The organism is uncultured Piscinibacter sp., assembly GCF_937952055.1.
In the GTDB taxonomy this organism is placed as follows: domain Bacteria; phylum Pseudomonadota; class Gammaproteobacteria; order Burkholderiales; family Burkholderiaceae_C; genus Piscinibacter.
Genome location: NZ_CALFYO010000011.1, coordinates 108,942 through 216,092 on the forward strand (window position 1 = coordinate 108,942; position 107,151 = coordinate 216,092).

Genomic DNA, 107,151 nt, shown 5'->3' on the forward strand with positions numbered 1-107,151 from the left:
GCGCCGACTGCGCCTGCAACTGCACCAGTGCCTGCTCTGCGGCGAACAGCGAGCGCTGCGCGTCGAGCAGTTCGAGATGGCTGGCGGCGCCGTTGCGGTAGCGCAGCTCGACCAGGCGGCTGCGCGAGCGCTCGGCCTCGAGCTGGCGCTGCGACGCGTCCAGCTGCTCGCCGAGCGTGGCACGGCCGGCCAGCGCGTCGGCCACCTCGCGGAAGGCGACCTGGATGGCGCGCTCGTACCGCGCCACGGCGATCTCGCGGCTGGCGCGGGCCAGCTCGAGGTTGCCCTGGTTGCGCCCGGCATCGAAGATCGGCTGCAGCAGCTGCGGTGCGAAGCTCCAGGCCGAGGAGCCGGACTTGAAGAGCCCGGACAGCTCGCCACTGGCCAGCCCCACGCTGCCGGTCAGCGTGATGCGCGGGAAGAAAGCCGCGCGCGCCGCGCCGATGTTGGCCTGCGCGGCGATCAACTGCTGCTCGGCCTGGCGCACGTCGGGCCGGCGCGCGAGCACTTCGGCGGGCAGCCCCACCGGCAGCGTGGGCAAGCCCGCCGCCTCCACCGGCAGTGCCGGCGGCAGCTCGGGCGGCAGCGGCTGGCCGATCAGCAGCACCAGCGCGTTCTCGTCGAGGGCGCGCTGGCGCGTCGCCTGCGCGAAGCTGGCGCGTGCCGCCTCGAGCAGCGACTCGGACTGGTGCAGGTCGAGCTCGGAGCTGGCGCCGTTGTCGAAGCGCAGCTTGATGAGGCGGTGGGTGTCTTCGCGGGTGGCCAGCGTCCGCTTCGTGAGCTCGAGCAGCGCCTCGTCGGCGGCCAGCGCGATGTGCGCATTCGCCACCGCGGCGACCAGGCTGATCTGCACCGCCCGGCGCGCCTCCTCGCTGGCCAGCACCTGCGCCGCGGCGGCGTCGCTCAGGTTGCGCAGGCGGCCGAACAGGTCGATCTCGTAGGCGGTGACCTGCAGCCCGGCGGTGTACAGCGAATTGATGCCGCCGCTGGCGGTGGGCGTGCGCGAGCCGGCCAGGCCGGCGTTCACCGTCGGCCAGCGGTCAGCGTCGCGCGCCGCGGCCTGCGCCCGCGTCGCCTCGATGTTCAGCGCGGCGATGCGCAGGTCGCGGTTGTTCGCCAGCGCGAGGGCGATCAGCCGCTGCAGGCGTTCGTCGGCGAAGAATCGCTGCCAGTCGAGTTCGGCGGCCGGCGTGGCGTCTGCCTGCGCCTCGGCGGCGTTGGGGAAGCGATCGGCCACCGGCGCGGCGGGCCGTTCGTAGCGTGGCGCGAGGTTCGCGCAGCCGGTCAGCAGCGCGGCCGCCAGCGCTGCCAGGGTGCGGCGGTTCAGCGCCGGCGCGTTCATGCGTCCTCCTTCGGCGTGGCCGGCCCGGCGCCCGGCACGTTCGCGTGCGCGTAGAAACGGCGCTGCCGCTCGCTGCCCTTGAAGATGCCGCGCACGACGACGAAGAACACCGGCACGAAGAACACCGCCAGACCGGTGGCGGTGAGCATGCCGCCCAGCACGCCGGTGCCGATGCTGTGCTGGCTGGCCGAGCCGGCGCCACGGGCCAGCACCAGCGGCAGCACGCCGAGGATGAAGGCCATCGAGGTCATGATGATCGGCCGGAAGCGCAGGTGCGCGGCCTCCAGCACCGCGTCGACCAGGCTGTGTCCCCGCGCGGCGAGGTCCTTGGCGAACTCGATGATCAGCACCGCGTTCTTTGCCGACAGGCCGATGATGGTGATCAGGCCGACCTTGAAGAAGACGTCGTTGTCCAGCCCGCGGATGTTCGCGCCGAGGATCACGCCGAGCACGCCCAGCGGCACGACGAGGATCACCGACAACGGAATCGACCAGCTCTCGTACAGCGCCGCGAGGCAGAGGAACACCGACAGCAGCGAGAAGGCGAACAGGATCAGCGCCGTCGCGCCGGAGAGCTTCTCCTCGCGCGACAGGCCGGTCCACTCGTAGGCGAAGCCCGGCGGCAGCTCGGCGGCGAGGCGCTCCATCTCGGCGATCGCCGCGCCGCTGCTCACGCCCGGCGCCGGCTCGCCGGCAATGCGCATGGTCGGGTAGCCGTTGTAGCGCACCGTCTGCATCGGGCCGGTGATCCAGCGCGTGCCGGCGAAGGCCGACAGCGGCACCGGTTGGCCGGCAGCGTTCAGCGCATGGATGCGCAGCAGGTCCTCGGGTTGCATGCGCGCCGGCGCATCGGCCTGCACCACCACGCGCTGCAGGCGGCCGGCGTTGGGGAAGTCGTTGACATAGGACGAGCCGAGCGCAGTGGACAGCGCCGCGTTGATCGCGCCAAAGCTCACGCCCAGCGCATTCGCCTTGTCGCGATCGATGTCGAGCTGCAGCTGCGAGGCGTCCTCCAGGCCGTCGGGGCGCACCGCCACCAGCAGCGGGCTCTTCTGCGCGGCGGCGAGCAGCTGGCCTCGCGCCGCCAGCAGCGCCGCGCGGCCGTTGCTGCCACGGTCCTGCAGGCGCATGGCGAAGCCGTTGGCACGGCCGAGGTCGCGAATCGCCGGCGGGCTGACCGGGAAGATGATGGCGTCGCGGATCTTGCCGAGCGCGCCGAACGCCCGCCCCACCAGCGCCTGTGCCGATTGCCCGGGCCCGGTGCGCTCGCTCCAGTCCTTCAGCGTGACGAAGGCGAGCGCGGCGTTCTGGCCGGTGCCGGAGAAGCTGAAGCCGAGCACGCTGACCATGTTGGCGACTTCGGGCTGGCCCATCATGTACTTCTCGACCTGCTGCATCACCGACAGGGTGCGGTTCTGCGTCGCGCCCGGCGGCAATTGCACGTTGACGAGGATGTTGCCCTGATCCTCGTTGGGGATGAACGACGTGGGCAGGCGGCCGAACAGCACCACCACTGCGCCGATGATGGCGGCGTAGATCACCATGTAGCGCGCGGCACGCTTCAGCATGCGGGCGACGAGGCCCTCGTAGGCCTTCGCCGTGCGCGTGAAGCCGCGGTTGAACCAGCCGAAGAAGCCGCTCTTGGCGTGGTGGTGGCCCGCCTCGACCGGCTTGAGCAGCGTGGCGCACAGCGCCGGCGTGAGCGACAGCGCGAGAAAGGCCGAGAACGCCACCGACGTGACCATCACCGCGGCGAACTGCCGGTAGATGTTTCCCACCGCACCGCTGAAGAAGGCCAGCGGCACGAACACCGAGATCAGCACCACGGTCACGCCGACGATCGCGCCGGAGATCTGGCCCATCGCCTTGCGCGTGGCCTCGAGCGGCGGCAGGCCCTCGGTGCTCATGATGCGCTCGACGTTCTCGACCACCACGATGGCGTCGTCGACGACGATGCCGATCACCAGCACCATGCCGAACATGGTCAGCACGTTGATCGAGAAGCCCATCGCGAGCAGCGAGGCGAAGCTGCCGAGCAGCGCGATCGGCACCACCAGCGTGGGGATGATGGTGTAGCGGATGTTCTGCAGGAACAGGTACATCACCAGGAACACCAGCACCACCGCCTCGACCAGCGTCTCGACGACCTGCCGGATGGAAATGCCGATGAAGGTCGAGCTGTCGTAGGGGATCGTCGCCTTCACGCCCGGCGGGAAGTAGGGACGCAGTTCCTCCAGCCTCTTCTTCACGCGGTCGGCGGTCTGCAGCGCGTTGGCGGTGGGCGAGAGCTGGATGCCGATGCCGGTGGACGGCTCGCCGTTGAGGCGGGCGCGGATGCCGTAGCTCTGCGCGCCGAGCTCGACGCGGGCGACGTCCTTCAGCCGCACCGTCGATCCATCGGGATTGGCGCGCAGCACGATGTCGCCGAACTGCGCCTCCGACTCGCGCTGGCCCTTCACGACGACGGTGGCGAAGATGGCCTGGTCGGCGGTGTTGGGCAGGTCGCCGATCGTGCCCGAGGAGACCTGCGCGTTCTGCGCCGCGATGGCGGCATTGACGTCGGCGGCGGAGAGCCGGTAGCCGAGCAGCTTGGCCGGGTCGATCCAGATGCGCATCGCACGCTCGGTGCCGAACAGCTGTGCCTGACCGACGCCGCTCACGCGTTGCATCTCCGGCACCACGTTGCGCGATGCGAAGTCTCCCAGCGCCACCGGGTCGAGCACACCCTTGTCGCTGGACAGGATGATGAAGAGCAGGAAGTTCGGGTTCGCCTTGTCCACGCGCACGCCCTGCTGCACGACCGCCTGCGGCAGGCGCGGGGTGGCGCGGCTCAGGCGGTTTTGCACGTCGACCTGCGCGAGGTCGGGGTTGGTTCCGGGCTCGAAGCTCAGCGTGAGGCTGCCGGTGCCGTCGGCCTGCGCGACCGACTCGAAGTAGGCTAGGCCCGGCGAGCCGTTCATCTCGCGCTCGATCACCGCGATGACGCTGTCCTCCAGCGTCTGCGCCGAGGCGCCAGGGTAGCCGACGTTGACGACGATCGACGGGGGCGCCACCGGCGGGTACTGTGCCACCGGCATCTGCGTGATCGACACCCCGCCGATGACGAGGATGAACAGCGCGATGACCCATGCGAAGATGGGCCGGTCGATGAAGAACTGCGCCATGGACCGGGCTCCTCAGCGCGAGGCCGCCGAAGCCGGCGCCGGCGCCGCGCTCGCCACGGCCTGCCACGGCACCGGCTTCACGGTGGCGTTCGGGCGGACCTTCTGGAGGCCGTCCACCACCACCTGTTCCCCGGCGGCGAGCCCTTCGATCACGACCCATTGCCGGTCCTGTCCCTGGGTGATTTTCACCGGGCGCACGCTCACCTTGCCGTCGTTGCCGACCACCATCACCGTGTCGCCGCCGCTGCCGCGCTGCACCGCCTGCTGCGGCAGCAGGATCGCCGACGGCAGCCGCGCCTGCTCGAGGCGCACGCGCACGTACAGGCCCGGCAGCAACGCACCTTTGGGGTTCGGCACCTCGGCGCGCAGCGCAATCTGGCCGGTGGCCGGATCGACCGACAGATCGGAGAACAGCAGCCTGCCGCGCAACGGGTAGGTGCTTCCGTCTTCCATCACGACGCTGACGGCCACGGCGCCGGGCCCGCCAGCGCTCTGATAGCGGCCGCTGGCGATGGCCGCGCGCAGGCGCAGCACCTCTTCGGCACTCTGCGTGAAGTTGACGTACAGCGGGTCGATCTGCTGCACCACGGCGAGTTGGGTGGCCTCGCCCTGGCCGACCAGCGCGCCCTCGGTGACCATCGCACGGCCGATGCGTCCGGAGATCGGTGCCGCCACCGCGGTGTAGCCGAGATTGATCTGCGCCGTCTGCACCGCCGCCTTGGCAGCGGCGACGTCGGCCTCGGACTGCTTGAAGGCGGCCTGCGCGGCAACGTACTCCTGCTGGCTCACCGCGTTGGCCTCGGCCAGCGGCTTGTAGCGCTCGGCCTGGGCGCGCGTCTGCATCAAGTTGGCTTCGGCGCGGGCGAGCGCGGCCTGGGCGGCGGCGAGCGTCGCACGGTAGGGTGCATCGTCGAGGCGGAACAGCGGCTGGCCGGCCTTCACGTCGCTGCCTTCCTTGAACAGGCGTCGCTGCACGATGCCCGCGGCACGCGCACGCACCTGCGCGATGCGCGAGGCCTCGGTCCGACCCGGCAACTCGGTCACCACGCCCACGTCGCCCGGCGCGGCGACGATCACGCCCACCTCGGTCGGTGGTGGTGCGGCCGGCGCGCTCGCCGGTGTCTTCGGACCACAGGCGACCAAGGGCAGCGTGATCGCGATCGTCAACCACTGGATCCGGAAATCGCGCCACGCTGACATGTCTTCCCCTTGTTGCGGTTGGCGCCTCCTGGCACCCTGGGCAGGGGAGTTACTATACATACAGGCGTGAATGTAAGTTGGAAGGCTCAGAAAGGATCATGGCTCGCCGCACCAAGGAAGACGCACAGCGCACTCGCGATCGCATCCTCGACATGGCGGAGCGCGAGTTCCAGCGTCGCGGCGTGTCGCGCACCTCGCTGGAGCTGGTGGCGCGTGCCGCCGGCGTCACGCGCGGCGCGGTCTATTGGCACTTCAGGAACAAGGCCGACCTGTTCAACGCGATGATGAATCGCGTCACGCTGCCGCTGGAGAGCGAGATCCTTCGCAGCGGCTTGCGCACGCTCGACGACCCGGTGGCGCAGATTCGTGGAAGTTTCCTGGCCGCGCTGCGGGCCACCGTGGAGGACCCTCAGGCGCGCCGTGTGTTCGAGATCGCGCTGTTCAAGGTGGAGCACAGCAACGCTCTGCGCGGTGTGCGCGAACGGCGTCTGAAGGGACTTCGCGGTCGCGTCGAGAACGTCGAGCGCGGCTTTCGCCGTGCGGCGCGACTGGGTCTGTGGTCGGGCTCGGTGACACCGCGCGTGGCGGCGCTGGGCATGCAGTCGTTGATCGACGGGCTCATCAGCAACTGGATGATCGCCCCGGAGGCTTTCGACCTGGTGCGCGTGGGAGAGCAGGCGATCGATGCCTACCTGCGCGGGGTCCACGCCCCGGCTGCCGGCTAGTCAGAGCTGTTTGTGGAAGTAGGTCGTCGCGCACGGGCGGCCGTCCGGCATCAACGCGTAGTTCGGGATCACGCCCACCCTCTGCCAACCGCAGCGGGCGTAAAGACGTTCCGCATCGCCTCCGGTCACCGTGTCCAGAACGAGCACCGTCTTGCCCGCCTCCCGCGCGGCATCTTCCGCCGCCGTCAGAAGTCGCTGCGCGAGCCCGTGGCGACGCGCCCGGCGAATTACCAGCATCTTCGCCACGTCGGCCCGGTGCGGCTGGTTGTCGGGTTGGGCGACGATGAGTTGCACGGTGCCCACGAGCTGCCCGGCTCCGTCCTCGGCGATGAACAGCACGCGTTCACCTCGTCGTACGCCCAGGGCGATACCGCGCCAGAAATCCATGGCGCGCTCGCGCGGTAGCGGCGCCATGAAGCTGACCGAGGCGCCGCCCTGCACGCAGTCGAGCAGCACGTCGGCCAGGGCTTCGACGTGCTGGCCCGCGTCCTCCATGCCGACGCGGCGCACGTGATGGTCATCGCTCATGTGCTCCTCCTCGCGGGCAGGTAGGGCAGCGTCACCAGCGCGACAAGGTAGCGCGCTGGGGTCGTGCCGGGGTTGCGATAGACGATGGGCTCGTCCAGATGCATCGCCAGACAGTCACCCGCGGTCAGTTGCCAAACGACGTCGCCCACGCTGATCTCCAGGGCACCATCGATCATCCAGACCTGCTGGTGGACCTCGTTGTCGCGCGCCACGGCTTCGTAGGCGACACGCTGGCCGGCAGGAAAGACGACGTCGACGAGCTGGACGGGGGACGGCGCGGCGGGCGAGACGTTTCGCCTCGCATAGCCGGAGGCTGGATCCGTCCATACCGGCTGTTCCGCGACGCGTGCGATCGGCGACGAGGCACCCTCGCTCACGGTCGGAACTTCGAACAGCGAGGCCAGCGTCACGCCCAGTGCAGCGCTCAACTTGTCCAGCACCGTGGCGGTGGGGTTGCTCTCGCCACGCTCGATCAGCGAGATGTTGGAGCGGCTGACGCCACTGCGCTCGGCCAATGTCTCGAGCGACCAGCGACGCGCTTCGCGCAAGGCCCTGATGCGGTGGCTGATCCTGTCGTTGATGTCCACGATTTCCAGGATACTAGATCTACTTTCCAGTATCGTACCAGCGATCGCCCCGGGCGCGAGGTTGTGAATCGTTAATCCGCAGCCAAGTCGCTGCTGACACACTCGCGGCATGCAGTGGTTCCCATCTGGCCTCGTCGGCTGCCTCGCGCTCGCAGGTGCGGCCTGGGCCCAAGCGCCGACGGCCGCACTGCCGTCCTTCGCCGATCTCGAGGCCATCGGGGCACGCATCGGCGAGATCACCGTCGTGCCGGGGCCGATCTTCGACACCTCGAATCCGAAGGAGGACAACTGGCTGTTCCGCACGGCCAATCGACTGCATATTCGAACGCACAGCGGCGTGCTCTCGCGCGCCTTGCTCTTCGAGAGCGGAGAGCCTGTGTCGGTTCGACTCATCGAGGAGACGGAACGACTGCTGCGTGCCAACCGCTACTTCTACGAGGTGAACATCCGCCCCGTGGCGGTTCACGACGGCGTGGTGGACATCGAGGTGGCGACCCGCGACACATGGTCGCTGGACCCTGGGCTCAACGTGAGTCGCTCGGGCGGCGCCACGACAGGCGGCCTCAAGCTGCGCGAGTACAACCTCCTCGGCACGGGCACCTCGATCGCGCTCGGACGCAGCAAGGATGTCGATCGCACCAGCACGGAGTTCGAGTTTTCCAACACACGCGCATTCGGCACCTGGGCATCCGTGAGCTACGGCCACTCGAGCAGCAGCGACGGCAATCGCGATGCCGTCTCGGTCGTACGCCCTTTCTACGCGCTGGACGAGCGCTGGGCCGCAGGACTGTCGGCGTCGAAGGACAAGCGCATCGAATCCGTCTACGTCGCAGGCAACGTGGTCAGCCAGTATCGGCGCCACGAGCGGAAGGCCGAGGTGTTCGCCGGATGGTCGGCGGGCTTGCGGGACGGCTGGGTGTCGCGGTATTCGCTCGGCCTGAGCCTGCAGGACGACGCGTACCGCCCTGAACCCGGCCTTGTGGCGCCGCCGTCACTGCCGGAGGACGTCAAGCTTTTCGGCCCCTTCGCGCGCATGGAACTGATCGAGGACCGATTTGAACGAGAGGTCAATCGAAACCTGATCGGCCGGCCTGAGTTCTTTGCGCTAGGCCTGGCTGCGAACTTCAGACTCGGCCGTGCGGCGACCGGGCTCGGTTCGACACGCCATGCATGGCTCTATTCGGCCTCGATCAGCCGCGGCTTCGAGCCGCATCGCGACCATCGCCTGATGGCGGAGGGAGAGATCTCGGGCGAATACGAAAATGGGCGCGTTGGCCGTCAGCGGGTCGGTGCGCAGTCGCAGTACTACCTCCCACAGGGTGGGCACTGGCTGTTCTACGCTGCTGCTTCGGCCGACGTGCTGACGCGACCGCAACTGCCCGACATGCTGCTGCTCGGCGGCGACAACGGCTTGCGCGGCTACCCACTTCGCTACCAGAGCGGCACGCGGCGGGCGCTGTTCACGCTCGAGGAACGCTTCTACACCGACCTGTACGTCTGGCAGTTGTTCCGCATCGGTGGCGCGGCCTTCTTCGATGTCGGTCGCGCCTGGGGCGGAACCAGCATCAACACGATCAACCCCGGCTGGCTCCGCAATGCCGGCGTCGGGCTGCGCATCGTCAGCGCCCGATCGGCATTCAGCAACGTGCTGCACGTGGACTTGGCGTTTCCGATCGACGCCACGCCCGACATCAAGCGGGTTCAGTTCCTCGTCAAGACGAGATCGAGCTTTTGAGTCATTCGGTCTTGGGCTCGGGGCGAACCTGCTCGCTCAGCGCGTCCCACTCCGAGGCAGTGACATCGATCTCGCTGATCTCGGGCTTGCGCGGCTCCAGGGTGACACGACGCTCCCGCCCCGTTGGTGACCCCTTGTCCACCAAGCGACGATCGCGCCCCGATCGGCGATCATGCGGACGGGAGTTCGTCGAATCTTTCTTCCGTTGTGTCACGCCGGCTCTCCGAGGGCGGCCAGGACGCCTCGCGCACGAACTCGCGCAGGCTCCGTGAATGGGTTATGAGGATTACACCGATCGGCGTTCACGCGCGCCGATCTGTCGATCTTCTGTGATGCCCAGTTGAGCGCCCAAGGGCTAAAGCGCTATCAGCCGACACTTTTTCCATTCTAGTGGAGTGACAAGGCTTCAATTGGTACGACTCCAGATCTTGTCAGCGGTCACTCTTCCAAAATGAATCTCCGTTCGAACTCTGAGGACCACAGCTGGAGCCTACGAACATCGGGCGACCATTGGGCCAACTCTTGGCTCGAACCGGCAGCACACGTCCGGCCAGCCGCGTGGGGAGGCGATTCGCCATCGACAAGCGGCTGAACGCCGCACCCCCTAGTCTTAGGGGCCAAAGAAGATAAGGGTAAATACCAATATTGGTGCAGTTGCGGCCTTTTGCAGGAAAAAGCTCAGGCTGTTTAGCGAATATTTTCTGAGACCTCTGCTTTGGAGGTCTCATGCAAACCGATCCGAAATTCACTGAATCCGTAACACACCGCACGATTGCCCTCAGTCTTCGTGCCCCGGACTCGCCAGTGCGGCACCAGATGTCCGGCCTCTGCCGCCTCGCGCCACCACCGTTCGACTTCCCGCTTCTTCTGCAGGTGACGGTCGGCGAAAGCGCCGCAGCCAACGCAGCGCTTGCGCTGCTCCAGCAACCAAACAGCGCCGCCGCCACGGCACGCGACCAGTTCAAGTCGCTCAGCGAGCGTTGCATCCAAGAATACGAAGCGCGCCCGGGATGCGTCGACGCCGAGGACGCCCTTGAAGGTCGACTCCGCACGTACCCGGCGTGGGCGCTGCTAAGCGCCATCGGCGCACCCGACAGCGCAGTATCACACCCTGCCGTACAAGCAGCAGGCATTGAGCTGTTGCTTTCCTTCCATCACGGCAAGCCGATGGCCGCGGCGTTCTGCTCGGGCGCGCGTGTCGCGATTCAGGCCAAAGATCTCGACGGCACATCGCTGCAGGCGCTGATGGAACAGCAAGTCGGTGAGGCCCTTCCGCACTGGCTGCGGCATGCCCGATCGCGGTTTGCCGAGTTCTTGTCCATCTACGACGACGTCCCGCCGGCGCCCATCCCGCCGCGCAGTTTCGAGGACAGTAGCCGCACGCAGCTCGTCTCTCGCGCCGCATTTGCCAACTACCGCCGGCGCGCGGGCATCTTGGACGACACCTGCTTCAGCCGGCGGCAAATCGCGGAGGCCTCGGCGTACGCCGCTTCGGGCGTCTTCCGGACGTCGGCCGAGCGGCGTGCTGCGATGTGGTTGGTTGGCTGCTCCGGCCTGTACGCAACGAGCACTCAGTTCATCCCTTTGGCGTCGACGTCCCGCGACGACTGGGTCTTGGACTATGACCTGCAAACCGGCATCCTGCGTCGTGACTTCAGCTGCCTTGCTCCCGAAGCGGCTCGGCCGCGCCCGGGCAGCGATAGTCCGGCTTCCTTCGTGTCCTGCACGCCGGCACCGGTCGAGGTCCGGGACGAACTGCTGAGACGCGCGGCGATGGCGGACAGCCCCGGCGACATTGGCGATCTGATCCCCGCGCTGCGGAGCATTCAGCCGCGGGACCTGGTCTATCCCGATCTGGCCGACCTGGCACCGAGCTTCGCGCGGTGGTCTCGAACGCTTGCGCCCTTGGCGCTACAGGTCGGCATCGATGCGTTGCTCGCCGCGGTTACCACAGGCGACTTTGGCATCACCGCGCGCAGCAAGATCCACTACTGCCTCTTGAGCCCGGAGGAACTTTGGCGCAGCGCCGAACGGCTGTACGAAGCCCTGGGCTGGGGCAAACCGGTGCCGATGCCGACGAGCCTGATGGCGTTCGGAGCTGCCGTCGTACCGTCAGAGGCGGCCTTGCGCCGGATCGATGACGAACTGTGCAGTCTCGTCGAGAAACTTCGTCCGCCCCACCGGCTCAGCGGCGAAGCGCAGCTGCTCGAGTTCCACAACCGATTCGTGCGCACTCTCGCCTGGCGCTTGGCGGCCTGGCTCAGTCTTCGGGAGGCTGCCGAATTCTCCCTGCGCGCCTCCATCGACGAGCGCTTCGACCTGTGCATCGACGTCGTCGAAAAGGCCAGCGCCGGACGCGTCGGTGGAATGCCTGCCGTTGCGTGCGACGAGTTGCGCTCTGCCCTGCGCAACTACCGTCACCACTGCGAAGCCATGCGCGAGCGCCTGCGCACGTTTGGCTGGAGCGGGGCTGCGGTGGACTGGCTCGCAGCGGTCGTCAGTCGCGAGGATGTGCCGTTGCTCTGCACGATCCGCAGTCGCGACCGAGTTCTGCCCGTCGGCACGGACGAACTCCGGAAGCACCTCCCGGGCGTCGGCGAACTGGCGAAGGACTGGGGTCGGAAGTTCGCTGAGAACCGCCTCCGTCTCGCTGGCGTGCAGACGCGCGACATCGACCGGCATCAAAGGCACGACGTGCTCGGGCAAGAACAGGACACGTCCATCGCGGACGGGATTGAGGTGGACTGGGCGCGACGATTGCAGCCGGCGCTGAGCGCCATGTCGCGGGTGCTCTTCCGCGGTCGGTTGAATGGCCTCCGCGCTGGGGAGTACGCGCAATGAGCCCGGCCTCCCTACTCAAAGACGCAGGCATCCTCTGCTATCCAGACAGTGTCGATGTCGATCACCTTCGCTTCAACCGTCAGGCGCGTCGGCGCGCCAACCGCTTCGCGGCCTTCCAGATGCAGGTTCTGGGTGCCACAAGCAAACCCGGCACGTACGCAGCGCGCCTGATCGCATTGGACCTGGTCCGTCCTACCGAGCTCGGCGCCGCGCTGAGCGCCGAACCTTACAGACTCCAAGCGTTGGCTTGTATCGACTGGAAGGCAGACGGCGGACCCCGCACCGATCGACGCGCTTTGTGCTGCTTCACGACGTTGGCGCTAGCGGGGCGCGCGCCGTCGGTCGATGAGGAACGGGCGGCCATGCTGGCCCTGCTTGCGGCACTGCCGGAGTATCGGGCCATCGCCGAAGAGAAGCGCCTCCTCGAACTCGAGTGTGATCTGGCCTGCTGGGCGGCCCAGCGCCTGCCTCGCCCACTCTGGGCTCACGTGACGGGTCTCAGACCGATGTCCGCTCTGCCGAGACACCAGATCGCATTGGGCAATGTCGACGGTGTTCCTCTGGTCGCGCTCGACGAGCGGTCGGCATCGCGCCGCGCCGAAGCAGCGGACATGCTCGACACTGCAGTCGCTGCCGGACGACCCGCTACCACGCCGCTGCTGGTGGAACTCGCGACCGAGGTCTTCAAGACGAAGCGCGGGGAGACGCAAGCCGAGACGCTGGATCGTTGGGAGCGAGAGCTGCTCGCGCTGCGGGCCCGGGTCGAGGCCGGTGATGTCTCCTCCGCCATCGTGATTGCCTGGCAACTCGACTTGGTACAGAGCGGCACACTGACCGAAGTGGATGCGGCGCTCGAGACCCGAGCGCGCTACGCGCGTATCGCGTCGGGGAGCCTGTGGCGAATTCTCGCTACGTTGCCGCCGGACCCTCGGCAGTGGGATCCCGACACCCTGGGCGCCGGCTACCTCGCCGCAATGGCCGACCCAACATGCAAAGACGCGAGAAAGCTGGGCGCGGCGATTTCCAGCTTTCAAGGCTTCGTTCAGGAAGTCTTCGGCCTGCCGGCGCTGCCGCTCGGCCTGCACAAGTTCATTCCCGCCAGTGCACCGCGCGCCCAGTGGATCCCCGAGTCCGCTGTGCGTCGCGCAATCCGCTGGATGGACGAGGACGAGAGGGGCGATCCTCGCCTCAAGGACATCTGCTCGCTGATGATCCTGCTCGCGTACTTCGCTCCGTTCCGGCTCGCCGAACTCCGCTGGCTGCGGCTCAAGAACATCGCGCGCCTCCCTGACGGCACGATCGAAATTGAGGTGACACCGAGGCGAGGCGTTGCCAAGCTTAAGACGGCCGCAGCAACTCGCCGGGTGCTGATCTCAGATGCCGCGACGATCGAACGGCTGACCGCGCTGGAGCAAGCGCGGGAGGAGGAAGGCGCGGCGTCGGATGCTCTTCTCTTCGCTGGCGCGGGAGACGATGCGACACCATACCGCGCTCACGCGGTGCATGTCACCCTGCTTCGTGTCCTCAAGTGCGCCACCGGTGACCCGGCGATGACCTTCCATGCGCTGCGACATACGCACGTTTCCAATGCCATGGAACTGCTGCTGTCGACGTCGTCCATCTGCAATGGCAGCCGGCTCGCACAACTTGCCGACTGGACCGGCCACGAAGTGGCTGTCACCACGATCGAGTTCTATGCGCACCGCTTCGAGCTGGCACTAAGGACCCAGATCGACGCGGCTCTTCGCGAATGCGCGTTGACCAATGCCGACGGCGCGAGATCGCTCGGCATGAAAGCAAACTGGCTGACGGTCGGCGCAAAGCGCAAAGGCCTATCGCTGAGCGACCATGTCTGGCACTCAGCCGGCCAGCAGGCAGTGGCGGCAATCGCGCAGTTGCCGTCGGCCGCGCATGGATTGGAGTTGCAGGAGCCGCCAGCGCCGTCCTTCGCCGGCTCGCTTACGCGCAACTTCACGATCTTCGATTGCCTTCGCACGCTGAGATTGCTGGGCAAGGCCGACACGAGTGTGCTGCTGCATCGAATGCACCTCGCCGAGTCGAACTTGACCGCAATCGACCGGGCGGCCGATCAGGTATTGGCGGCGATCTACGCGAGTCGCGGGCGTCTGCCGCCGAACGGCGTATCCGGCGCGCTGGCTGTAATGCGACACCTGTCGATCCAGTTGGACCGTGCCGACCAGCACCGCTACGAAGTCCTTCGCCAAGCGTTGGCGCTGCCACAAGAGGCCAGCGTCGCGGCTGATGCGGCGACCGCGTGGACTAAGTCATGGTGGAACGCCGAGCTCAGTGCGGATCCGCCGGAGCGGCTGGTGCCGCTGTTGGCCTTCCTGTATTCGCTCGGCATCACGAGCAGTTCGCTGCTGCTCACGTACGAGGACGATGGCACCGATCCGGACGGCGTCCGGTCGCTGCTCGCCAGCGCATCTGCGATCGCGGTGGCGGTGTTCCACGACCACCTGCCGAACAAGCCGCTGCCCCATCAGCGACGCGGCCGAGAGCGCGCGTTTCTCGTCTGGCCCAGCCGGGCCGATGCGCCCGAAGCTGGCCGATCGAACGCAGGCTTCGACGCTCTCATGTTCGCGGTTGCGATCTGGGCACGACCCGAAGTGCAGGAGTGGAATTGATGCATCACTTGATCGGGCACCGCACCTTCGCCGCCCTCGAGGCACGAAATACCGAGGAAGAAGAGCGTCGTCACGAGGCAGCGCTTCGGTTGGAGTTCACGATCCTCGTACCCTCTGCCGGGCGTTTGCGCGTCAGTGAATTGATCCTTCAGCGCCACCACACGGATCAAGGGTGCAAGTTGGAGTACTACCTTGTACTGCCGCCTCAAATCACGCTGGACCTTGAGGGAAGGGGTGATCCGGACACCCCGAACGAGACAGACCTACGGGCTTTCGAACAGGACGTGGCAAACGTGACGGCCGAGTGCACAAGCGTCAAGACCAGATTGGTATTGGCCCAGAGTCCAGCCCTCGGCCACCGCGAATTGCAGCAGGAGTCGCAAGCCACACTCGATCTCAAGCGATTGCGCGGTCTATTCAGCCGCCGGAAGAAGACTGTCGTGCTCCCGACGCCCACCGGCGATCTCCCTATCGAACTTCCTCCTGCACCCGCAAAGCTGCCGACCGCCGTCGAATGCGGCGCGCAGGCACTCGTGGAGAAAATGCTCCCTGACGAAGTTGCACGTCTCCGGGCCATCGCGTGGGTGGCTTCCGAAGCCGTCTCGAGCGATCCCTCGGTGAAGTTCCCCGATCGCGCACTCGCGAGCCGGACTAACCTTCCCGACGCGCAAGTCCTGCGTCTCGTTTCCGGCATGGACGCTCAGGTTCCTGCGCGGCTCAGGGTCAGCTTTCAGTTCGACTGGGCGAGTGGAAACGTTGAGAATATGAAGATTCTTGAGGTACTCGACTAGGTAGCGGGGCCCGCGAAGGGTGTGAATGTCTGCTTGGCTGATCGCCTCGACGGCGAGCTTCAGTTTGTCGACCTGTGTCACAAGCCCGAGCCTTCTTTCGTTGTTGATACGAGGAGAAGGTGACTCGTTGATCGCGCCGGCTAAGCGCTGCGCCCCCCCGCCCCCCCGTAGCAATGACTCCTGCATCGCGCTTCCGTGGCCAGATGGCCACGCAGGCGACTTCACATAACGCTGGTTCGGGCGAGCGGCCCGGAAACGCGCAAGGAAGAGCGAGATTGCTCATGCATATACAGATTGAGCCGTTAGTCTTCGCAGTCCAGTAGTGTGAACGGGATAGCGAACGAAGTTGATGTGGCGTCGGCGCGATATTTGGACTGGCGGTGCCAGCATGGGAATGAGTGCTGTGAAGGGATGCCGAATGGCCCACCAGAGTCCTTTCAGGAACGGCTTCAGGTTGAAGCGCAAGTCGTACTTGTAGAAGCGTTCAAGCTCCTCATGGAGCTCCCGCTCAAACTCGTCAGGTACCCCACTGCGTGCGGCGTACGGGTGAAGTATTGGAACGAGAGTCTTTTGGATTGACTTCTTGTAAGGGAGCTTCAGGTGGTAGTGAAAATGCTGGTACGCCCGAAGAAAGAAGTACGCCCACAGCAGCCACAGAAAATCGAAGATCGCTTCTGGTCTCTTTACCGTGATGCTCAGAGCAGAAACAGTCGCTGTCGAAGAGACACTCGCGTCCGCGAACTTGAGGAAGCACAGGACGACAGTAATCGCCAGAAGATTGCGACGCTTGGCGTCGAAGGTATTGTCGTCCACGTGTATGAGCGAAATTCTGCTGGGTGACGCCTAACGTTTGAGCTGAGCGGCCCGCACCGGCAAGGCAGACTGGCCCTGGAGGGGACAATACCAGCAATGGCCCCGCAAGGGCCAGACTGCCTTGCCGGTGCGGGTCCGCTCGAGCGAAGGGTTAGGCCGCAGGGCTACTTGCATGCCGGACTTGACTTGAGGGCGTACACGGGCTCGGCCTGCACTCGAATCTTGCAGATGTATTGGTACTGCGGACAGTTGAAAGGGGCACAGGTGTTCTTCTTGCTCTCGGACTTGCCGACGACGGTGAAGGCGCCGCCAGGGTACTCGCCCTGTAGGCCAGAGATTGCCTGCTTGCACCACGGGTCCTGGCTGAAGCCGCCTCCCATCCATGGCGACACGCGATCCACCACGAACTCCTTGGCGTAGCTCTCCACGCCGTGGTCTGGATGACGACAGGGCGGCGGTTGCCCAGACCCAGGGGCTTGAAGGCGCAGTATGGCGACGGAAATGGTAAGGGAGACTGCACCAAGCGTAAGAGTCAGCGCAACGACACGTGGCTTCTTCTTGCGCGGTACCTCGAGGAGCCGGCCAACCGCAGCTCTTACCTCAACGGCAGCGTTGCCGCGGACGTGTAGGACTGTGACTGCCGTCAAGTACGAGGGCAGCTCAGATAGATCAAGCTGTTCGAGTACTACGGGCAGAACCTTGTTGGTCGGATCCGGCCACCGCCTTTGGGCGAGGTCGAGTTCACTCAGCGTGAATTTTCCGGGTCGAATCGATGCCTTGGACGCGATGAAGATGAAGAGGTCGCATTCTTCGATCGCCTCGTAGATGCGCTGCTGGTAGTCGCCGCCGGGATGCAGGCTGCGGTCATCGTAGAAGACAGAGTGCCCTGCCTTGACCAGTGCGAGGTGTATCGGCTCGACCCTTGGCTTGTCCTCCGATGCATGGCAGAGGAACAGATTTGCCATATTTCCCCCTGCAAGACACACCGCGATTCTGCGGCCTAACGTTTGAGCTGAGGGGCCGGAACCGGCATGGTGCTTGGCCCGCGAAGCGGATGATGACAGCGAGCGCTTCGCGGGCCAAGTGCCATGCCGGTGGAGGTCCCCGCTCGAGCGAAGGGTTAGGCATCACTGCTTCTTTTGTACCAATGGAGCGGAGGCTTCCAGTCGCTCCTGAGCACAACCCGGGTACTCGAAGGTCACAGCCAACTTGGCGTCAAAGGGGCGCTCTTGAGTTCCCTTGCTTTGGCAGAGAACTTGTATCTCGCGAACAAATCGATCATTGGCACCCGACTCTGCCGCGTTCAGGAAGTCAGCTTTGGATGCAAAGCCCAGCTGGAAGGCCGGAAAGCTGTAGACGTACCGGGCAGTCAGTGTTGGAAGAATCTTTGCTCCGACGTATACGGTGCGAACTGCCGTTTCGGCGCTCGCGACCATTGCCTTGAAGTTCCGTCTGTTCTGAAGAACCCAAAGTGCGAACAGCGTGGCAAGAAAGCCGAGCACTCCGAGCACTGCGAAACCGACAGTCAACATGCGTGGTGATCCTTCGGCGGTGGGGTTGCTGGCTGGGTCTTCCGGTGATGCCTAACGTGATTTAGAGATCAACTGTACCTTGCGGCCTGTGGGAACTTGTGGAGGCATACCGCAAGACATTGCCATATGCCGCAATGCGGGTTCAATCGGGGACTTTGGCTGTTTGTCTCACATGGCATTAGGCTCGAACCCATGTGAGGTTTAACGTTTGACCTGAGCGGCTGACGCCTGGAAGGCGCCTGGCACGCGAAGCGAATGTTAGGCAGCGACCGTGTCGCAGGCCAAGTGCCACCGATGGCCGATACGGCAGATCCGCCCTTGAATCCCGCCAAGCTAGCGAGGGCCTTCATCACCCATTCCCGCACTGACGCCACAGGCCCTCGAACTGGCTTGAAGAAACACCCACGCCGCAAACGCTGTGGCCTAAGCCCTTGAGCCAGCTTGATAGGAGCGAGTTTTGCAGGCCTGGCTCAAGACCTCGTTGCTTTGAGCGCTTCCAGCTTCGCGTAGACCTCTCGTTTGCCAGCACCCCGGAGTGCCGCAATGGCGGCCAGGCTTTGCGCTCGCGGCTTGGATTTGCCTTGCTCCCAGGCGTAAACGGACTGGCCAGTCGCACCGACCAATAGACCGAAATCCTCCGCAGACAGTCCTAGGCGTTTGCGGTTGCTCGCCATTCCTGCGGCGCGGAAGCGGAGCCCTGTGGCATCGGCTTCCTTCGCAGAATGGTCGCCTGCCTTTGCAGTGGCCGGAGAAACCCCACCAGCCTTTGCGAGCGCCTTGAGACTCTTCTGCAGGTCGACCAACTGCCGCTTGAGGCCCGCGATCTCCGAACGCTGGGAGGCGATGGCCTTCTTGATCCCCTCAGTCGATGCACGCAACTCTTTGCGGGCAAGACGGGCTACTTCGGCCTTCAATACTATCGCGATGTTTGGCATATCCGCATTCTGCGCCAACCCGACCGCCATACAGCTGCGGCGGGTGATGACGGAGGGGCTGCCCGGAAGCGGTCTTTCGGCAACGTCAAGTTGTGGCCGAGTCCGTGAGTTCGAACGGATACGCGGAAGCTGACGATCGCGGCGGGGGCATGCTGCGTAGCTCTCAACTCGATGGGAGACCATCATGGGTAGCTAGGGGCGCACGTCTTAGCGTGGACTTTCCTTCAAACTTGGTGCTTCGTGCAAGCTGCGTCGATGACTTCGTCGACCGCGGACTCACTGAGCAATCCCGGGCAACTGGACAGTCTCAATCGGAGCTGTACCGCCGCTGGCTCGCAAACGGGGAACGTGCCGTCCGGCAAGTTCGCCGGACCCGGACTCCAATGTCGGCGATCGGCTCACCGTTAATACTGACGGCTGTCGGACTCAATCCGAATCTGGATCACCGTCTTCGAGTCCAGGCATTCGACGAGCAACTTCCGAATAACGAGGTCATGCGCCAGTACGTTCGTATCGGCCTTGAATTGAGCCAAGCTCCATCTCCAGCGAGGTGCCAGTCGCGACTTGCGTTGCGGTCAGGGTGGCGTCACCTCGTGCACAAAGAATCCTCGATCGCGATAGGTGACCACGTCGTCCCACCAAGCCGATACGGGCAGAAAGCGCGCGCGGTTGGTTCCGCCGGCTTGACTCTGCACAGGCATCACGACATTTCCGTCTGCATCACGTCGGGCCGCCAGAGCAGGCGTCTCGGGCACGACGACCGCGATGTGTCCTGGCAGTCTCTCAGTGGCGCGGTCGGCGCAGATGACAGCGAAGCTGCCAGCGTTTGCGGCGCCCTGTAGGGCAGTAGCGTCGAAGACTCGACGCCACCCGAAGTCGGCGCCAAACTCGATCAGCCACGCCATCAGATCGTCGGCCCGCATCTCACGCACTGTCACGTCGTACAGCGCCTCCAGCGTTTCACCAGCGTCCAGCCGATGTAGCGCTTTGGACTTCCACCATACGCGAGGCAGGTAGGCTCGCGCCAGGTACGCAAAGTCGGCCGCGTAGATGTTGCAGAAGGTGGCATCAGGCGTGCGCGCGTACCGCTGGCTGTGTTCAACGTCGAGCCATTGCACGATCGCGTCCAGCTGAGCTGTCCGCGTGGCTGCATCAGCTGTTGGATCGCGTCGCGGCTGACCCGGCTCACCCAATGGCTGCGCGCGGCGTGCGGCACTGGCTCGCTGCGAGCGGGCATCGCCTTCACGATAGTGGACAGCCGGATAGCGACCGGGCGCTCGAGCTGGCTGCGTGGTTGCTGCAGTCTCTGCGATAGCTTCCGACACTGGCGCGAGGAAGCGTCCGCTGACGTAGCCAATCACGTCGCCCCCATCCAGAGCCACCCGTACGCGTACGAATGGCTCAAGTGCCGGACCGAGGACTCGCACCATCTGACCCTCGCGTAGCCGCGCGATCGGGGTGTTCCCCACCGTGGATGGAACATGGCGAAGATTGAGCTCGGACGCGGTCACTCGGCGTGGCTCGCCGCTGCCCGCGACCACTTCGGCGCCAACTGGCGTGAAAGCCCCGAAGGCGTCAAAGTCAGCCTTCGATTGGACCGCCTCGCGGTCGTTCGGACCCAAACCACAGAGGTCGCCAATGGCTGAGCTTTGCTTCAAGTCCCAGGAGGCATAGACATCGCTTCCGCGCCAGCCAGTGGACATCGCAAGCCACGAGAACTCGGCCAATGCCTCGTTCTCCTTTACGCGTTGGCACACCAGCCCGGAGCCATAGACTCCCACTCGGTACGGTATGCCTGCGCTTGCCGCATCAGTTAGCGCGGCACGTACGCCGCGAAAGTAGGGCAGCACCACGGCGTCGATCTGAGCATTTGAGAGGTCCGTGTCGACTGCGAAGTAGATCGCGCTGCCTGGCGGCTGTCCTACCTGGGCTGCAAACGTGAAGGCGGCCAGTCCATCTTCGCGCCCGCGCGCTTTGCCGAAGTCCTGCAACTCGCGGGCGCGGTCCTGGTACACGGTGACAAGCCTCAGCCCCGCCCTGGCCAATGCCGCTGCCTCTGGCGGCGAGATTCGCTTTCCCGGATTGGTGGTGCGTGCCGAGTGATAGCGAATGACGAAGTCCACTTCGCTGCTCTGCAGGCAAGCGGCCTTGTCCTCACAGCGGCGTGAGGTGGAGAAACCTTTGCGCATCGAGAATCTCCTCAGGGCAGCGAGAAGGTCGGCCTCAGCGACACAGTGCCTGGAGGCAGCCCACTCCACACTGTTGGGTCGAAAAGCTGCCATGCGGGCAGCACATAGGCCTGACGCGCCCCCGCAGAGTCGTTCGGGCCGCGCGCGACGTACATGCCGGCGAGAGTCGGCTTGCCGTCAATGCCGAGACAAACGACAGCTGATCCACTGTCACCTGCAATCGGCGGGGTGCTGCCTGGCGCTATGGTCAGCAACAGCAGCTGCGCGTGGTGCAAGGCTACGCGTGTCAGTCCTTGGCTCGTTCGGAACTCGTATGTGATCGTGAAGGCAGGGCTAACGTGGCTGTTGAACTGTGCCAGCACTGCGTCGCGCGGTTGTCCAATCTGTGGGTGATTGTCGGGCACGAGGATGCGGAACATGCGGTCATGCGCCAGCGTGTCGAAGAGATCCGGTGCGCTGATATGGGGCAGGGAGGTCGAAAGGGCCCAGCCGGAGAAGGCGGCGTTGAACCATGCGGTGTCGCCCACAAGCGCGAGCTGTGCGTCAAACGCGGTTCGCGACGATCGGTCCAGATGTCCACCCCAGGCTGTTGCCAGTCCGCGCACGGCTGAGCCGATTGACGGGTCGCTGAAGGGCGTTTGACCAACTGGAGTGGGCTGCGGTGGAACCGGACTGAGGACGTGCATAGCGCTCAAGGCCAGCGGCGATGTGGCTGCACCATTTATGCGGATGCCACAGGTCAGTGTGCCGGGCAAAGGGAACTGTGCGTCCTGCATTACGACGCAAGATGCCGACTGCGCCTGCGCCCCCGCAAAGCGTTGCGCCTTCTGGACGTCAGTCGGTACCGCATAGAGCACGCGCGTCGCTGGCTGTCCAGGCATTGGCCCCCAGGTGAGCAGGCGAGAAGGTAGGAGCTGTTCAGCGCTGCTGCCCGACCGCGCGGCGTTGGTCTGTGCCGAGTTCCACTTTCGCTTCACCACAAAGACCACGCAGGCCTCTGGCATCAAGACTTCGCGGCCTTGTGCGTCGCCTCGCGCCTTGTAGCCAGCCATGATGGCAACCACATTTCGGTACGCCAGGGTTAGTTCAGCGGTGCGAGCAGTGACAATCTCCCGCGCCAGGGTCATGCGCAGAGCGGGGTCGGCCAGTGTGTCAAAGCGCGCGATGGCTTCAGCCATGCCGGGATGCTGATCCCGGCTACGCAGCGACGATTGTTCGGCCGTTCGGTGCCACGCGGCAACAGGACCCGGCGCAGCGCGCTGGCGTGTCACGGTGTGGCGCAGTCGGCCGGCAGCGTGGTAATTGCCAACTGATCTGGTTTCAGCCCCTTGACGCCTGCCTCGGCAAGATATGCGGAGGCCAGGTCGACGCGCTTGACGGGGGCGGCGCCGTCCGGGCAGGTCACCGTGAAGCGGATGCTGCGGCCGTCCTTGATCGGATTGTCGCTGCGCACGTAAGCCTTGCCGCCAAACTTGAACTGCGCCTTTGTCTTGAGCGCGGTGATCGCCGTGTCGATTGCCGCATCAGGCGATGGTGCCGGAGCCGGGACTGTGGCCTTTGCCGGAGACGTCGAGGGCTTGTTGCCCGCTGCGTCCTTGGTCTTGTCCTCACCGTTGCCGGCGCCGTTGGAGGGGGCCGCAGCCGCTACGGATACTGGGATCGTCACGATGTTGGGCGCGTTGGGTGCACTGTCGCTGACCCGCAGCGTTCCTTCCGTTGCGCCCTTGAGTACGTTCGATGCGAAGGTGAGATCTGAGCGAGTGTCGAAGCGCACGGGGCCCTTGGCGGTCAGCGCCTTGCTCACGGGACCCTCCACCTCCACGAAGTAAGGCTTGATGCCGCCGCTGATGTCCACGATGCGCTTGTCTTCCTGGTCCGCAGTGAAGCTCAGGCGCTGGGGCGAAACAGCCAAAGCCGTCACGACTTGGGCTACGCCGCAATCCTTGAAGGCATCATCCGGAAACGGACCGGTGCGTCCCGCCAGTAGCGCCGCGGTGTCAGCATTGGCGGCCTGGGTGGCGGCCACGGTGTTGATCAGCGTCTCAGTTGCCTTCTGGACGTCACTCTTCTTGCCTGTTTCCGTCATTGCCATGCCGGACTTCACCGCCGCGAGGCGCGAGTTCAACAGATCGTCCACGCCTGCACCGGGAGCAATGGCCGAGACCATGCCGGCGAGACCGGAGACCAGCTTTGGCACATTGCTCAAGTCTGGCGTCGCATTGACCAGAGACCTCACCACCGCCGCATCGATGCTGTTTACCGCTGCCACCAGGTCGCGCGCACCGCGGGTGGCCGCCACGCTGAATGCGCTGGCAGAGCGAAGTGTCTTCTCACTGTCTTCCAACTGCACGCGCGCCGCAGTCAGCGCCTGCTGCAAGTCAGGTAGACCGACATCGCCCGGGTTGGCCGCAGCAACGCCCTGGGCTGTGGCGATTCCCGCGGCTAGCGTCTTACGCTCGCCTTCGAGCCGCCCGATTGCAGTTGCCAAGCGGGTTCGATCGTCGACAGAGATGGAAAAGGGTGTCACGGCTCGTTCGGCGCAGTTCAGGGCCTCCACACCGGCCTGATAGACCAGCAGCCGTGGGCGCTGAAGGTTGCTCTGAGAGAAGGCGTAGCCCGTGCCGCCCAGGAAAGCAGTGCCAACAATCGCGTCTCGATGCACATTGCCAAGCGCGAGTGCCGCGATGAGTGCACCCGTGCCTAGCAGAGCATTGGACGCGTTGCGCTCGTCGTTGAGCTGCGTGGCCACGGCATTGCGGTAGCGAGTCCGCAGCGAATCCAGGTAACCGAGCGCGCCCGGCATCGAATCGCCTGCCTTGATGGCATCAGGCGCCTGCCAGGCCGGCACCAGGGGCTCTGTCGCGCAACCGCTGGCCGCAATTGCCACCGCCAGCGCCGTACACCGCCAGCGCACGCCTGCCTTCTTCGGGCCCATGTCGACTCCCCGCCTCTATGGTCCGAGCATCGTAGGAGCATTGTTCTCGCTTTGCGACCTACATTCTGGGGATGCCAGCAGCTCGTGGGCGGGCTTGCGTCGCTGCACTGAGGCAGCAAGAGCGGCCTCTCGGGAGGGGAGCGGCTCGTCCCTGACCTTGAACGTCGCGTCCGCGGCCAGCCGACACCCGGAAGCCGCGGGCGTCCCAATGCCAAGAGCCGCTCGAGGGCCTCGAGGACCGCCCTGCCCTGCGGATCCGCATAAAGCGGCTTGCGCCAGGAGTACGGGCTGGCCTCGTCCATGCGGCGCTGGTCTTCCTCGAGCAATTGGCGTACGACCAGGTGCCGCCCGCGGGCCGTGGGTCGCGTGACGGGCTGCTGGCCAGCGCGGCGTAGCGATCCACCGCCTGCTCGAGGCGCTCGCTGAAGACCGGTGCGCCTGGCACCGGCTGGGCAAGATCGCGAGCGTCGAACCCCTGCAGTCCGTGCGCGGCTGCGAGGTGGTCCTCCTCGATGCGCTCGGCCATCGTGTAGGCCAGTGGCGGGCGCACGTACTTGTGCCTTGTCTTGGCGCCGGCGGCGAGGTGGGTCCAGTAGCCGCGAGGCGGCATCGGCACGTTCATCGCGCGGCACTGCTTGCCGATCCAGACTTCGGAGACGCCCAGTTCTCGGGCGATGGTCGTGCGCGGCCGGGATCACACCAGGTCATACAGTGCCTGGCGGCTAAACGGGTTCGACATCAACGGCTCCAGCGCGACGGGTGAAAGAGGTGCGGACCGCGTCCGCCGTGCTGCAGGCAAAGTTGAACCATCGAGCGCCTTCAACTACGAAGTGCACTTGCCCTGCTAGGGTCAAGGCTCAGATGCACCAGGTTGTCGGTCGCCGACGATCCGCAGCATCCCGCGCAGAATCAGCGCCACCGCCCTGGTCGATGTGAGCTGTTTGGGCAAGCGGTTCGTCTAGTTCCGCGTCGAGTTCATTGCGAAGCGATTCCGGCGTGAAGTTGGCAAACTGGCGACGGTGCGGCCAAGCTTCTGGAGGGCGCAATCAGCCCCTCCGCGCGTAGTCCTCAATGAGGTAGCTGGCATAGTCGGTCAAGAACTCAACCATTGTGTCGCGACTCATGGTCGGACCTGGGTTTGACGACGCCTAACGTTCGAGCTGAGCCGGGCGGCGTAAGGCTGGGCGGCGACAATGCACCGTGCGCCGCGGCCCAGCCTTACGCTGCCTGCCGTAGAGGGTCGGCTCGAGCGAGTGGTTAGCCTTCACTCGAGGCCACCTTATCGCTGAGCAGCAGTGCTCATGTACGCACGGTACTCCCGAAGGCCTTCGCCAGTCTTGAAGGCGTGCATTGCACTTGCACGCATCATGACATTCCTGCCAGAGTAGCGAAGGAATATGGTGCTCAACTCGAGATCGGCTCTCGCCTTGGAGATTGCGCTCCTATCGCCGCCAGAGGGAAACATTGTGTTGTCCACTCGAACGGTGATCGCCGAATCCTCCAGATCTGGCACGGAACTTACTTTGCCGGTCGACGTCCAGAAGCGCTTCGCGGCCCGATCCGTAAATTGGAGCGTGAGCGTGTCTTTTGACGGCTCCCACTGCAGTGAGGGTTCTCTAGGCTCGGCGCGATCCGACCCATCCGGATCGTATGGTCCGACGTCGAAGGAGAGATCGGCCGCACCAGGGGGAGGTGAGCTTGACGGCGCGTCAGGATCTACTGCAGGGTCCCTACGACGTATCGCTAGAGAAAGCCCAGTAAAGTTTAGAGTGCCACTAAGCCAATGATAGGTTGGACCTTTTGGCCAAAGTGATGATACTGGCACGATCGCGACTGCACGAACTGATCCATCTTGCCCGGTGATAGCTGGCCGCACACCGAGTGGAAGATCGCGCTTGAACGAGAACGCGCCGTCACGCGATTCTCCAAGCTCTCGACGCAGTTCCGCAACAAGATCCGCCACGCCGTCGGTACCCGGGTTGATCAAGATGAATGCCGTCACCTCCATGTCGTCAAGAGGCTGGAGAGTGCGCCGCACATCGGAAGCAATTTGCTGTTGCGTCTTCAGCTGATTGCTGAGCGCGATCGTTAGTCCTATCAACAGGGAGACAGCAGCGACTGCGAAGACGAACGAGGCAATCGTCCACTTTGATCGGTTCAGGAAGCGCAGTATCAAGGTTGCCGTTGGTACGGGCGGGGGAAGGAGTTCTCGAACTCTCGCCAATAGGCGTACAAAGCCTGGGTGACTCGGGTCACCATCCCAGGAGTCCAGATCCGTTGCTTGCAGCCGGTCATAGGGGCTCTCGATAGTCATGGGTTCAAGCCGCGCCGGGGCATAGCAGCCGCGCGCAATAGCTTGTGACGCTTCGTGTCGCACCCACGGGGAACGCATGGCCGCCTTCGACCACAGTACGACGACGCATGCTGCATCCGCGAGAGCATCATCGATTGCACCATGCCACTCTCGACCGCATTGAATGCTTTCCTGCCACCAGACAGCGTATCCGGCGTTGGCAAGCGCGTCCTTTAGGCGGGCTGCGACACTCCGCTCCTCAGTCTTGAAGCTGATAAAGATATTTCGATGCGTCACTGTCTGTGAAGGCTAACGTCTGAGCAGCCCTCGCTCGCATGGCTGATGAACACGACGCAGGTCAATCGACGGCGGCGCGGCCGTGTCGCACCGGGGTCGCCTTGAAGAACAGACGTGCCTAACGCGGTGTCGGCCAAAGCTTTTTCGGCAACGGTGGAATCGACCACTGCTAAGTTCCTCTACGGGAGCGCGCCGACGCCGCTTGTGCTATGCGTTGAACACGGCGCTCAATACGGACTGCCATCTCGCACTGAGCTTGCGGTAGCCCAGAGCCGAGGGGTGGATCTCGTTCTGCCAGTCGACAGTCGCACCTTTGTCCGAAGTCTTTGCTGCCGTGAGCGTTCCCTGGCCGTGTACGACGTGTATGGAGCCGTCCGGCGTACTAGCCGCTATGTGGTCGATAAGCGTCTGCAACCGATCTAGTAGCACACGGCACAACTCGGCGCGGTCCGCCTCGGGGATGCCAAATGCATTCATCGCCGGGTACAACCATGGGCCGAAGCCCAGCCCGGCGCCGGCGTCGCGCGCGACGGCAATGTCATAGGTGTGCGTAACTATCGCGATGCCGCGGTTTTCCGGCTTCTTGTCCCGGGCGACCAGCAAGTTCTGGTAGACGGCCACGAGGTGAGCACAAAAGGTCTGCCATCCCGCATTGGACAGGTAGCGCTCGCCACCTGGTGCGCTGGTCCACTCATCAGACTTGGCCAGCAATCGGAGGGCTGCCGTGTTTGTTGGCGGCTGCTGGGCCGCAGCGATTAGGTCGTTACCGCCCCCTGACAACAGTAGCCCCCCCCAGGCCCGCCGCCGCCGCCCGTTCAGGAAGTCGATGAACTGTGGCGCCTTAGTGGTGTCGGCCATGAGGCTCAGTCTTGCGCCCGGCTGAGCACAGTTCACCACGCACGCGCGGACTTTGGTAGTACCCATGCCGTCGAAGAGATTGGTTGTCAGATTTGGCGGGATAGCCCCGAAGGAGAACCATGAATCGCCCTGTGCGAGAAGCTGCAGGTTGAACTCACTAAGCGGCGCCGGGTTCTCCGCACTGAGCACCTCAGCAGGCGTGAAAACTTGGATGGGCTTCATTGAGTTTCCTCGCAGCGAATCGGCCTGACCCTAGCAGACAAACCACGCGCCGCGCCGGAACGGCGCTGTCACGCTCATTGCGCTGACTCAGCCTGTAGACCGAAGCACACCTGTCGTCCTAAGCAAATGCGTGCAAGGCAACCGCGGACACCAGGAACCTCATTAGACCGCCGACGCTCGCCGTCTCCTTACAAGCAGCACGATACTTGAAGATCGCGAACGCTCCGAATCCCTAGGAGTGAGACCCACAGCTCTCCTGGTTGCCTGCAATTGCGATAGCCAGGCCTGAGTGGGAGTGACCTTCGCAATGCGAAGCAACGACGTTGGCTTGCTGCAGTCGATCGTGAATCTATCGGACAACCAGTTGGGCAATGCCGACTCTCGGTCGGAGGTCATCAAGGAGTACTGTGCCCGGCCGCTCGACTTCCCAGGAGCCGGGCCCGATTCCCACCAGAGTCCGGAACGTGCACACTTGGGCTGGCTCAATCGCAGATTGATTGGGCCAAGATCAAGGGGGGACAGACATGCCACACTTAAAGATCGAGTGCCCTGGAGAGGCAGCATGTGCGACATCGGTCGTCACCATCGGAGGCGCCTGCCAGCAGGTTCCGTTTCGATGATGCCGTCGCAAAGTAATTGCCGGTGAAGAGCAAGCACGTCTACGCCCATCCGCTCAGAACGGGGCCGCGGACACGTTCCCTTGGGTTGAAGACGAGCAGGCACTGCAAGAGGTACTCGGGAATCTTCCGCAATGAACTACAGAGATTGGCCGCGAGCGGGCCGCATCAGCTGACATGCAGAGGTCAAATCACGCAACAGATGCGGCAATACCGATTCAAGGGACTAGACTCGGTACGCAACTGCCACTCGCCTCACTTGTCAGTTGAGCCGATGCAAAGTGGCAAAGAGTGGATCGAGACGCCCATGGGTTGTCTGACCGCAGGCGTTCATGTCAGCGACAGATTGCGAGACATTCCATATGCCTTTGACTCCTGACCAAGCTGCCGCGCATCAATTTCTTGGCGAGTTGAGAACGCGCATTTCCACTCAACCTCTTCCGTATCAGCACGGGGTGGAGGCGCGGGCCCTACAGAGCATGTGGGAGGTGTTCGGGCAGGCGCGTGACGCAATGACGATGAACCCCGGCTGCGAGACCTTTGCGAGACGCACAACGGAGGTGTTGAATCTCATCGTCCGACCGCTAACAGCGAAGTGGCACCGCGCCTTAGAAGACGGTCGCCTCAATGGGCGCGATGGTGCCGATGAGTTTCGAGGCGAGCTGAAGCAGGTTCAAGAAGAACTTCGTGCTTTTGCTTCGGAGCTGCACGAAATGGCTTATGGCACGGCACATCTGGACTCGCTGGCGCCAGATGTCATGCAATCTGAAGAGATGGAAAAGCTGTTTCGGCCGCTACCTTTCGGCTTTGTTGCTCATTCCCCAGGATTGAGGGAGATCGCATCGAAGATTGCGAGCGATGAAGGTCGAGCTGTCGGGAGTCGTCGCGAGAAGTTGGGAATTGAGACCGCGGTGGGCATGGACGCCACCGGCCTTGCACTATCCGGCGGAGGAATTCGGTCTGCGACGTTTGGGCTTGGGGTCGTTCAGGTGCTCGCCGAGAAGGGCTTTCTCAAGGAAGTGGATTTTCTGTCCACTGTATCCGGCGGAGGCTACACGGGATGCTTTCTGACGCAGGCCTTAGGCAACGGCGAAGATCAGTCGACCGTTGCGGCACCGCACGGACCAGACACGGATCCGGTGCGCTACGTCCGTCAGAACGCGAAATACCTCCTGGTCGGCAATCTCAAGGAACAGTGGTCCATGGTCACGGCGACGCTCGCCGGGATGATTCTGAACTGGACCGCGCCACTGCTTGTGATTCTGTCGCTCGCGGCTGTGGTGAGCCAGGTCGATGGTTGGGGCGCTGCTGAATACTGGAAGTTCACATTGGGCGGCGCCGCAGTGCTTTGCGGCCTGGCAATGGTTGTCTATGCGTGGGGCGTTCGAATGGGAAAGAGGACGAGTCAGGTCACGGGCAGCGTTCTGGGGATCCTACTTGCTCTCACGGTGGGAGTCAGCATCGCTTGGGTACTCGAACGAAGCGTTCCTGAGCTCACCGCGAGCGGATATTGGCGAAATGCCGGTAGCCTCGGCGCAGTTCTCGCGGCCCTGGCGGCAGCGGTGCCCGGAGTCGTTCGCTTCCTTCCGGTATTGAAGAACCCGAATACTCGCAGGCTCGTGTTGAAGGTTGCGCTCGTGCTCGCGGGCTTTCTGATCCCGCTGATCGCCTTGCTGCTGTTCCACGCGTTCCTCGAGATTGCTTCCGAACACTTCACGGCACTGCTTTGCGTCGCAGCTGGGCTCGCTGGCATTAGCATCTTCTTGCTCAACGTCAATCTGACCGGCCCACACCGCCTTTATCGCGACGGTCTGGCCCGGACATTCATCCAGAGGACGGCCAGTGGCAATCCACACATTCGACTAGACGAGATCAACGCGGGGAACACGGCGCCCTACCACCTTCTTAACTCCGCGCTAAACATTCCGACCAGCTCAGATTCCGCGCTCAAGGATCGTCGCTGCGACTTCTTCCTGTTCTCAAAGAACTGGACAGGTTCGCCTGCGACCGGCTATCACCCGACAGCAAGTTGGCGAACGAATGGTAAGCCGCCTGACCTTGCTACAGCGATGGCCATCTCGGGAGCAGCCTTCTCTTCGCACATGGGGCTAGCATCAATGCCCACCCTGACTGCATTGCTGACGATCCTGAACGTGCGGCTTGGTTTCTGGATCAAGCGTCCGGACACAGGTGGAATGGGCGCTCCGGGATTCATTTGCCTGCTGCGGGAAATGACTAGCATTCGCATGTCTGAGAAGGAGAAGTGGCTGAACCTCTCCGACGGTGGGCATATCGAGAACCTCGCGATTTACGAGTTGCTCCGGCGGCGCTGCAAGTTCATCGTTTGCGTAGATGGAGAGTCGGACCCTGGCTACACTTTTGAAGGCTTGATGACACTGGTTCGCCACGCGCAGATTGACTTCGGTGTGCGCCTTGATCCCAAGCTGGACGAACTCAGACCCGATCCGAAGACGGGATACAGCAAGTGCCACTTTCATCTGTGCCGCATTCACTATCCTGAAGGTATCGGCCTACTTCTTTACATCAAGCTTTCGGTCACAGGGAATGAGTCTGAACTAATACGGCGATTTCGAACCAATAACTCTGATTTTCCACACCAGACAACGCTGGACCAATTCTTCGATCAGGAACAGTTTGAAGCCTATCGGCAGTTGGGTGTGCACGCGGCCGAGAGCGTGTTCCTGCCGGCATTGATGGACGGCGGGCAGCCTGCCAATGTGCGGGATTGGTTCCGACAGCTCGCTAAGAATCTTCTCGAACCTGTTCGCAGCCCGCTGTCATGAAGACTCCCCTCTCCGAGACGCAACCTCTATCCCTGTTCCTGTCCAGCAGGTGCAATGACACCTTCCTGTATGAAGGAGAGCTTCAACCATTGAGCGTGTTGCGATGCGCCTTGAAGAAGAGGCTCGAGGTAATCAAGCTTGGCGGCAAGCAGGTGTTCAAGGTCTGGATTCACGAGGACGAGTCGAACGCGGCCGCATTGATCGATAACTGGGAGGCGTGCAGGGAGAAGTCCCGGAACGCGGACGTGTTCATCATGCTATACAACGGACGCGCAGGCTGGCTAGGCACCGATAGTCCAGTTAAGGATGGCGTCGGCATCTGCCACGCGGAGTTGTCAGCGGCCTTCAACAAATCGCCCGCCAAGGTGCGCAGTATCCGCCTCAAAGAACTCGTCAAAGCAGACGCCGGATCGCCCGATGAGGCATTTCAAGACTACGTCAGGAAACTGAAGATTCCTGGCGCCCAAGTGAAGGACGGCGAAGAGGTTCTTGAGCGCGCTGAGGAACTCGCTGCAGCAATCGTACTCGGCCTTGCCCGTGAAGGCGTCGGCATCAACTCCTCAGGTGGCTACTTTGCCGGCGAGGCACTCGAGTGGAGCCGCAAGAACTTCCAGGAGCGGCGCCGGCTGATGACCGACGCGGTGGTCGGGCTGCTGAGGAGAATTGACGGCGTCGCCGTGAAGGACGAGATGGCCGATGTTGCAGCGGTAAGGATTCGGGGCAGCTTGATCGGCTTTGTGTGCGACAGCATCCCCGCTTCGATGACTACGGCTGCTGCTCGCGAGCTCGTAGGACAGCCGTTTCTGCGTGACCACGAAATCACCAATGGGTGGGACAATGGACTACAAGGCCCTGTGCATGTCATTGCATGCCAGAAGGGTGTCACGGAGACGCAAGCACTTCGCCAACTAGGCTTTCCCGATGCAATCGTCGTCTCGCACCCGTTCGGCGTCTATGTGGCTGATGAAGTGCAGAAGATTCAAATGGCCTTCGTGGCTAACTGCCGCGATGAGACAACTACCAAGGAAGGCGTGCAGGCATTCCTCAACTGGCTGGACGACCACGGCGAGGTCAACTACCTAGTGCAACGTGCAGCGGACCGCCGCCGGATCAGCGACTTCGTACGCGCACTACAGGGACACGAACCCGGCAATGCAAAAGTCACGGCTCCGCTGAAGCCCAGGAAGCAGGCGCGATAGGCTATGGTCAAAGAGGAAGATACATGTCAACGCGTACCGCACGCGAATTTTTCATGTCGGGAGCACCTCAAATCCGAGCCGCTGGCTCATCCCGCTGAGTACCAGCTCGACGGCGCGGCGGGCGTCGGTGGTAGACATCATCTCGCGCGTCTGTGCTTCGTCCAGCCCAGTTAGCAGTTGGTCGGCAAGTGCCGGCCGGGCGGCATTGATCCTTTCGGAAAGCATTCTCAATCCAGCCGTCGTGTCAAGCATTCCTGGTGGCAAAGGCGTCTTAGACGCCTGATCCCGCAGCCGGACCAGTGCTGGTGTGCGCTCAAAGTGCCAAGCAGATTCGAGTTCGGCTACCGTGTGCGGCGCATGCGCTAAGAGCGCGCGAGCAAGCGCCTCGCTTGCTCCCCCGAAGCCGCCCAGCACGTACAACGGAACGCGATTCTCGATGGCTAGACGCGCCTCCTCTAGTACCCCTGGCATGAACCCGCTATAGCCGGTGAGCTTGCCGCCAAGCACGATGCGTGCACTCATCGGCGGGATGACCGGTTGCGTGGGTATGGCCTTATACGGGACCAACATTCCCTGGGTGGCCAGGCGCCTCATTGCACTGAGTGTGACCGCGGTATTTAGCAGTCGCCTGTCGTCTTCGATCGGCGTGTCGTCGGGAAGTACATTCGCGCCCGCTATGTCAGCCATCTGTTGTGTGACGCGCACGATGTGGCAACAGTGAATCCATTGCGCCTCGACGCGTGGGGTGACCGACAAATAGACCGGCCAACTCAAGTGGTTGACGAGACGCCCAATGGCTAGGTTGGAGTCGGGTCCGCCAATGCTATTGTCCTCCTGCTCTGCACTTATCAGACGCAGCAACTCATACGTGAAGTTGTCCTCTCGCTCAACCCAACTTCCAGCGTAGGCCAAGTTTGCCCCCGTGCGGAGAAGCGGTCTAGCCAGGCGCACCAGCAGCTCGCGTAGATGCTCTAGACCTAGCCCTCGCGCGAGAAGGGGGTCACGCTCGTAGGAGATTGAGAGTCCGATGAGCCGCTGCGCAATGGCTGCAGAGCGGTGGCGGCGGGTGGTCTTGGTGATCGAACCCATGGCACCTCTCCTCAAGGCTTAGCTTGATCGAAGCTGCGAAAGGTAACCTGCGGAAAGTACTCGGCCAGGGTATCGAGTTCGAGCCCCGACAGCCCCCGGCCAGGGTATACCACTGTCGCCTCAATTGATGCATCGCGCACCACCGGTATATGCAACAGAGTGGTCGGGTCGGGCAACCAGTTCAAGATGACGCTGTCCGGTGCCGATGCGAGCGAGCGGCCAAGTGAAGAGTGGAACGCCGCGAGAAGTGCGTCACGCAGCACCGTCGTCACGATCTGCTCCTCTAGGTCAGGCGCATCATCGCTCCAACGGATCAGCGTGGCATTGCCCATCTCCGGGATGCCGACGGTGCGGGCACCTGGTTCAAGCGCGTCAACGACGAGCATTGGCTGCAGTCGCCAGCGCTCCGGCAACTCCCCTTCATTCGACTCTCGCCTAGGTCGGCGGAACAGCGAGAGCTCGCGACGACACCAAGGTCGGCTCGCATAGCGGGCGCTCCGCACTGCGATCAGCGCCGCCGTCTGACTGGATCGCAGACTTGACTCAAGAACTCGCGAGAAGGCCGATCCGAACGGGATGTCGTTCTCGTCGTAGAAAGCAGCCAGCTGGGTCTGGCTGTAGATGTAGTCACGGATTCGCCGTGCTGGTGTCGTTCCGTCGGCCTTTGCGTGGCTCAAGAAGAGGGAGACCTTGGGCGACGCGGAGTCACCGATCGAACTGGCCTGGAACCCCGCCGCCTCGCTCGGAGCAGTTGCCGCCGGGTTGATCGGAAGAGTCGTGCCCAACAAGTGACGGCACAGTGCTTCCGTCAGCTGCTTTAGCATCGATCGCGTCACCTTAGCCAGGGCGACTGCACGCGTCTCGCCTACAGCCGTTTCATCGACTGGGAGCCCCGCAGGGCGGAGGAAGTTCAATTCCCGGATCGGGTGTGCCACGTTATACGCCGTCGAGTCCAAGGCGACAGGCACAAAGGTCCGGGGCAGCTGCGTCGGGGCTTGGTTGGCCGCCAGCTCTCCTAGCCAGTAACGCCAAGCCGGGTCGGCCACCATGTGGTCGTCAACAAGCAGGATGAGGATCTGCTCATTGACATGTCTCGAACTTCCGCTGGCTGTACCAGCCGCAGCCGCTGGGGCCCTGACCTCTCCTGGCAACGGGAGCGGTAGTGCGCCAGGTTCAGAGTCCGGAGCAGAAACACAGCGGTAGAAGACCTCGGGACCCAGGCCGCTCCCCGGTCGCAACCACCCATGGATTTCCCGCGCCAAAGTTTCCCCGATAGCGCAAGCGGGGTGCCAAAGTACGAAGACATCGGGAACTCGGGGGGAAATGAATTCCATCGTTGGCACCCTGTCACATCTGAAGGTTCGATCTTCGTCCGACGCGAACCGTCCACGAACGAGCTATGCTGCTGCTCGATCGTATCGGGCCCATACACTTCTCGCCAGGGCAGTGCTAGGGAGGTGAGCCAATGCCTTGACCTGTTCCTTGTCGAGGCTGTTGCGGCAAAGCATGACACGGCTGACTTTGGTCATTTGAATTGCTGTTGCCGGGTTATTGCCGAGGATCTTGCGGCCGCGATGGACGTTGCAACCTACGAAGTGCGCCGTCCCTGTGAACCGCAGGGTAGCATTGCGCGGCAGCCCACCGCCTACCAAGCGAGCAGACTGGGCAAGTCAGTTCCCGGCCTCGCGGGAGGAAGACATGCGTGATGCTCGCCACGATGCGTTCATAACGTACACGCAGCGGAATTCTCGCGACTGGTCCCTGGCGAAGGCTGTGCAGCACGGACTGCATCGACTGGCCAAGCCCTTCTATCGCTTGCGCGCCATGAACGTCTTCCGGGACGAGACGTCACTTGCGCAAACCAACAAGATCGGTCAGTCGCTCCGCGAGCACCTTCACAGATCCGACTACCTGCTTGTGATCGCCTCCCCGACCTCAGCGGCCGCCGAGTGGGTTCGCGAGGAGACGCAGCAATGGGTGCAGATGGGCCGCCTAGATCGCCTCATCATCATCCATGTCGAGGGGCACCTTCGCTGGGACGTCGATGGCCGCCGGTTTGACCCCGCAACAGCCAGCCTGACTCCAGCCGTTCTGGATGCTGACTGGACGGATCAGCCGTTCATCATCGACCTGCGAGGCATCAGCAGGGACGAACTGGTGCTCCGCAATCCCGCCTTCGCGATGGCGATGGCCAAGATCGCAGCTCGGATCCAGGGCGTCGAACCGTACATATTGACGAGTGAGGACGTGACCCAGCACCGCCGCACAATGTTTGCGGCATGGGGCGCAGGCTTGAGCATCGTGGTTCTTGCCGGCGTGGTCTCGGCGCTGTACGTGGCCGAGCAGTCGTCCCGCAGGAATGCCGAGCTTCGCCTCGCAGACTCACTTGTGTTTCAGTCGCGCGAGTACGCGGCACGTCGGCAGTGGCAGTCGGCGTCCGAGGTCTTGGGCCGGGCTTGGGACGGCTACGCGTCCCTGAATCGCTCACCTCTTCTGGCGGAGTTTGCGACCTGGCTGATCGATCGGGAGCGACGATCACCATCTGCACAGATCCAATTCAAGGGCAGACGCTTCTCAGCAGCGGCATTCGACTGTGCGAGTCGCACGCTGCTTGCCGGCGACCAGGCCGGCGGCCTCGTCGCATGGCAGCCGGATCGCAGCGCCGCAGTGGACACCGTCGACAAGCATACGGGCCGTGTGTCTGAAATTCGAGCTGTGAGTGCTGGCGTGTTCAGTGCAGGCCATGACGGACGGCTCCTTCAATGGGACCTCACGGTCAATCCGCCAACGGCCCGCGAACTGCACAGATTGCAGGGGAAGTCCGTCTCTTCGATGGATGCAACGGACGATGGCTCGCGATTCGTGTTTGGGACCGCGGACGGCCTTCTTGTGGAGTTCGACAAGCGCAGCGGGCAGTCGATCACCTGGCCTGCGCACGCCGGCGACGTGTCCGCTGTGCGCATCAACGCAGACGCCTCCCGCATCGTCTCGACGAGTAAGGACAATACAGCCGCCTCCTGGAAACGAAACGGCTCGGCGTGGTCCCTGGCCTACCCACCCACCAAGCAGCGCGGCCCAGTTCAGGATGTCGCCCTGCTGGAAGAGATGGATTGGGGATTCCTTGCAAATGCCAACGGCTCGGTGGCAGTGATCAACACCGAGTCAGGTGCGCAAGCACGAGCACCGAACGCCCCGACCGAAGGCGCCATTTCAGTCGCAGTCCGTGGTGAGTACGGTGTCACCGGTGATTTCGCCGGGGCTCTTCACCTCTGGGATGTCGCCACAGGCGCACCGGTGGCAGAACTCGTGGCACACCGCGGCGCCGTACTGACGATGTCGTTTGCCTGTACCGACCAGTTCCTCGTCACCGCAGGTACTGACGGCTTGCTAGCGACTTGGACAATGGGCAACTCCGCGGCGGCGGCGGGTCCTCGCGTTGACGCCAAGAGCAGGATCGTGCTCTCACCGACGGGAGACAGAGCCCTCGTTATCGCCCCCGACGGCAGAATGGAGCAGTTTGACCTGCCCACTTGGCGGCGTACCGAGACCGGCGTGTCAGCAGGCGGAGCCGTCAGCGCAGCTTCGTTGAGCTCAGATGGAACAGCGTTGGCCGTAGGAAGGGCTGACGGAGAGGTGCACATCTTTGACTGGCGTAGAGGGCGTCTCGCGACCCGTTCGGTCTCCCGGGCGTCGGGCAAGGCTATCCAAGCACTGGCGGTATCAGACGCGGCGCGCTTGACCGCATGGCTCGACGGCACCTCTCAGGTCATGGCTTGGGCATCGGGCGGCGACCCCGTGCGCCGCCCGTTCCCGAACGCGGTCCGAATCGACGTCGCGGCGACGCACGACTCGGTGCTTGTGGGCACGAAGGAAGGGACGGTGGTCGCGCTGGACGCAGCGACGCTTGAAACTGAACATGCCGTGCTCAAGCACGACGCGGAGATCGGCGTAGTGCGCTACTTGTCAGAGCCATCGCGCATCCTCGCCGGCGACGCAGCCGGGACGGTCACGGCAAGAACCATAGAACGTGTCGACACTGAAGGAGAGCCAATCGTCCTTCGACCGCCGGAGCGCGTTGGCAGCGCGGATGACTTCGGTCAGATCATCGCGGTCACGCAGGCGGACGGCGGACGTCTCGTCATCGCGGTGACGAGTGGATTTCGGATCGGCGTGTGGGAACTCGACTACCGGCGCAACCTGTTCGCGCGTCCGGAGACGATTTATCCGGGCTTCAATACCGCGCTGAGCAGCGCTTCGATCTCCAAGGATGGTAGGACCATCCTCGCATTGACCGCAGACGGAAATCTGCTGTCGCTGATCCTCCCTGTCCGTGCCACTTCAAGCGGCCTCTCTGCTTCACAGCGCGACGCAGGAAGGTAGCCCTCTCCCCGCTGCGGCGCCATCTCGATGCATCTCGCAAGAGCCGATGGCTCCTGTGCCGTCTCAGTGCAAAGTTCTTGCTGCGGCAGACCACGCGGAGCCACCAACCGGGCGAGGATGCTACGGACGATGCGTGGCCACGTGCAGCAACGATCGATCCGAAGATGCTACAGAGCACAACCCGCGCCGTGGCATCACAGGATCGGTGGACCGTCGGACTAGGTCGCTACGGATGTGGGGCCAACTCAACACTCAGGCATCGTCGATCCAGGTCCGCAGTGACCAAGCCACCCCGGTTCTCGCGAAGGAAGCGAAAGACACGGAAGCCCTCAAGGATGGCCTGCTCCCACATCCAAGGCATCAAGCTCTCGGCCTCGTAGCCTTTCACCATCTGCCCGATGGTCTTCAGCAGCGCGAAGTCGAGGCTGTCCACGTGCTCAAAGGCTTTGTGGCGAAGCCCATGGGAAAACACCCAGTTCGACAGGCCCTCTTCAGTGATCTTCGCGCGCGCCCCGTCCTGTACCTCGTCAACGTCCGGCCGGCTCCGCCGCCGAACACCCAACAGAGTCCGCAGCACCGGCGACCAGCCAAGGATCCCGGCGAAGGCCAGGTGAAAAACGTCATGGAAGCGGTAGTCGTCTTCCTCCAAGCTGTTGTCGGTCAGTCGATCGCCGATATTGACGCCATTCATCGACTGATAGGTGAATACTCGCTGCCCCACCTTGAGCTCCTTGAACAGGACTCGCATGACTCGCGGGAACTGTTCGCTCGGAAGATCCTTGGCATCGAGCAAGGGACCCCACGTCCGTCGGATCGGCCATCGAGCCATCAGCTTGTCCAGGTTCGCATGAGCGGCGTGCGCCAGGCTGATCTGGGCATCGGTCGATGCGGACACCAAATGCGACAGAATGCTGGCCAAGTCAGTAGCCATAGCGTCGGTCCCGAAGATGGACATGTGGCGCGAGATCAGTGTCCCGACTGTCCCTGCGACCGTGAGAAGACTTGTCTGCACTCGCGCGGCCGTGGCCGGCTCATGGAACAGTGATGCCTGAGGCTGGAGGTCAAGAAACGGACGAGCGCCCGCGTCAGGCCCCATACACCCGGCCAGATCGCCCAGAGACAGGCCACAATGTTCCACAACGTTCGCCAAGTACCAGAGCACATCCCCCGTCTCCTCGATCGAGCTTGAGTTGTAGGCAATGTAGGAATTGCGATCCCGTTGCTTCTTCTTCAGTTCGCTGAGCAGGCTTCCAACCTCTCCGAACAGACCTAGCAACAGGAACTCAAGCTTCTCGCCGGCGGCTGCGGGCCCGCGGTACGTCTTCACCGCGAAGCGCTGGTACTCAGCGAGACTCAACGGGCGCTCGTCCAGAGGACCGACCGGGAGTTCGTCCAGTTCGGCCCGCAACTCGCCGAGCGTTCGTCTGAGGGTCGGAGTGGTCATTCGTCGAACAGGTCGAGGCTCTGTTGATCGGTCCGTCGCATGGCACGGTGCGCGAAGCCCCCGCCCGCGTCCCTTGTGAGTCCGGGCAAGGACCCTCCGCTGCGAAGTTGCCACTTCGGCGGCAAGTAGATCGGCATCGCTTCTGAAGACGGCTTGTATCGAGCCTTGATTCGCGTTCTCGCGCTCGCGAGCTCCGGAAACGCTTCACGACAGTACTTGTCTAGCTCGCAGAACAGCCCTTGGCAGTCGATCGCGTGCAGCGGCCGGCCGAACAGCCCCTCGAAGCGCAGACCAAGCCGTGTGAACTCATCGCGTTGCCGTTCGACCATCCACCGAATCGCATCCGAGGGGGAGTAGTCGCCCAGGCTGACGAACGCCTTTCTCAGCCCGCGCAGCGCGCCCGGTCCGGCCTGCACATAGTCGTTCTCGTCAAAGCTGAAGAGGTCGGAGTAGTTGAGATCGATCGCCGTCTGGTAGGCCATGAACGGCCCCATCAACGGGAAGCTCTGCAGCAGAGCCACCAGCGCCTCGAGGCTGGGCGCATTCAGCGCCCGCTCAGCGCAGGCATTGTCGACAAACATGTGCCGGAACAGCGCCACATGGTTGCGATGCTTCTCGTCAAAGCCGAACGCTTTGGTGGCGCACAGGATGAACGCGCCCGTGTAGAGACCACCCGTCCTGGTTTTCACCACGTCCAGCGCTTGCTCGAAGGCACCAGAGCGAAGATGTTCCAAGCGCGGCACGCCGCCAAGAATCACCGACACCTCGCGCCACGTCTCGATCTTGCTGAAGGTACGGAACGCCACCAACTGGAAGATCCGATCGAGCGGCGTTGTCATTGCGTCGGCGCCATACGCGACTTCGCCGATCAGGTACTGCGACACCCTATCAAGCGCCCGAAACACGTTGCAGAACTTGAATGTCTGCAGGATCGGGTCGTAACTCCACGGCCAAGTCCCGCCGCTCAGACGGGCCTCGAAGGCCGCATGCCGGCGGGACGCGAAGGTCCAGTACAGGTCGAACACCTCGGGGCGCTTCGTCGGCGCAGTACGACGCACCAGATCGTGCGGGATCCGCCTCATGCCTGTCTAAGGAAGACGCCAGTGCCGTGCAGGTTGAAGTATCGATTGTCCTCCGCGATCTTTCTGGCGGCGATCCGCTCGCCGACGGTGTCGAGGTACCTGCCATGCCCGGCCCAGTGGTCGAAGATCACGGTGCCACCCACGAGGGTGCGTTCGGCCACGACATCGACAATCGCGGAGGCCGATGTGAAGTTGTCGGTGTCAACGAACGAGAGAACGAGGTCCTGGTCGGCAAGCCGACTTACGGTACTCACCACGTCACCTTCCACGATTTCCACGTTGCGTCCGGAGAACACAGCTCGCACGAGGTCGACGTTGAGAAACACGCAGTCCGGATGGTTGTACATGTCCAGCGGGCTGCGTCTAGGCGGGAATCCGTCGAACGTGTCGAAACCGTACACCTTCCAGGAGGCGCCGAGCTCTTCGATGAACCGCGACATGAGCATGGTCGTGCCGCCCTTGAACATGCCGAACTCAGCCACGACGCCCGACAGCCCGCGCCGGTGCGCATTGCGAAGGCACTGGTAGATGTGCACCAAGCAGTGCGGATAGCCGTTCGCCAGTGACGGGATGAACAGATCCCTGCAGACCCGGTCGAAGATCTCGTCACGGAAGTCGTAGTGGGCATAGCCGCCAATGAGCAGCCTTGTAGACGCCGGGACTCGGGCGGCCACGGCCTCCAGAAGCGCTTCCTTTCCAGCGTCCTCAGCGATTACGACGATGTCCGGGCCGCAGCCAGCAAGCTCGTCCAGCGGGCGCGCATTCGCCACCGGTTGCGGCGCAAAGATCCCCTCAAGCCTGGCTGCCCCCACGGCGAAGGCCGGCAGCGCAGCCAGTTCGAACGCCGTACTGCACCATCCAACGATTGCTACCTTTGCGCCGGCTGGCAGAGTCACGATCGCGTCGTTGATCTTCTCCTTTAGGCGCTCGAGGTCGGCAGGCGGCATCATCGGTCGGGCGTTCTCGCTTACACGAGCCTCTTTAGCGTTGCGGAAAAGCGCTTTCCTCCCGACGTGAAGTCGATGGGGTCAGCGATCAGTTCGTTGGGACGCGCGGCGAGCTGCGGTTCCAGCCACGCGAGCAGGGGCTTCATCTCCTCATCGACGAACACGCGGTAGTCGCGCGCATTCTTGTCATAGCCCATCGCCTTGCGAACCGAGATCGGCATCGACGGTGCCTTCGCCCCGAAGTAGATGAATCGCTCCGACAGCAGAACGCGATTGATTCGCGTGTCATGCGCTGTGTTGTCCGGGCACTGCTTGCCTGAAACCAAGCTATGTACCGAGTCTTCCTGCTTCCAGGGAGCCCTTGGGCCATCGCGGTGGTAGATGTTGTCTCCCACCAGCTTCTTGTCCGAGCCGTTCCGCCTGGGTCGGCGACTGAGGAAGGCTGGGTCAGCCCAGTACTGATCGAACGTCATCTCGCGAGTCACGACCATTGCGAAGATGCACCTCAGCGCAGGCGGAAGCTTGGCGCCCGTGAACCCGACAATCCAGTCGCCGGGTTCCGCATGCTCCCTGATTCTCGGCTTGCAACAGGCCAGGCTGCAAAGTCCGCCAAAGGGGTTCGGCGCGAAACCGAGGTCGTAGCTGACCGCGTACAGATACGCTTTCATCAGCTCGAACCTAGCAGCTGCTGCGCGGCGCAGCCCCCACAGGCTCTCGCTCTCCCCCACCCGAATTCTCGAACGGGTCGCAGTCGCCCTGGATGGCACCGATGACCTTGTCGGAGTTCCAGGCGACCAGCGCGTCGCCGTATTTCTTGAACGGCTCGGGAATGTCGTTTTCGGTTCCACCTCGCTCGAACACGCCGACGATGCGCTTGCCCTTCTGCTTCGCTGTGTTGATCTCCCAGTCCACCCAGGGGCGCTTATGCGTGTTCTTTCCAATCAACACGACGACGGTCGACGCCCAGGACATTTTCATTCGCAAGAGGCGCTTGATCGCGCGATCGCTGACCAAGCCTCGGTCCAAGCGCGCCTGGTTCGCCGGCTTGGCCCGGATCGAGCTGTTCCGAATCTCGTGACCCGCGCGCGCCAGCATGTTGGTCAAGCGGGTAACCTGCGCATCATCGGCGTGATGATGGCTAATGAAGACGTGAGACCGATTCGCCATATGTGCCCAACCTACTAGGAGACGACCTACGCGCCGGTTGTCCGGGCTTCACTGCGGGCCGACATCTGTTCGAACTGCCAGAAATCAAGCCCCCCACCCTCTCGATCAGAAAAATCGTGCGCTCCGACGCCACAAGCGTTCGGCAAAGCCTGTTTAGGTTCCTTTGCCGGGAAGCTTGAAATGTAGGGGATGAACCGCCCGCACGGCCGACCACCAGGGATTCGCCATGATCTTTGATGATGAGCCGCGCTCGACGTGGCTGGATTCCGTAGAAGGCAGATCATCTCTCGGTTGGAGAGTTCTACAGGCACCAGCCCGCCGTTCCTTAGCGCGGATCGCCTGATTGGCTTCGAGCTGCACGGCTCGAAGCCGGTCCCCGCGTGAATACATGAGCTACCCTGCAGGTAGTCCAAGATTTCATCTGCCCCCCCTGTGGGGCAATACTGTATCGGCGCCATCAACCTAACGGGGTTCCATGGCTACCACTCGGGTATTCATTTGCCACAACAGCCTCGACAAGGAACAGGCCGAGAAGGTCGCGCTGGACCTTCTCAAGGCCGGCGGCGTGAGAACCTGGCTGGACCGCTGGGAGATACGCGGCGGCTCGGATTGGGAAGCGCATCTGCGCGAAGAGTTCTCCGCGACATCGCAATGCCTGGTACTTGTGGGCCCGCACGGGCTCGGCCCGTTCCAACGCCAGGAAATCCATTGGGCGCGTGAGCGCCGCGGACTGGACGCGACCTACCTCGTCATACCCGTCATACTGCCCGGCGCCACCGAGGCGGCGCTGCAGCAGGTTGCAGCCGAGCTGCCCGGCCTGCAGTGGATTTCTCTGCAAAGCGGATGGGCCTCTCACGGAATGCTCGATTCGCTCCTGGCCGCCCTGCGGGGGGATCGACCCGGCCCCCCGGCATTCGCGATCAGCGTCGCCGTGGCTGCCGAGCAGTGGGAAGTCGGCGGCAGGAGCGACACGAGCGGCCTTCTGCGCGGTCGAGCGCTGGCCGCTGCCCGCAAGCTCGCCTCGCAGCCCGGCATCTTCGACGAACTTTCACAGTCCTTCATCGCCGCCAGCGTTGCGCGCGGCCAGACGCGGCTGCAATGGGCACTGGGCGGTCTGGCGACCTTAACGGTGTTCATCGCCGCCATTGCGTGGTGGGCCAACGGGCAGCGCGTTGAAGCCGAGGCTGCGCGCAAGTCCGAGACCATGGCTCGCGTGGTAGCTGAAACCGCGCGCAATGCCGAGACTGAAGCGCGCGAGGAGGCGCAGCGGCAGGGCGGCGAGGCGTTGAAGGCGCGGACCGAGGCCGAGAAGCAACGGGGCATAGCCGACGAAAAAGCCGTGGAGGCGAGGAGCCAGCGCGACCAGGCGCTTCAGGCCGCGCGGCGCAACCTGGCCGACAACCTGGCTGCGCAATCAGCGAGCCTGCTCAAGTCGAACCCCCAGAGGGCGACGCTGCTCGCGGTGGAAGCCGTCAATGCGACCTCGGTTGACAAGCACGTCACTCCAGCGGCCCACGCGGCGCTGCACACATCCTTGAAGCGTTCGAGCGGTGTTGGCCTCGTTGGCCACGCGGACACCATTGAGCTTGCAACCTTCAGTGCCGACGAGTCGCTGCTGGCGACCGCATCGTTCGACAAGGTGATCCGGGTCTGGCGGCTGGGCGATCTGCGCTCGGTGGAGTGCGTCGCCATCGCTGGGGAAGCCGCATTCGTGCGCCTCCTCGCGTTCGACCGCGCTGCAAAGCATCTTTTGTCCCTGGCCGCATCGCTCGGTGACCGCGGCGGCACTCCGTCGATCTGGAAGATCGATCCCGCGGACCGGTATCCGACCCCGCGGCCGTTCGCGTCCCTCAGTTCGGCCGCGACGACATTCGCCACCTCCGCACACGGCGACCTGTTGGCGGTGGCTACGGTGGATTCGAAGGTGTCGATCTACACGTTCGAAGACGCGTCCCAGCCCCGATTGGTGCGTCGGTTGTCGATGCCGCCAGGCCTTCAGGCCAGCAAGATCATCTGGTCCGCAGACTCGGAAGCCCTGGTGGCGGGAACCACAACCAATCAGGTGGTGATCTGGAACCTTGGGCAAAACACCGCGAGCCCCGCCACCGTGGTGGTCGCCGGGCACCGCCGACTTGGCGCATTCCCGACCGAAAGGTTGAACATCGACCTGCTGGACATCAGCAACGACAAGTCGCTGCTCCTGACCGGAGTCTCCGGTTGGATCTTCGAAGGAAGCTTTGCCGACCCGCACCTGCGGCTGTGGAAACTGCGTGAGTTGGCGCCCACAGGTCCACCCGTACTTGTTGACCAGGCCAAGGGGGAAGTCAACAAGGCCATCAGCTGGGCCTTCTTCAGCAACGACTCGCAACTGCTGATTGCCAGCACGGAGCACGGATCCGTCAAGGCCTGGCGTCTCGACGCGCTGATGGGCGCGGCGGAAGCCCCACTGGAGCCGTGGGCATCCCTGAAGCATCCGGGTTCGTCGAAAGCGGCAGCCGTTCCCGCGTCGCGCGCTTTCTACGCGTTGGGACAGGGCCAAGACATTTCGATCATGGCGACCTCAGTGGGACCGGACGGCCAGTTCCGCAACCGCAAGGTCCTGGCCAGCATGGACCGCAGTGTCGAAGCGGTGGCTCTCAGCCGCTCCGGACGCTTCCTGGCGGCAGGTGGAGGTGACGGCATCGTCCGCGCCTGGGACCTGGACGCGCCGGAGTCCTCGCTGGCGGGCGCAGGCCGGCGTCCCACCCCCTATGGGCAAGGCGAGTTGTTGGCCTTGGGCAACAGCGGGATGACCGCCGTCGTGGCACGCGGGACGTCCGTGGATGTGTGGAACCTGTCTTCCCTAGCCTCGCCCGCCCTTCTGCGAACGGAACCCGAAGCGATCGACCCCAAGGAGGAGTGCAGCTCTTGCCAGATCCTCCTGGCACCCGATGAACGCTGGATCCTGCTGCGAGACCCAGCCGCCAAGGATCGCTTTCAGGCCATTGAACTGCGCCCCCCGGGCCGACGCTTCAAGATCGAGGCAAGCGTGGGGCGATTCACGCGGGATGGCTTGCGCTTCACTGAAGACGGCAAGTGGCTCCTTGCGACCGAATCCCTGTCGAGCGTAAGTGCGTACGTGCTGGACGGGCCGACGGCAGGCGCAAGACAGCCCATGTCGCCGCCCACGGGCAGATGGTCGTTGTCCAGCTTGTCGGCTGACACCGTGTGGGCAGTCCTGAAACAGGACGTCAACGAATACAAGGACCCACTTGGCAGGGACCGCAGCTTCGGGTTCATCGCCCGGACGGGAGCCGCTGCGGGTTCTGCCGGAGCGATCGACATCAGGGGTTTCGAACGCGGCATCGGATCCGCCGTTTTCTCGGAGGATGGGAGGTGGCTCGCCCTGGGCGGCAACTCGACCCTTGAGGATCGGGAACGGGACGACCGGAGAGTGCAGCTCTGGAGGTTCGAGCGGAGTTGGAAGAAGGCGCTGGAGGTGGACGCCATCGAATATGCCGCGAGCGAGCTTGTCTTCAGCCAGGACGGACGCTGGCTACTCACGGGTTCGAGCGATATCACACTCGGCGACCGGACCGTTTCGGCGCGAATCTGGCCGCTCGGCTCGAAACTCGACGCGTCATCCGGCCAGGTGTTGCCCGATGTCCTCTGGAACCTGAAGGCTGCCAAGTTCAGTCCCGATTCACGCTGGTTGGTCACGGTCTCCGGTGCGGCGGATTTCGCTCAGCTCTGGGACGTGAGCGGCTCCTCGATACGGCCTGTCGCGCGCCTGGGTGGGCCCAAACCCAAGTACAACAACCGCTGGAGAATCGTGTTCGGCAACGATTCGGCCAGCGTCGTGATCTGGACCATCGACGACAACACCCCATTCTTCTGGCGGCTGAACGCCAAAGGCGTTGCCCAGCCCGGCGAACGCATCCTCAACGGAGATCGCAGCATTGGGGACGTCGCGTATTCGAAGGACGGGAAACTCCTGGCAATCGTGAACTCGGACAGCAGCTTCACCGGTCTGGCCGATCCGAGCGCCCACCTCACACTGGTCGACCTGAGGCGATTTCCTCGCCCAGGAGCAACGACCACGCTGGATGTCGGTTCGATGGCCCGTTCCGTCGTGTTCCGCGATGCTGGCGACCCCATCCTCCTGGCGGGCAAGACCTTGACACTCCTTGACCCCGATCCTGCGGAATTGCTGCATATGGCGGAGAACGCGGTCGGGCGCAACTTCACCTGGGACGAGTGGGTCAAGGCCGGCATCTCCGGCCGGTACCGGCCAACCTTCCCGGGTAAGCCGGTCAGCTCGGACGTTCTTGTGGCGCTGGCGAACGAACTCGCGGGTCTCCCCCCGGATGCGCCGGCGGCAAAGAGCCTCGCGCGCGAGTTGGCCTCCTGGGCGCTGCGCCTGGGCGATGGCCGCGCGTGCAACAGCGCGGCATGGGAGGTTGCGCGCCGCGGAGATCCCGCGCAGGCACTTGCCCTGGCGGATTGCGCAGTCGGCTCCTCGCCTCGCAACGCGAACTTCAGAGACACGCGCGGAGTAGCGCTCGCGCTGAACGGCCGCCTGCCGGAGGCGAGAGCCGAGTTCGAGTACTACATCCGACAGGCCGACACGGAGCTCAGGCTCGCGCCTTTCGTACCCCAGCGAAAGCGCTGGGTCGAGCAGCTGAAGGTGGGCAGGAACCCCTTCAGCGCACGCCGCGCCGAGATTGATTGAACCGCAAGGCCACGGCCCGCATGTTGGATACCCGCACGGCTTGGCCTGCGAGAGACTGTGCGGTTCATGCGCCAGCCTTCGGCCGACTCGACTTTGGGCAAGGCGGGGCACGATCCTTCAAGTACCGACGCAGCGCAGGATCGGTCGCATATACATAACACCCATTCATCCCGCGTGTCATCAGGGTTCGATACGTGTTCTTGATTACAAGGTCCGCAGCGTTGGTGGCAGCGGCCGAATCGGCCTTCTTCCACTTTTTGAAGCCCTTCATCGTCTTGTCGTGTCGATCCCTCGCTTCTGGGACGGTGGTGACGCGGCCATTCCTTAGAACCAGATCAGGTCCAATGATCACCCCTACGTATTCGACCTCAAGCCCTTGGCAGGTGTGGATGCATCCGACCTCGTCGATGGACTCCGGCGCGATGATCCACAGGCTGCCATCCTCATCGAGGTTCCAGCGTCGCGCGTAGTCGCCGATGATGATGTCGCGTGCAGCCGGATCACGCCGGCTCCTCCAGGGCCAGCAGTAGCCAGCAACAACGCGCGCCTTGTTGTTCCCGTTCCTTGACGCGACAGCGGCGTGCAACTCTGCGGGATCGTCAAACACCTTGAAGTCGAAACCTGTATCGCTCAAGTCCTGATTCGCCGTAGTGCGAATTTCAAGCACATCGTCGAGCCAAGCGAGATAGCCATCCGACCCAGCACAGCGAAACTGGGACGCCAGCTTGTAGACCTCCACCCGTGCACCGCGAGCTTTGGCTAGCCTGGAGATAAGGGCCCTTGATCCGATGTCCTTGAGCGTCACTCGCTGGTCTTCGTCGAGGAAGAAGATCGAGCAGGTGGCGGCACGGATGATGTCCTCGACCAAGTGGTCGCCCTCATTGCCGTAGAAGCCGCCCTTCTCAGTGAGGCGATGCGACTCGTCCACGACGAGGGTTCCGTAGGTGTTCGGCTCCTTGCCCATGAACTTATCCGGGCCGGTGAAGAGGCTGGACAGCTTCACCTTGTCCTTCTTGAGCTTGCCAAGCTTCTCGACGAAGACGTTTCGTGGGGCCGCGTTCTTCGAAACATAGAGCGCGAGGCTTCCGGTTCCCAACAACGCGGACACAAGATGGACCGCTACAACCGACTTGCCAGTGCCCGGTCCTCCCTCGACGATGACAACGCACGGCTCGCCCGGGGTGGCTGACTTGGCCGCTTCAAGGGCCGCCTCGTAGACCTCCTTCTGGTCATCCAGAAGCACGAACTCGCGGTTGCCTTCGATGATGCCGCGGACAGCGTCGGCCAGCGCCTTCGATGGCCTGATGCGACCACGCTCCAGTTCAAACAGAACTTCGTTGCCGCCTCCGCGGGGGACGTGCTGGCGTATGAACTGGCGCAGCTTGTCTCGTTCGCCTTTGGCAAATAGCGGGGCCTCGTCCAGATAGGCTTGGTAGTGGGGTGAGTCGATCTCGCCGTCCCTTCGGTAGTTGTGCAGGTAGGCGCAGGGGGACAACTCAATACCGCCGTCGTAGACCGCCTCGTTGAACCCGCGCAGGAAGGCGGCATAGGACCACGCTTGGTACGACGGATGAACCTCGCGCCTTGGCCCGGTGCCCATGCGGGTCATGATGATGCCGTCCTGCGTCGTTGCGATCGCGGAGTCCCACTGCTTCAACTCAACGATGACTGCGCGTCGAACACCATCGTCTCCTCGGCCCGCCAGTGTCACGTCGATCCGCTTCAGCGACTGCGGAAGGATGAACTCAACTGCGACACCCAGGTCGTTCGGGATCGCCGTGTCATCGAGAACGTTGGCCATGTGCTGCAGCGAGTTGGCCCAGGAACGCTGCTCACCCTTCCCGACAGACCGGCCGGTCTTTGCCTTGTACTGCTCGAGGATGACCTCGTCTATTTCTCGTTCTCTTACGTCGCGCAGGAACTCGTGTTTCTCAGCCTGATAGACGATCAATGAAGCCTCCCTTGCCTCAGAGCTCGGTGTATTTCTTGCTCGTTCCCCGCGCAGCATCAACGGGATACTTCTCCGCGTTGGCTCGCAACTTGTCGACCACGGCAGCGTTCAGATCCACGCCCAGCACGTCTGCGGCTCTGACCACATAAAGAAGAACGTCGGCCAACTCCTCGCGCACTGCGCCGGCGGTCTGCGGGTCACGCGCAGCACTGCGCGATGCCTCTTCGCTCATCCACTGGAAGACCTCGACCAGTTCCCCCACCTCGCCTGTCAGAGCCATGACCAGATTCTTGGGCGAGTGGAACTTCTCCCAATCGCGGTCGGAGGCAAACTGCCGCAGAACCTCGGACAGGGAGGAATAGTCAATCAGTCGATGAGGCTTGCTGTCGTCAGTGGCGTCCAATTCCGTTCTCGCTTCCTGCTTCGGGATGGCACCCGCTCTTCAGTGTCGCTGCAACGCCGACAGGATGGGTCCAATGTCACCCGCCAAAGCCGCGTCTGCATCTTCGTGGATTCGCTGCGATGCGGTCCTGGCGTGCACACCCCGGAGAAGCATGGTCGCGGCGCGTACGGCCTCATCGGGCGGCAGCGACCTCGCCAGCTCGACGAGCGTCATCCGAAGGACGTCCAATCGAAGATTGATGACTTCAGCGTCACGGGCATTCATGGTCCGGCTTTCTGGGTTGGTTTGCATGGCTGTCATCGTCGTCCGGATCTGCACCTCTGTCGCCCACCGCCGGAGGGTACCCAACCTCCAGGGGCTATCCTCGTTCGCATTGGGGGTCACCAATCAGTGGGAGCCCAATTGCTTCAACTTCCCGCGCCTGTACCGGCCCTGTAGCTGGCAGGAAGGCCCTGCTCGGTGCGATCGACGAGAGACGCCGCACTGATGCCGAGCGCTCTGGCCACCTTGAGCGCAAGAGCTAGCGTCGGCATGTGTTCTCCCCGTTCGATCTTCCCCATATGCGAACGCTCGATGCCGGCCTTGTGTGCCAACTCCTCCTGCGCGATCCCGACCGCCAGTCTGGCCTCCCGAACTGCCGCGCCAAACGCCACCGCGACCACCGGATCACTGGTGGTCGCACCCTTCGGTCGCCCGGGCTTCATGGACCGCTCGCTCATCAATCCGAGCGTGTCGTTGCCAGTTTGTATAAACCACGTTATCTTTAACTTCTCTTGTCTTCCGCTGGTGTTGCAGCCAGCGTCAGCTCGGCACCATGTCAGCGCGGCGAAGATGCGCAGCGTGCGGCAAGCTCTTCGGTATCCGGTCCCAGGTGCCGGACCAGAGCTACTGCGCCGACGCCGCCTGCCAGCGCGAGCGCAAGAAGCTCTGGCAGCGGGAGCGCCGAACCAGCGACCCTGACTATCGCGACAACCAAGCTCGCGCCCAGGAGGCCTGGCTCGCCCGGAACCCGGACTACTGGCGTGACTACCGCCGTCGCCATCCCGAGTACACGCAAGCCAACCGCGAGCGTCAACGCACCCGGGCACAAGAGCGACGCGGAACGGAACCTGCACAGCCGGACCCGAGCGAGGTGTCGCGGTTGCTGGCATCCGGGGTCTATCGCCTCACCGTGATCGCTGTCGACCGGGTTGCAAAGATGGACGCGTCTTTCCTCGTAGAACTGGTGCCGATCAAGGGAGGCAGTGCGCCCTGAGCCTGTTTGCAAAGAGAGGACACGCTCGGCGCCGCAGATTCACGCTGCTACCGTGGCCACCGGTCTGCGCCAACCCGAAGAGCTCCCAGACCGGAGTCGCAGGCGATCCGTGTCACCTGCAGTCGGCCCTACAGCAACGCGATATCGCCATGCAAACAGATCCCGCCCCCGAGTCGCCGGATCCGCGGGCTCCAGTCCGCGCCGCCCAGTACGTCCGGATGTCGACTGAGCATCAGCAGTACTCGACCGAGAACCAAGGGGACAAGATCCGCGAGTACGCCGTGCGGCGCAATCTCGAGATCGTCCGGACCTACGCGGACGAGGGCAAGAGCGGGCTGCGGATCGACGGCCGCGAGGCGCTGCAGCGCCTGATCAGGGACGTGGAGTCCGGCAACGTCGACTTCCAAATCATCCTCGTTTACGACGTCAGCCGCTGGGGTCGATTCCAGGATGCCGACGAGTCTGCGTACTACGAGTACATCTGCCGCCGCGCTGGCATCCAGGTGGCCTACTGCGCCGAACAGTTCGAGAACGACGGCTCGCCGGTTTCCACGATCGTCAAGGGAGTCAAGCGCGCGATGGCTGGTGAATACAGCCGTGAACTTTCGGCCAAAGTCTTCGCCGGCCAGTGCCGGCTGATCGAGCTCGGTTTCCGACAAGGAGGGCCGGCGGGCTACGGTCTGAGGAGGGTGCTCATCGACCAGTCCGGCCAGATCAAGTCCGAACTGGCCAGAGGCGAGCAGAAGAGCCTTCAGACCGATCGGGTCGTGCTGGCGCCGGGGCCACAGGAAGAGATCGACCTCGTCAACGAGATGTTCCGCTGGTTCATCAACGATGGCCTCGTCGAGTCCCACATCGCGGGCCGGCTGAACGGCATGCGCATGAAGACGGATCTCGGCCGGGACTGGACCCGAGCGACGGTGCACCAGGTCCTGACCAATGAGAAGTACGTCGGTGCCAACGTGTACAACCGGATCTCGTTCAAGCTGAAGAAGCTCCGGGTCCACAACCCGCCCGAGATGTGGATTCGGCGGGATGGAGCGTTCGCCCCCATCGTCCCTGCCGATGTCTTCTACACGGCCCAGGGAATCATCCGAGCTCGCGCCCGCCGCTACTCCGACGAGGAGTTGCTCGAGCGACTGCGCGGGCTGTTCAGGAACCGGGGCTACCTATCGGGCTTGGTGATCGATGAAGCGGAAGGCATGCCGTCGAGCACGGTCTACGCGCATCGATTCGGAAGCTTGGTCCGTGCCTATCAACTCGTGGGCTTCACGCCCGACCGCGACTACCGCTTCCTCGAAATCAACCGGGCGCTTCGACGGATGCACCCGGAAGTCGTAGCGCAGACGGAGCGGAAGATCGCCGACCTCGGCGGTCAGGTCTCTCGAGACCCCGCCACCGAGATGCTCTGCGTGAACAGTGAATTCACGGCGTCTATCGTTCTGGCACGCTGCAAGAGCCTGGGCAACGGCAGCCGTCGCTGGAAGGTGCGCTTCGATACCAGCCTGCAGCCCGACATCACGGTTGCGGTGCGACTCGACGCGGCCAACCAGACGGCAGTCGACTACTACCTGCTGCCACGCTTGGACATGGGCGCTCCGCGACTCAGTCTCTTCGAGCACAACCCTGTCGAACTCGAAAGCTACCGATTCGAGACGCTCGACTATCTCTACGCGATGGCCGAACGCACCCGGTTGAGGTGGGTGGCATGAACCCCCTCACGGCTCCGGACAATGTACAGATGATCGACATTGCGGCCGTCGAAGTCTTGAACCCGCGGGAACGAAACGACAAAGTCTTCGACGAGATCGTCGTCAATATCAAGCGCGTCGGGCTCAAGAAGCCGATAACGGTCACGGCGCGCGGGGCCGCTGACGGCAGCACGCGCTACCTGCTGGTCTGCGGTGAAGGGCGCCTCAAGGCATTCACGGCACTCGGCGAGACGAAGATTCCAGCGCTCCTGATCGACGTCAGCGACGAGGACGCGTTCATCATGAGTCTCGCCGAGAACATCGCGCGGCGCCAATGCCGACCGCTGGAGCTTCTGGCCGGCATCGAGCAACTTCGAGAGAAGGGCTACAACACCAAGGCCATTGCCAACAAGACCGGGCTGACGCAGACCTATGTCCAGGGAATCCTCACGTTGCTGCAGCAGGGGGAGCAGCGCCTGATCGTCGCCGTCGAGCGCGGCGAGATTCCTCTCAATGCTGCCATCGCGATCGTCGGCGCGGGCGACGACGACAAGGCAATCCAGAATGCCTTGCAGGAGGCCTACGAAGCCGGGACGCTGCGAGGCAAGAACCTGCTCGATGCTCGCAAGGTGATCGAGCGGCGCAAGACTTTAGGGAAGTCGCTGAGTCATGGGACACCGCGCAAGCGTGAAGCGGTCACCAGTACCAGCCTCGTTCGGACCTACCAGAAGGAGGTCGAGCGCCAGAAGCTCATGGTCAAGAAGGCCGAGTTCGCACAGCACAAGTTGCTCTTCGTGGTCAGTGCCCTGAAGCAGTTGATGTCGGACGACCATTTCATGACCCTGCTGCGCGCAGAAGGCCTGGACTCCATGTCCAAGCAACTAGCGGAGCGCGTCGGACTGGCCCGCCACTCGGCATGAGCAAGGTCACCCTGGGCTTCGTGCCAGAGCCGAGGCTGGTCCCGATCGAGAAGGTGCTGCCGTCGCGACGAGTGCCGGCCGGTCTGGCGTCGTCCCGCAAGTACAAGCAGATCCACTCGTCCATAGCCGAAGTCGGACTCATCGAGCCGCTGACCGTATCTCCTATCCCCGGGTCGAACGGGACGTACACGCTGCTGGACGGCCACATGCGGTTGCTCGCGATGCAGGAACTCGGGGTCGCCGAAGCGCCCTGCCTCGAAGCACTGGATGACGAGTCCTACACCTACAACAACCGGCTCAACCGTCTCAGTTCGATCCAGGAGCACTACATGATTCGCCGCGCCCTCGAACGCGGCGTCTCGCCCGACCGTCTGGCCCGGGCGCTGAACATCGACGTCAGCCACATCCGCAAGAAGATGAACCTGATGGAGGGCATCTGCCCGGAGGTTGGAGGCCTGGTGGAGGACAGGCAGTTCTCGCCGGAGCTGTTCCGGATCGTTCGAAAGATGAAACCAACCCGCCAGGTCGAGTGCGTCGAGCTGATGATCTCCGCCAACAACCTTACGGTCGCCTACGCCGAGGCACTGCTCGCTGCCACACCAGCGGAGATGCTGGTGGATGGCAAGAAGCCTCGCAAGCTCTCTGGTGTGACCAAGGAGCAGATGGCTCGCATGGAACGGGAGATGAGCAATCTGCAGGGACAGTACCGGCTGGTCGAACAAAGCTACGGTCAGGACGTGCTCACGCTGGTCCTTGTCCGGGGATACCTCGTCAAGCTGCTTGCCAATGCGGAAGTAGCCAAATTCCTGCGGTCCAAGGCGCCCGAGATCCTCGAACAGTTCGAGACCGTCGCCGAGACGACCTCGCTAGAGGGATGACTCCTAACCTGCACTCCTCATGGGCGAAGCCGCAGTTCGTGGTCGAACTCGCCGCGACGAACCTCGACAATGTCGGACATTGACGCGAGCAATTCGCTGAAGGTCGTGAACCCGTAGTTCGATTCGTGGAACGTCGGCTCTATCCGCTGCAGGTACGGGCGCAAGCCAGCCTTGTTGACCCATGCCTCCCCTTTGGACTGGGCAAGTCGGCTGAGCGCCTTGCGGACCAGATCCCGGGCCTCCTTCAGCTTCTCGCTGTCGTCTGCAACAAGTTCTGAGAAGACTGCCGCCGCGTCATCCAGTGGCACCGTGTCCCTGACGATTTGGGGCGGAACGTCTGCTGTCACAGGCAGAAGCTCTGACGTCGAAGCTGGGGCGACCAAGAGGTCTGGAACCGTTAGCGGTACTTGGGCAAGTCCAGCCGCTTCAGCCGCGGTCTGCTCGGGTGGCTCGGATTTCGCGGCATCACCAGGAACGGCGATCAAGGCCTCGTAGAACTTGAACTCGTGGCAACTCCGCGCCCAATGCTGATTGGTGGTTCGCTTGCCGCCGATCCCGACCAACCTTCTGCCAGCAGCCTTCACTTTGTACGACAGAGGCATGTAGTCACTGTCGCCACCCACGACGATGATCGTCCCGATGTGCGGAAAGCGAGTCATGTCCTCGAGGACATCGAGGCAGAGCTTGATGTCGGCTCCGTTCTTGGCGCTCGCTCCAGGCGGAAAGACCTGGATCAGCTCGACAGCGGACTGAAGGAGCGCTTGCTTGTATCGATTGAAGGAGAGCCAGTTGGCAAAGGCCCGATTGATCGCAAGCGGACCCAGCGAGAGTGCGAACTCCACCAGCGCCTCGACGTCCACCAGCGCATCCTGCGGCCGGAATCTGCTCGCCTGATACGTCCCCTGGCCATGGAGCCCGTCAACGAGGCTTGCATGCAGGTTTTCAAAATCCCAGTAGATCGCGACTGAATCGGTGCCAAGTGCCATCGTTCCTCCCTCCCGCATGTGGGACATTCTCATACACGCCGAACCCGCCGAAGTCAGGGACCATGAGAGAGCCGGGCACTACGTTTGACCTGATCGCCGCCTGCCCGATACTTGAATCGGCAACATTCGCAGAACTCGCTGTTGCGGAGCCGACTCGTGCCTTTAGTCTTCCCGAATCGTGTCTGGTCCCGAGCCGAAGTGCTCTCTTCCCCGTCGCCCGTGCCTCGCGCTCCGGGCATCTACGCCTGGTACTTCCGCAACCTCCCAAAGCTGGTGCCGACCGATGGGTGCATCCGCCTCGGGGATCTGGCGCTGCTCTACATCGGCATTGCCCCGAAGGCGCCGCCCCAGAACGGACGCAGACCCAGCAGTCAGAAACTCTGGCACAGGATCCGCTATCACTATCGCGGCAATGCCGAGGGCTCCACGCTGAGGCTGACACTTGGATGCCTGCTCGCCAAAGAGCTTGGACTCGAACTGCGCCGCGTCGGCAGTGGCCGGCGAATGACTTTCGGGCACGGTGAGGCCCGGCTGTCTGAGTGGATGTCCGAGAATGCCTTCGTAACCTGGGCGGAAGACACTGCGCCCTGGATCACGGAGGCAGGTGCGATTGCGGACATGCCCCTGCCGTTGAATCTCGACATGAACAGACTCCACCCGTTCCATGCCACGCTGACCGATGTCAGACGCTTGGCGCGGGAGCGGGCGAGAAGTCTTCCGGTCCTGAACTAGAGCAGCCACGTAAGAGTGCCAAGGTCGGTGCCTATCAACTGTATGAAGTGACCATGCGCCCTACCAAGAACGTGTGCCCTGTGCCCGCCACTGGGGCCCATCTGTAGCTCACGGCGTGGACGAGGCTACCGCCCGCTACTACGCCGAGAACGCCGCGGACGTTGCGGCGCGGTATGAGGCCGTTCTCAGCCCGGTCGCGCGGTACTTTCCGGTGGCATTTGCCTCGGGCGGCCGCGTGCTCGACGTCGGTGCCGGCTCGGGCCGCGACCTGGCAGCACTGCTCGAGAGCGGCTATGACGCCTACGGCGTCGAGCCGTCCGAGGGCTTGAGGTCCTTGGCGTATGCCCGTCACCCGGCGCTTCGAGAGCGAATCTCGGCCGGCGCGCTGCCAGCGATTGGCGAGCCGTTCGCGGGCGCCTTCGATGGCATTCTGTGCTGCGCCGTGCTCATGCACGTGCCCGAATCGGACCTCTTCGACACCGCCTTCGCGCTGCGCCGCCTCCTCAAACATCATGGAAGACTGCTGATCTCCCTCCCGCTGACGCGCACCGATGTCCATTCCAACGAGCGCGACGCGGCCGGAAGGTTGTTCAAACAGTACACGGCCGAGTACCTACAACTGCTGTTCGAGCGCATCGGCTTTCAACTGATCGGTCGGTGGGACGGCGAAGACGCGCTCGGCCGCAGTGGTACCTCTTGGTACACGCTGCTCTTCGAACTGCGTTTGGGCGGCGCGCTGCGTGCCGTCGATCAGATCGAAGGCATCCTCAACCGGGACCGCAAGGTGGCGACCTACAAGCTCGCACTTTTTCGTGCCCTGGCGGAAATCGCGATGCAGGAGCCACGGGCCGCGCGGTGGCATCCAGACGGACAAGTCGGTGTGCCCATTGACCGCATAGCTGAGCGATGGCTGTTCTACTTCTGGCCGATCTTCGCGAGCGATACAACCATCCCGCAGTCGCAATCCGAAGGTGCGGGTGAGCGGAACCCCGTCGCCTTTCGCGCGCCGATGCGGAGTCTGATGGGGGAGTTCGCTGGCCAGGGCGCAAACGGTGGGCTCTCCGCGTGGCAAGCAGCCTGGGCGTCAGGCCAACTGGCCCCTGAGACTCGCCAACGATTGCGTTTGGTCCTGCGTAGCATCACGGACACCATTCGGAACGGCCCCGTGACTCATTCGGGTGGTGCCCTCGAATCTGGCCGCGTCTTCGACTACGCACGAAGCACTGGTGAGGTGCTGATGTCGTCTGACATCTGGCGCGAGCTCAGCCTGCTTGGCCACTGGATCGTCGATGCAGTCATCGTTCGCTGGGCGGCGCTGACGGAGCGCTTCTCGCAGCGCCAGGGAGTCCGCTCCGGTGACGTCCTGCCGCTACTGCTGGCTCGCCCGACACCGGAACGCGCGACCGGCATTGCTCGGCAGATCTATGTCGCAAGAGGCGTGGACCGCTGTGCCTGGTCGGACAAGCGACTCAGCACGGGTTTCGCGGTCGACCATGTGATCCCCTTTGCGCTGTGGGGGAGCAACGACCTCTGGAATCTGCTGCCCGTGGACGAGCGCGTCAATGGTCAGAAGTCGGACAAGCTGCCGTCGGCTGCACTACTGTCTGAGCGGCGAAAGGTCGTGATCGAATGCTGGACACTGCTTCGCGATGCAGTGCCAGAGGCTTTCGACCGTCAGGCTCTCCACCTGTTGGGACGTTCCATCGGGGGGCCCATAAAGTGGGAAGACGATCTCTTCACCCGACTGCGGGAGGCTGTCGAATTGACTGCCCTTCAGCGCGGCGTCGAACGCTGGGCCCCAAAGGGCGTTCCATCAGCCAGGACGCCTGTGTAGTCTTCACCGGCGGAAGACTTAGCCCCTCAAGCGAACTCGACACTCAACGGTCGCGCGGGCCACGATCTCCGTCTCCCGGCGCGGTCTCGCAGACTCGCAGGAGTTGTCGACGTATGTCGGATGTTTGCGCCGTCAAATCGACGGTAGAAAAGCGCAGCCGCTGCCCCTGCATCACGACTGACTCGTCGACAGAAGCGCCGACCGCTGGATGCAGCAGAACACCCTCTGCGCATCTGGCGAGCGGATCATCGCGATCGACCTGTGACCGCAGATACGCGTACATCTGATAGATGTACCCGCTGCGTAGCGTCTGCTCGCGGTACCAACCACTTGTCAGAACCGACGTGAACTTCGTGTCGACGACGATGCGCCTGCCCAGGTCAGGATGATCGAGGATGATGTCGGTTCGCATGCCGGGCAAGATGGCTGCGATGCCCGCGGTCTGCCCCTCGACCGGCCACGCGAGTGGCGCACCGGTACGAACGCGCCAGCCCTGATGCGAAAGCGCAACCTGATAGAAGCCACCGACCGCGCGCTCGAAGAGATTTCGGACCCATCTTTCTTCGCGAAGGGGCAGTGACATGGCGTTCGGACCCGTGGATTCCAGGGGTAGTGCCATGTCGAGCGCCAGTCGTGCGGCAGCGATCATCTGCGCGTCGTGGGCATCGTGCCGTCCCAATCGGTCGACACTGAGTTCCGTCCGGGCAGGGATCGATTGCGCCACTCCCATGGCCGTCATGTCGCGTGCCAGAGTCCGGCAACGGTGGGCCAGAGACTGTCGTGACACCAGCCGAGAGACCGTGTCCAGCGCCGCGCGCACCAGTCGATTTCGCGGCGTATCGACGGTGAGTTCATCAAACTGGCATGCGATCTTGCCCCTCGCCAGGAGCTGATGGCGTTCGGTAGAGAGGATGTCGATCCGCCCGCGAAGTCGATTCAGCTCGAGATTGCGTCTGCGGTACCCGAAGCTCAGTCGCTTTCTTAATCGAGTCTCGGCGGCGCCGGCCAATACTTCGGCGATCAGGTCCGGCAGATCGTCTGGGGCGTCCTCGACGTCGACCTTTCCCACGCCTGCGGTGCGATAGAGGTCGGACGCATAGAGCATCAACAGCCATAGGTTTCGGACAGGAATCCGCCCGACGAAGCCGTCGACCTCCCCGTGGCCCGAGGCATCTCCCATGCTGCGAGACACGTTCACCATCCTGTCAGAAGCTTCTCGCGGGCCCTCCGTGCCTCGTCAGGCGCGTCGAACCAATACTCGTCCAGCAGCGGGCCGATCTCCGTCTCGACCACCTGCTTGAACCAAGTCTTGGTACCGCCGTCTGCGAGGCGATGAGTCGGTGTCACGTAGCTATGTCCGACACGAAACTGCGGGCCCAATCTCGAATCGTCGGCGATCACCTTGTTCAAGTCCTCGATCCGGCGCTCGAGATCCGCCGCCAGATCGGGATCCAAGTTGGCCGTCGTGGTCACCCAGGTTCGCCAAGCACTTCCGAGGCGGGGCTCCAGGTTGACAAACGCGAACCGCCGCCTCAGCGCGAAATCCACCAGTGCCAGGGAGCGGTCTGCGATGTTCATCGTGCCGATCACGTACAGGTTCTCTGGGATGTGCACGGGCCGACGCTTGCCTTCCGTGTCCGGATAGCAGAGCTCCAGTGCTTCATCGGGCGTGCGCTTACCTGCCTCGAGCAACGTGAGCAGTTCCCCGAACACCTGCGCCGGATTGCCGCGGTTGATCTCTTCGACGATCACCACGACACGGGACTCGGGGTTTCGCGCCGCTGAGGCGATGGCCTCCAAGAACACGCCGTCTACGACCAACAGCTTGCCGTCTGCGGAGGGTCGATAGCCTCGAACGAAGTCTTCGTAGGAAAGATTCGGATGAAACTGGACTGCGCGCACTTTGCTCTCGTCGCGCTGACCCATCAGCGCGAACGCCAGCTTCTTGGCCAGCCAGGACTTGCCCGTTCCCGGTGGGCCTTGGAGGATGATGTTCTTCTTGTCTTTGAGGCGCCCGATCATGGTCTCGATCTCAGTCCGATCGAGAAAGCAGCCATCTCTCACGATGTCGTCGACGGAGTACGGAATGATCGGCGCCACCGTGTCCGCGTCTTGCTCCTCGGTGTCTTCAGGAGCACCACCTTCACCTTCGGATCCGCTGGCACGGACGGTCTGTTTCGAAGGCGCCTCGCGGCCTGGGTCGTTGAAGAGCCAAGCCTGCAGAGAGAGCTCGGGGTATGAATGCACCGGATAGGTCGACTCCTTGAAGCGAGGCTCGAGCAAGTCCATGACGGCCAGATAGTTGGAGGCACTACAACGCTTCTTCGGTCCGTCTCGCCCGACGGTGATGCCCAGCTTCTGTTCAACGTAAACCTGCGAGTTGTGGTCCAGGCTCAGGAATGACCACGGCCGCGCCCAGTACAGGCCAAAGGTCAGGTTCCAGGCGACACTGGGCTTGCCGATCACTCGGTCGAACGCGACTGCAAATTCATCGCGCACCCCATCGTCGTCGGAGTCGGCGTAGCGAAGGCCCTTCGCGAACACGTCCCACAGCGCGTCGATGTGGTCAGGTTCCCGGTCTACTTCATACGGGAAGTACCAAGAGCGCAGGTTGTTGAGGAGAGGGATGCCCTCGAAGCTCTCTGGGATGTCTTCGTCAACATCCAGGAGCTTGGCGAGTTCGGCGGCGATTGCCTTGCGGTTCGAGTCCTTGAGGCCCCGATTGAAGAGTCCCATCGTGGTGAACGGGCAGATGTCTCTGACGAAGCCTGTACCTCCGCCCACATACCTGTCCTCGGCAAGGTGTCCGAGGCCTTCCACCCGGTTCGAGATGGCTTGCACTTCGGCAACCAACGCCTTCCGGTTATCACGGTAGGCAAGCAGTCCGTCTGCGACGGCTGCATAAAACTTGGTCCAGCCGAAGCGATGGGTCTCCGGCTGGCCGGACCCGAACCTCTCGCGCCAATAGGGTTCATTCCTGAATCGGTTGATGTCCTGGGGTTCTCCCTCGAACGCGAATCGGATAAGACCATCCGCCATCCAGTCACCCGGAACGACTCGCCAGATCGTCGCCCGATAGGTAAAGAAGTACCACTCTCTAACCTGTCCAGAGTTCGACCACTTCACGCTCACCCGCTCACCGTCCCCGGTGTTCTCGACGATCGTTCCAATCGCCTTGATGGCCAGCACGGATGTTGGGTGCCCACGGTTGTCGAATGGAAGATCACGCTTGCGAACGTAGCTCGACTTGATCGCGATGCGCTCACCCGGGCGCATCGACTTGACCAACGCGGCATCCCGTTCCGTGGGGTTCCTGATTTCCCAGATGCCGGCGGCGAGGAAGCGCTGCGTCTGATCCTCCGTCCCGCCGAAGCTGGCTCCGACGAACCAGCAGGGTGTCGAGCCGCTGGTGTCACTCGCTGCCGTCATGGATGCCCCCCCTAAATATCCGCACGAAGTCGTGTTCGTATCGTGCCGCAAGATTGGCCCACTGGCATGACATGCCTCATCGCCTACGCGTCCGAAATCTTGCGCTCTGGGCTGAGCGTGACGTCGTGCCCCTACTCTGACCCGCAATGGGTGTGACGATTTCGGTAAATTGGGGCTTCGCGGGAACGTGACAGAGTTGCCCGAGCACTTGGGCCCGGGCCATTGGCTACGATGCACGCTTGCCGGCCGACCGGAATTGCCGCCGAAGTCGTCCGCAGGCGTTTGGAGGCTGATCCAGTGCAGCAGGACCCACCCATGGTGCCCCTGATAGAGGCCGAATGACCGTAGGGCTGATCGACAAGCCGTCGATATCTGCTCGGCAACTATTGGCCGAGTGGGCGGCGCTTTCGGTCGACATCGAATCCAATCCATCGGACGCCGACCGAATCTTCAAGGTCGGCGCGGTTCGGTCGGACAACGACACCTTCCTTGGCCTGTCCACCGGTCGACTCGGTACCGAGGAGGTAGTCCACCGCGTCAATGCCGTCGCCAAAGGTGCCAGAGTCCTGGTCGGCCACAACTTGCGCAGACATGATCTGCCGCAGCTGCGGCGCCAGTACCCCGGGTTGTCCTTCTTGGACCTGCCCATCATCGACACGCTCGAGCTGTCGGCGATCGCGTTCCCGACCAATCCCTACCATCGGCTTGTCAAAGGCTACAAGCTGCTGTCGGACTCCCGGAACGACCCGCTCAAGGACGCGCGGCTGACACTCGATCTCTTGGGGGACGAGGTCGATGCGTTGGCCGAGATGCATCGGAGTGACCCGGAATGGATGTCGCTGCTGCACTTCCTGCTCCGCGACGATGAGCTGCTAGATGGCCTGATTGCCGCTATCCGAAGGGCCCCAGCGCCGGAAGCAGCTGCCGCCACAAACATCGCGATCGGGCGGTTCGGGGAGATGTGCTGCAGCACACGCCTGGCGAGGTTCGGTGCCGATGACTCGAATGCTTCCGCCGAGCACAGAACGGCGCTCGCCTATGCGCTGGGTTGGGTCCGGGTCTCAGGCGGAAACTCGGTACTTCCGATCTGGGTGCACAGCGCCATTCCCCGCGTCCGCAGCCTGATTGGGGAGCTGCGCGAACACACCTGTGGCCAGGCCGGTTGCCGCTACTGCACGCAACAGCACGACCCTGAGTCACTGCTCTTCGCGCATTTCCAGAAGCCAACGTTCCGCTCGAAGCCACAAGCGCCCGACGGTGGGTCACTGCAGCGAGCAATCGTCGTGGCGGGCCTGGAGCGCAAGAGCCTGCTTGCCGTCTTGCCCACCGGCGGCGGCAAGTCAATCTGTTACCAGCTTCCCGCGCTCGTCCACTATTGGCGTTCCGGCCAGCTGACGGTCATCGTCTCGCCCCTGCAATCGCTAATGAAAGACCAGGTGGATAACCTCGTCGCGGCAGGCGTGAACTGTGCCGTCACGATCAACGGGCTGCTCACGCCGCTCGAGCGCAGGGCAGCCCTCGACAAGATCCGACTGGGCGATGCGGGGATCGTGCTCGTATCGCCCGAGCAGTTCCGAAGCCGAACGTTCACCGAGGCCATCCGCATGCGCGAGATCGCAACCTGGGTGTTCGACGAGGCGCACTGCCTCTCCAAGTGGGGTCACGACTTCCGGACCGACTATCTCTACGTGTCGCGCTTCATCCGCGAGCACTTCTCGAACCAGCTCGCGCCAATCGCCTGCTTCACAGCCACGGCCAAGCCGGACGTCATCGATGACTTGTGTGCGCACTTCCGAGATGGCCTGAACATAGAGCTCGGCCGCTTTCTCGGTGGACACGAGCGCGAGAATCTTTCGTATCTGGTAGTCCCCGCGCCCCGCGCGCAGAAGGCCCAGCGCATCGTCGAGATCCTGCGACACGAGCTCAAGGGCGGAGGAGCCGCGGTCATCTTCTGCGCCACCCGCAAGACAGCCGAAACGATGGCCGAGATGGTCACCTCGGCTGGAATCAACTGCGGGTGCTTCCACGGTGGCCTTGGGCCAGACACCAAGAAGGAGATCCAACAGCGATTCATCCAAGGGGACCTGCCCGTCATCGCCGCGACCAACGCCTTCGGGATGGGCGTGGACAAACCAGACATTCGGGTCGTGATCCACGCCGACATTCCCGGCTCGCTGGAGAACTACCTGCAGGAAGCCGGGCGGGCGGGGCGGGACGGTGATGCAGCCCGCTGCGTGCTGCTGTTCGACGAAGAGGACGTCGAGACCCAGTTTCGCCTCTCTTCGACATCACAGCTCACACACCGGGATTTCGTCGGACTCCTGAAAGCGGTACGAGAGCGAGTCAAGCGACTTAAGAGCCCCGAGATCGTCGTCTCGGCCAAGGAGCTATTGGCAGAGAGCGAAGGCACGGCGATCGACATCGAAAGTCGCGACGCCTCGACCAAAGTCACCACGGCGATCGCCTGGCTGGAACGTAGCGGTTTCCTCAAGCGCAACGAGAACAACAGCCGAGTCTTCCCGGCGAGCCTGCGCGTGTCATCTCTGGAGGAGGCACAACAGCGGATTTTCGGAGCCGATCTCCCTGAAACGACCCGGCAGCGCTTCATGGCCGTGGCTGCGACGCTCTTCCGGAATCAAAGCCCTGAAGGGGTGAGCACCGACGAGCTGATGCTTGAAGCAGGCGTTCCGCCAGAGGAGTGCTTTCGGATTCTTCACCAGCTGGAACAGCTCGGCATACTCGCCAATGACCTCGGCCTGACGGTCCGCGTATCCAAGGGCGTGAAGGGTGCGTCCGACCTCGCCCTGGAACATCTCGACCGGATGGAGCGCGCGCTGCTCGATCTGATGTCTGAGAACGCGCCCGACGCAGACGCCGATGGGAATGCACAGCACTTGAGCGTTCGGCCGCTGTGCACCGAGCTACGGCGCCGGCTGGGCCTGTCAGACAGTGATCCTCGAGTGAGTCCGCAAGTGCTGCGGAACTGTCTACGGTCTCTGTCGGAGAGCTTCGGTTCCGGCACGGAGAAGCGCAGCATGCTGCAGGTTCGCGGACTCGGGCCGGACAGCCTGCGCGTCACACTACACAGGCCCTGGTCCCAGATCCGAACGATCTGCGAGCGGCGACGGGTGGTGGCCCAGGTCGTTCTGGCCAGGTTGCTCGCCGAGCTTCCGGCAGGGGCCCGGGAGTCAGGGCTCATCGTCGAGTGCAAGGCGCGTGATCTCCTGGACGCCATCGACTCGGATCTGGAGCTGAAGAGCAATTTGCGCGATCCGGCAACGGCACTCGAGCATGCCTTGCTCTATCTGCACGAGAACCGCGTCGTCGAGCTCGACAAGGGTCGCTCTGTGTTCCGATCAGCGATGACGATCTTGACCGATCCCGAAGCGCTGAAGCGACGCTTCGCGAAGGACGACTTCGCGCCACTGCAGGAGTTCTATCGGGAACGCACGCTGCAGACGCATGTGATGCACGAGTACGCGCGGCTCGGATCGCAGAGCCCAGACAAGGCGCTTGAGCTCGTAGCGGCGTACTTCACCTGGCCCCGCAAGCGATTCGTACGGGAGTTCTTCAAGGGCAGGACGGACCTCTTGGAGCTCGCGACGACCGACGAGTCGTTCCGTCGCATCGTGGATGACCTTCATCATCCGGTGCAGCAGGCGCTCGTCGAAAAGCCCGAGCACGGCAACCATCTCGTCCTGGCCGGCCCTGGCTCGGGAAAGACACGAGTGATCGTGCATCGGATCGCCTACCTGCTGAGGGTCAGGCGCGTGGCACCTGACCGCATCATCGCTCTGGCATTCAATCGCAGTGCGGCGGTCGAACTCCGCCGGCGCCTGGTCGCGCTTGTCGGCGACGATGCTCGCGGCGTGGCAGTGTTGACGTACCACGCCATGGCACTACGCTTGACCGGCACCAGCCTGGCAACTGCCGATCGGCGCGGTGCCTCGGTGGACTTCGGGCGGCTACTGCAGGACGCGATCGACCTCCTCGAAGGGAGGTCGGACGCCTTCTCCGATGCAGACGAGCTTCGCGACCGTTTGCTGCAGGGCTATGAATACATCTTCGTCGACGAGTACCAGGACATCGACGAACAGCAGTACGCACTTGTGAGCGCGCTGGCCGGCCGGCGGCAGGCCGACCCGGATGCCAAGCTGAGCATCATGGCCGTTGGTGATGACGACCAGAACATCTACAGCTTCAAGGGCGCTAGCGTCGAGTTCATCCGCCGATTCCAGACCGACTACGGCGGTGAAGTGACCTACCTGGTCGAGAACTTCCGCTCGACGCAGAACATCATCGCAGCCGCAAACCACGTGATCCAGCGCGCGAACGACCGGATGAAGGTCGATCATCCGATCCGGATTAACACGGCGCGGGCATCGGATCCCCCGGGCGGACGCTACTCAGTCTTGGACCAAGAACACGCCGGGAAGGTTCGCCTCATCGCGGCGCCGGCAGATTCGAACCGCCAGGCGCAGGTCGTCTTCGGCGAGATCCAACGATTGCGGCGTGCAGACTCGGCGCTGGCACTTGGTGACATCGCCATCCTGGCCCGGACCCATCGATCGCTGGAGCCCTTGCGGGCCCTGTGCGACATTGAAGGCCTCCGCTACGAGGTCCTCACGCGCGAGAGCGCCCGGGCCCAGTTGTCCCTGATGCAATCGCGAGAGGGTTGGCGATTGGCTGGACTTCTTCGAGCCAGAGGATCCGGCCTGGTATCGACGGCCGCGTTGCGACGGTGGCTTCGGTACCAACGTCGGCGGCAACTCGAGAACCCCTATTGGGAAGACCTGTCAGAGGCAATTGAAGAGTTCGCCGGCGCGACCGGCGCCGCGCGTGTGCCCGCAGCCGAGGTGATGGACGCGCTTTACGAGGCCGCGACTGAATCTCGTCGCGGCGGCCACGCAAGTGCGCTGAAGCTGATGACGGCGCACGGTGCCAAGGGCCTCGAGTTTGGGCACGTCATTGTCATGGACTGTGCCGACTGGCACTGGAGCGGTGAAGACGAGCGACGGTTGTTATACGTCGCGATGACCCGTGCCAAAGAGACACTGACGGTGATGCGTGCAGAAGGTGGGCGCAATCCATACCTTGTCGATCTGGGCACGGTGGACGGGGTCATTGATCTGCTTCCTGCGGTTCGACCGGATCAACGCCGTGACATCGATCGTCGCTACGCATCGTTAGGACCTGCAGATGTCGACATTGGCTTTGCTGGGCGCCTGGCCACGGATGATCCAGCGCACGCTCGCATCGCAAGCTTGTCCTGTGGCTCCGAAGTTCGCGTTGCTGACAAGCGAATCTCAACAACCGACGGCGTCTTGGTGGGGAAGCTGGCCAACAAGACGGTGCCGCCGCCGAGTCCGACACGTGGTGTAGTGACCGGCATTCTGGTTCGGACCCGAGAACAAAGTCCACCCGAGTACCAGGCCGCACTGAAGGCGGATCGCTGGGAAACGGTTCTCGTGGAAATGGTCGTCGAGCCTGGGGAGTAGGTGTCCGAGACTCTGGCGCCAGCCAACGCTCGTGCGTCGGTGGTCTCGAACTGCGGCTGCGGATCGGTCGCAGCTTGTTGTCGGTCTTGCCGACGACGCGTCGGAGTGTCTATCCCGATGGCGGTCCTCTCAAAGCATCTAAGCAACCCCAAACGCGATAGCCTGCATCCGCAACGTGATCTGTCGGGAGCCGACTGGGATCAATGCCTGCGACTCGGTGCGACCGACTTGCTCCAGTTCCTCAAACAGATCGCGCCGGACCGGATAGATCAGCGTAGCGCGAATCTTCTCCGCCGAGCCACTGGTCGCGGCATAGGCCAGCACTTGGTGGATGTCCGCCCGCATCGAGGCCTGAATGTCCTCTGCCAACCCATGCCACCGAGTCGCGTCCAGTTCTGCAAAGTGCGACTTGTACTTGGCGTCAATGATCTCAATGCCGTCTGGTCGATGAACCACAAAGTCGGGTACCAGATGGCCCAGGGCTCTATGTCCAGAAGCGCTCCAGGCCAAGGGAACCGTCGTCTCTCCCGATCGGCCCACTCGCACACGGCCACCCGTTAGTCCGGCTTCGCGGCGAACCAGACGTTCGACGTAGCGCTCCCACAGTTGCTCGAGCGGCAGGGTCCAAGCCAAGCCATCGGATGTTCGACCTCCGCCGAGGCCGCGCTCGTCGACGATCCATCCCATCGCGCGCAGACCCTCTCGAAGCGCAATGGACTCCATGGCACTCCCACCGAGGTCGCCCTCGAGCTCCCGACGTTGCGGCCGGCGTGCTGGTACATCAACGACATGCTCAAGTAGGCCCACGATTTGGGCGATCAGTGACAGCGCAACAGGGTCAGAGCCACCTGCGGCACCCAGATCTCCTCGCAGGCGTTCCAGCGTCCATCGAACCGCCTCTCGAAGTCTGGAATCTGTGTCGAGTTCGCTGAAACGACAGGGCAAGTGGTGCCAGCGTCCCGCCGGCAGTTGGCGCGTCAGGTAGGTTTGCCACTGGATCTGTCCGCGAGGATGGTTGCGTACCTCTTGGCGCTCACGGTACCCGGGCCGAAGATGAGCTAGAAGGTCTGCCATTCGGCGCAGCACCGGCCCAGCGAGAACCCACGGCGGCACCTCGCGACCACTGCCGGGCACCAGTGGCAGGCTCAGAAACTCGGGGCCACTGCCCCAGCCAGTGGCCGCCAGCACTTGACCGACCCCTGGCCAACCGAAGCGCGGGTTGATGACGACGCCGCCAGTCACTTGTCCGGTGACTGCCGATCTCAGTGGAATTGCGCCTGCGCGGAGTCCAGGGTGAAGTTCAAGGCGAATGCCATCCCGCCCGGAGACAACTCGGGGTTCCAGTTCCAGGGCCTGAAGGGCGACCCGGTTCCTGGACATGAACCCATCCAGGTAAGCCCCCCAACCGGGCTCGCGCGCCGCAGCGATGTATGGAGCCGGATCCACAACGATGGGGGCCCCGCAGTCGCTACCGTGCAGCAGGGTACTGGAGTGCGGTGCCGCGCTCAGGTGGACGCTTGCACTCAGCAGACGCCCGCGGCGCGGACGTGCCGGACGAACGCTACCGCGACCAGCGACCACGTTCAAGCGCCGTCAGCATGGGCCACATCGGCAATGCGATTGCGCACCGCGTGCAGCGCTCCAGTCGCCGGGCCCAAGTAGCCCTCACGAATGTAGTCATCGACAAGTGGCAAGAGCTCGTGACGTAGGCGCGTGCGCAACGCTGCCTCGTCTCGGTCCGACACGATGTAGTAGGAGTGACCCGGAAGGAGCGCCAAGGCATCATCGGGAGCGAACTCGAGGAAAACATCAGAGAGCGCGTCGAAGAGTTCCAAGCCGGTGGGCGTGCTGTGGGTCTGAACGACGCCACGGTCGGGCATCATCGTCACAAAGGCGAAGCGCCGACGTATTGCCAAGTCCATGCGCGCCACGCTGCGGTCTGCAGTGTTCATCGTCGCGAGCACGTGCAGGCGTGAAGGCAGCGTGAAATCTTGCGACCCGGCGATCGCGTGCGGTAAACGGACCGAGCGCGGCGCACCGGAATCGGCCTCGAACAGATAGATGGCCTCTCCCAGGACACGACCGAGGTCGGCACGATTGATTTCATCCACCACAAGCAAAGCTGGCCTCTCGGCCGCCATGGCCGCGGCCTCCAACAGATGGCCGGCCCGTGCGGTGAATCGCAGATTGGTGTCCGCCACGTCCGGAGACAGCCCAGCGACGAAGTCCTCGTAGGTCGTCGAGGGGTGAAACTGGGTGATCAGGCCGTTGCTGGCATACGTTTCGCGCAGGATCTGTTCTGCTACACGCGATTTGCCTGTGCCCGGTGGGCCTTCTAGTACAACGAACCGGCGACTCCCCAGGAGACTTGCGATTTCCGTAGCACTGGGCGTTGAGAGCCACATGGCATTGAGACTCGCAATGAACTGGCGGAACTCCTCCTGCGCGCTCTTCAGGACTTCCCAGCCGCGCTCGTAGGCGTAGAGGTCCAGGAAAGCCTGTACGACCATTCGTGCCTTGGCAGGGTCGTCTTTGGGTACCACGGCTAGGCAGTACAGCTCGTTGCTGTAGCGCTTGAAAACTGGCTCCCAGGCCGGAAGCTGCCTGGTGATCAGATCCGGAACCGGCACTCCAATGGTGGCGGGATCCTGTCGGGCCCAGGCGACCGATACACCCTTGCTGACCAGGTACCGACGGAGGCTGGCTATGCGCCGCCGATGGCCGGGGCGGGTAAGGATTCCCTCGTCGGGGCTCAGACCTCGTGTGCCAATTCCGAAGTCAATCAGACAACCTTCGTCCCGCGGAAACCAAACCAAACTGGTACCCCCGTAGGGGCCGCTGGGAGGGTTGTCCGGGTTGATGAACCCCGCATACGCAATGTGCTCAGTCTCGACGCCACCCTTGCCATAGGCGTTGCGGATGAAGGGCGGGCGCTCGTAGTCCAGTTGATGGCCAGAGCGCTTGTGATAGCGCTCTCCGAAGATGCCACGCATGGCGTCAAGCATTTGCTTGTCGGAAGTTGAAGTTCCGGCCGCAATTGCATCGGCAAATGTCTGGATGGCATCCATCTTGAGGGCCCAGGCTTAAACACAGAGTTGAGATGATGAGTTCGGCCGCCTCACGCTCACTCAAACGGGTAAGGCAAGGGGCACTTCAGCGTCCTGGCCACAGCGTGGCATAGTTGTTCGCCGTTTGCATCATGCACGACTCGTTGCTCCCGCGCCCCCTGTCGCTACGCGGCCCTTGGTCGCGTATGCCGACGTCAGGCGGCTGTACGCTTTGCACAGTGCGGAAGTCGGCCCTGACGACCAAAGGGAGCGCTGCACTCCCGCGCTAAGTGGTTGGGCCCGTAGATGTCGCAGTCATCCGAACCATCTCACCGGATGCGTAAGATCGATCCAGGCTGCCGCCGGTCTTTCAGACGCGTTGCTTGCCAGAATGTGGACGTTCGACGTAAGAGTCAGAGCGGATCCGGGCTTCGGCTTCGCGTAGCAAACAGTGCAAATTTTGCACCTGCAGTGACATTCAAGATCGGAGGGAAACTTGGCTTCAAAGCCGCGAAGCGTCAATCCGCGCTCGGTTCAGACTCTGGACGAACTGACCGCGCCAGGGACAGAAAGGTCAACGGGCGGCGTCGTCACGTTGACGGTCCCTGCGGCCGATCGCTCGATGGTAGCCAAGACCTATGCGCAGGCGATGGTGGAACTCGACAAGGTCGGCTTTTGGCGCAAAGGTGCCAAGGGCGCTTACAGACCCAAACAGGGACTTTGGACGCCCCAACGACGGGCTGTCGCCTTGGCGCACGCATACATTGCCTCGCGACGGCACGCTTCCGCGAATGCGCCTCGGGAGGCGGCGTTGATCAAGATGCCCACGGGCACGGGCAAGACGGGTGTCATCGCCACGCTGGCCTGCACTTCAACGCTCGTCAAGAAGGTGTTGATTCTGACACCTCGCGCCGGGCTCGTGCATCAATTGAAGTACGACCTTAGCTTCCGCTTTTGGAGTCGCTCAGTCAGCGGCGTTTACCACGACTGCAATCTGCACGAGAACCTATCACAGCCGGAGATCGACGATCTCAGCGCACTCATCAAGAGCGGCAAGATGGCGCCGGTCCGGGTGCTGGAGGCAGAAGAATACGCAAAGATCTGGAAGGAAAGAAACCAAGACCGGCAGATTTTGGTATCCACATTCAACGCGCTGCACCTGGTCCTTGGCATCAAGGCACCGCCACACCGGTCGATGTATGGCAAAGAAGCTCGACCGGTCGCGAGCAGCCTTCAAGCACTTGAAGATGGCAAGACGCCCGAAGAGTGCCTAGAGGCGTTCCAGGACTATCTGAAGTCGGTCGACCTGGTCATCGTCGACGAAGGGCATCACGAGCCAGCGTATTCGTGGGCACAGGCTGTGCGGGCAATTGGTAAGCCGACGATCATCTTCTCGGCGACTCCTTACCGAAACGACTACAAGTTCTTCGAGATTGACGGCAACTTCGTGTTCAACCTACCGTGGCAGGAAGCCGTGGAGGAAGGGCTCATCAGGAAGGTCGAGTTCGCGCCGCCCGTAGCCTCTAGCTCGGGCAAATCGCCAGGCGGCGCTGCGAGTCGTAGGTCTGCAGCCGCGAAGGCGTCCGGATACAACGCGCAAAGCTTCGTCGACGAGTTCGCCGAGACCCTCAGCAATCTACCCGCTGGAAAGAAGGCGATCGTTCATGCCGGGACGTTTGCTTCACTCAAGGCGCTGCAGCGAGCCTTCTTCGCCAAGGGGAAGGGAGTGGCCGCTGTACTCATTCACGACGCGTATCAGGGCAAGGACGAACTCGATTGCCGCGACCTCAAGGGCCTGACTCGCACGCAGAGGCAACAGCTCAAGGAACTTCGCTTCAGTCAGGTTCGGCAGACAGAGGGGAACGTGGCAGCTCAGAACGCCCGTGTTTGGATGCACCAGTCCAAGCTCATGGAGGGCATCGACGACAGCACCTTCGTTGAGATCTGGCTCTACGACGGCCTCGGGAATGCCCGCCAGGTCGTGCAGCAGGTCGGACGCGCCATCCGGCGCCCTGATTTGAGCGACACAACGGGACAAGTCGCGTTCATTCGTGGTAGCTCAAAGCGTCTTGACCGATACGAGGGGGCGCCAACGGTGGCCGAACAGACCCAGCGCCGTTGGGCTGAGTATCTTGCCTACGAAGAGTATGCAGCTAAGCGGTCTGACATTGCCTTCATCGCCGAAACGCAGCTGATCGCGTCGGTGAAGCGCACCGCCCCAGCGGTCCAGTACATCGCGGGTGAGTTCAAGGGGGGGCATCTCCTCGACGAGAGCCCGACGATGTCGGCCTTCGTCCTCCCTCGACGGGCCGTGGTGTGCCGAGTCCGAAACGTGCACAAACACGAGACCAACGCGATCTCGGACAAGCTTCTGGACGAACTCCAGACCGCATGCTGCGAGGCCATGGAACTTGAAGAGCGCTTCGACATCGCCGCGGTGTCGGCGCCGGCCGGCGCCATCTATCGGGATGTTCGCCTGATTCGGTACTTGGCTTGGGACAACTCCCCCTATCTGGCAAGTCACCATATTCCTGAGTGGCGGCTTGGCGTCATGTCTATCGTCCGGTCAGGCCGCTACATCTTCTTGCTTGACACCGAGGGCCTTTGCATCGACCACAACCGCCTGGGCCTGCTAAGCCCAGAGCCCGTGGAACTGAAGCGGTTGTTCGCCCGACCTCCGGCCGGCGCCACTCCGCCAGCCAATGCCACGCGTATCGTCGAGACGGTCGCAAGCGGCATGGATACGAGCGAGTTGGGCCTGCGATCCATCAGCGTCCGAAAGCATGCCCTCGACGACAGCTACTTTGACTTGGCAGAGACCAGCCAAGTGCCGACGTCCATTCGGGGCTTCGGTCAACTCGGCAATAGGTCAGCGCGCCGCCGGCTGTCGCTGTCCCGCTCCAGCGTTGCCGACGCCACCAACAAGCATCTGCCGATCAAGGACTATGTGGAGTGGGCACGAGTTGTCGGCAATACGATGGCTAATGACCACGTCTTGCCGCACGGCTACTTCGACCGATTTGCAATCGAGGTGCCCCCCCTTGACGAGATTAGGGGCGTTCCTCAGTCAATCCTGCTCGACCTATGGGAGCTCTTGGAGACTGCCACCGAAACACGGGAAGAGCGTGTCTGGGATGGGGATGGGGTCAAGGAGCTCTTAACGTATGACACGTGCTGCGAGATTACCAACCGCAACACCGATCCCACGCAACCGCCAAGGTATGCCTTCACTTTCGGCCCGCACGAGGTCGAGATCAAGTACATCTACAAGGCCGCCATCCCGTCGACCGGTCGCTATGCGATTTCCAGCCCTACCCTCAATGACGCGGTGGTCAATTCAGACGCATCAACCGGCGGAACAGAGTCTGAAGCCGACGGCACTGCCTTTGGCCGACCGCTTTCGACCTCGTTGACACGGCTCATTAACCAGGAGCAGTCGTTTCGGATCGTCACGTCCGAGCGTGGCGTCGTGTATTCGAAGTCTCACTTCTACATGCCGAAGATTGACGAAGCACTTATGTCGATCCTCGAGACCTGTAAGGCGGTCGATGCAGTGGTGAGCGAGAAGGGAGATACCCGTCTGACAACGGTTGCCGACTGGGACACGAAGACGCTGTTTGGCCTCGTGTACGGGTGGATTAACGGATCGGCTGCAGGCAATGTTCAGCTTGCGAAAGATCTTCAAGAGTGTGCGACGGTCATTTGCGATGATCGGACCGATGAGACAGCCGACTTCTATGGGATTGATCCCGTTGGTCGACGCGTGCTGATGGTGCACGGCAAGGCAGCTGTCGGATCCGCGGGGGTCTCCGCGCGCAAGCTCCAGGATGTCACGCGGCAAGCTGTCGCCAGTCTGGCATTCGCGGGCTCCAGCCGCCGCGACTTCCCGTTCTCAGACAAGTGGGAGTGCGATTGGGACGTTGTCCTTCAAGATGCCGGGAAAGCGGTTATCACCAAGCCGCGGATAGTCTCCAAGGTCACCAAGTCAAGCCCTGCTCCAACGCCTGCCGAGGCACATGCGTCGCTCTTAAGGGTACTCGCGGATCCAACCTACAAGAAGGAGGTCATCGTGCTCACTGGCGGCCTCCTGAGCCGGAATGCCGCATTGGACACCCTCACGAGCACGGACCAGCGCCACCTCCAGTTTCTCTATTTCCTCGCAGCGGTGCGCTCCACGTTTGATCGCGCAGGGGTCCGGTATCGAATCGTCTGCAACGAATAGGAACCGACGCGTCATCACCAATGCGCCGGCAGCTGCAACGAGGCGTACTGAATTCGAGTGGAACTAAGGCAAGCGCTGCGGCCGCAGCGTCGGCGATGCTACGGCGCTGGGGGTGCGGCTGTCACAGGAATCGTCTGACCGACGAGCGAGGCTCGCACCGGCGGCATGTGTGACACAGGCCCCGATGAACGCCTCGGGCGTCAGGTCGACAGCCAGGCCGTTGAGGGGCCGCCGCACGTTCGCTCCCTGCCACCGCCGCTCAGGACGGATAAGCCTCGACCAGCTTGACCGTCGCGCCGGTCTGCTGCACCCCCTCGACAATCTGCCCGATCGTGCGCGGGATGAACTGCGCCGAGTCGCCCACGAAGGGTCGCATGATCGTCGCGCCCAGGGTCGCGGCGTTGATGGCGCCTGAGGCCTTGGTGAACGTCGTGTAGATGTTCAGGCTGTAGCCGCCCTGGTAGGGCATCAGGCAGGCGAAGAAGGTCGTGGCCTCGCCGTAACGCGACATCGAGCTGTCGCGTGCATTGACCGTGAGCGTCGCACCGTCGCACGTGGGGACCTGCAGCGATTGCCCGGACGCAGCCGCGAGCGCACCGAGATTGCTGCCCTTGAGGGGCGACACCAGCTGGAACCGGGGTGCCTTCTCCGGCAGCGGCGACAGCGGGATGCCGTTGGTGATCTGCACGCGGCTGGTGTTCTTCTGCAGCGCTAGTTTGATCGCCTCGGCGATCTTGGCAGCGCTGGTCTGCGGACCGGCCTGGATGTCGTAGATGACGTAGCCGACGCTGGTTTCGCGCGTCGGTGTGGTGGCGGCGCAACCCGCCAGCAGCACGCCGACAACGTATGCGGTCATCCTTGTCTTCATTCGAGTGTCCCTCCTGAACGCCTCGGAGGCCTATCCTCCGCGGCTTCAAATGTGCGAATTAGTGTGTGTATGAATGAGTGTACTTCCACGACAGTGCGCTGGTGCCTGTCTCGCCCCAGCGCGCCTTTGGCGCTCGAGTCCGTGAACTGCGTCTTGCCGCCGGGATGACGCAGGACGACCTGTCAGAGCGTTGCGGCCTGTTCCGCACCTACGTCAGCCGCATCGAGACCGGCCAGGCGAACCCGACCTTGACCATGATTCATGCCCTGGCGGTCAGCCTGGGTGTGCCGGTCCCGGCGCTGTTCGGCGTGCCCGCGGTGCCACGCAAGGCGCCGCTTCGGACGGCGAGGCTTTCGCGTGGACGGGTCGGCTGACCCTCTTCTGCGGCCCTGCTGAAGAGCACGCCACCACATCCGGTCGGGCGCCTCGCAGTGGCTCATGCGAACCCCCTCAGCGGCGCCACGCGGCGCAGGCGCGCCAGCAGGCCCCTGACCTGGCCGACAAGTTCGAGCCCTTCGTCCCAGCGCTCGATTTCCCGCATCGCCGTGAAGGTCAGCACCAGGTCGTCGCCCTGCCAAGCGATCGTCTGCACGAAGGCCCGCGGCCTGCCCTCGCTCCAGCACTGGTAGCTCTCGCTGTCCAGCGCGGCACTGCGGAGTTCGGCAAAGTCAGGTGCCGTGTGTCGCCGCATGCCAAGGAACGCCAGAACCGGTACCCCGTAGACGTCGATTCGAACTGACACCGGACAGTGCATTGCCAGGCGCGCCAGCAGGTCTTCCAGCCGCCACCAGGTGTCCTGCGGGCCAGTCTCGATGCATACCGCGTCCGCGGGCGCAACGGCCATGGTCAACGGCAGCACCCGCGCGGTGAGCGCACTCTCGTACTGCAGCGGCATCTGGCCAAGCATGCGCAGGGCCCTGTCTTGCGCGTGTCCGGCAAACCACTCCCGGTTGCCGTCTTCTTGGTGATCGGGTTCTACGCTGTACGGGGCCAGCGTCTTGTGCAGCGAGCGCTCCACCTGTTCAGCGCGCGGCCGGGTGGGCAACCAGATCGCGCGGGAGGCGGCAAGATCGAGCTCACCGCGTTGGAATTCAACGAGGCATCGCGCTCGGCGCATCGGGTTCCGAGCCCAACCGAGCTTGAAGCGGCGCCGGTCGTGGCGCACCAGGACGTATACGCTGGCGAGATCGGCGCGGGCTGGTGCCGGGGCTCCGAAGTGGTTCATCGTCTCTCTCCTTCAGTGCGTCGAGGCCGGGCGGACATAACCGCCCAGGATCTGCAGGTACAGGCTCGGTGCGATCCGACCGCAGCGGTACAGCAGCGTGAGACCGATGAGCGCGATGTCGCCGGCGCGGGCCTGGACGAAGGCGTCTTCGTCCACGCCCTCCTCCGGCGCCTGAGGCGAATCGGACATCGGCACGATCGGCCCGAGCCGCACGGCAATCAGGCCCGGAAGATCGATAACCCAGTCAATCAGGGCCACTTGGTCGTTGACGCTGACGGGACGATCCGGTGCGCAGACGAGCTGGCGCAGTTGGTGCCCCAGGAGCTGCAGGCCGTGCGCCTCGGCGTAGTCCTCCAAGTACCGCTCGAGCTGCCGGCATTCGGCGTATGGCAGTCCGGGGGCGGTCTCCAGCGTCAGTGCGAAGCACTGGACATCCTCGCGAGCCGCGGGATTGAGGCGCATGGAACGCTTACTTGGGCTGGCCATGCGACCTCCGGGTGATGGGGTACTCGCGGGCCACGAAGACCACCTCGGGCTGACACAGGAGCCAGCCGATCACGTCGGTCCAGTCGGTCGGCGTTACGACGCGCAGCTGCCCCATGAGCGTCAGGCGGGTGCCGGTGATGCAGCAGCCGAGGCCGGATCGGTGCAGGCGGGCCCGGAGCCGCTCGTCGATGTGCTTGGCCGCGTCGACGTTCCGGCCCGAGAAGGCGAGCCGCAGCCAGACGACGTGGGCGCTCTCGGTGGTGGTGACGGACACCGGGTGGCGGCCGGGGGGATTGGAAGGGAAGCGCGTCATGGTCATCCTGGTGAGCTGTTACCTGTGCGACGGGCGTGCGAGGTCCCTGCTGTCGCCGCCTGGGCATCTGCAATCGATTGGTTTGCTGGAGACAGTGCTCCGCCAGCGCGCCGAAACTGGTCGGCGCGTGTGGAGCTGGTTAGGAAGACTGGGCTGGACCGCCGGCCTGTCGATCAGGCGGCCAGCCGCTCCAGCGGCGGCGGCTGGGCCGGGTGGCCGCCGTCATTGGCGGCGGGTGCCTTGCCGCCGCCGTGGCTGGTGTCCTGCACCTGGGGGGCACTGTTGCCCGTGGCGAACCGCGTGGCGAGCAGCCTGTCGATGGCCGATCCGTCGCGGCGGGTCATGTTGGGGACAAATCGACTATAGACCGTGAATAGCATTTGGCTATTAGCATGGCCCATCTGATTGGCAATCCATTCAGGCGCCTCGCCCGAGGCCAACCACAGCGTCGCGGCGGTGTGGCGCATCTGATAGGGGCGACGCGCCTTGAGACCGAGGTGGCGCAGCAGCGGGTACCACACGCGGTCGCTGAAGTTCTTGTTGTCGATCGGGTGGCCTTCGCGGTTGCAGAAGACGTACTCGCTGATCTTGGACGTCGCCGCGTACTGGCGTTGCAGTGCCTCATACACGGGCCCAGACATCTGGAGGTCCCTCAGACTGCTGTCGGTCTTGGTCTCGTCGTCCTCGCCGAGCACGAAGGTCTCGCGGATGAGGATGAGGCGGCGCTCGAAGTCCACGTACTTCCACTTCAAGCCGTGGGCCTCGCCGGTGCGCATGCCGGTGAAGATGCGGATAGTGAAGTAGTCGCGCCAGTCGGCGCGGACCGTTGCGAGGATCTTCTGCACTTCGTCGAGCGTGAAGGGGTCGACGTCGGACTTCTTGACCTTCAGGCGCTTGACGGTGGAACAGGGAGAGACGAAGCCGTAACGGTCTGCAGCTTCGGCCATCACCTGGCTCAGCACGCCCATCACGCCGTTGATACGCTTGTTGCTGAGCTTGTCTCCGGTGCGGCCGGGTTTGGTGGCGAGTTGGGCGCGGAACGCGAGGCACTCGGCCTTGGTGATCGCGCCGACGGTCCTGTCGCCGAAGGCGGGCAGGAGGTGGCCGTCGAGCGTAGACTTCAGCACCTTGATGTGCGAGCGGCGCCACTCGACTTCGTGCTCGGAGAGCCAGGTGGCGACGAAGGTGCGGAAGGTGGGCGTCGGTGACACCGTGGCCGCCACCGCAGCCGCGATGGGAACGGCCGCCGCCTTAGGCGCGACGACTACCGAGTCCGGGGCACGCTGGCTCTGCTTGCTACTAGGAAAAGTCGCCGCATAGTCGAACGTGCCGGCCTTGATCTGCGCTTCGATCTGCACGAGCACCTTGTCCATGCGTTTGCGATTCGCGGGGCTATCCGGCAGCAGGGTCTGCTCGCGACAGCGCCGGCCCTCGTAGCGGAAGTCGAAAAACAGTAGGCCCGTGTCTCCACGGGCGCGCACGCTACCCATGGAGCACCCCGCCGTTTGCCAGAGGGATCGCCACTCGCTCGACGCCGGCCATCGCACGCATGTCACGTTCGATGGCTTCCCAGACGAACAGGATCTTTCGCCCCCCAAACGGCCGCACGTAGTGCGTGCCCTCGAGCAGCACGCTGTCCTTGAGTCGCTCCCGGATTGTTCGAACGTCGTACTTGATGCGAGCCGCGAGTTCGTCTGTGGTCAGGTAGGTGGTATCCGGCACTTGGTGCACCTCCGCAATCGGTTGACAATGTGATCGACAAAATTCCATTCCGCTGGTTGTTTTGTCGCCCTGAATGACATTCTCGCTCGCAGAACGTCATTCGTCAAGGCGTTTTGTCGCCTTGGATGACATTTTTTCTTTGGAAGCGACATGCTGAGGTGCCATCTATCCCGCCTGATGGGCGAGCGAAAGCTCAGGATCGCCGACGTCGCACGCGACACCGGTCTGCATCGCAACACGGTCACGCTCCTATACGACGAGACCGCGACCCGCGTCGACCTGGACTCGATAGAGAAGCTGTGCGCCTACTTCGGTGTGGGCGTTGGCGAGTTGTTCGAGCACATCCCAGACCCGCCGGTCTCGTCGCGCAAGCGGTAACTGCTGCCCTGGGATCGTCGGGCTACAAGCCCTTGAAATTCCGCGGGCGCGAGACGCAGGCTCCACACAAGCAGCGCCTGACGTAGGCCGCCGCCCAAGTTCTACCGTGGCACGCTTTGCAGCGGCAGTTGTCCTTTAATCCCGGGACGTCGACGGCAGCTCTACGGCAAACCGCGGTTACTCAGCAGTACCCGCACCCCACCCATTGGGATGCAGCGAAAGGGTCTTATGCGAAGGAGGTCCCAAGCCGCGTGCTCTAGTCCGATCCGACCTTTCGCTGGGCATGCAACGTCTAGCCTACATCAGGACATCCCGCCAAGCTGCCTCATGCCGAAGATCGCGCTCAAGGAGAAGTGCCGGCGTCATCTCCGCGCATCAGGTTGACACGAGCAGGATTTTCTTGAGGCGGGAGGCGAGGCGAATTTGCCTAGTCGTGCGCCACTTGCCGCCCGCGAAGTTGTCGCCGGCGGCCCGGGCGGCGCGGAAGAGTTTGATTGCCTACCGGTCCAATTGGAGCGACTGACCTCGCCGCCACGCCCTGTACTCCCAAGGCGGCACGGGCTGAGGTTCCGACCACAATCCCAGTTGCCCCTCCCGCGCGGCATCTTCGGCAGCGTTGTAGGTCTTCCGGTCTTCCAACGGTTGCTCTTGCTGGTAAGCCTTGTAGTGCCATGCAAGGCCGGCCGCGACCATCTCTCGGCACACGTCCAGGTCGTCGGCGATGACCTTGCCGACAATCCGCCCATAGCGATCGAGCTTGTTCCACTCCACGTGCACCTCACGGCCGTGCACCAGGCCTGCCAAGTGCTGCTTGGATCGCTGCGAGAATGGCTGCCCAAGTTCTGGGGCGTCAATGCCAGCCAGGCGTACACGGTGGGTGACGCGCTGTGCATCCAACACCCCGATCGTGTCACCGTCGCTAACGGCAATGACCTGTCCCGTCAGCGTGTCGGCGAACGCTGGTCGCCATGCTGCGACCGCGCACAGAAGTGCCACGACCCAGACCCATGCTCTGGCTCGACAACTACCGTCCGTGCAGCGTCTCATGGGAGCTGATCAGCGCACGATGAACTGGTTGTCACCAGAGGGTACTGACTTCGGCAGCGCTATCGAATCTGGCATAACCGTTGGCGATCGCAATGATTGCAAGAACGACAGGAGCTGTCGCACTTCGCTGGGCGATAGCGGCGACATCTCCCCAAGCAACGGGGACCGTTGCGACAGCAAGCGTCCGGCATGCTGCGAGGTCTCAGGATGAGACTGCTGTGCTTTGTACAACGCGGGAACAGGATTGAAATGGTGCTCGATGACCTGCGGCAGATTCGTAAAGACCCCGTTGTGACCCCAAGGGCCTGTATCGCTGACATTTCGCAGCGGTGGTGTTCTGAACTTGAATCGATCCACGCCGCGGCTCGTTGCTCCCGCGCGACCGTAATCGAGGAACGCGCCGTGTTTGCCCACGGACAGTTGCGGTACCGCGAGACCATGGAAGTCGAGATCGCTGAACTGCGTTCCTGAATGACAAACGGCACAACGGCCCTTGCCGTAGAAGAGCAGTGCGCCCCGCTTCTGTTCGGCGGAGATCGCACGAAGATCGCCGGAGACATACTGATCCCAGGGCGCAGGCTGCAATTCGAACGCAGCACCGATATATGCCGCCAGCGCGTTGCCTACATGGGCAATGCGGATAGCTTCCACGGGCACGCCAGGATATGCCGCCGCGAAGAGCTTGCGATACTTCTCCTGTGTGGTTGTGGCTGACTTGTTGGGACTGCCCACCAGCCTGGCCACCAATCGATCGAAGACGACCAGCGTGCGCTTCTGGAAGTCGTTCGACTCCGCGTCGGTGTCCTCCAGCAACTCCTGGTGATACTTGCTTGCGTTGGACTTCTTCTCTTCTGATCGACCCAGCATCTCGTCGGGCTCGACCAGTGGAAAGACCGCCGCGGCCGAGAGCAGGCTTTCAAAGCCAGAGGGCAATTTGTGTCCAAGAGGTGTCTCGAACTTGCCGTCAGGCCCTAGTTGCACTCGACCATCCCAGAAAAGCGTCCTGAACTCGGGCCGACCTCGATTGAAGAACGGCAAGCCATTGCGAGGGACCAGGAAGGCATCAGACGCAGCCAGACGTTCATCGGCTACCCCATGGGCACCCAATCCGACGGCAGCAGGCAAGCCATCTCCAGCCCCTTTACTTCGCACATGGCAGGTCGCGCAGCTGATAGCTCTGGGGCCGCTCAAGATGGGGTCGAAGAACAAGGCCTGACCCAGCACCTCTTTCGGCCCCATCGATATCGACCGAGGTTGCAGCGGCTTGACCTGGTATGCCTGGATTACCTTCGAAAGCAGGCGGTCGTCTGTCATGCCCTGAGCCATGGGAAGACCTGGGCCCCAGCTTGCCAACACCAATGCGACTCGAAGGATCCCTGCAGCAATCTGTGTCATGACTCTCGCCGGCAATCCGCACGTCCTCAGAACCGCGGCATACGATGGGGTTCGACCATGCGGCTCACCGGTATCCTTTCCACCTCCAGGCCTTCCAGGCCCAGCAGCGCCAAGCGATGCTCGCTGACACCTGCAATCAGCAGTTGCTTGCGCAGCTTGTCGTAGTCGTGGCAGACCGTCAGACTCACGGCACCAGAGATATTCAGAAGCCTGGTGGCTTCGGTGCTGGTACCAGCTATCTGAGGGGAGTCGCGTAACACGACTTCATCGTGCATCGCCTGGTCGCAGTCAACCACAAGACGCCTGTACTCATCGGCATGCATGCGCCACATGGCCCAAGGCCACAAGTACTTGTCCGCAACAATAAAGACCAGACAAGTTGCGATCACCAGATGCAATGACCAGCGCCAGCGACGCAGTGTCTTGATCTTCATGATGTAGGCTGCTGCGACCTCACTGCACCGCGGGTACACCAAGGGCGTTGAGTGTTTCGGTGGTCATCTGACCCGTATCGGGCAAGCCCTTGACGATCTGAATCCGCTTGATCGCTTCCTTGGTCTCGTTCGTCAATTCACCGCTGACTGAACCTGAATACAGGCCCAGCGAGGTCAACGCGATCTGCACGCGCATGATCTGCAATCGGCGCTTCTCACTGAGCGTCATCGCAGGTGGCGTTGGAGCGGGCGCAGGCTGCGGCGTCACTGCGGCCGGTCGGCCAGGATCCACCGGCTGGTTCGACCCACTGGGGACAAGGCGCTGCGGCGCTGCGGGCGATGGCGTGGGCGCGTAGTAAGGCGCAGGCGCTGGTGCTGGTACGGCACGTTGCACAGGTGCCGGCTGAGGACTGGGTACGGAATAGCCTCCGCCGCTGCTGGAGCGGTGCGATCCATGGGAAGAATGCGACCGGTGCCCGGCGAACAGGTTTTCCCCTGGCAGGTTCAGCGCACGCAACTTGACCGGATCCTGCGGCTCGGGCGCTGGTGTTGGCATGGGCGGTGGCACGGCAGCCTGAGACCTGAATGTCAGCAGCGGGATGCTGGCGATGAACCACTGCAGGGGGCGAAGCTTCTTCATGGGCTTGTCTCCGCTTGATGAAAATCGTGCAGCACAGGCTTCAGGACATTGGGCGTCCATCCCCGCTCGTGCCAGGCGAACAGCCCACAGCAATCGCGCTTCACTAGGCAAGGCCCACACGCCTCTGCGTAGGTATTCTTCCAGTCCGAGATGCTGCGGTGCGCGAAGGGCCACAGCTCAGGGCTCAGGCCACAAAGCGGCATGTTCATCAGAATGACAGGCACGGCGCCCCGCTGGAGCCTTCGCACCGCTGCCCTGATCTCTTTCTGCCACTCACCGAGGTCTACCTCGCATTCATCCCGATTGGCCAGTGCGTAGCCGACCGGCTCGCATCCCATGAGAGCAACCTCACGCACAAAGGGCAGATTGCCTGCAATGAAGTCCGCCAACGCAGGGAGGATCTCGAGCACGGGGCGAATCAGGACTATCCGAAGCTGGACCAGCTGAGCGTGCCGTTGGAGGTTGAGCAAGCCAAGCAGGGTTTCATCGAATGCCCCTTGAGCCTGAACCACATGGTCGTGCAAGAAAGGTGCGTGTCCATACAGGGGCACCATCCAGCAAACCCTCCGCGGAAGTCCGGCAAGCAAGTCTCTCGCATAGGCCTCATCCGAGGCTAATCGACCGTTGGTCAGCACCTCGATGCTTGCGTGCGGGTGATTGTCGGCTGTGGCCGTCAGGACATCTCGCAGCGAGGCTCCGAGCAGCAACGGCTCGCCACCTGTGAACCCAATCACCGGAGGCGACCAAGCCATGTGCTGAATGAGTTCGATTGCCTCTTGCGCCCGCCACGAATCATCTACTTCTGTGGGTGGCTGCGAACACATCAGGCAGCGGCTGTTGCAGCGGTTCGTCAGGAACACTGTGTGGTGCTGGTCACTTTGACGCATCAGCACTTCGGCATGTCGGCGGTGAGGTTCCAGGGCCACCACGTCACCGGACTCCAGCAGTGACGGATCGACTACGAGCACTGGCCCCGTCAGCACGCCTTCGGACGTCAACTGCGCTGCGATCAAGTTGGTGACTCCGGCCCGCTGGATCGCAAGCAGCGTGGCACGATCACTGTCTCCCCTGACCGGCACGATGTAGTTCAGGTCGGGTTGCCATTGAGATGCAAGATTGCTCGCAGGGGTCACGCAGGCAATCAAGCGAGGGCCGTGAAAGCGCGATGACCATAACGGGCTGTCGAAGCCGAGGTACTGGAGCGGGACTTGGCGCATCTCAGTTTTCCGCCTCGTCCGACCAGCACACGGTGATTCCCTTGAATTGGCTGGTCTTCAACCCTTGGCGCATGCCGCTGTCTGGCTGGCGTTGCGGTAGCGACAGCGATGCAGCGACGGGCTTCGTCCGGTTGGCACGCTTCGGATGCTCGCGGCGTGCCCAGGCATAGGCCAGGTCGAGAAAGTCCTCATCACCATCTGTTTCGGCCCGATCGACCCGGTCAAGAAAATGCCGAAACATCCAGGTGGAGCGACGGCAATGGCCGCTCTCGTGCACGGTCACACTGCTGCCACAGGCAAGCGCTTCAACCGGGTCCGGTCCACAAGACGTGTGGTACGGGCAATTCGCGCATTCGGTCCGCGCCTCCCCATCGCTTTGTGCCCGCAGATGCTGCACAACCTCGCTGGCCTCCAGTTTGCGCAGCGGCTCGCCTATACGTCCCAGCCGAAGAGAGGCGTTGCCTGTTTCGGCCAACATGCGCGCTTCGTCGCTGGGATAGACGAAGCCATCGTAGTTGTAGACCAGCACGGCACTACCTGCGCCCGTTGGGCTTTGCAGGTCAACATAGCCTGAGTCAAAGGGCGAAAGCAGCTTATTCAGCCATGCAGCTGCCGCCGCTTCCCTGAGCGCAACGCCTTGTTGGTTCCACCACAGGACCCGATCAAGGCAGCGGGTGTAAAAGCCGAAGAAGGACTCGAGGGCATGGCCCAGCTGGGCAGCGTTGCGCATGGCGAATCCATGATTTGCCAGCGGTCGAACAAACACTTCATCGAAGCCTAGTCGAACGTATTCGTCGATGATGGCCTCCGGCATCGCCAGGGATGCCTTCGTGGTCGTCATCAGCGCTGATACGCATCCAGGATGGATGTGTTTGCGTGCCATGGCAATGCCCGCCACTGTGCGTTCGTAAGCGTCACGCCCTGGAATAGGTCTGTTCTTATTGTGAAGGGCCGGCGGTCCGTCGATGCTGGTCGATAGCACCACAGCATGTTCGCTGAAGAACTCGCACATCTTCACATTTAGCTGGTGCAGAGTCGAGGCCACGACAAACTGAATGCGGCGCCCTTCGATTCGGTTTCGTCGGGTGATTCGCTCGATAGCACGCTGAACGAGGTCGAATCGAATCAAGGGGTCTCCGCCCTGGAACTCCACAGTCAGAACCTGGCTCGGGCTTTCGAAGACGGCATCGCACGCTGCATCCAGCATGTCCGGAGTCATCTCGAAGCCTGTGGAGTCCAACGCGCGGCTGACCTGACAGTACTGGCAGGAATGTGCGCATTGCAGTGTCGGCACCAGGATGTGCAAGGACACGCCCACTTCAATGGTTTCGCGCCTGGCTGCCCGCCTTGAGCGAAGCAACTCCGCCATGCCGCGCTGGTCCGCTCCGGTGATGAGATGCTTCGCATACAGGTCGGCCAACCGCGCGGGGGGGAGGTCCGTCAGTCGCCTTGGCCCAGCCTGAAGCACTTCCAGCTCCGAAGCGTCGACAAGGGCGAAGTCTCCGCTGGGAGAGAACACCGCGGCCCGGCCAGACGGTAGTTGCTGGAAGCGCATCAGTTCTTGTCGCTCTTGGCCTTGGCGCCATCGTTGGACAGCACCACCGACCTCATTGCGGCCGCCCGATCTGGGCGGGCCGATCGTGTTCGTCCTGGAACGTAATGCGCCGCTTCGACAGTGAAGCGATCGATGCCCAGACGCCTAAGCAACATGGCAACGGTCGTCACCGACGCGAAAACCCGGGATCCTTTGCGCGTGTTGCCGAGTACGGCAACCCTCGTCCCGTCGAGACCGATGACGGTTTCGATGACGAAGCCACCTACCTGGCCGCGCACGACGAGGTCCGTTACTGCGCCGGCTTGAATGAGGCGCCGCAGCGCCGCCTCCTGCAGAGTTGCGGCAGGTATAGGCATCGTAGGTGCACCCTCAGGTTGGATGGCTCAGAAGCGGCTTCCTACTGGCGCGATTCCGAGGCTCGGGTCAACGCAGTTTATATGAACCGCTGCGCCAAGGCGAACTCACTGTCCTCCGATGGCAGGAGGCGCATGGAAGTCTCACGCGGCCTCTAGAACACTTGGCAATTTCCATTCACGCATGGTTGGCCGAATGAGTGGATGCGTGCAGTGGTGGAGCAAGCGGAGATAGAGCACACCGCTTCCGTCTGGCTGAGTCGGTAGAGCAGGCGCTCGATGGCGTAGCGCGTGAGGACGCGTTGGTAGTCGTAGCCGTGCTACTTGGCGTGGCCCAGCAACCGCGCTCTGATTGAAGCGGCCTGGTTCCTGAGTGCCTCTTCGCTCACTGCATTGCCTTTATGTAGGGAGCGAGCCTTCCGGTAACTCGATCGATTTCCGCGTACTTCATCAGCTCGCTGGCAGTGGTCTTCCTTTGGCGAAGGGCGTCCCTGAGCGCCTCAATAGCCACATCCTCTCCGATCTGGCGGCGATGCTTGAAGCAATCGGCGACTGTCTTTGCGACGCTGAAGATCGGCACCTCGACCCCTTCGACGCGGATGCGCTCAATGCCGGCCGTTAGAACTTCGCCGGTTGCACGGACGATTTCAAGCTTGGGCAAACGCACGTTTGGAGTTCTTGCCTTGTGAGGGATGATCATCCAGACTGCATTCGGTAGCTGAGTCGTCAGCCCGTGGTGTCGGAGCGCGCTGACCAGGCTGATGACGCCGTTCGGCACGAGGCGGGTTGCCTCCGCCAGGTCGTGAGCAGCATCCTCGCCGACCCGTGCGGGGTCCTGATAGAGCCCGCGGCCGAGTCGGACAAGCTCGCCAGCATCGGTCATCCGCTTCAGGTAGACGAGAGGAATGCCAGCGGCCTTGAAGTCCCGGGCGCGCGCGATTCCCAGGGTTCGCGTGAGCTCGACGGCGCGCTCGCGATGAGTCGTGTGAGGTTGGGTCACGGTGTTATCTATTGTCGGCACAAACGCAGACTTATCAACAAAAAGGAACTGTTGCGATGTCTAGGCTGATGTCATATATTTTATATGACTATGGCTCGCTCAGGTTCTCCTTCCGACCTCACGCCCAAGCATGTCAGGGCTGCGCGCGCGCTCCTGGCGTGGTCCCAACAGGATCTGGCCAAGGCAGCAGGCGTTGCGACATCGACTGTGGCCGACTTTGAGCGAGGTCAGCGTACCCCGGTGGCCAACAATGCCCAAGCGATCCGCAGTGCTCTCGAGGACGCTGGCATCCGCTTCCTGCCGACCGGAGCCGTAGTCGGGCCGGCTGTTCCCAGCATCGCATCGGCAGATCGGTCGGGTACTCCAATCCGGTGGGTGGATGCTGAAGACTTGGCCAACTGGGCTGCTCGAACCGATGCCGCCTTCAGCTTCCCGACGCTCCTGGCTCATTTGATCCGTGCGACCCATGGCCCACTTGCCCAGCTCCGCTTCCCCTCCGACGAGGGCGTGCGTCATCCAGGCTGGGACGGTGTCACTTCGGTCGAGGCTGGCAGCACTTATGTGCCCAAAGGCGCCGCCGGCTGGGAGCTCGGCACCCAGCGCAGCAACATTCAGCAAAAGGCGACGGATGACTACAGAAAGAGGACGGAAGAACCCGCACCACTAGATCCAGCGGACTCCGCCTACGTGTTTGTCACACCCCGCCATTGGCCAAAGAAGGGGGAGTGGGCAGAGGCGCGAATGGCAGAGGGCGTGTGGCGCGAAGTCCGCGTGTATGACGCCGATGACCTTGTCCACTGGATCGAGCAAACGCCTGCAGTTGGGCTCTGGCTGGCCGCTCGTCTGGGTAAGCGCCCTGCCGGAACGCGGGAACTCGAAGACCTCTGGCAGGAATGGTCATTGGCGACCCAATGGCCGCTCTCTGAAGATCTTGTCCTTAGCGACCGTGACCAGGATGCTGCCGAGGTTCTGCGCTGGCTGCGCGGCGAGCCATCCTTGCTCTCACTTCAAGCAACCACGTCCGAAGAGGTGGTGGCGTTCTTCCACGCCACCCTTGGCATGCTCCCGGATGACATGGCGGTCGCGTATCGAACCAGGTGCCTAGTGGCCACCACTGCCACCAGTGCCCGTGCGCTGGCTCATGCTCCTGCGCCCTTGATTCTGATCCTGACCGATCCAGAACCAGGTCTGGCCAGAACACTTGTGGCGCGAGGGCACTATGTCTTGCAGGCCTATGACGAACGCCAACACTCTCGCGGCGAAGTTCGCATACTTGCGCGCCCCACTCGCGAAGGCATTGCTGCTGCCCTGACCGCGACCGGGATAGCCAGACCTCGAGCGGAAGCTCTCGCGCGAGACAGCTCCCGAAACCTTGCCATCCTTCGTCGTCTGATCCCAAGCGCACCGGGACGCCTTCCGCTCTGGGCGCAAGAAACTCCGCCTCGCGCCCTGCTTGCGGCGATGATGGCGGGCGGTTGGGACGAGAGCGCAGAGGCCGACCGGGCCCGGCTTGCCGAGATCGCCGATCAGTCCTATGAGACTGTCGTCGCTGGCCTGGCCCCTTACGTCGGTGACTTCGACAGCCCGCTACGGAAGGTCGGTTCAACGTGGCGGGTCGCATCACCATCGGATGCGTGGTTCCTGCTAGCGCCGTACTTGACCAGTGCCGACATCAGGCGCTTCGAGGCTGCAGCGCATGAAGTACTGGGATCTGCAGACCCGCGCTTCGAGATGGACCCCAGCGAGCGCTGGATGGCGGCTGTCCGTGGAGTTCGCCCGGACTATTCGGGCATGCTGCGTCACGGCATCGGACAAGTTTTGATCCTGCTCGCCCTGTGGGGCGACAAGGTCCGCACCGTAGTTGACGCCGGACGGCGAGCAGACGCTATCGTCGGTAAGCTGCTGCAGGACGCTGACCAGCAACGGTGGTGGTCCCTGTCGCGGGACTTCCGGCTGCTGGCCGAAGCATCGCCCGGGGCTTTCATGAACGCCATCGAGGACAGCCTTGACCAGAGCGACCCCCCTATCCGTGCCTTGTTTGGCGCCGACGAAGGGGGCCCATTCGGAACCGAACATCTGTCAGACCTGCTTTGGGCATTGGAGTCCCTGGCTTGGTCGCCAAACCTGATGCCAAGGGTGTCCCATCTGCTGGCTCGTCTTGACGCTATAGACAACCCGCCTGGGCGCTACGCGAACCGGCCCGCGAACAGTCTCCGCGAGATCCACATCCTCTGGAATCCACAGACCTATGCGTCCCTCGACCAGCGGCTGCGCGCGCTCGACCTCGTCCGCAAGCGGGAGAGCGATGCCGCCTGGAAGCTGATGCTCGGAATCCTGCCTCGCGGTCACGACTCATCTACCCCGTCTCCAATGCCACGTTGGCGCGACTTCACAGTAGACAGGGTCGAAGTAGTGACCTGGGGACTGGTGGGGCGCGGTGCCGCCGCGATCTCCGAACGGCTGCTCGCAGACGTAGGAACAAGCGCCGACCGATGGTCGCAACTGCTGGATCGATTTTCGGATCTGGCACCCGCACCCAGTGCAGGCCTTGGCGCGCTAGATCTTGCGGAACCGCAGATCACGGACAAAGCAGATCGCGCAGTGCTCTGGGCAAGCCTGCGCCGCGTTTTGCACCACCATCGACAGTTTCCGGATGCAGAGTGGTCCATGCCCAGCGAGGTGCTTGATCGCCTCGAAGCCATCTACGAGCGCCTCGCACCACAGGACCCCGTAGAGCGCATAGCTTGGCTATTTGCGCAGTCTGTTGACCTGCCAAAGCCATCGAAGTCAGGTTGGGAGGCGGCGGAGCGCGACGTCGACACGGCAAGGCGGGTGGCGGCACAGACGCTGTTCGACAAAGGCGGCGTGGCATCCATCCTGGCGCTCGCGCGCATGTCTAGCGCCGCGGGCTACATCGGCAAGGCGCTATACGACGGCGGGCTAACGGACGGTGATCTCGACTCACTCCTGAAGTCGGCGCTGCTCAGCGCCGACGCTCCTGAGCGGGACGTTGCCCATGGCCTGATCATGTCCGTCTTCAGCGATCGAAAGGAGCCTTGGGCGGCGGCCTTGATTGCAAAGGCCAAGCACGAGGCTTGGGGTGACACCGCACTGTTGGCAATCCTGCGCGCGCTTCCCGTCCAGCGTTGGACATGGGATCAAGCTACCCAGGCTGGCGCGGCAATCGAAGAGGCCTACTGGCGTCGAGCACCGGTTTTCTGGATGAGCGAGAGCAGCGACGACATCATCTTCGCCATCCGCAAACTGATATCTGTTGGCCGCGCTCGTCACGCCTTGCCCCTGGCGGAGCGCGGTAGCAAGGCCACGCTGCCATCCGAAGTGCTCATCGAGGTGCTGCGCGAGGCAGCGCGCCAACCTTTCCAGAACGAGGGCGACGCGAACGAAGCGACCATGTTCCAGCACTACGTCGCCGAAATCCTGCAACTACTGGATGAACGTAGCGATGTGGACAAGGACACCTTGGTCGCGCTGGAATGGGCCTACTTGCCGGTGCTGGAGTACTCGCGCCGACCGGCCAGGGTCCTCTTGAGGGCAATCTCGGAACAGCCTTCGCTCTTTATCGAGATGCTCAGCGCCGTATTCAAGCCCAGTGATGAAAGCGGTGTGATGGAGCCTCCGTCGGACAACCCGGAGCATGCTCGTGCCGTCGCTAACCAAGCCTATCGGCTGCTGGAGCTATGGAACGTGCTGCCCGGAACCCGCGACAACGGCACGATCGACGGAGAGGTTCTTGAAGCCTGGATTAAGGATGCCCGTTCGCGCGCCAAGGCAGCGGGGCGGGAAGACATCGCCGACAGCCGAATCGGGAACATGCTCTCGGCCTCTCCGATCGGTGCGGATGGCAACTGGCCTTGCGAAGAAGTGCGCGATGTGATCGACTTGTTTCGTAGCAGGCCGATGATCGACGGCTTCAGGATTGGCAAGAGCAATCGGCGCGGCATCACGTCGCGGATGTCGGGAGACGGGGGAAAACTTGAGCGCCAGGAAGCGGCGAGGTATCGCCATTGGGCGAAGTCAATCGCCTACGACCATCCGCATACCGCAAAGGCCCTCGACACCTTGGCGGACAGCTACGAAGATGAAGCACGACGTCATGACGAAGACGCCGAGCGCCTGGACTGGGAGCACTAGACCGCCAGCGGCAACATGCCTCGAATTGGCCGATCTATGCGCCGCTAGGAAGACGAGGGAAGTCAACTCCCGATCGACAAGTAGATTGGCGAACGATCGAAACTGTTCTTCACTCCGTGAATGACTGCTTTCAGCGATTGGAGCCGCTGGAGCATCGACGGTGAACGTCTTAGTCCAGTCTCGTGCCAATTTACATTTCCCCGCTGCGTTGCCCCCAGATGCCGCCCAGCGGTCAGGGTCAAACCTGACTGTTAGTACCTGGGTCCAATGGTCCCGATATCGACCCAATGGTCGTGCCGCAGGCACGTGTCCCAACGGTCGTTTGGACCTAGCTGCTCCAAGCCACGGGCACGAGCCGGGCACTGGATGGGCACGGCGCGGGCACAGAACCCCAGAAACGACAAAGCCCGCTCGAGGCGGGCCTTGCTAAGTGCTTGAAGGCACTGTGTATTCGGTGGTTGCGAGGGCAGGATTTGAACCTGCGACCTTTGGGTTATGAGCCCAACGAGCTACCAGACTGCTCCACCTCGCGACTGAGCCGACAAGTATAACAGAGCTTGAGAGCATGTGCTCGGATCACCGCCGGCTGGCCACGGAATCAGTTTCCCCCGGTGGCTCCTGGTGGCGTGCGCCGGTGTCGCACCACCATCAACGGCGGATAGTTCACGTGCAGCTTGCGCTGGTGAAATCGCTGCAGGCGCTCGATCTCGACCCTCACACGCTCCGAGAAGCCCTTGCGCTGGCCCCGTCGATCCTGCAGCAGATCCTCGAAGATCCGCTCGACCTCGACCTTGTCGCCCCAGTTCTGCGCGAGGCGGTTGGCGATGCGCGGGTAGTAGCGGCACAGGTGCTTGGGGTGGATGGCCGACGGGATCCGCCTCAGCCAGACATGCGTCGGACTCTGCAGCACGCGGTCCTGATCTTTGGCGGGGCTGCGCACCCGCACCCAGTCCACGTCGTCCCCACCGGCCGCCGGCGCGGCCTGAGGGGGTCCATCGGCGGCATCCACAACATTCATCTGCGTCAAGCCCGGAAGGAATTCGAACACCTGAATCTCCTCGACGCAGTGCCGGCCGCGCCACGATTCTTCATTCGGACATTCTGCCGGTTCGCTTGAGTCTTCGCACTCCCTCGCAAGGCGGCTACCCCTGACTGAGGTGCCGGGTAGCGTGACATTGTTGGCTGCCGTCCCTCGCCTGCACAGGCCATGCCCCGGAAATGACGAAAGCCGGCTTGCGCCGGCTTCCTGCCTCGTCACTCCGGAACGGGACTCACTCTGCCTGATCGCCGGCCGGAGCCGCCTCGACCGCCACCGGCTCCGGACGGTCGACCAGTTCGACGAAGGCCATCGGCGCATTGTCGCCAACCCGGAAGCCCATCTTTAGGATGCGCGTGTATCCGCCCGGGCGAGCCTTGTAGCGCGGGCCCAGCTCATTGAACAGCTTGACGACGATCTTGCGGTCGCGCAGACGGTCGAAGGCCAGGCGCTTGTTGGCCAGCGTCGGTTCCTTGCCCAACGTGATGAGCGGCTCGACGACGCGGCGCAGTTCCTTGGCCTTGGGAACCGTGGTCTTGATGGCCTCGTGCTCGAGCAGCGAAACGCACATGTTGCGCAGCATCGCCTGGCGATGCTCGCTGGTGCGGTTGAGTTTGCGAAGTCCGTGACGGTGACGCATGGTGCTTTCCTGTCTTTATTGAACCCCGGCCGTGTCAGGTACCGGGGGTTGCACACAGTGCCGAGCTGGGCTCAGCGCTTGTCCAGGCCCTGGGGGGGCCAGTTCTCCAGCCGCGCGCCGAGCGTGAGCCCGCGCGAAGCCAGCACTTCCTTGATTTCGTTGAGCGACTTGCGACCCAGGTTCGGTGTCTTCAGCAGCTCGGTCTCGGTACGCTGGATCAGGTCGCCGATGTAGTAGATGTTCTCGGCCTTCAAGCAGTTCGCCGAGCGCACCGTGAGCTCGAGCTCGTCAACCGGACGCAGCAGAATCGGGTCGAACTTCTGGTCGCTGCGCTCACGCCCGCCGGTCTCGAAGATCTGGTCGACCTGGCCCTCGAGCTGCGCGAACACCGCGAGTTGCTCGACCAGCACCTTGGCGGAGGATCGGATCGCCTCTTCGGGCGTGATGGCGCCATTGGTGACGATCTCCATGACCAGCTTGTCGAGGTCGGTGCGCTGCTCCACGCGCGCGCTCTCGACGGTGTAGCTGACGCGCGAGACCGGGGAGAACGAGGCGTCCAGCACGATGCGGCCGATCGACTTGGTCGGTTCGTCGCCGTAGCGGCGCAGCGTGCCGGGCACGTAGCCGCGGCCCTTCTCGACCTTGATCTGCATGTCGAGCTTGCCGCCCTGCGACAGGTGCGCGATGACATGGTCAGGGTTGATGATCTCGACGTCGTGAGGCGTCTGGATGTCGCCGGCGGTGACGGGGCCCTCGCCTTCCTTGCGCAGCACCAGCGTGACCTCGTCGCGGTTGTGCAGCCGGAACACGACACCCTTGAGGTTCAGCATGATGTGAACCACGTCTTCCTGAACCCCGTCGATGGTGGAGTACTCATGCAGCACGCCGGCGATCGTCACCTCGGTCGGCGCATAACCGACCATCGACGACAGCAGCACGCGGCGCAGCGCATTGCCCAACGTGTGACCGTAGCCGCGCTCGAACGGCTCGAGCGTGACCTTGGCGCGATTGCCGCCCAGCGGCTCCACGTTGATGGCTTTGGGTTTCAGCAGATTGGTTTGCATTGAGTCCTGTTCCTCTCAATACCCTCGGCTCGTTACACCGATAAGGCTGGCGGACATGGCCGGGCGATGTACCTCTCGCTGTGTGCCCGGCAAGGCACGGCGAGGGGACGGGCCCGCGGCGAACGCCGCGGACCCGGAATCGGGATCAGCGCGAGTACAACTCGACGATCAGCGCTTCTTTGATGTCCGCGCCGAACTCGTCCCGGTCGGGCGCCTTCTTGAACACGCCTTCGAGCTTGTTCGCGTCGACTTGCACCCAGCCCGGCATGCCCTGCGCCTCGGCGAGCTTGACCGCGTCGGTGACGCGCAATTGCTTCTTCGCCTTCTCGCGGACCGCCACGGTGTCGCCCGGCTTCACCGAGTACGAGGCGATGTTGACCACCTCGCCGTTGACCGTGATGCCCTTGTGCGAGACGAGCTGGCGTGCCTCGGCGCGCGTCGAGCCGAAGCCCATGCGGTAGACGACGTTGTCCAGCCTCGACTCGAGCAGCAGCAGCAGGTTCGAGCCGGTGTTGCCCTTGCGGCGCTCCGCCTCGGCGAAGTAGCGGCGGAACTGCCGCTCCAGCACGCCGTACATGCGCTTGACTTTCTGCTTCTCGCGCAGCTGCAGGCCGAAGTCGGAGGTGCGCGAGCCGGAGGTCCGGCCATGCTGGCCGGGCTTGGAATCGAACTTGGCCTTGTCACTGATCGGGCGGCGGGCGCTCTTCAGGAACAGGTCGGTGCCTTCGCGGCGGGAGAGTTTGGCCTTGGGGCCGAGGTAACGTGCCACTTTGATGTCCTTCGTTCAATCTGACGCGACGTGGAGACTCGCGCGAGCCTGGCGGGTGTTGTTGTGGGCGCTCAGGCGGTGGGCTTCTTACAAGCGAAAAAGTCGGCGAGGCCGTCAAGGCTTCGCCGACCACGGAAAACAGCGCTCAGATGCGGCGGCGCTTCTGCGGACGGCAGCCGTTGTGCGGAACCGGCGTGACGTCCGAGATCGAATTGATGCGGATGCCCAGTGAGGCCAGCGCACGCACCGACGATTCGCGCCCCGGGCCGGGGCCCTTGATGCGCACGTCGAGGTTCTTGATGCCCTGCTCCTGGGCGGCGCGACCCGCCACCTCCGCGGCCACCTGGGCGGCGAAGGGCGTGCTCTTGCGCGAGCCTTTGAAGCCCTGGCCACCGCTGGAAGCCCACGACAGCGCACCACCCTGGCGGTCGGTGATCGTGATGATCGTGTTGTTGAACGACGCGTGCACATGCGCAATGCCGTCCGCGACATTCTTGCGGATCTTCTTGCGTACGCGCTGCGCGGCGGTGTTGACGGGTGACTTGGCCATGGTGTGTCTTTCTCTCAATGCTTCACGGGGTCAGGAAATGGCCGAGGCTCACTTCTTGACGAGCGCGCCGGACTTGCGCGGGCCCTTGCGGGTACGCGCGTTGGTCTTGGTGCGCTGGCCGCGGACCGGCAGGCCGCGGCGGTGGCGGAAGCCGCGATAGCAGCCGAGGTCCATCAGTCGCTTGATGTTGATGGACATCTCGCGACGCAGGTCGCCCTCGATCGTCATCTTGCCGATCTCTTCCCGGATCTTCTCCAGGTCGCCATCGGTCAGATCCTTGATCTTCTTCGAATACGCGACACCGACCTTGTCGCAGATCTTCTGCGCGGTCGTGCGGCCGATACCGTAGATGTGCGTCAGGCCGATCTCGGTGTGCTTGTGCGGCGGAATGTTGATGCCAGCAATGCGTGCCATGTCGAATGTCCTTCAGTTCAGCCTTGACGCTGCTTGTGTCGCGGGTCGGTGCAGATCACCCGCACCACGCCCTTGCGGCGGATGATCTTGCAGTTGCGGCACATCTTCTTGACGGAAGCGGCTACTTTCATGGTCTTCTCCTAAGCCCTCGTCAGGCTGCTCACTTGGCCCGGAACACGATGCGGGCGCGACTCAAATCGTAGGGCGTCAACTCGACCGTCACCTTGTCGCCCGGGAGGATGCGGATGTAGTGCATGCGCATCTTTCCGGAGATGTGGCCGAGCACGATGTGCCCGTTCTCCAATTTCACGCGAAACGTGGCGTTGGGCAGGTTCTCCAGAATCTCGCCCTGCATCTGGATGACATCGTCCTTCGCCATCTCAGCTCGCCTTGAAGTTCGCCTTCTTCAGCAGCGACTCGTACTGCTGGCTCATCACGTAGCTCTGCACCTGCGCCCAGAAGTCCATCGTCACGACGACGATGATCAGCAGGCTGGTGCCGCCGAAGTAGAACGGCACGTTGTACTTCAGCACAAGGAACTCGGGCAGCAGGCACACCGCGGTGATGTAGACCGCGCCGACCAGCGTCAGCCGCGACAGGATCTTGTCGATGTGCCTGGCCGTCTGATCGCCCGGGCGGATGCCCGGAATGAAGGCGCCGCTCTTCTTCAGGTTGTCGGCTGTCTCGCGGCTGTTGAAGACGAGCGCGGTGTAGAAGAAGCAGAAGAAGATGATCGCCGCGGCGTAGAGCATCACATAGATCGGCTGGCCCGGCGACAGCAGCGCGGCCAGATCCTTCAGCCAGCGCAACCCGTCGCCGGTGGCGAACCAGCCCACCACCGTGGCCGGCAGCAGGATGATCGACGAAGCGAAGATCGGCGGGATCACGCCCGACATGTTCAGTTTCAGCGGCAAGTGGGACGACTGGCCGCCGTAGACCTTGTTGCCGACCTGGCGCTTGGCGTAGTTCACCAGGATCTTGCGCTGGCCACGCTCGACGAACACCACCACGTAGGTGACGGCGACGACCAGGGCAAGGATGAACAGCGAGACGATGATGCTCATCGCACCGGTGCGCACCAACTCGAACAGACCGCCGATCGCGCTGGGCAGGCCCGCAGCGATGCCGGCGAAGATCAGGATCGAGATGCCGTTGCCCAGGCCGCGCTCGGTGATCTGCTCGCCCAGCCACATCAGGAACATCGTGCCGGCCACGAGACTCACCACCGCCGTCATGCGGAAGCCGAAGCCCGGATCGATGACGAGGCCCGGCGAACCCTCTAACGCCAGCGCGATGCCCAGCGACTGGAACAGCGCCAGTCCCAGCGTGCCGTAGCGCGTGTACTGGGTGATCTTGCGTCGCCCGGCCTCGCCTTCCTTCTTCAGCGCCTCGAGGGTGGGCACCACGTAGGTCATCAACTGCATGATGATCGACGCGGAGATGTAGGGCATGATTCCCAGCGCGAAGACGGTGAAGCGCGACAGCGCGCCGCCGGAGAACATGTTGAACAGGCTCAGGATCCCGCCGGCCTGTCCCTTGAACAGTTCCTGCAGCTGGTTCGGGTCGATGCCAGGCACAGGGATATGCGCCCCGATGCGGTAGACCACGAGCGCGAGCACCAGGAAGACAAGGCGGCGACGCAGGTCGCCGAACTTGCCGCTCTTGGCCAGTTGAGTCGCGTTGGTTGCCACTGAGTTCCGTTCTTCCGGCCGATCAGGCCAACGAGCCGCCGGCCGCCTCGATGGCGGCCTTGGCTCCTGCGGTCGCTCCAATGCCCTTGAGCACGACCTTCCGGGTCAGCTCGCCGGTCTTGATGACCTTGACCGTCTGCGCGAGCTGGCCCACCAGCTTCGCGGCCTTCAGCGCCAGCAGGTCGACCTCGTCCGCCCCCAGCTTCTCCAGGTCGGCCAGGGTGATCTCGGCGTTGTACTTGAGCTGCGCCGACTTGAATCCGCGCTTGGGCAGTCGCCGCTGCAGCGGCATCTGGCCGCCTTCGAAACCGACCTTGTGGTAGCCGCCCGCACGGGACTTCTGGCCCTTGTGGCCGCGCCCGGCCGTCTTGCCCAGGCCCGAACCGATGCCGCGACCGACGCGGCGGCGCGCTTTCTTGCTGCCTTCGGCAGGCTTGAGGGTGTTCAGTTCCATCACAGCACCTTCACCAGGTACGAGACCTTGTTGATCATGCCGCGAACTGCCGGCGTATCTTCCAGGGTGGACTCGCTGTTGAGCTTGCGCAGGCCGAGGCCGCGCACCGTGGCGCGATGCGACTCGCGCGTGCCGGCGACGCTGCGGACCAGCTTCACCGTCAGGGTTTTCTTGTCTGCCATGACTCTTCTCCGCGTGTCGATCAGCCGAACAGCTGCTCGACGGTGAGGCCACGCTTGGCGGCCACTTCGGCTGGCGTGGTCGAGCTCTTGAGCGCGTCCAGCGTGGCGCGGACCATGTTGTAGGGGTTGGTCGAGCCGTGGCTCTTGGCCACGATGTCGGTCACGCCCATCACCTCGAATACAGCGCGCATCGGGCCGCCGGCGATGATGCCGTCACCCTGCTTGGCCGGCGCCATCAGCACCTTGGCCGAGCCATGCTCGCCGATCACCTTGTGGTGGATCGTGCCGTCCTTGAGCTGGACCTTGAACATGTTGCGGCGCGCAGCTTCCATCGCCTTCTGCACCGCCACCGGAACTTCCTTCGCCTTGCCCTTGCCCATGCCGATGCGGCCGTCGCCGTCACCGACCACGGTCAGCGCCGCGAAGCTCAGCGTGCGGCCACCCTTCACGACCTTGGTGACGCGGTTCACCGCGATCATCTTTTCCTTCAGGCCGTCGTCGTTGCCTTCGGGCTGCTGGCGGGGTTGAAACTTTGCCATTGTCGAATTCCTTGTCGTCGCCGATGCGCGGGGCGCTTAGAACTGCAGACCAGCTTCGCGGGCCGCCTCGGCCAGCGCCTTGACGCGGCCGTGGTACGCGAAGCCGGCGCGGTCGAACGCCACCTTGTCGATGCCGGCGGCCTTGGCTTTCTCGGCGATGCGCTTGCCGATCACCGTGGCCGCAGCCACGTTGCCGCCCTTGCCTGCTGCACCGAGTTCCTTTCGGACATCGGCTTCGGCGGTGGAGGCACTGGCGAGCACCTTGGTGCCGTCGTCGGAGATGACGCTGGCGTAGATGTGCAGGTTCGTGCGGTGCACTGTCAGGCGCGCGACGCGCTGCGTGGCGATGCGCACGCGGGTCTGACGGGAGCGGCGGATGCGCTGATCTCTCTTGTTCAGTGACATGGTCGTCGCTCCTTACTTCTTCTTGGTCTCTTTGATCGTGACCTTCTCGTCCGCATAGCGGATGCCCTTGCCCTTGTAGGGCTCAGGCGGGCGGATCGCACGCAGTTCGGCGGCGATCTGACCCACCACCTGGCGGTCGGAGCCCTTGATCACGATTTCGGTCTGCGTCGGGCAGGTGACCGTGACCCCGGCCGGCATGTCCTTGGCGACCGGGTGCGAGAAGCCGATCTGCAGGTTCAGCTTGCTGCCCTGCGCGGCGGCACGGAAGCCCACGCCCACCAGCGTCAGCTTCTTTTCGAAGCCCTTGCTGACGCCGTTGACCATGTTGGCCACCAGCGCGCGCATGGTTCCGCTCATGGCATCGGCTTCGGCGGAATCGTTGGCCGGCGCGAGCTTCAGCGTGCCGCCTTCGTTCTTGATCGTGACCAGTTCGTTGACCGGGCGCACCAGCGTGCCCAGCGAGCCCTTGACGCTGATCTTGTCAGCCGTCACCGACACGTCCACGCCTTGCGGCAGGGCGATCGGCATCTTTCCCACGCGTGACATATCGATCTCTCCCTTAGGCGACGTAGCAGAGCACTTCGCCGCCGATACCGGCTTGGCGCGCTTTGCGGTCGGTCATCACACCCTTCGGCGTGGTGACGATGGCCACGCCCAGACCGTTCATCACGTTCGGGATGTCGTGGCGGCCCTTGTAGATGCGCAGGCCAGGACGGCTGACGCGCTCGATGTGCTCGATCACCGGGCGGCCGGCGTAGTACTTCAGTGCGATCTCGAGCTCTGCCTTGGCCGGCTCGCCACGCACCGCGAAGTCCTCGATGTAGCCCTCGTCCTTCAGGACCTTGGCGATCGCGACCTTCAGCTTCGACGACGGCATCGCGACGCTCGATTTCTCGACCATCTGGGCGTTGCGGATGCGCGTCAGCATATCGGCGATGGGATCACTCATGCTCATGTGAATTGCTCCTTTGCGCGCCGATTACCAGCTGGCCTTGACGACACCGGGGATGTCGCCCTTGAAGGCCAGTTCACGGATCTTGTTGCGGCCCAGGCCGAACTTGCGGAACGTGCCGCGCGGACGACCGGTGATCTCGCAGCGGTTGCGCTGGCGCGTCGGGTAGGCGTTGCGCGGCAGTTTCTGCAGTTCCAGGCGCGCGGCGTAGCGCTCCTCGTCGGACTTCTTCGCGTCGTTGGCGGTCGCCTTGAGTTCGTCGTACTTCTTCTTGTACTTGGCGACCAGTTGCTCGCGCTTCAGTTCGCGCTGGATCAGGGACATCTTAGCCACGGGCCACCTCAGTTCTTGAACGGGAACTTGAATGCGGCGAGCAGCGCCTTGCATTCGTCGTCGGTCTTCGCGGTCGTCGTGATGCTGATGTTCAGCCCACGCAGCGCATCGATCTTGTCGTAGTCGATCTCCGGGAAGATGATCTGTTCCTTGACGCCGATGTTGTAGTTGCCGCGGCCATCGAAGGCACGGCCGGAGATGCCACGGAAGTCACGCACACGCGGCAGGGCGATGGTCACGAAGCGGTCGAGGAACTCGTACATGTGCACGCCGCGCAGCGTGACCATGCAGCCGATGGGCACGTTGTCGCGGATCTTGAAATTGGCGATCGCCTTGCGCGACTTGGTCACCACAGGCTTCTGGCCGGCGATCTTGGTGAGGTCACCGACGGCGTTGTCCATCACCTTCTTGTCCGCCACCGCCTCGCTCACACCCATGTTGAGCGTGATCTTGGTGATGCGCGGCACCTCCATGGTGGACTTGTAGCCGAACTTCTTGACGAGTTCGGGGACGATCTTCTCGCGGTAGATCGCCTGCAGGCGAGCGGATTGCTGTTGAGCCATGTTCTTGATCCTCAGGCCTTGATCTCGTCGCCGCTGGACTTGTAGACGCGCACCTTCTTGCCGTCGGCCAGCAGCTTCACCCCCACACGGTCGGCCTTCGCCGTCGCGGGGTTGTAGATCGCCACGTTGCTCTGGTGGATCGACAGCGTCTTCTCGACGACGCCGCCGGTGGTGCCCTTCATCGGGTTCGGCTTGACGTGCTTCTTCACCACGTTCACGCCTTCGACGACGATGCGCTCGTCATCGACGCGCTGCGTCACGGTGCCGCGCTTGCCCTTGTCGCGGCCGGTCAACACGATGACCTGGTCGCCCTTGCGAATCTTGTTCATGGCCTGTCCTTCTTGCAGCCGCTCAGAGCACTTCCGGCGCCAGCGAAACGATCTTCATGAAGCGCTCGGTGCGCAGCTCGCGGGTCACCGGGCCGAAGATGCGGGTGCCGATCGGCTCGAGCTTGGCGTTCAGCAGCACGGCAGCATTGCCGTCGAAGCGAACCAGCGAGCCGTCCTGCCGGCGCACGCCCTTGGCGGTGCGCACGACCACAGCGCTGTAGACCTCGCCCTTCTTGACGCGGCCGCGCGGCGCAGCTTCCTTGATGGAAACCTTGATGACGTCGCCGATGCCGGCGTAGCGACGCTTGGAGCCGCCCAGCACCTTGATGCACATGACGGACTTGGCGCCAGTGTTGTCCGCGACGTCGAGTCGCGATTGCATTTGAATCATTGTCTGTCCCCAACTTGAACCCGCAGTCGCCTGCGCGGTCAGTCTTGGGCCCGTTTTGTGGGCGGATCCGAAGCCGCACTGTTCCCGAACGGGAACAGCCGCACTTTCGGCGAAGCTGCGGATTATGAAGGCAAACCCGAACCCCTGTCAACCAGGGGTTCGGTCAGCAGGAGAACTGTCAGGCGAGGATCTGCTTGGCCTGGGTCAGCATCGTGCCGGCGTCGCTGACCTCGAACTTCCCAGGGCCCTCGATGTTCAGCGTCTTGACCACGCCGTCGACGACCAGCATCGAGTAGCGGTTCGAGCGCAGACCCATACCCCGCGCGGAGAGGTCCAGCGTCAGGCCCGTCGCCTTGGTGAAATCGGCGCTGCCGTCGGCCATCATGCGCACCTTGCCGGCGGTGTGCTGGTCGCGGCCCCAAGCGCCCATCACGAAGGCGTCGTTGACCGAGACGCACCAGATCTCGTCGACGCCGGCCTGCTTCAGTTCGTCGTACTTCTCGACGTAGCCCGGCACATGCTTGGCCGAGCAGGTCGGCGTATAGGCACCGGGCAGACCGAAGATCGCGATCGTCCTGCCAGCGGTCAATGCCTCGACATCGAAGGTGTTCGGACCGAGCGAGCATCCATTGCCCTCGACCTCGATGAACTCCTGCAGCTTGCCGGCAGGCAGCTTGTCTCCGACCTTGATCATCGCAGCGCTCCTTCTGTGTGAACCATGAAAAACGGCCGGACGCCAGTATTCCAGCGTTCCGGCCGCGTCGCCCGAGAGCCCGCAAAGGCCTCGTGCGTTAGCAGGCTTACACCGCAGCGGCCTTCTGGACGAGGCGGGTGACGACCCAGGACTTGGTCTTGGAGATCGGGCGGCTCTCCGCGATCTCGACCACGTCGCCCAGCTTGTAGTCGCCGTTCTCGTCGTGCGCGTGGTACTTGCTCGACTTGCCGACGATCTTGCCGTAGAGCTCGTGCTTGGTGCGGCGCTCGACCAGCACGGTGATGGTCTTGGCGCGCTTGTCGCTGACCACCTTGCCGATCAGGGTACGGGTGTTCTTGGCCTTCGCCTCGGTTTGCGCTTGAGTCACTTGGCAGCTCCCTTCTTCTTCTCGGCCAGGATCGTCTTGGCACGAGCGATGTCGCGGCGAGTCTTGCCCAGCTGCGAGTGGTTGTTGAGCTGTTGCGTGGCCTTCTGCATACGCAGGCCGAAGTGCGCCTTCAGCAGCTCGGTGACCTCTTTCTCGAGGCCCGCCACGTCCTTGGCGCGAAGTTCAGATGCTTTCATCGTGGATTCCTCAGGCACCGATCGCGCGAGCGACGAAAGTGGTTTTCAGCGGCAGCTTGGCCGAAGCCAGCTGGAACGCCTCGCGTGCCAGCGCCTCTGGCACGCCGTTGATCTCGTACAGCACCTTGCCCGGCTGGATCTCGGCCACGTAGTACTCGGGGTTGCCCTTGCCGTTGCCCATGCGAACTTCGGCCGGCTTCTGCGAAATCGGCTTGTCCGGGAAGATGCGGATCCAGATGCGGCCCCCGCGCTTCACGTGGCGGGAAATAGCGCGTCGCGCGGCCTCGATCTGGCGCGCCGTCAGGCGGCCGCGCTCGGTCGCCTTCAGGCCGAAGTCGCCGAACGACACCGCAGCGCCACGCGTGGCGATGCCGGTGTTGCGGCCCTTCTGTTCCTTGCGGAACTTTCTGCGTGCAGGTTGCAGCATTGTTTATTCTCCTTTGCCCTCGCCGCCCGGCGCGGCGACCTTGCGCACACGCTTGACGGCAGGAGTCTTCGGTGCGTCGGCGGCGACGGCCGGCTTGTCGCTGCCATCGGCAGGCGCACCCGACTGGCGCGGCGCGCGGTCGGCTCCTGGACCGCGGCCTCGGCCTCCCGGCGCACCGGGCCCCCCCGGTCCACGCGGACCGCTGCGGCGCGGACGGCGATCGTCCTCGGCCTGCTCGGTCTTGGCCGCCGGCGCTTCGCCGTGGCCCAGGCGGTCACCGCGGTAGACCCAGCACTTCACGCCGATGACGCCGTAGGTCGTCTTGGCTTCCGAGAAGCCGTAGTCGATGTCGGCCTTCAACGTATGAAGCGGCACGCGTCCTTCGCGGTACCACTCGCAGCGCGCGATCTCGATGCCGTTCAGGCGACCCGACGACATGATCTTGATGCCCTGGGCTCCCAGTCGCATCGCGTTCTGCATCGCGCGCTTCATCGCGCGGCGGAACATGATGCGCTTCTCGAGCTGCTGGGTGATGCTGTCGGCGATCAGCTGCGCATCGATCTCGGGCTTTCGCACCTCTTCGATGTTCACTGCGACCGGTACACCGAGGCGGCGCGTCAGTTCGGCCTTCAGGTTCTCGATGTCCTCGCCCTTCTTGCCGATCACCACGCCCGGCCGCGCCGAGTAGATGGTAATGCGGGCGTTCTTCGCCGGACGCTCGATCAGGATGCGCGAGACGGCGGCGCTCTTCAGGCGCGTCTTCAGGAAATCGCGGACCTTCAGGTCTTCGGCCAGCATGCCGGCGAAGTTCTGGTTCGACGCGTACCAGCGCGAAGCCCAGTTGCGCGTGACCGGCAGACGAAAACCCACCGGATGAATCTTTTGTCCCATGGTGTTCCTTAGGCCTCAGTTGCCGACGGTGACGAAAATGTGGCATGTCGGCTTGCTGATGCGATTGCCGCGCCCCTTGGCGCGTGCGGAGAAGCGCTTCAGCGTGGCGGCCTGCTCGACGTAGATCGTCTTGACCTTCAGCTCGTCGATGTCGGCACCGTCGTTGTGCTCGGCGTTGGCGATGGCCGACTCGAGCGCCTTCTTGATGATGCCGGCGGCCTTCTTGGGCGTGAACGTCAGGATGTTGATCGCCTGGTCGACCTTCTTGCCGCGGATCATGTCGGCCACCAGCCGACCCTTGTCGGCCGACAGTCGCACGCCGCGAACGATTGAGCGGGTTTCCATCGTCGTCATCCTTACTTCTTGGCCTTCTTGTCGGCCGGGTGCCCCTTGAACGTGCGCGTCAGCGCAAATTCACCGAGCTTGTGACCGACCATCTGGTCCGACACGTAGACGGGGACGTGCTGCTTGCCGTTGTGCACGGCGATCGTCAGCCCGATGAACTCGGGCAGGATCGTGCTGCGGCGCGACCAGGTCTTGATGGGCTTCTTGTCCTTGATGGCGGCGGCCTTCTCGACCTTGGCCATCAGGTGGTGGTCCACGAAGGGACCCTTCTTGAGCGAACGGGTCATGTCGTCAGCCCCTTATTTCTTGCGGCGCGAGACGATCATCGTCTGCGTGCGCTTGTTGTTGCGAGTGCGGTAGCCCTTGGTCAGCGTGTTCCACGGTGACACGGGGGCCTGACCCTCGCCGGTGCGGCCTTCGCCGCCGCCATGCGGGTGATCCACCGGGTTCATCGCGACGCCGCGAACGGTCGGGCGAATGCCCTTCCAGCGGATCGCGCCGGCCTTGCCGTACTGGCGCAGGCTGTGCTCCTCGTTCGACACTTCGCCGATGGTGGCGCGGCAATCGATGTGGATCTTGCGCACCTCACCCGAACGCAGGCGCAGCTGCGCGTAGGTGCCTTCGCGCGCCAGCAGCGTCACCGAAGCGCCGGCCGAGCGGGCGATCTGCGCGCCCTTGCCGGGCAGCATCTCGATGCAGTGGATGATCGAGCCCACCGGGATGTTGCGGATCGGCAGCGTGTTGCCGGCCTTGATCGGCGCCTCGGCGCCGGACAGGATGGTCGCGCCGACATCCAGGCCGCGCGGGGCGATGATGTAGCGGCGCTCGCCGTCGGCGTAGCACACCAGCGCGATATGGGCGGTGCGGTTCGGGTCGTACTCGATGCGCTCGACTTTCGCCGGGATGCCGTCCTTGTTGCGCAGAAAGTCGACCACGCGGTAGTGGTGCTTGTGCCCTCCGCCCTTGTGGCGGATCGTGATGTGGCCGTTGTTGTTGCGGCCGGCATTCTGCATCTGCGGCTCGAGCAGCGACGCCTCGGGCTTGCCCTTGTGCAGGTGCTTGTGCACGACCTTCACCACGGCGCGTCGGCCCGGCGAGGTCGGTTTGACTTTGACGATGGCCATTACGCGGCCTCCCCGGAGAAATTGAGCTCCTGGCCCGGCTTCAGCGACACGTACGCCTTCTTGACGTGGTCTCGCCGACCGATCGACTTGCCGAAGCGCTTGACCTTGCCCTTTTGCGTGACGGTCGAGACCGACTTCACCTCGACCTTGAACATCAGCTCGACGGCCGCCTTGATCTCGGGCTTGGTCGCGTCGCGCAGGACCTTGAAGAGCACCTGGTTGTTCTTCTCTGCGGCGGACGTGGCCTTCTCGGACACGATGGGCGCCACCAGCACCTGGGCCAGACGGCCCTCGTCGAATTTCACGGCGCTCATGCGAACATCTCCTTGAGCTGCTCCATCGCGGCCTTGGTCACCAGCACCTTCTTGTAGAAGACCAGCGACAGCGGATCGGCGTAGCGCGGCTCGACCACCAGCACGTTGGCCAAGTTGCGCGAGGCCAGCGCGAGGTTGTCGTCGACCTGGTCGGCGATCACCAGCACGGAATCCAGACCCATGGCCTTGAACTTGTCGGCCAGCAGCTTGGTCTTCGGCGCCTCGACCTTGATCGAATCGACCACGGCGACGCGGCCTTCGCGGGCCAGCTGCGAGAAGATAGCGGCCATGCCGGCGCGGTACATCTTCTTGTTGACCTTCTGGCTGAAGTTTTCGTCCGGCGAGTTCGGGAAGATGCGACCGCCGCCGCGCCACAGCGGCGAGGAGGTCATGCCCGCGCGGGCGCGGCCGGTGCCCTTCTGGCGGAACGGCTTCTTGGTCGAGTGCTTGACCATGGCGCGGTCGAGCTGGGCACGGGTGCCCTGGCGCGCATTGGCCTGGAAGGCGACGACGACCTGGTGGACGAGCGCTTCGTTGTAGTCGCGCGCGAACACGGTGTCCGGCGCGTCGACTTTCGAGGTCGCCTGACCCTGTTCGTTCAGGAGCTCGAGTTGCATCACTGGGCTCCCTTCTTGGCCTTGACCTTGACGGCCGGGCTGACGACCACATGGCCGTTCTTCGCACCCGGAACCGCGCCACGCACCAGCAGCAGCTGGCGGGCTTCGTCGACGCGGACGATGTCGAGGTTCTGCACGGTCTTGGTCACGTCACCGAGGTGGCCGGACATCTTCTTGCCCGGGAACACCCGGCCCGGGTCCTGCGCCATCGAGATCGAGCCTGGCACGTTGTGCGAACGGCTGTTGCCGTGCGACGCACGCTGCGAGCCGAAGTTGTGGCGCTTGATCGTGCCCGTGAAGCCCTTGCCGATCGAGGTGCCCTGCACGTCGACGAGCTGGCCCACGGCGAAGGTGGTCACCGGCAGCGTGGCGCCCGGCTTGAAGCCGGCGGCGACGTCGGCAGCGACGCGGAACTCCTTGAGGATCTCGCCGGCTTCGACGCCCGCCTTCGCGAGGTGGCCCGCTTCGGGCTTGTTGACGCGGCTCGCCTTGCGCGTGCCGTAGGCCACCTGGATGGCCGTGTAGCCGTCGGTCTCGTCGGTCTTGACCTGGGTGACGCGGTTGTTCGACACGTCAAGCACCGTCACGGGAATGGCGTCGCCATCGTCCGTGAAGATGCGCATCATGCCCACCTTGCGGCCCAGCAAACCGAGACGGTTGCTCAGACTCATGTGTTATCTCCGATGCCCCACATCGATTGGCAGGGCGGATGAGTTTGGCCCGACAGGATGTCTGCCGGGCCGGAAAACCGCAGATTCTACTGCAGCTTGATTTCCACGTCCACGCCGGCCGGGAGGTCGAGCTTCATCAGCGCGTCCACGGTCTTGTCGGTCGGATCGACGATGTCCATCAGGCGCTGGTGCGTGCGGATCTCGAACTGGTCACGGCTCGTCTTGTTGACGTGCGGCGAGCGCAGGATGTCGAAACGCTGCATGCGCGTCGGCAGGGGCACCGGGCCCTTGACGATCGCGCCGGTGCGCTTGGCGGTGTCGACGATCTCGAGCGCCGACTGATCGATGAGTTTGTAGTCGAACGCCTTCAGGCGGATGCGGATCTTCTGCTTCTGCATGGTCCCGCTCCTCATTCCATGATCTTCGCGACGACGCCGGCGCCGACGGTGCGGCCGCCTTCGCGGATGG

Annotated in this window: 96 protein-coding genes and 1 tRNA gene (1 of these 97 cut by a window edge); 20 read left to right on the forward strand and 77 right to left on the reverse strand. The window is 63.3% G+C overall.

Going from position 1 to position 107,151, the window contains the following annotated elements:
* The 3 genes in view from Q0599_RS04405 to Q0599_RS04415 are tightly spaced (at most 12 nt apart) and all read right to left on the reverse strand, a layout consistent with a single transcriptional unit that may run on beyond the window.
* Nucleotides 1-1,342, reverse strand: partial view of an efflux transporter outer membrane subunit gene (locus Q0599_RS04405; RefSeq protein ID WP_298826251.1) — the 5' portion only. The gene continues 65 nt to the left of window position 1, outside the view; only the first 1,342 of its 1,407 coding nucleotides appear in the window; the start codon lies at nt 1,340-1,342; its stop codon lies beyond the left edge, outside the window.
* A complete protein-coding gene (locus tag Q0599_RS04410; RefSeq protein WP_298826253.1) occupies nt 1,339-4,506 on the reverse strand; it encodes an efflux RND transporter permease subunit in 3,168 nt (1,055 codons plus the stop codon). Before Q0599_RS04410 ends, Q0599_RS04405 begins: the two co-directional genes overlap by 4 nt.
* A 12-nt stretch (nt 4,507-4,518) precedes the next feature.
* Nucleotides 4,519-5,706: an efflux RND transporter periplasmic adaptor subunit gene (locus Q0599_RS04415; RefSeq protein ID WP_298826256.1), complete on the reverse strand. Its 1,188-nt coding sequence runs from the start codon at nt 5,704-5,706 to the stop codon at nt 4,519-4,521.
* 98 nt (nt 5,707-5,804) lie between these two features.
* Here Q0599_RS04415 and Q0599_RS04420 point away from each other — a divergent pair, with 98 nt between their 5' ends.
* Nucleotides 5,805-6,431: a TetR family transcriptional regulator gene (locus Q0599_RS04420; RefSeq protein WP_298826257.1), complete on the forward strand. Its 627-nt coding sequence runs from the start codon at nt 5,805-5,807 to the stop codon at nt 6,429-6,431.
* Here Q0599_RS04420 and Q0599_RS04425 read toward each other — a convergent pair whose 3' ends face one another.
* On the reverse strand, nt 6,432-6,959 hold the full coding sequence (locus tag Q0599_RS04425; RefSeq protein WP_298826260.1) for a GNAT family N-acetyltransferase: 528 nt from the start codon (nt 6,957-6,959) through the stop codon (nt 6,432-6,434).
* A complete protein-coding gene (locus Q0599_RS04430; protein ID WP_298826479.1) occupies nt 6,956-7,546 on the reverse strand; it encodes an XRE family transcriptional regulator in 591 nt (196 codons plus the stop codon). Before Q0599_RS04430 ends, Q0599_RS04425 begins: the two co-directional genes overlap by 4 nt.
* Nucleotides 7,547-7,985: 439 nt before the next feature.
* Here Q0599_RS04430 and Q0599_RS04435 point away from each other — a divergent pair, with 439 nt between their 5' ends.
* Nucleotides 7,986-9,281: a BamA/TamA family outer membrane protein gene (locus Q0599_RS04435; RefSeq protein ID WP_298826265.1), complete on the forward strand. Its 1,296-nt coding sequence runs from the start codon at nt 7,986-7,988 to the stop codon at nt 9,279-9,281.
* A gap of 1 nt (nt 9,282) precedes the next feature.
* Here the strand turns inward: Q0599_RS04435 and Q0599_RS04440 are convergent, their stop codons facing one another.
* Nucleotides 9,283-9,495 (reverse strand): hypothetical protein, encoded by a 213-nt coding sequence (locus Q0599_RS04440; RefSeq protein WP_298826268.1) that lies wholly within the window; start codon nt 9,493-9,495, stop codon nt 9,283-9,285.
* 512 nt (nt 9,496-10,007) lie between these two features.
* Between Q0599_RS04440 and Q0599_RS04445 the strand changes: the two genes are divergently transcribed.
* Genes Q0599_RS04445 through Q0599_RS04455 form a run of 3 tightly spaced genes read left to right on the forward strand, consistent with a single transcriptional unit; the run spans nt 10,008 to nt 15,558 of the window.
* Nucleotides 10,008-12,122 carry a hypothetical protein gene (locus tag Q0599_RS04445; RefSeq protein WP_298826271.1) on the forward strand — a complete coding sequence of 705 codons (2,115 nt, stop codon included), beginning with the start codon at nt 10,008-10,010 and terminating at the stop codon, nt 12,120-12,122.
* Complete coding sequence (locus Q0599_RS04450; protein WP_298826274.1) at nt 12,119-14,767, forward strand: tyrosine-type recombinase/integrase; 2,649 nt, start codon at nt 12,119-12,121, stop codon at nt 14,765-14,767. The genes Q0599_RS04445 and Q0599_RS04450 overlap by 4 nt, the downstream gene beginning before the upstream one ends.
* On the forward strand, nt 14,767-15,558 hold the full coding sequence (locus tag Q0599_RS04455; RefSeq protein ID WP_298826278.1) for a hypothetical protein: 792 nt from the start codon (nt 14,767-14,769) through the stop codon (nt 15,556-15,558). Before Q0599_RS04450 ends, Q0599_RS04455 begins: the two co-directional genes overlap by 1 nt.
* A gap of 279 nt (nt 15,559-15,837) precedes the next feature.
* Here Q0599_RS04455 and Q0599_RS04460 read toward each other — a convergent pair whose 3' ends face one another.
* The 9 genes from Q0599_RS04460 to Q0599_RS04500 form a co-directional block, all read right to left on the reverse strand.
* The gene (locus tag Q0599_RS04460) at nt 15,838-16,371 is read right to left on the reverse strand and encodes a hypothetical protein (protein WP_298826281.1); all 534 of its coding nucleotides are present in this window, start codon (nt 16,369-16,371) and stop codon (nt 15,838-15,840) included.
* 164 nt (nt 16,372-16,535) lie between these two features.
* Nucleotides 16,536-17,336 (reverse strand): toll/interleukin-1 receptor domain-containing protein, encoded by an 801-nt coding sequence (locus Q0599_RS04465; RefSeq protein ID WP_298826284.1) that lies wholly within the window; start codon nt 17,334-17,336, stop codon nt 16,536-16,538.
* 162 nt (nt 17,337-17,498) lie between these two features.
* A complete protein-coding gene (locus tag Q0599_RS04470) occupies nt 17,499-17,903 on the reverse strand; it encodes a hypothetical protein (protein ID WP_298826287.1) in 405 nt (134 codons plus the stop codon).
* 470 nt (nt 17,904-18,373) lie between these two features.
* Nucleotides 18,374-18,838 (reverse strand): helix-turn-helix domain-containing protein, encoded by a 465-nt coding sequence (locus Q0599_RS04475; protein WP_298826290.1) that lies wholly within the window; start codon nt 18,836-18,838, stop codon nt 18,374-18,376.
* A 575-nt stretch (nt 18,839-19,413) separates the two neighbouring features.
* Nucleotides 19,414-21,027 (reverse strand): glycoside hydrolase domain-containing protein, encoded by a 1,614-nt coding sequence (locus Q0599_RS04480; protein ID WP_298826293.1) that lies wholly within the window; start codon nt 21,025-21,027, stop codon nt 19,414-19,416.
* An 11-nt stretch (nt 21,028-21,038) separates the two neighbouring features.
* Nucleotides 21,039-22,205: a hypothetical protein gene (locus tag Q0599_RS04485; protein WP_298826296.1), complete on the reverse strand. Its 1,167-nt coding sequence runs from the start codon at nt 22,203-22,205 to the stop codon at nt 21,039-21,041.
* A gap of 89 nt (nt 22,206-22,294) precedes the next feature.
* The gene (locus Q0599_RS04490; RefSeq protein ID WP_298826299.1) at nt 22,295-23,962 is read right to left on the reverse strand and encodes a hypothetical protein; all 1,668 of its coding nucleotides are present in this window, start codon (nt 23,960-23,962) and stop codon (nt 22,295-22,297) included.
* A gap of 1,279 nt (nt 23,963-25,241) precedes the next feature.
* Nucleotides 25,242-26,552, reverse strand: coding sequence for a toll/interleukin-1 receptor domain-containing protein (locus Q0599_RS04495; protein ID WP_298826302.1), 1,311 nt, complete (start codon nt 26,550-26,552; stop codon nt 25,242-25,244).
* A gap of 207 nt (nt 26,553-26,759) precedes the next feature.
* Nucleotides 26,760-27,632: a hypothetical protein gene (locus Q0599_RS04500; protein WP_298826306.1), complete on the reverse strand. Its 873-nt coding sequence runs from the start codon at nt 27,630-27,632 to the stop codon at nt 26,760-26,762.
* Nucleotides 27,633-28,581: 949 nt separating this feature from the next.
* On the opposite strand from Q0599_RS04500, the gene Q0599_RS04505 reads away from it, so the two are divergent.
* Nucleotides 28,582-31,053 carry a patatin-like phospholipase family protein gene (locus Q0599_RS04505; protein ID WP_298826308.1) on the forward strand — a complete coding sequence of 824 codons (2,472 nt, stop codon included), beginning with the start codon at nt 28,582-28,584 and terminating at the stop codon, nt 31,051-31,053.
* On the forward strand, nt 31,050-32,252 hold the full coding sequence (locus Q0599_RS04510) for a hypothetical protein (RefSeq protein WP_298826310.1): 1,203 nt from the start codon (nt 31,050-31,052) through the stop codon (nt 32,250-32,252). Before Q0599_RS04505 ends, Q0599_RS04510 begins: the two co-directional genes overlap by 4 nt.
* Before the next feature lie 51 nt (nt 32,253-32,303).
* Here the strand turns inward: Q0599_RS04510 and Q0599_RS04515 are convergent, their stop codons facing one another.
* Entirely contained in the window at nt 32,304-33,341 is a 1,038-nt protein-coding gene (locus Q0599_RS04515; RefSeq protein ID WP_298826313.1) for a hypothetical protein, read from the reverse strand.
* 11 nt (nt 33,342-33,352) lie between these two features.
* Nucleotides 33,353-34,165 carry a toll/interleukin-1 receptor domain-containing protein gene (locus Q0599_RS04520; protein WP_298826315.1) on the reverse strand — a complete coding sequence of 271 codons (813 nt, stop codon included), beginning with the start codon at nt 34,163-34,165 and terminating at the stop codon, nt 33,353-33,355.
* Nucleotides 34,166-35,039: 874 nt separating this feature from the next.
* On the opposite strand from Q0599_RS04520, the gene Q0599_RS04525 reads away from it, so the two are divergent.
* Nucleotides 35,040-37,721 carry a TIR domain-containing protein gene (locus tag Q0599_RS04525; protein WP_298826317.1) on the forward strand — a complete coding sequence of 894 codons (2,682 nt, stop codon included), beginning with the start codon at nt 35,040-35,042 and terminating at the stop codon, nt 37,719-37,721.
* Between the two features lie 226 nt (nt 37,722-37,947).
* Here the strand turns inward: Q0599_RS04525 and Q0599_RS04530 are convergent, their stop codons facing one another.
* The 5 genes from Q0599_RS04530 to Q0599_RS04550 are packed head-to-tail and all read right to left on the reverse strand — an operon-like array spanning nt 37,948 to nt 42,361.
* A complete protein-coding gene (locus Q0599_RS04530; RefSeq protein WP_298826319.1) occupies nt 37,948-39,165 on the reverse strand; it encodes a pyrophosphatase in 1,218 nt (405 codons plus the stop codon).
* Nucleotides 39,162-40,247 carry a nucleotide kinase domain-containing protein gene (locus tag Q0599_RS04535; protein ID WP_298826322.1) on the reverse strand — a complete coding sequence of 362 codons (1,086 nt, stop codon included), beginning with the start codon at nt 40,245-40,247 and terminating at the stop codon, nt 39,162-39,164. Before Q0599_RS04535 ends, Q0599_RS04530 begins: the two co-directional genes overlap by 4 nt.
* Entirely contained in the window at nt 40,244-41,197 is a 954-nt protein-coding gene (locus tag Q0599_RS04540; RefSeq protein WP_298826324.1) for a TylF/MycF/NovP-related O-methyltransferase, read from the reverse strand. Before Q0599_RS04540 ends, Q0599_RS04535 begins: the two co-directional genes overlap by 4 nt.
* Nucleotides 41,198-41,214: 17 nt before the next feature.
* A complete protein-coding gene (locus Q0599_RS04545; protein ID WP_298826326.1) occupies nt 41,215-41,862 on the reverse strand; it encodes a hypothetical protein in 648 nt (215 codons plus the stop codon).
* Between the two features lie 10 nt (nt 41,863-41,872).
* The gene (locus Q0599_RS04550) at nt 41,873-42,361 is read right to left on the reverse strand and encodes a TIR domain-containing protein (RefSeq protein WP_298826328.1); all 489 of its coding nucleotides are present in this window, start codon (nt 42,359-42,361) and stop codon (nt 41,873-41,875) included.
* Between the two features lie 475 nt (nt 42,362-42,836).
* On the opposite strand from Q0599_RS04550, the gene Q0599_RS04555 reads away from it, so the two are divergent.
* Entirely contained in the window at nt 42,837-47,072 is a 4,236-nt protein-coding gene (locus tag Q0599_RS04555) for a TIR domain-containing protein (RefSeq protein ID WP_298826330.1), read from the forward strand.
* Nucleotides 47,073-47,136: 64 nt separating this feature from the next.
* Here Q0599_RS04555 and Q0599_RS04560 read toward each other — a convergent pair whose 3' ends face one another.
* The 4 genes from Q0599_RS04560 to Q0599_RS04575 form a co-directional block, all read right to left on the reverse strand.
* The gene (locus tag Q0599_RS04560; RefSeq protein WP_298826332.1) at nt 47,137-49,023 is read right to left on the reverse strand and encodes a DUF2075 domain-containing protein; all 1,887 of its coding nucleotides are present in this window, start codon (nt 49,021-49,023) and stop codon (nt 47,137-47,139) included.
* Nucleotides 49,024-49,039: 16 nt separating this feature from the next.
* The gene (locus Q0599_RS04565) at nt 49,040-49,426 is read right to left on the reverse strand and encodes a nucleotide pyrophosphohydrolase (RefSeq protein WP_298826334.1); all 387 of its coding nucleotides are present in this window, start codon (nt 49,424-49,426) and stop codon (nt 49,040-49,042) included.
* A 39-nt stretch (nt 49,427-49,465) separates the two neighbouring features.
* Nucleotides 49,466-49,690 carry a hypothetical protein gene (locus Q0599_RS04570; RefSeq protein WP_298826336.1) on the reverse strand — a complete coding sequence of 75 codons (225 nt, stop codon included), beginning with the start codon at nt 49,688-49,690 and terminating at the stop codon, nt 49,466-49,468.
* 143 nt (nt 49,691-49,833) lie between these two features.
* The gene (locus tag Q0599_RS04575; RefSeq protein ID WP_298826338.1) at nt 49,834-50,145 is read right to left on the reverse strand and encodes a helix-turn-helix transcriptional regulator; all 312 of its coding nucleotides are present in this window, start codon (nt 50,143-50,145) and stop codon (nt 49,834-49,836) included.
* 152 nt (nt 50,146-50,297) lie between these two features.
* Here Q0599_RS04575 and Q0599_RS04580 point away from each other — a divergent pair, with 152 nt between their 5' ends.
* The 4 genes from Q0599_RS04580 to Q0599_RS04595 all read left to right on the forward strand — a co-directional run bounded on the left by Q0599_RS04580 (nt 50,298) and on the right by Q0599_RS04595 (nt 54,170).
* The gene (locus Q0599_RS04580) at nt 50,298-50,681 is read left to right on the forward strand and encodes a hypothetical protein (protein WP_298826341.1); all 384 of its coding nucleotides are present in this window, start codon (nt 50,298-50,300) and stop codon (nt 50,679-50,681) included.
* A gap of 149 nt (nt 50,682-50,830) precedes the next feature.
* Nucleotides 50,831-52,393, forward strand: coding sequence for a recombinase family protein (locus tag Q0599_RS04585; RefSeq protein ID WP_298826343.1), 1,563 nt, complete (start codon nt 50,831-50,833; stop codon nt 52,391-52,393).
* Between the two features lie 29 nt (nt 52,394-52,422).
* Nucleotides 52,423-53,292: a plasmid partitioning protein RepB C-terminal domain-containing protein gene (locus Q0599_RS04590; RefSeq protein ID WP_298826345.1), complete on the forward strand. Its 870-nt coding sequence runs from the start codon at nt 52,423-52,425 to the stop codon at nt 53,290-53,292.
* A complete protein-coding gene (locus tag Q0599_RS04595; protein ID WP_298826348.1) occupies nt 53,289-54,170 on the forward strand; it encodes a plasmid partitioning protein RepB C-terminal domain-containing protein in 882 nt (293 codons plus the stop codon). The genes Q0599_RS04590 and Q0599_RS04595 overlap by 4 nt, the downstream gene beginning before the upstream one ends.
* 17 nt (nt 54,171-54,187) lie before the next feature.
* On the opposite strand, the gene Q0599_RS04600 is transcribed toward Q0599_RS04595, so the two are convergent.
* A complete protein-coding gene (locus Q0599_RS04600; protein WP_298826351.1) occupies nt 54,188-55,156 on the reverse strand; it encodes an NYN domain-containing protein in 969 nt (322 codons plus the stop codon).
* A gap of 156 nt (nt 55,157-55,312) precedes the next feature.
* Here Q0599_RS04600 and Q0599_RS04605 point away from each other — a divergent pair, with 156 nt between their 5' ends.
* The gene (locus tag Q0599_RS04605; RefSeq protein WP_298826354.1) at nt 55,313-55,888 is read left to right on the forward strand and encodes a GIY-YIG nuclease family protein; all 576 of its coding nucleotides are present in this window, start codon (nt 55,313-55,315) and stop codon (nt 55,886-55,888) included.
* Between the two features lie 115 nt (nt 55,889-56,003).
* Entirely contained in the window at nt 56,004-57,722 is a 1,719-nt protein-coding gene (locus Q0599_RS04610) for a methyltransferase domain-containing protein (protein WP_298826356.1), read from the forward strand.
* Nucleotides 57,723-57,765: 43 nt separating this feature from the next.
* On the opposite strand, the gene mcrC is transcribed toward Q0599_RS04610, so the two are convergent.
* Nucleotides 57,766-58,914 (reverse strand): 5-methylcytosine-specific restriction endonuclease system specificity protein McrC, encoded by a 1,149-nt coding sequence (gene mcrC / locus Q0599_RS04615; RefSeq protein ID WP_298826358.1) that lies wholly within the window; start codon nt 58,912-58,914, stop codon nt 57,766-57,768.
* Nucleotides 58,915-58,916: 2 nt separating this feature from the next.
* Nucleotides 58,917-61,151, reverse strand: coding sequence for an AAA family ATPase (locus Q0599_RS04620; protein ID WP_298826360.1), 2,235 nt, complete (start codon nt 61,149-61,151; stop codon nt 58,917-58,919).
* Between the two features lie 338 nt (nt 61,152-61,489).
* Here Q0599_RS04620 and Q0599_RS04625 point away from each other — a divergent pair, with 338 nt between their 5' ends.
* On the forward strand, nt 61,490-66,649 hold the full coding sequence (locus tag Q0599_RS04625; protein WP_298826364.1) for a RecQ family ATP-dependent DNA helicase: 5,160 nt from the start codon (nt 61,490-61,492) through the stop codon (nt 66,647-66,649).
* A gap of 138 nt (nt 66,650-66,787) precedes the next feature.
* Here Q0599_RS04625 and Q0599_RS04630 read toward each other — a convergent pair whose 3' ends face one another.
* Nucleotides 66,788-68,029 carry a hypothetical protein gene (locus tag Q0599_RS04630; RefSeq protein WP_367180898.1) on the reverse strand — a complete coding sequence of 414 codons (1,242 nt, stop codon included), beginning with the start codon at nt 68,027-68,029 and terminating at the stop codon, nt 66,788-66,790.
* A 203-nt stretch (nt 68,030-68,232) separates the two neighbouring features.
* Entirely contained in the window at nt 68,233-69,717 is a 1,485-nt protein-coding gene (locus Q0599_RS04635) for an AAA family ATPase (protein ID WP_298826366.1), read from the reverse strand.
* Between the two features lie 601 nt (nt 69,718-70,318).
* Between Q0599_RS04635 and Q0599_RS04640 the strand changes: the two genes are divergently transcribed.
* Nucleotides 70,319-73,918 carry a DEAD/DEAH box helicase family protein gene (locus tag Q0599_RS04640; RefSeq protein ID WP_298826368.1) on the forward strand — a complete coding sequence of 1,200 codons (3,600 nt, stop codon included), beginning with the start codon at nt 70,319-70,321 and terminating at the stop codon, nt 73,916-73,918.
* A 259-nt stretch (nt 73,919-74,177) separates the two neighbouring features.
* On the opposite strand, the gene Q0599_RS04645 is transcribed toward Q0599_RS04640, so the two are convergent.
* Nucleotides 74,178-74,774: a hypothetical protein gene (locus Q0599_RS04645; protein WP_298826370.1), complete on the reverse strand. Its 597-nt coding sequence runs from the start codon at nt 74,772-74,774 to the stop codon at nt 74,178-74,180.
* 113 nt (nt 74,775-74,887) lie between these two features.
* Here Q0599_RS04645 and Q0599_RS04650 point away from each other — a divergent pair, with 113 nt between their 5' ends.
* On the forward strand, nt 74,888-75,160 hold the full coding sequence (locus tag Q0599_RS04650; RefSeq protein WP_298826373.1) for a helix-turn-helix transcriptional regulator: 273 nt from the start codon (nt 74,888-74,890) through the stop codon (nt 75,158-75,160).
* Between the two features lie 62 nt (nt 75,161-75,222).
* Here the strand turns inward: Q0599_RS04650 and Q0599_RS04655 are convergent, their stop codons facing one another.
* The 5 genes from Q0599_RS04655 to Q0599_RS04675 form a co-directional block, all read right to left on the reverse strand.
* The gene (locus Q0599_RS04655; RefSeq protein WP_298826376.1) at nt 75,223-76,011 is read right to left on the reverse strand and encodes a GIY-YIG nuclease family protein; all 789 of its coding nucleotides are present in this window, start codon (nt 76,009-76,011) and stop codon (nt 75,223-75,225) included.
* Between the two features lie 12 nt (nt 76,012-76,023).
* Entirely contained in the window at nt 76,024-76,473 is a 450-nt protein-coding gene (locus Q0599_RS04660) for a hypothetical protein (RefSeq protein WP_298826381.1), read from the reverse strand.
* A 7-nt stretch (nt 76,474-76,480) separates the two neighbouring features.
* On the reverse strand, nt 76,481-76,810 hold the full coding sequence (locus Q0599_RS04665; RefSeq protein ID WP_298826384.1) for a hypothetical protein: 330 nt from the start codon (nt 76,808-76,810) through the stop codon (nt 76,481-76,483).
* A gap of 173 nt (nt 76,811-76,983) precedes the next feature.
* Complete coding sequence (locus tag Q0599_RS04670; protein ID WP_298826388.1) at nt 76,984-78,300, reverse strand: DUF3596 domain-containing protein; 1,317 nt, start codon at nt 78,298-78,300, stop codon at nt 76,984-76,986.
* Complete coding sequence (locus tag Q0599_RS04675) at nt 78,293-78,532, reverse strand: hypothetical protein (protein WP_298826391.1); 240 nt, start codon at nt 78,530-78,532, stop codon at nt 78,293-78,295. The genes Q0599_RS04670 and Q0599_RS04675 overlap by 8 nt, the downstream gene beginning before the upstream one ends.
* A 150-nt stretch (nt 78,533-78,682) precedes the next feature.
* On the opposite strand from Q0599_RS04675, the gene Q0599_RS04680 reads away from it, so the two are divergent.
* Nucleotides 78,683-78,910 carry a helix-turn-helix transcriptional regulator gene (locus Q0599_RS04680; protein ID WP_298826393.1) on the forward strand — a complete coding sequence of 76 codons (228 nt, stop codon included), beginning with the start codon at nt 78,683-78,685 and terminating at the stop codon, nt 78,908-78,910.
* A gap of 498 nt (nt 78,911-79,408) precedes the next feature.
* On the opposite strand, the gene Q0599_RS04685 is transcribed toward Q0599_RS04680, so the two are convergent.
* The 8 genes from Q0599_RS04685 to Q0599_RS04720 form a co-directional block, all read right to left on the reverse strand.
* A complete protein-coding gene (locus Q0599_RS04685) occupies nt 79,409-79,906 on the reverse strand; it encodes a thermonuclease family protein (protein WP_298826395.1) in 498 nt (165 codons plus the stop codon).
* Between the two features lie 60 nt (nt 79,907-79,966).
* Nucleotides 79,967-81,283: a His-Xaa-Ser system-associated MauG-like protein gene (locus Q0599_RS04690; protein ID WP_298826397.1), complete on the reverse strand. Its 1,317-nt coding sequence runs from the start codon at nt 81,281-81,283 to the stop codon at nt 79,967-79,969.
* 95 nt (nt 81,284-81,378) lie between these two features.
* The gene (locus Q0599_RS04695) at nt 81,379-81,786 is read right to left on the reverse strand and encodes a TIGR03982 family His-Xaa-Ser system protein (RefSeq protein WP_298826398.1); all 408 of its coding nucleotides are present in this window, start codon (nt 81,784-81,786) and stop codon (nt 81,379-81,381) included.
* 19 nt (nt 81,787-81,805) lie between these two features.
* Nucleotides 81,806-82,426: a His-Xaa-Ser repeat protein HxsA gene (hxsA, locus tag Q0599_RS04700; protein ID WP_298826400.1), complete on the reverse strand. Its 621-nt coding sequence runs from the start codon at nt 82,424-82,426 to the stop codon at nt 81,806-81,808.
* Nucleotides 82,423-83,643, reverse strand: coding sequence for a His-Xaa-Ser system radical SAM maturase HxsC (hxsC, locus tag Q0599_RS04705; protein ID WP_298826402.1), 1,221 nt, complete (start codon nt 83,641-83,643; stop codon nt 82,423-82,425). Before hxsC ends, hxsA begins: the two co-directional genes overlap by 4 nt.
* A gap of 1 nt (nt 83,644) precedes the next feature.
* The gene (gene hxsB / locus Q0599_RS04710) at nt 83,645-85,198 is read right to left on the reverse strand and encodes a His-Xaa-Ser system radical SAM maturase HxsB (protein WP_298826404.1); all 1,554 of its coding nucleotides are present in this window, start codon (nt 85,196-85,198) and stop codon (nt 83,645-83,647) included.
* Nucleotides 85,198-85,554, reverse strand: coding sequence for a hypothetical protein (locus Q0599_RS04715; protein ID WP_298826406.1), 357 nt, complete (start codon nt 85,552-85,554; stop codon nt 85,198-85,200). Before Q0599_RS04715 ends, hxsB begins: the two co-directional genes overlap by 1 nt.
* A 382-nt stretch (nt 85,555-85,936) precedes the next feature.
* Entirely contained in the window at nt 85,937-86,551 is a 615-nt protein-coding gene (locus Q0599_RS04720; protein WP_298826408.1) for a type IV toxin-antitoxin system AbiEi family antitoxin domain-containing protein, read from the reverse strand.
* 90 nt (nt 86,552-86,641) lie between these two features.
* On the opposite strand from Q0599_RS04720, the gene Q0599_RS04725 reads away from it, so the two are divergent.
* On the forward strand, nt 86,642-90,703 hold the full coding sequence (locus Q0599_RS04725) for a helix-turn-helix transcriptional regulator (protein WP_298826482.1): 4,062 nt from the start codon (nt 86,642-86,644) through the stop codon (nt 90,701-90,703).
* Nucleotides 90,704-91,158: 455 nt separating this feature from the next.
* Here Q0599_RS04725 and Q0599_RS04730 read toward each other — a convergent pair.
* The 32 genes from Q0599_RS04730 to rpsJ form a co-directional block, all read right to left on the reverse strand.
* A tRNA-Met gene (locus tag Q0599_RS04730) sits at nt 91,159-91,235 on the reverse strand.
* 66 nt (nt 91,236-91,301) lie between these two features.
* Nucleotides 91,302-91,751 (reverse strand): hypothetical protein, encoded by a 450-nt coding sequence (locus Q0599_RS04735; protein ID WP_298826411.1) that lies wholly within the window; start codon nt 91,749-91,751, stop codon nt 91,302-91,304.
* Nucleotides 91,752-91,974: 223 nt separating this feature from the next.
* Nucleotides 91,975-92,379 carry a 50S ribosomal protein L17 gene (rplQ, locus tag Q0599_RS04740; protein ID WP_298826413.1) on the reverse strand — a complete coding sequence of 135 codons (405 nt, stop codon included), beginning with the start codon at nt 92,377-92,379 and terminating at the stop codon, nt 91,975-91,977.
* 71 nt (nt 92,380-92,450) lie between these two features.
* A complete protein-coding gene (gene rpoA, locus Q0599_RS04745) occupies nt 92,451-93,443 on the reverse strand; it encodes a DNA-directed RNA polymerase subunit alpha (protein ID WP_298826414.1) in 993 nt (330 codons plus the stop codon).
* Nucleotides 93,444-93,588: 145 nt separating this feature from the next.
* Nucleotides 93,589-94,212: a 30S ribosomal protein S4 gene (rpsD, locus tag Q0599_RS04750; RefSeq protein ID WP_298826416.1), complete on the reverse strand. Its 624-nt coding sequence runs from the start codon at nt 94,210-94,212 to the stop codon at nt 93,589-93,591.
* A 145-nt stretch (nt 94,213-94,357) separates the two neighbouring features.
* Complete coding sequence (gene rpsK, locus Q0599_RS04755) at nt 94,358-94,762, reverse strand: 30S ribosomal protein S11 (protein WP_298826418.1); 405 nt, start codon at nt 94,760-94,762, stop codon at nt 94,358-94,360.
* A gap of 48 nt (nt 94,763-94,810) precedes the next feature.
* Complete coding sequence (gene rpsM / locus Q0599_RS04760; RefSeq protein WP_298826421.1) at nt 94,811-95,176, reverse strand: 30S ribosomal protein S13; 366 nt, start codon at nt 95,174-95,176, stop codon at nt 94,811-94,813.
* Between the two features lie 17 nt (nt 95,177-95,193).
* Nucleotides 95,194-95,307: a 50S ribosomal protein L36 gene (gene rpmJ / locus Q0599_RS04765; protein WP_009548427.1), complete on the reverse strand. Its 114-nt coding sequence runs from the start codon at nt 95,305-95,307 to the stop codon at nt 95,194-95,196.
* 29 nt (nt 95,308-95,336) lie between these two features.
* Nucleotides 95,337-95,555: a translation initiation factor IF-1 gene (gene infA / locus Q0599_RS04770; RefSeq protein WP_025495304.1), complete on the reverse strand. Its 219-nt coding sequence runs from the start codon at nt 95,553-95,555 to the stop codon at nt 95,337-95,339.
* A 1-nt stretch (nt 95,556) separates the two neighbouring features.
* Nucleotides 95,557-96,867, reverse strand: coding sequence for a preprotein translocase subunit SecY (gene secY, locus Q0599_RS04775; RefSeq protein ID WP_298826424.1), 1,311 nt, complete (start codon nt 96,865-96,867; stop codon nt 95,557-95,559).
* 22 nt (nt 96,868-96,889) lie between these two features.
* Nucleotides 96,890-97,321 carry a 50S ribosomal protein L15 gene (rplO, locus tag Q0599_RS04780; RefSeq protein ID WP_298826426.1) on the reverse strand — a complete coding sequence of 144 codons (432 nt, stop codon included), beginning with the start codon at nt 97,319-97,321 and terminating at the stop codon, nt 96,890-96,892.
* A complete protein-coding gene (rpmD, locus tag Q0599_RS04785) occupies nt 97,321-97,503 on the reverse strand; it encodes a 50S ribosomal protein L30 (protein WP_298826428.1) in 183 nt (60 codons plus the stop codon). Before rpmD ends, rplO begins: the two co-directional genes overlap by 1 nt.
* Nucleotides 97,504-97,523: 20 nt before the next feature.
* Nucleotides 97,524-98,042 carry a 30S ribosomal protein S5 gene (gene rpsE / locus Q0599_RS04790; protein ID WP_298826431.1) on the reverse strand — a complete coding sequence of 173 codons (519 nt, stop codon included), beginning with the start codon at nt 98,040-98,042 and terminating at the stop codon, nt 97,524-97,526.
* Between the two features lie 36 nt (nt 98,043-98,078).
* Entirely contained in the window at nt 98,079-98,447 is a 369-nt protein-coding gene (rplR, locus tag Q0599_RS04795) for a 50S ribosomal protein L18 (RefSeq protein ID WP_298826434.1), read from the reverse strand.
* Nucleotides 98,448-98,459: 12 nt separating this feature from the next.
* The gene (rplF, locus tag Q0599_RS04800) at nt 98,460-98,993 is read right to left on the reverse strand and encodes a 50S ribosomal protein L6 (protein ID WP_298826436.1); all 534 of its coding nucleotides are present in this window, start codon (nt 98,991-98,993) and stop codon (nt 98,460-98,462) included.
* A gap of 13 nt (nt 98,994-99,006) precedes the next feature.
* On the reverse strand, nt 99,007-99,402 hold the full coding sequence (gene rpsH / locus Q0599_RS04805) for a 30S ribosomal protein S8 (RefSeq protein ID WP_298826437.1): 396 nt from the start codon (nt 99,400-99,402) through the stop codon (nt 99,007-99,009).
* 24 nt (nt 99,403-99,426) lie between these two features.
* Nucleotides 99,427-99,732 carry a 30S ribosomal protein S14 gene (gene rpsN / locus Q0599_RS04810; protein ID WP_298826439.1) on the reverse strand — a complete coding sequence of 102 codons (306 nt, stop codon included), beginning with the start codon at nt 99,730-99,732 and terminating at the stop codon, nt 99,427-99,429.
* Between the two features lie 8 nt (nt 99,733-99,740).
* The gene (gene rplE / locus Q0599_RS04815; RefSeq protein ID WP_298826442.1) at nt 99,741-100,295 is read right to left on the reverse strand and encodes a 50S ribosomal protein L5; all 555 of its coding nucleotides are present in this window, start codon (nt 100,293-100,295) and stop codon (nt 99,741-99,743) included.
* Between the two features lie 11 nt (nt 100,296-100,306).
* Complete coding sequence (rplX, locus tag Q0599_RS04820; protein WP_298826445.1) at nt 100,307-100,624, reverse strand: 50S ribosomal protein L24; 318 nt, start codon at nt 100,622-100,624, stop codon at nt 100,307-100,309.
* Between the two features lie 22 nt (nt 100,625-100,646).
* The gene (gene rplN / locus Q0599_RS04825; RefSeq protein WP_209384869.1) at nt 100,647-101,015 is read right to left on the reverse strand and encodes a 50S ribosomal protein L14; all 369 of its coding nucleotides are present in this window, start codon (nt 101,013-101,015) and stop codon (nt 100,647-100,649) included.
* Nucleotides 101,016-101,193: 178 nt separating this feature from the next.
* On the reverse strand, nt 101,194-101,709 hold the full coding sequence (locus Q0599_RS04830; RefSeq protein WP_298826447.1) for a peroxiredoxin: 516 nt from the start codon (nt 101,707-101,709) through the stop codon (nt 101,194-101,196).
* Nucleotides 101,710-101,815: 106 nt separating this feature from the next.
* Nucleotides 101,816-102,097 carry a 30S ribosomal protein S17 gene (gene rpsQ / locus Q0599_RS04835; protein ID WP_298826449.1) on the reverse strand — a complete coding sequence of 94 codons (282 nt, stop codon included), beginning with the start codon at nt 102,095-102,097 and terminating at the stop codon, nt 101,816-101,818.
* Nucleotides 102,094-102,294: a 50S ribosomal protein L29 gene (gene rpmC, locus Q0599_RS04840; protein WP_298826451.1), complete on the reverse strand. Its 201-nt coding sequence runs from the start codon at nt 102,292-102,294 to the stop codon at nt 102,094-102,096. The genes rpsQ and rpmC overlap by 4 nt, the downstream gene beginning before the upstream one ends.
* Before the next feature lie 10 nt (nt 102,295-102,304).
* Nucleotides 102,305-102,721 carry a 50S ribosomal protein L16 gene (rplP, locus tag Q0599_RS04845; protein WP_298826455.1) on the reverse strand — a complete coding sequence of 139 codons (417 nt, stop codon included), beginning with the start codon at nt 102,719-102,721 and terminating at the stop codon, nt 102,305-102,307.
* 3 nt (nt 102,722-102,724) lie between these two features.
* A complete protein-coding gene (gene rpsC / locus Q0599_RS04850) occupies nt 102,725-103,612 on the reverse strand; it encodes a 30S ribosomal protein S3 (protein ID WP_298826458.1) in 888 nt (295 codons plus the stop codon).
* Nucleotides 103,613-103,627: 15 nt separating this feature from the next.
* The gene (gene rplV / locus Q0599_RS04855) at nt 103,628-103,957 is read right to left on the reverse strand and encodes a 50S ribosomal protein L22 (RefSeq protein ID WP_298826460.1); all 330 of its coding nucleotides are present in this window, start codon (nt 103,955-103,957) and stop codon (nt 103,628-103,630) included.
* 11 nt (nt 103,958-103,968) lie between these two features.
* A complete protein-coding gene (gene rpsS, locus Q0599_RS04860) occupies nt 103,969-104,244 on the reverse strand; it encodes a 30S ribosomal protein S19 (RefSeq protein ID WP_293414764.1) in 276 nt (91 codons plus the stop codon).
* 12 nt (nt 104,245-104,256) lie between these two features.
* On the reverse strand, nt 104,257-105,081 hold the full coding sequence (gene rplB / locus Q0599_RS04865; protein WP_298826462.1) for a 50S ribosomal protein L2: 825 nt from the start codon (nt 105,079-105,081) through the stop codon (nt 104,257-104,259).
* Nucleotides 105,081-105,395: a 50S ribosomal protein L23 gene (rplW, locus tag Q0599_RS04870; RefSeq protein WP_298826464.1), complete on the reverse strand. Its 315-nt coding sequence runs from the start codon at nt 105,393-105,395 to the stop codon at nt 105,081-105,083. Before rplW ends, rplB begins: the two co-directional genes overlap by 1 nt.
* The gene (gene rplD, locus Q0599_RS04875; RefSeq protein ID WP_298826467.1) at nt 105,392-106,012 is read right to left on the reverse strand and encodes a 50S ribosomal protein L4; all 621 of its coding nucleotides are present in this window, start codon (nt 106,010-106,012) and stop codon (nt 105,392-105,394) included. Before rplD ends, rplW begins: the two co-directional genes overlap by 4 nt.
* Nucleotides 106,012-106,683: a 50S ribosomal protein L3 gene (gene rplC / locus Q0599_RS04880; RefSeq protein ID WP_298826470.1), complete on the reverse strand. Its 672-nt coding sequence runs from the start codon at nt 106,681-106,683 to the stop codon at nt 106,012-106,014. Before rplC ends, rplD begins: the two co-directional genes overlap by 1 nt.
* A gap of 86 nt (nt 106,684-106,769) precedes the next feature.
* Entirely contained in the window at nt 106,770-107,081 is a 312-nt protein-coding gene (gene rpsJ / locus Q0599_RS04885; RefSeq protein WP_019561663.1) for a 30S ribosomal protein S10, read from the reverse strand.
* Nucleotides 107,082-107,151: the final 70 nt, after the last annotated feature.

What these genes read in the sequence shown, in the direction of transcription:
- Q0599_RS04410 (WP_298826253.1), bottom strand. Translation starts at nt 4,506, where the DNA reads ATGGCGCAGTTCTTCATCGACCGGCCCATCTTCGCATGGGTCATCGCG.
- Q0599_RS04480 (WP_298826293.1), bottom strand. Translation starts at nt 21,027, where the DNA reads ATGCGCAAAGGTTTCTCCACCTCACGCCGCTGTGAGGACAAGGCCGCT.
- Q0599_RS04555 (WP_298826330.1), top strand. Translation starts at nt 42,837, where the DNA reads ATGGCTACCACTCGGGTATTCATTTGCCACAACAGCCTCGACAAGGAA.
- rpmC (WP_298826451.1), bottom strand. Translation starts at nt 102,294, where the DNA reads ATGAAAGCATCTGAACTTCGCGCCAAGGACGTGGCGGGCCTCGAGAAA.
- Q0599_RS04455 (WP_298826278.1), top strand. Translation starts at nt 14,767, where the DNA reads ATGCATCACTTGATCGGGCACCGCACCTTCGCCGCCCTCGAGGCACGA.
- Q0599_RS04585 (WP_298826343.1), top strand. Translation starts at nt 50,831, where the DNA reads ATGCAAACAGATCCCGCCCCCGAGTCGCCGGATCCGCGGGCTCCAGTC.
- Q0599_RS04625 (WP_298826364.1), top strand. Translation starts at nt 61,490, where the DNA reads ATGACCGTAGGGCTGATCGACAAGCCGTCGATATCTGCTCGGCAACTA.
- Q0599_RS04425 (WP_298826260.1), bottom strand. Translation starts at nt 6,959, where the DNA reads ATGAGCGATGACCATCACGTGCGCCGCGTCGGCATGGAGGACGCGGGC.
- rplR (WP_298826434.1), bottom strand. Translation starts at nt 98,447, where the DNA reads ATGTCACTGAACAAGAGAGATCAGCGCATCCGCCGCTCCCGTCAGACC.
- Q0599_RS04630 (WP_367180898.1), bottom strand. Translation starts at nt 68,029, where the DNA reads ATGTCCAGGAACCGGGTCGCCCTTCAGGCCCTGGAACTGGAACCCCGA.
- rplO (WP_298826426.1), bottom strand. Translation starts at nt 97,321, where the DNA reads ATGGAACTGAACACCCTCAAGCCTGCCGAAGGCAGCAAGAAAGCGCGC.
- Q0599_RS04485 (WP_298826296.1), bottom strand. Translation starts at nt 22,205, where the DNA reads ATGGCTGAAGCCATCGCGCGCTTTGACACACTGGCCGACCCCGCTCTG.
- Q0599_RS04445 (WP_298826271.1), top strand. Translation starts at nt 10,008, where the DNA reads ATGCAAACCGATCCGAAATTCACTGAATCCGTAACACACCGCACGATT.
- rplP (WP_298826455.1), bottom strand. Translation starts at nt 102,721, where the DNA reads ATGCTGCAACCTGCACGCAGAAAGTTCCGCAAGGAACAGAAGGGCCGC.
- rplE (WP_298826442.1), bottom strand. Translation starts at nt 100,295, where the DNA reads ATGGCTCAACAGCAATCCGCTCGCCTGCAGGCGATCTACCGCGAGAAG.
- rpsJ (WP_019561663.1), bottom strand. Translation starts at nt 107,081, where the DNA reads ATGCAGAAGCAGAAGATCCGCATCCGCCTGAAGGCGTTCGACTACAAA.
- Q0599_RS04540 (WP_298826324.1), bottom strand. Translation starts at nt 41,197, where the DNA reads ATGATGCCGCCTGCCGACCTCGAGCGCCTAAAGGAGAAGATCAACGAC.
- rpsE (WP_298826431.1), bottom strand. Translation starts at nt 98,042, where the DNA reads ATGGCAAAGTTTCAACCCCGCCAGCAGCCCGAAGGCAACGACGACGGC.
- Q0599_RS04660 (WP_298826381.1), bottom strand. Translation starts at nt 76,473, where the DNA reads ATGCGCCTCAATCCCGCGGCTCGCGAGGATGTCCAGTGCTTCGCACTG.
- rpsH (WP_298826437.1), bottom strand. Translation starts at nt 99,402, where the DNA reads ATGAGCATGAGTGATCCCATCGCCGATATGCTGACGCGCATCCGCAAC.
- hxsB (WP_298826404.1), bottom strand. Translation starts at nt 85,198, where the DNA reads ATGCGCTTCCAGCAACTACCGTCTGGCCGGGCCGCGGTGTTCTCTCCC.
- Q0599_RS04680 (WP_298826393.1), top strand. Translation starts at nt 78,683, where the DNA reads ATGCTGAGGTGCCATCTATCCCGCCTGATGGGCGAGCGAAAGCTCAGG.
- Q0599_RS04525 (WP_298826317.1), top strand. Translation starts at nt 35,040, where the DNA reads ATGCGTGATGCTCGCCACGATGCGTTCATAACGTACACGCAGCGGAAT.
- rpmD (WP_298826428.1), bottom strand. Translation starts at nt 97,503, where the DNA reads ATGGCAGACAAGAAAACCCTGACGGTGAAGCTGGTCCGCAGCGTCGCC.
- Q0599_RS04655 (WP_298826376.1), bottom strand. Translation starts at nt 76,011, where the DNA reads ATGAACCACTTCGGAGCCCCGGCACCAGCCCGCGCCGATCTCGCCAGC.
- Q0599_RS04830 (WP_298826447.1), bottom strand. Translation starts at nt 101,709, where the DNA reads ATGATCAAGGTCGGAGACAAGCTGCCTGCCGGCAAGCTGCAGGAGTTC.
- Q0599_RS04550 (WP_298826328.1), bottom strand. Translation starts at nt 42,361, where the DNA reads ATGGCGAATCGGTCTCACGTCTTCATTAGCCATCATCACGCCGATGAT.
- Q0599_RS04640 (WP_298826368.1), top strand. Translation starts at nt 70,319, where the DNA reads ATGGTAGCCAAGACCTATGCGCAGGCGATGGTGGAACTCGACAAGGTC.
- Q0599_RS04510 (WP_298826310.1), top strand. Translation starts at nt 31,050, where the DNA reads ATGAAGACTCCCCTCTCCGAGACGCAACCTCTATCCCTGTTCCTGTCC.
- Q0599_RS04465 (WP_298826284.1), bottom strand. Translation starts at nt 17,336, where the DNA reads ATGGCAAATCTGTTCCTCTGCCATGCATCGGAGGACAAGCCAAGGGTC.
- Q0599_RS04490 (WP_298826299.1), bottom strand. Translation starts at nt 23,962, where the DNA reads ATGGGCCCGAAGAAGGCAGGCGTGCGCTGGCGGTGTACGGCGCTGGCG.
- Q0599_RS04420 (WP_298826257.1), top strand. Translation starts at nt 5,805, where the DNA reads ATGGCTCGCCGCACCAAGGAAGACGCACAGCGCACTCGCGATCGCATC.
- rpmJ (WP_009548427.1), bottom strand. Translation starts at nt 95,307, where the DNA reads ATGAAAGTAGCCGCTTCCGTCAAGAAGATGTGCCGCAACTGCAAGATC.
- rplB (WP_298826462.1), bottom strand. Translation starts at nt 105,081, where the DNA reads ATGGCCATCGTCAAAGTCAAACCGACCTCGCCGGGCCGACGCGCCGTG.
- Q0599_RS04645 (WP_298826370.1), bottom strand. Translation starts at nt 74,774, where the DNA reads ATGACCGCATACGTTGTCGGCGTGCTGCTGGCGGGTTGCGCCGCCACC.
- Q0599_RS04595 (WP_298826348.1), top strand. Translation starts at nt 53,289, where the DNA reads ATGAGCAAGGTCACCCTGGGCTTCGTGCCAGAGCCGAGGCTGGTCCCG.
- rplW (WP_298826464.1), bottom strand. Translation starts at nt 105,395, where the DNA reads ATGAGCGCCGTGAAATTCGACGAGGGCCGTCTGGCCCAGGTGCTGGTG.
- Q0599_RS04665 (WP_298826384.1), bottom strand. Translation starts at nt 76,810, where the DNA reads ATGACGCGCTTCCCTTCCAATCCCCCCGGCCGCCACCCGGTGTCCGTC.
- rpsC (WP_298826458.1), bottom strand. Translation starts at nt 103,612, where the DNA reads ATGGGACAAAAGATTCATCCGGTGGGTTTTCGTCTGCCGGTCACGCGC.
- hxsC (WP_298826402.1), bottom strand. Translation starts at nt 83,643, where the DNA reads ATGCGCCAAGTCCCGCTCCAGTACCTCGGCTTCGACAGCCCGTTATGG.
- rpsK (WP_298826418.1), bottom strand. Translation starts at nt 94,762, where the DNA reads ATGGCCAAGTCACCCGTCAACACCGCCGCGCAGCGCGTACGCAAGAAG.
- Q0599_RS04635 (WP_298826366.1), bottom strand. Translation starts at nt 69,717, where the DNA reads ATGGATGCCATCCAGACATTTGCCGATGCAATTGCGGCCGGAACTTCA.
- Q0599_RS04545 (WP_298826326.1), bottom strand. Translation starts at nt 41,862, where the DNA reads ATGAAAGCGTATCTGTACGCGGTCAGCTACGACCTCGGTTTCGCGCCG.
- rpoA (WP_298826414.1), bottom strand. Translation starts at nt 93,443, where the DNA reads ATGCAAACCAATCTGCTGAAACCCAAAGCCATCAACGTGGAGCCGCTG.
- rplX (WP_298826445.1), bottom strand. Translation starts at nt 100,624, where the DNA reads ATGAACAAGATTCGCAAGGGCGACCAGGTCATCGTGTTGACCGGCCGC.
- Q0599_RS04620 (WP_298826360.1), bottom strand. Translation starts at nt 61,151, where the DNA reads ATGACGGCAGCGAGTGACACCAGCGGCTCGACACCCTGCTGGTTCGTC.
- Q0599_RS04690 (WP_298826397.1), bottom strand. Translation starts at nt 81,283, where the DNA reads ATGGCTCAGGGCATGACAGACGACCGCCTGCTTTCGAAGGTAATCCAG.
- rplV (WP_298826460.1), bottom strand. Translation starts at nt 103,957, where the DNA reads ATGGAAACCCGCTCAATCGTTCGCGGCGTGCGACTGTCGGCCGACAAG.
- Q0599_RS04530 (WP_298826319.1), bottom strand. Translation starts at nt 39,165, where the DNA reads ATGACCACTCCGACCCTCAGACGAACGCTCGGCGAGTTGCGGGCCGAA.
- Q0599_RS04600 (WP_298826351.1), bottom strand. Translation starts at nt 55,156, where the DNA reads ATGGCACTTGGCACCGATTCAGTCGCGATCTACTGGGATTTTGAAAAC.
- rpsS (WP_293414764.1), bottom strand. Translation starts at nt 104,244, where the DNA reads ATGACCCGTTCGCTCAAGAAGGGTCCCTTCGTGGACCACCACCTGATG.
- Q0599_RS04590 (WP_298826345.1), top strand. Translation starts at nt 52,423, where the DNA reads ATGATCGACATTGCGGCCGTCGAAGTCTTGAACCCGCGGGAACGAAAC.
- Q0599_RS04695 (WP_298826398.1), bottom strand. Translation starts at nt 81,786, where the DNA reads ATGAAGATCAAGACACTGCGTCGCTGGCGCTGGTCATTGCATCTGGTG.
- rplD (WP_298826467.1), bottom strand. Translation starts at nt 106,012, where the DNA reads ATGCAACTCGAGCTCCTGAACGAACAGGGTCAGGCGACCTCGAAAGTC.
- Q0599_RS04515 (WP_298826313.1), bottom strand. Translation starts at nt 33,341, where the DNA reads ATGGGTTCGATCACCAAGACCACCCGCCGCCACCGCTCTGCAGCCATT.
- hxsA (WP_298826400.1), bottom strand. Translation starts at nt 82,426, where the DNA reads ATGAAGAAGCTTCGCCCCCTGCAGTGGTTCATCGCCAGCATCCCGCTG.
- Q0599_RS04450 (WP_298826274.1), top strand. Translation starts at nt 12,119, where the DNA reads ATGAGCCCGGCCTCCCTACTCAAAGACGCAGGCATCCTCTGCTATCCA.
- rplF (WP_298826436.1), bottom strand. Translation starts at nt 98,993, where the DNA reads ATGTCACGCGTGGGAAAGATGCCGATCGCCCTGCCGCAAGGCGTGGAC.
- rplN (WP_209384869.1), bottom strand. Translation starts at nt 101,015, where the DNA reads ATGATTCAAATGCAATCGCGACTCGACGTCGCGGACAACACTGGCGCC.
- Q0599_RS04415 (WP_298826256.1), bottom strand. Translation starts at nt 5,706, where the DNA reads ATGTCAGCGTGGCGCGATTTCCGGATCCAGTGGTTGACGATCGCGATC.
- Q0599_RS04500 (WP_298826306.1), bottom strand. Translation starts at nt 27,632, where the DNA reads ATGAAGCCCATCCAAGTTTTCACGCCTGCTGAGGTGCTCAGTGCGGAG.
- rpsM (WP_298826421.1), bottom strand. Translation starts at nt 95,176, where the DNA reads ATGGCACGCATTGCTGGCATCAACATTCCGCCGCACAAGCACACCGAG.
- Q0599_RS04670 (WP_298826388.1), bottom strand. Translation starts at nt 78,300, where the DNA reads ATGGGTAGCGTGCGCGCCCGTGGAGACACGGGCCTACTGTTTTTCGAC.
- Q0599_RS04575 (WP_298826338.1), bottom strand. Translation starts at nt 50,145, where the DNA reads ATGAGCGAGCGGTCCATGAAGCCCGGGCGACCGAAGGGTGCGACCACC.
- rplQ (WP_298826413.1), bottom strand. Translation starts at nt 92,379, where the DNA reads ATGCGTCACCGTCACGGACTTCGCAAACTCAACCGCACCAGCGAGCAT.
- Q0599_RS04520 (WP_298826315.1), bottom strand. Translation starts at nt 34,165, where the DNA reads ATGCTAAAGCAGCTGACGGAAGCACTGTGCCGTCACTTGTTGGGCACG.
- Q0599_RS04475 (WP_298826290.1), bottom strand. Translation starts at nt 18,838, where the DNA reads ATGCCAAACATCGCGATAGTATTGAAGGCCGAAGTAGCCCGTCTTGCC.
- Q0599_RS04725 (WP_298826482.1), top strand. Translation starts at nt 86,642, where the DNA reads ATGGCTCGCTCAGGTTCTCCTTCCGACCTCACGCCCAAGCATGTCAGG.
- infA (WP_025495304.1), bottom strand. Translation starts at nt 95,555, where the DNA reads ATGGCGAAGGACGATGTCATCCAGATGCAGGGCGAGATTCTGGAGAAC.
- Q0599_RS04505 (WP_298826308.1), top strand. Translation starts at nt 28,582, where the DNA reads ATGTCAGCGACAGATTGCGAGACATTCCATATGCCTTTGACTCCTGAC.
- Q0599_RS04715 (WP_298826406.1), bottom strand. Translation starts at nt 85,554, where the DNA reads ATGCCTATACCTGCCGCAACTCTGCAGGAGGCGGCGCTGCGGCGCCTC.
- Q0599_RS04535 (WP_298826322.1), bottom strand. Translation starts at nt 40,247, where the DNA reads ATGAGGCGGATCCCGCACGATCTGGTGCGTCGTACTGCGCCGACGAAG.
- rplC (WP_298826470.1), bottom strand. Translation starts at nt 106,683, where the DNA reads ATGAGTCTGAGCAACCGTCTCGGTTTGCTGGGCCGCAAGGTGGGCATG.
- Q0599_RS04470 (WP_298826287.1), bottom strand. Translation starts at nt 17,903, where the DNA reads ATGTTGACTGTCGGTTTCGCAGTGCTCGGAGTGCTCGGCTTTCTTGCC.
- Q0599_RS04570 (WP_298826336.1), bottom strand. Translation starts at nt 49,690, where the DNA reads ATGAATGCCCGTGACGCTGAAGTCATCAATCTTCGATTGGACGTCCTT.